Annotated in this window: 111 protein-coding genes, 1 tRNA gene and 3 pseudogenes; 57 read left to right on the top strand and 58 right to left on the bottom strand. The window is 72.9% G+C overall.

Annotated features, from left to right (window positions below; translation table 11 throughout):
* Positions 1 to 135 precede the first annotated feature (135 nt).
* From ACIBTV_RS06550 to paaA, 9 genes are all read right to left on the bottom strand, one after another.
* The gene (locus ACIBTV_RS06550) at positions 136 to 360 is read right to left on the bottom strand and encodes a hypothetical protein (RefSeq protein ID WP_396703003.1); all 225 of its coding nucleotides are present in this window, start codon (positions 358 to 360) and stop codon (positions 136 to 138) included.
* 86 nt (positions 361 to 446) lie between these two features.
* Positions 447 to 1,157, bottom strand: coding sequence for a demethylmenaquinone methyltransferase (locus ACIBTV_RS06545; RefSeq protein WP_396703002.1), 711 nt, complete (start codon positions 1,155 to 1,157; stop codon positions 447 to 449).
* A 100-nt stretch (positions 1,158 to 1,257) separates the two neighbouring features.
* Positions 1,258 to 2,493: a cell wall anchor protein gene (locus ACIBTV_RS06540; RefSeq protein ID WP_396703001.1), complete on the bottom strand. Its 1,236-nt coding sequence runs from the start codon at positions 2,491 to 2,493 to the stop codon at positions 1,258 to 1,260.
* A gap of 385 nt (positions 2,494 to 2,878) precedes the next feature.
* A complete protein-coding gene (gene mqnC / locus ACIBTV_RS06535) occupies positions 2,879 to 4,069 on the bottom strand; it encodes a cyclic dehypoxanthinyl futalosine synthase (RefSeq protein WP_091593249.1) in 1,191 nt (396 codons plus the stop codon).
* 70 nt (positions 4,070 to 4,139) lie between these two features.
* The gene (gene paaE, locus ACIBTV_RS06530) at positions 4,140 to 5,270 is read right to left on the bottom strand and encodes a 1,2-phenylacetyl-CoA epoxidase subunit PaaE (protein ID WP_396703000.1); all 1,131 of its coding nucleotides are present in this window, start codon (positions 5,268 to 5,270) and stop codon (positions 4,140 to 4,142) included.
* A complete protein-coding gene (gene paaD, locus ACIBTV_RS06525; protein ID WP_396702999.1) occupies positions 5,267 to 5,743 on the bottom strand; it encodes a 1,2-phenylacetyl-CoA epoxidase subunit PaaD in 477 nt (158 codons plus the stop codon). The genes paaE and paaD overlap by 4 nt, the downstream gene beginning before the upstream one ends.
* Positions 5,740 to 6,483 (bottom strand): 1,2-phenylacetyl-CoA epoxidase subunit PaaC, encoded by a 744-nt coding sequence (gene paaC, locus ACIBTV_RS06520; RefSeq protein WP_396702998.1) that lies wholly within the window; start codon positions 6,481 to 6,483, stop codon positions 5,740 to 5,742. The genes paaD and paaC overlap by 4 nt, the downstream gene beginning before the upstream one ends.
* Positions 6,480 to 6,797 carry a 1,2-phenylacetyl-CoA epoxidase subunit PaaB gene (paaB, locus tag ACIBTV_RS06515; RefSeq protein ID WP_396702997.1) on the bottom strand — a complete coding sequence of 106 codons (318 nt, stop codon included), beginning with the start codon at positions 6,795 to 6,797 and terminating at the stop codon, positions 6,480 to 6,482. Before paaB ends, paaC begins: the two co-directional genes overlap by 4 nt.
* A complete protein-coding gene (gene paaA, locus ACIBTV_RS06510; protein ID WP_396702996.1) occupies positions 6,794 to 7,864 on the bottom strand; it encodes a 1,2-phenylacetyl-CoA epoxidase subunit PaaA in 1,071 nt (356 codons plus the stop codon). Before paaA ends, paaB begins: the two co-directional genes overlap by 4 nt.
* Positions 7,865 to 8,236: 372 nt before the next feature.
* On the opposite strand from paaA, the gene ACIBTV_RS06505 reads away from it, so the two are divergent.
* Complete coding sequence (locus ACIBTV_RS06505; RefSeq protein WP_396702995.1) at positions 8,237 to 9,220, top strand: hypothetical protein; 984 nt, start codon at positions 8,237 to 8,239, stop codon at positions 9,218 to 9,220.
* Positions 9,220 to 10,167: a hypothetical protein gene (locus ACIBTV_RS06500; protein ID WP_396702994.1), complete on the top strand. Its 948-nt coding sequence runs from the start codon at positions 9,220 to 9,222 to the stop codon at positions 10,165 to 10,167. The genes ACIBTV_RS06505 and ACIBTV_RS06500 overlap by 1 nt, the downstream gene beginning before the upstream one ends.
* 75 nt (positions 10,168 to 10,242) lie before the next feature.
* Here ACIBTV_RS06500 and ACIBTV_RS06495 read toward each other — a convergent pair whose 3' ends face one another.
* From ACIBTV_RS06495 to ACIBTV_RS06485, 3 genes are read right to left on the bottom strand one after another with little or no spacing between them, the layout of a single operon-like run.
* Positions 10,243 to 11,094, bottom strand: coding sequence for a menaquinone biosynthetic enzyme MqnA/MqnD family protein (locus ACIBTV_RS06495; RefSeq protein WP_396702993.1), 852 nt, complete (start codon positions 11,092 to 11,094; stop codon positions 10,243 to 10,245).
* 44 nt (positions 11,095 to 11,138) lie between these two features.
* The gene (locus ACIBTV_RS06490; RefSeq protein WP_396702992.1) at positions 11,139 to 12,407 is read right to left on the bottom strand and encodes an MFS transporter; all 1,269 of its coding nucleotides are present in this window, start codon (positions 12,405 to 12,407) and stop codon (positions 11,139 to 11,141) included.
* 44 nt (positions 12,408 to 12,451) lie between these two features.
* A complete protein-coding gene (locus ACIBTV_RS06485) occupies positions 12,452 to 13,033 on the bottom strand; it encodes a helix-turn-helix domain-containing protein (RefSeq protein ID WP_396702991.1) in 582 nt (193 codons plus the stop codon).
* Between the two features lie 92 nt (positions 13,034 to 13,125).
* On the opposite strand from ACIBTV_RS06485, the gene ACIBTV_RS06480 reads away from it, so the two are divergent.
* From ACIBTV_RS06480 to ACIBTV_RS06450, 7 genes are all read left to right on the top strand, one after another.
* Positions 13,126 to 13,941: a carbon-nitrogen hydrolase family protein gene (locus ACIBTV_RS06480; RefSeq protein ID WP_396702990.1), complete on the top strand. Its 816-nt coding sequence runs from the start codon at positions 13,126 to 13,128 to the stop codon at positions 13,939 to 13,941.
* 125 nt (positions 13,942 to 14,066) lie between these two features.
* Positions 14,067 to 16,163 (top strand): HelD family protein, encoded by a 2,097-nt coding sequence (locus ACIBTV_RS06475; RefSeq protein ID WP_396702989.1) that lies wholly within the window; start codon positions 14,067 to 14,069, stop codon positions 16,161 to 16,163.
* 175 nt (positions 16,164 to 16,338) lie between these two features.
* On the top strand, positions 16,339 to 16,977 hold the full coding sequence (locus ACIBTV_RS06470; protein ID WP_396702988.1) for a transporter: 639 nt from the start codon (positions 16,339 to 16,341) through the stop codon (positions 16,975 to 16,977).
* A complete protein-coding gene (locus tag ACIBTV_RS06465; RefSeq protein ID WP_396702987.1) occupies positions 16,974 to 17,285 on the top strand; it encodes a transcriptional regulator in 312 nt (103 codons plus the stop codon). Before ACIBTV_RS06470 ends, ACIBTV_RS06465 begins: the two co-directional genes overlap by 4 nt.
* Positions 17,282 to 18,259: an ABC transporter ATP-binding protein gene (locus tag ACIBTV_RS06460; protein WP_396702986.1), complete on the top strand. Its 978-nt coding sequence runs from the start codon at positions 17,282 to 17,284 to the stop codon at positions 18,257 to 18,259. Before ACIBTV_RS06465 ends, ACIBTV_RS06460 begins: the two co-directional genes overlap by 4 nt.
* A gap of 10 nt (positions 18,260 to 18,269) precedes the next feature.
* Positions 18,270 to 19,007: an ABC transporter permease gene (locus tag ACIBTV_RS06455; RefSeq protein WP_396702985.1), complete on the top strand. Its 738-nt coding sequence runs from the start codon at positions 18,270 to 18,272 to the stop codon at positions 19,005 to 19,007.
* Between the two features lie 94 nt (positions 19,008 to 19,101).
* Positions 19,102 to 19,869 carry a VOC family protein gene (locus ACIBTV_RS06450; RefSeq protein ID WP_396702984.1) on the top strand — a complete coding sequence of 256 codons (768 nt, stop codon included), beginning with the start codon at positions 19,102 to 19,104 and terminating at the stop codon, positions 19,867 to 19,869.
* Between the two features lie 16 nt (positions 19,870 to 19,885).
* Here ACIBTV_RS06450 and ACIBTV_RS06445 read toward each other — a convergent pair whose 3' ends face one another.
* The 4 genes from ACIBTV_RS06445 to ACIBTV_RS06430 all read right to left on the bottom strand — a co-directional run bounded on the left by ACIBTV_RS06445 (position 19,886) and on the right by ACIBTV_RS06430 (position 25,036).
* On the bottom strand, positions 19,886 to 20,722 hold the full coding sequence (locus ACIBTV_RS06445; RefSeq protein ID WP_396702983.1) for an ABC transporter ATP-binding protein: 837 nt from the start codon (positions 20,720 to 20,722) through the stop codon (positions 19,886 to 19,888).
* A complete protein-coding gene (locus ACIBTV_RS06440) occupies positions 20,719 to 21,816 on the bottom strand; it encodes a FecCD family ABC transporter permease (RefSeq protein WP_396703222.1) in 1,098 nt (365 codons plus the stop codon). The genes ACIBTV_RS06445 and ACIBTV_RS06440 overlap by 4 nt, the downstream gene beginning before the upstream one ends.
* A 31-nt stretch (positions 21,817 to 21,847) precedes the next feature.
* Positions 21,848 to 22,783, bottom strand: a complete 936-nt coding sequence (locus ACIBTV_RS06435) for an ABC transporter substrate-binding protein (protein WP_396702982.1) — start codon at positions 22,781 to 22,783, stop codon at positions 21,848 to 21,850.
* Between the two features lie 375 nt (positions 22,784 to 23,158).
* Positions 23,159 to 25,036 carry a M14 family metallopeptidase gene (locus ACIBTV_RS06430; protein ID WP_396702981.1) on the bottom strand — a complete coding sequence of 626 codons (1,878 nt, stop codon included), beginning with the start codon at positions 25,034 to 25,036 and terminating at the stop codon, positions 23,159 to 23,161.
* A gap of 209 nt (positions 25,037 to 25,245) precedes the next feature.
* Here ACIBTV_RS06430 and ACIBTV_RS06425 point away from each other — a divergent pair, with 209 nt between their 5' ends.
* The gene (locus tag ACIBTV_RS06425; protein WP_396702980.1) at positions 25,246 to 26,607 is read left to right on the top strand and encodes a C39 family peptidase; all 1,362 of its coding nucleotides are present in this window, start codon (positions 25,246 to 25,248) and stop codon (positions 26,605 to 26,607) included.
* Between the two features lie 75 nt (positions 26,608 to 26,682).
* Here ACIBTV_RS06425 and ACIBTV_RS06420 read toward each other — a convergent pair whose 3' ends face one another.
* The 3 genes from ACIBTV_RS06420 to mqnE form a co-directional block, all read right to left on the bottom strand.
* On the bottom strand, positions 26,683 to 26,967 hold the full coding sequence (locus ACIBTV_RS06420) for a DUF4229 domain-containing protein (protein ID WP_396702979.1): 285 nt from the start codon (positions 26,965 to 26,967) through the stop codon (positions 26,683 to 26,685).
* A 65-nt stretch (positions 26,968 to 27,032) separates the two neighbouring features.
* A complete protein-coding gene (locus ACIBTV_RS06415; protein WP_396702978.1) occupies positions 27,033 to 27,458 on the bottom strand; it encodes a hypothetical protein in 426 nt (141 codons plus the stop codon).
* A gap of 94 nt (positions 27,459 to 27,552) precedes the next feature.
* Positions 27,553 to 28,722, bottom strand: coding sequence for an aminofutalosine synthase MqnE (mqnE, locus tag ACIBTV_RS06410; RefSeq protein ID WP_396702977.1), 1,170 nt, complete (start codon positions 28,720 to 28,722; stop codon positions 27,553 to 27,555).
* A 231-nt stretch (positions 28,723 to 28,953) separates the two neighbouring features.
* Here mqnE and ACIBTV_RS06405 point away from each other — a divergent pair, with 231 nt between their 5' ends.
* The 4 genes from ACIBTV_RS06405 (at position 28,954) to ACIBTV_RS06390 (ending at position 35,275) form a co-directional block, all read left to right on the top strand.
* Positions 28,954 to 30,507 carry a C40 family peptidase gene (locus ACIBTV_RS06405; RefSeq protein ID WP_396702976.1) on the top strand — a complete coding sequence of 518 codons (1,554 nt, stop codon included), beginning with the start codon at positions 28,954 to 28,956 and terminating at the stop codon, positions 30,505 to 30,507.
* A gap of 109 nt (positions 30,508 to 30,616) precedes the next feature.
* Entirely contained in the window at positions 30,617 to 32,395 is a 1,779-nt protein-coding gene (locus ACIBTV_RS06400) for a hypothetical protein (RefSeq protein WP_396702975.1), read from the top strand.
* A gap of 274 nt (positions 32,396 to 32,669) precedes the next feature.
* Positions 32,670 to 34,547, top strand: coding sequence for a DEAD/DEAH box helicase (locus ACIBTV_RS06395; RefSeq protein ID WP_396702974.1), 1,878 nt, complete (start codon positions 32,670 to 32,672; stop codon positions 34,545 to 34,547).
* Positions 34,548 to 34,654: 107 nt separating this feature from the next.
* Entirely contained in the window at positions 34,655 to 35,275 is a 621-nt protein-coding gene (locus ACIBTV_RS06390; protein WP_396703221.1) for a putative glycolipid-binding domain-containing protein, read from the top strand.
* A gap of 53 nt (positions 35,276 to 35,328) precedes the next feature.
* On the opposite strand, the gene ACIBTV_RS06385 is transcribed toward ACIBTV_RS06390, so the two are convergent.
* A complete protein-coding gene (locus tag ACIBTV_RS06385) occupies positions 35,329 to 36,153 on the bottom strand; it encodes an SDR family NAD(P)-dependent oxidoreductase (RefSeq protein WP_396702973.1) in 825 nt (274 codons plus the stop codon).
* Positions 36,154 to 36,258: 105 nt separating this feature from the next.
* The gene (locus ACIBTV_RS06380) at positions 36,259 to 36,717 is read right to left on the bottom strand and encodes an Lrp/AsnC family transcriptional regulator (RefSeq protein WP_396702972.1); all 459 of its coding nucleotides are present in this window, start codon (positions 36,715 to 36,717) and stop codon (positions 36,259 to 36,261) included.
* 269 nt (positions 36,718 to 36,986) lie between these two features.
* Between ACIBTV_RS06380 and ACIBTV_RS06375 the strand changes: the two genes are divergently transcribed.
* Positions 36,987 to 37,253 (top strand): BldC family transcriptional regulator, encoded by a 267-nt coding sequence (locus tag ACIBTV_RS06375; RefSeq protein WP_091593304.1) that lies wholly within the window; start codon positions 36,987 to 36,989, stop codon positions 37,251 to 37,253.
* Positions 37,254 to 37,341: 88 nt separating this feature from the next.
* On the opposite strand, the gene ACIBTV_RS06370 is transcribed toward ACIBTV_RS06375, so the two are convergent.
* Positions 37,342 to 37,971: a UbiX family flavin prenyltransferase gene (locus ACIBTV_RS06370; protein ID WP_396702971.1), complete on the bottom strand. Its 630-nt coding sequence runs from the start codon at positions 37,969 to 37,971 to the stop codon at positions 37,342 to 37,344.
* A gap of 174 nt (positions 37,972 to 38,145) precedes the next feature.
* Between ACIBTV_RS06370 and ACIBTV_RS06365 the strand changes: the two genes are divergently transcribed.
* Positions 38,146 to 39,108 (top strand): terpene synthase, encoded by a 963-nt coding sequence (locus ACIBTV_RS06365; RefSeq protein ID WP_396702970.1) that lies wholly within the window; start codon positions 38,146 to 38,148, stop codon positions 39,106 to 39,108.
* Positions 39,109 to 39,189: 81 nt separating this feature from the next.
* Here ACIBTV_RS06365 and mqnP read toward each other — a convergent pair whose 3' ends face one another.
* Positions 39,190 to 40,101 carry a menaquinone biosynthesis prenyltransferase MqnP gene (mqnP, locus tag ACIBTV_RS06360; RefSeq protein WP_396702969.1) on the bottom strand — a complete coding sequence of 304 codons (912 nt, stop codon included), beginning with the start codon at positions 40,099 to 40,101 and terminating at the stop codon, positions 39,190 to 39,192.
* The gene (locus ACIBTV_RS06355; RefSeq protein ID WP_396702968.1) at positions 40,101 to 41,561 is read right to left on the bottom strand and encodes a menaquinone biosynthesis decarboxylase; all 1,461 of its coding nucleotides are present in this window, start codon (positions 41,559 to 41,561) and stop codon (positions 40,101 to 40,103) included. The genes mqnP and ACIBTV_RS06355 overlap by 1 nt, the downstream gene beginning before the upstream one ends.
* Positions 41,562 to 41,742: 181 nt before the next feature.
* Between ACIBTV_RS06355 and ACIBTV_RS06350 the strand changes: the two genes are divergently transcribed.
* A complete protein-coding gene (locus ACIBTV_RS06350) occupies positions 41,743 to 42,558 on the top strand; it encodes an alpha/beta fold hydrolase (RefSeq protein WP_396702967.1) in 816 nt (271 codons plus the stop codon).
* 18 nt (positions 42,559 to 42,576) lie between these two features.
* Here ACIBTV_RS06350 and ACIBTV_RS06345 read toward each other — a convergent pair whose 3' ends face one another.
* Complete coding sequence (locus ACIBTV_RS06345; RefSeq protein ID WP_396702966.1) at positions 42,577 to 42,801, bottom strand: hypothetical protein; 225 nt, start codon at positions 42,799 to 42,801, stop codon at positions 42,577 to 42,579.
* A gap of 140 nt (positions 42,802 to 42,941) precedes the next feature.
* On the opposite strand from ACIBTV_RS06345, the gene ACIBTV_RS06340 reads away from it, so the two are divergent.
* Positions 42,942 to 43,163, top strand: a complete 222-nt coding sequence (locus ACIBTV_RS06340) for a hypothetical protein (protein WP_396702965.1) — start codon at positions 42,942 to 42,944, stop codon at positions 43,161 to 43,163.
* Between the two features lie 97 nt (positions 43,164 to 43,260).
* Here ACIBTV_RS06340 and ccsB read toward each other — a convergent pair whose 3' ends face one another.
* The 6 genes from ccsB to hemL all read right to left on the bottom strand — a co-directional run bounded on the left by ccsB (position 43,261) and on the right by hemL (position 49,423).
* Entirely contained in the window at positions 43,261 to 44,241 is a 981-nt protein-coding gene (ccsB, locus tag ACIBTV_RS06335; protein ID WP_396702964.1) for a c-type cytochrome biogenesis protein CcsB, read from the bottom strand.
* Entirely contained in the window at positions 44,241 to 45,899 is a 1,659-nt protein-coding gene (locus ACIBTV_RS06330) for a cytochrome c biogenesis protein ResB (RefSeq protein ID WP_396702963.1), read from the bottom strand. The genes ccsB and ACIBTV_RS06330 overlap by 1 nt, the downstream gene beginning before the upstream one ends.
* The gene (locus ACIBTV_RS06325) at positions 45,899 to 46,741 is read right to left on the bottom strand and encodes a cytochrome c biogenesis CcdA family protein (protein ID WP_396702962.1); all 843 of its coding nucleotides are present in this window, start codon (positions 46,739 to 46,741) and stop codon (positions 45,899 to 45,901) included. Before ACIBTV_RS06325 ends, ACIBTV_RS06330 begins: the two co-directional genes overlap by 1 nt.
* On the bottom strand, positions 46,741 to 47,313 hold the full coding sequence (locus tag ACIBTV_RS06320; RefSeq protein WP_396702961.1) for a TlpA family protein disulfide reductase: 573 nt from the start codon (positions 47,311 to 47,313) through the stop codon (positions 46,741 to 46,743). The genes ACIBTV_RS06325 and ACIBTV_RS06320 overlap by 1 nt, the downstream gene beginning before the upstream one ends.
* Positions 47,313 to 47,960, bottom strand: a complete 648-nt coding sequence (locus tag ACIBTV_RS06315; RefSeq protein ID WP_396702960.1) for a histidine phosphatase family protein — start codon at positions 47,958 to 47,960, stop codon at positions 47,313 to 47,315. Before ACIBTV_RS06315 ends, ACIBTV_RS06320 begins: the two co-directional genes overlap by 1 nt.
* A gap of 125 nt (positions 47,961 to 48,085) precedes the next feature.
* Positions 48,086 to 49,423 (bottom strand): glutamate-1-semialdehyde 2,1-aminomutase, encoded by a 1,338-nt coding sequence (gene hemL / locus ACIBTV_RS06310; protein ID WP_396702959.1) that lies wholly within the window; start codon positions 49,421 to 49,423, stop codon positions 48,086 to 48,088.
* A 224-nt stretch (positions 49,424 to 49,647) separates the two neighbouring features.
* Between hemL and ACIBTV_RS06305 the strand changes: the two genes are divergently transcribed.
* Positions 49,648 to 49,983 (top strand): STAS domain-containing protein, encoded by a 336-nt coding sequence (locus ACIBTV_RS06305; protein ID WP_396702958.1) that lies wholly within the window; start codon positions 49,648 to 49,650, stop codon positions 49,981 to 49,983.
* 71 nt (positions 49,984 to 50,054) lie between these two features.
* Here the strand turns inward: ACIBTV_RS06305 and ACIBTV_RS06300 are convergent, their stop codons facing one another.
* Together ACIBTV_RS06300 and ACIBTV_RS06295 are read right to left on the bottom strand one after the other, a co-directional pair.
* Positions 50,055 to 50,609 (bottom strand): two-component system response regulator, encoded by a 555-nt coding sequence (locus tag ACIBTV_RS06300; protein ID WP_396702957.1) that lies wholly within the window; start codon positions 50,607 to 50,609, stop codon positions 50,055 to 50,057.
* Positions 50,606 to 54,970, bottom strand: a complete 4,365-nt coding sequence (locus tag ACIBTV_RS06295) for a HAMP domain-containing protein (RefSeq protein WP_396702956.1) — start codon at positions 54,968 to 54,970, stop codon at positions 50,606 to 50,608. Before ACIBTV_RS06295 ends, ACIBTV_RS06300 begins: the two co-directional genes overlap by 4 nt.
* Positions 54,971 to 55,152: 182 nt before the next feature.
* Here ACIBTV_RS06295 and ACIBTV_RS06290 point away from each other — a divergent pair, with 182 nt between their 5' ends.
* Together ACIBTV_RS06290 and ACIBTV_RS06285 are read left to right on the top strand one after the other, a co-directional pair.
* Positions 55,153 to 57,237, top strand: coding sequence for a SpoIIE family protein phosphatase (locus ACIBTV_RS06290; RefSeq protein WP_396702955.1), 2,085 nt, complete (start codon positions 55,153 to 55,155; stop codon positions 57,235 to 57,237).
* Positions 57,238 to 57,391: 154 nt separating this feature from the next.
* Complete coding sequence (locus ACIBTV_RS06285) at positions 57,392 to 57,823, top strand: hypothetical protein (RefSeq protein WP_396702954.1); 432 nt, start codon at positions 57,392 to 57,394, stop codon at positions 57,821 to 57,823.
* Between the two features lie 61 nt (positions 57,824 to 57,884).
* On the opposite strand, the gene ACIBTV_RS06280 is transcribed toward ACIBTV_RS06285, so the two are convergent.
* Positions 57,885 to 59,237 (bottom strand): FAD-binding oxidoreductase, encoded by a 1,353-nt coding sequence (locus ACIBTV_RS06280; protein WP_396702953.1) that lies wholly within the window; start codon positions 59,235 to 59,237, stop codon positions 57,885 to 57,887.
* A 102-nt stretch (positions 59,238 to 59,339) separates the two neighbouring features.
* On the opposite strand from ACIBTV_RS06280, the gene ACIBTV_RS06275 reads away from it, so the two are divergent.
* Positions 59,340 to 61,436 (top strand): S9 family peptidase, encoded by a 2,097-nt coding sequence (locus tag ACIBTV_RS06275; RefSeq protein WP_396702952.1) that lies wholly within the window; start codon positions 59,340 to 59,342, stop codon positions 61,434 to 61,436.
* Between the two features lie 16 nt (positions 61,437 to 61,452).
* Positions 61,453 to 61,632: a hypothetical protein gene (locus ACIBTV_RS06270; RefSeq protein ID WP_396702951.1), complete on the top strand. Its 180-nt coding sequence runs from the start codon at positions 61,453 to 61,455 to the stop codon at positions 61,630 to 61,632.
* Positions 61,633 to 61,787: 155 nt separating this feature from the next.
* Here ACIBTV_RS06270 and ACIBTV_RS06265 read toward each other — a convergent pair whose 3' ends face one another.
* From ACIBTV_RS06265 to ACIBTV_RS06240, 6 genes are all read right to left on the bottom strand, one after another.
* A complete protein-coding gene (locus tag ACIBTV_RS06265) occupies positions 61,788 to 63,929 on the bottom strand; it encodes a bifunctional polysaccharide deacetylase/glycosyltransferase family 2 protein (protein WP_396702950.1) in 2,142 nt (713 codons plus the stop codon).
* Complete coding sequence (locus tag ACIBTV_RS06260) at positions 63,926 to 64,360, bottom strand: hypothetical protein (protein WP_396702949.1); 435 nt, start codon at positions 64,358 to 64,360, stop codon at positions 63,926 to 63,928. Before ACIBTV_RS06260 ends, ACIBTV_RS06265 begins: the two co-directional genes overlap by 4 nt.
* 108 nt (positions 64,361 to 64,468) lie before the next feature.
* Positions 64,469 to 65,992 (bottom strand): FtsX-like permease family protein, encoded by a 1,524-nt coding sequence (locus ACIBTV_RS06255; RefSeq protein ID WP_396702948.1) that lies wholly within the window; start codon positions 65,990 to 65,992, stop codon positions 64,469 to 64,471.
* Positions 65,989 to 66,690 (bottom strand): ABC transporter ATP-binding protein, encoded by a 702-nt coding sequence (locus ACIBTV_RS06250; protein WP_091593355.1) that lies wholly within the window; start codon positions 66,688 to 66,690, stop codon positions 65,989 to 65,991. The genes ACIBTV_RS06255 and ACIBTV_RS06250 overlap by 4 nt, the downstream gene beginning before the upstream one ends.
* Complete coding sequence (locus tag ACIBTV_RS06245; RefSeq protein ID WP_396702947.1) at positions 66,687 to 67,223, bottom strand: PadR family transcriptional regulator; 537 nt, start codon at positions 67,221 to 67,223, stop codon at positions 66,687 to 66,689. The genes ACIBTV_RS06250 and ACIBTV_RS06245 overlap by 4 nt, the downstream gene beginning before the upstream one ends.
* A gap of 94 nt (positions 67,224 to 67,317) precedes the next feature.
* Positions 67,318 to 67,890, bottom strand: a complete 573-nt coding sequence (locus tag ACIBTV_RS06240) for a TIGR03086 family metal-binding protein (protein ID WP_396702946.1) — start codon at positions 67,888 to 67,890, stop codon at positions 67,318 to 67,320.
* A gap of 31 nt (positions 67,891 to 67,921) precedes the next feature.
* On the opposite strand from ACIBTV_RS06240, the gene ACIBTV_RS06235 reads away from it, so the two are divergent.
* Positions 67,922 to 68,737, top strand: a complete 816-nt coding sequence (locus tag ACIBTV_RS06235) for a DUF6597 domain-containing transcriptional factor (protein WP_396702945.1) — start codon at positions 67,922 to 67,924, stop codon at positions 68,735 to 68,737.
* A 34-nt stretch (positions 68,738 to 68,771) separates the two neighbouring features.
* Here the strand turns inward: ACIBTV_RS06235 and ACIBTV_RS06230 are convergent, their stop codons facing one another.
* Genes ACIBTV_RS06230 through ACIBTV_RS06205 form a run of 6 tightly spaced genes read right to left on the bottom strand, consistent with a single transcriptional unit; the run spans position 68,772 to position 74,363 of the window.
* The gene (locus ACIBTV_RS06230) at positions 68,772 to 70,307 is read right to left on the bottom strand and encodes a SpoIIE family protein phosphatase (RefSeq protein WP_396702944.1); all 1,536 of its coding nucleotides are present in this window, start codon (positions 70,305 to 70,307) and stop codon (positions 68,772 to 68,774) included.
* 1 nt (position 70,308) lies between these two features.
* Entirely contained in the window at positions 70,309 to 71,670 is a 1,362-nt protein-coding gene (locus tag ACIBTV_RS06225; protein ID WP_396702943.1) for a sensor histidine kinase, read from the bottom strand.
* A complete protein-coding gene (locus tag ACIBTV_RS06220; protein WP_396702942.1) occupies positions 71,667 to 72,683 on the bottom strand; it encodes a SpoIIE family protein phosphatase in 1,017 nt (338 codons plus the stop codon). Before ACIBTV_RS06220 ends, ACIBTV_RS06225 begins: the two co-directional genes overlap by 4 nt.
* Entirely contained in the window at positions 72,671 to 73,090 is a 420-nt protein-coding gene (locus ACIBTV_RS06215; RefSeq protein WP_396702941.1) for an ATP-binding protein, read from the bottom strand. The genes ACIBTV_RS06220 and ACIBTV_RS06215 overlap by 13 nt, the downstream gene beginning before the upstream one ends.
* Positions 73,087 to 73,503 (bottom strand): STAS domain-containing protein, encoded by a 417-nt coding sequence (locus ACIBTV_RS06210; protein ID WP_396702940.1) that lies wholly within the window; start codon positions 73,501 to 73,503, stop codon positions 73,087 to 73,089. The genes ACIBTV_RS06215 and ACIBTV_RS06210 overlap by 4 nt, the downstream gene beginning before the upstream one ends.
* A complete protein-coding gene (locus tag ACIBTV_RS06205) occupies positions 73,503 to 74,363 on the bottom strand; it encodes an STAS domain-containing protein (RefSeq protein ID WP_396702939.1) in 861 nt (286 codons plus the stop codon). Before ACIBTV_RS06205 ends, ACIBTV_RS06210 begins: the two co-directional genes overlap by 1 nt.
* A gap of 165 nt (positions 74,364 to 74,528) precedes the next feature.
* On the opposite strand from ACIBTV_RS06205, the gene ACIBTV_RS06200 reads away from it, so the two are divergent.
* A complete protein-coding gene (locus ACIBTV_RS06200) occupies positions 74,529 to 74,885 on the top strand; it encodes an STAS domain-containing protein (protein WP_091593372.1) in 357 nt (118 codons plus the stop codon).
* Between the two features lie 10 nt (positions 74,886 to 74,895).
* On the opposite strand, the gene ACIBTV_RS06195 is transcribed toward ACIBTV_RS06200, so the two are convergent.
* Positions 74,896 to 76,179 (bottom strand): MFS transporter, encoded by a 1,284-nt coding sequence (locus ACIBTV_RS06195; RefSeq protein ID WP_396702938.1) that lies wholly within the window; start codon positions 76,177 to 76,179, stop codon positions 74,896 to 74,898.
* Between the two features lie 50 nt (positions 76,180 to 76,229).
* Here ACIBTV_RS06195 and ACIBTV_RS06190 point away from each other — a divergent pair, with 50 nt between their 5' ends.
* From ACIBTV_RS06190 to ACIBTV_RS06175, 4 genes are all read left to right on the top strand, one after another.
* A complete protein-coding gene (locus ACIBTV_RS06190; protein WP_396702937.1) occupies positions 76,230 to 76,907 on the top strand; it encodes a FadR/GntR family transcriptional regulator in 678 nt (225 codons plus the stop codon).
* Between the two features lie 39 nt (positions 76,908 to 76,946).
* A complete protein-coding gene (gene mscL / locus ACIBTV_RS06185; protein WP_396702936.1) occupies positions 76,947 to 77,408 on the top strand; it encodes a large conductance mechanosensitive channel protein MscL in 462 nt (153 codons plus the stop codon).
* Positions 77,409 to 77,488: 80 nt separating this feature from the next.
* Positions 77,489 to 77,740, top strand: a complete 252-nt coding sequence (locus tag ACIBTV_RS06180) for a hypothetical protein (protein WP_396702935.1) — start codon at positions 77,489 to 77,491, stop codon at positions 77,738 to 77,740.
* 29 nt (positions 77,741 to 77,769) lie between these two features.
* Positions 77,770 to 78,156, top strand: coding sequence for a hypothetical protein (locus ACIBTV_RS06175; RefSeq protein ID WP_396702934.1), 387 nt, complete (start codon positions 77,770 to 77,772; stop codon positions 78,154 to 78,156).
* A 568-nt stretch (positions 78,157 to 78,724) separates the two neighbouring features.
* On the opposite strand, the gene ACIBTV_RS06170 is transcribed toward ACIBTV_RS06175, so the two are convergent.
* Positions 78,725 to 80,047, bottom strand: coding sequence for a benzoate/H(+) symporter BenE family transporter (locus ACIBTV_RS06170; protein WP_396702933.1), 1,323 nt, complete (start codon positions 80,045 to 80,047; stop codon positions 78,725 to 78,727).
* A gap of 95 nt (positions 80,048 to 80,142) precedes the next feature.
* On the opposite strand from ACIBTV_RS06170, the gene ACIBTV_RS06165 reads away from it, so the two are divergent.
* Positions 80,143 to 80,703 (top strand): helix-turn-helix domain-containing protein, encoded by a 561-nt coding sequence (locus tag ACIBTV_RS06165; protein WP_396702932.1) that lies wholly within the window; start codon positions 80,143 to 80,145, stop codon positions 80,701 to 80,703.
* A gap of 49 nt (positions 80,704 to 80,752) precedes the next feature.
* On the opposite strand, the gene ACIBTV_RS06160 is transcribed toward ACIBTV_RS06165, so the two are convergent.
* Both ACIBTV_RS06160 and ACIBTV_RS06155 read right to left on the bottom strand, forming a co-directional pair.
* Complete coding sequence (locus ACIBTV_RS06160; protein ID WP_396702931.1) at positions 80,753 to 81,637, bottom strand: LuxR C-terminal-related transcriptional regulator; 885 nt, start codon at positions 81,635 to 81,637, stop codon at positions 80,753 to 80,755.
* Between the two features lie 71 nt (positions 81,638 to 81,708).
* Positions 81,709 to 81,864: pseudogene (locus ACIBTV_RS06155) on the bottom strand (ATP-binding protein); the annotation flags it as partial.
* A gap of 78 nt (positions 81,865 to 81,942) precedes the next feature.
* Between ACIBTV_RS06155 and ACIBTV_RS06150 the strand changes: the two are divergent.
* The 3 genes from ACIBTV_RS06150 (at position 81,943) to ACIBTV_RS06140 (ending at position 85,195) form a co-directional block, all read left to right on the top strand.
* Positions 81,943 to 82,665: a PP2C family protein-serine/threonine phosphatase gene (locus tag ACIBTV_RS06150; protein WP_396702930.1), complete on the top strand. Its 723-nt coding sequence runs from the start codon at positions 81,943 to 81,945 to the stop codon at positions 82,663 to 82,665.
* Between the two features lie 2 nt (positions 82,666 to 82,667).
* The gene (gene eis / locus ACIBTV_RS06145; protein WP_396702929.1) at positions 82,668 to 83,861 is read left to right on the top strand and encodes an enhanced intracellular survival protein Eis; all 1,194 of its coding nucleotides are present in this window, start codon (positions 82,668 to 82,670) and stop codon (positions 83,859 to 83,861) included.
* 143 nt (positions 83,862 to 84,004) lie between these two features.
* Positions 84,005 to 85,195 carry a hypothetical protein gene (locus tag ACIBTV_RS06140; RefSeq protein WP_396702928.1) on the top strand — a complete coding sequence of 397 codons (1,191 nt, stop codon included), beginning with the start codon at positions 84,005 to 84,007 and terminating at the stop codon, positions 85,193 to 85,195.
* 171 nt (positions 85,196 to 85,366) lie between these two features.
* On the opposite strand, the gene ACIBTV_RS06135 is transcribed toward ACIBTV_RS06140, so the two are convergent.
* Positions 85,367 to 86,449, bottom strand: coding sequence for an NAD-dependent epimerase/dehydratase family protein (locus tag ACIBTV_RS06135; RefSeq protein WP_396702927.1), 1,083 nt, complete (start codon positions 86,447 to 86,449; stop codon positions 85,367 to 85,369).
* A gap of 75 nt (positions 86,450 to 86,524) precedes the next feature.
* Positions 86,525 to 86,821, bottom strand: a complete 297-nt coding sequence (locus ACIBTV_RS06130; RefSeq protein ID WP_396702926.1) for a hypothetical protein — start codon at positions 86,819 to 86,821, stop codon at positions 86,525 to 86,527.
* A 102-nt stretch (positions 86,822 to 86,923) separates the two neighbouring features.
* Between ACIBTV_RS06130 and ACIBTV_RS06125 the strand changes: the two genes are divergently transcribed.
* Positions 86,924 to 86,998 (top strand) — tRNA-Lys (locus ACIBTV_RS06125).
* 62 nt (positions 86,999 to 87,060) lie between these two features.
* On the opposite strand, the gene ACIBTV_RS06120 is transcribed toward ACIBTV_RS06125, so the two are convergent.
* On the bottom strand, positions 87,061 to 87,789 hold the full coding sequence (locus ACIBTV_RS06120; protein WP_396702925.1) for a tyrosine-type recombinase/integrase: 729 nt from the start codon (positions 87,787 to 87,789) through the stop codon (positions 87,061 to 87,063).
* Positions 87,786 to 88,301 (bottom strand): phage integrase central domain-containing protein, encoded by a 516-nt coding sequence (locus ACIBTV_RS06115; RefSeq protein ID WP_396702924.1) that lies wholly within the window; start codon positions 88,299 to 88,301, stop codon positions 87,786 to 87,788. The genes ACIBTV_RS06120 and ACIBTV_RS06115 overlap by 4 nt, the downstream gene beginning before the upstream one ends.
* A 181-nt stretch (positions 88,302 to 88,482) precedes the next feature.
* On the opposite strand from ACIBTV_RS06115, the gene ACIBTV_RS06110 reads away from it, so the two are divergent.
* From ACIBTV_RS06110 to ACIBTV_RS06100, 3 genes are all read left to right on the top strand, one after another.
* The gene (locus ACIBTV_RS06110) at positions 88,483 to 88,785 is read left to right on the top strand and encodes a hypothetical protein (protein ID WP_396702923.1); all 303 of its coding nucleotides are present in this window, start codon (positions 88,483 to 88,485) and stop codon (positions 88,783 to 88,785) included.
* Positions 88,773 to 89,576 carry a P-loop ATPase, Sll1717 family gene (locus ACIBTV_RS06105; RefSeq protein WP_396702922.1) on the top strand — a complete coding sequence of 268 codons (804 nt, stop codon included), beginning with the start codon at positions 88,773 to 88,775 and terminating at the stop codon, positions 89,574 to 89,576. Before ACIBTV_RS06110 ends, ACIBTV_RS06105 begins: the two co-directional genes overlap by 13 nt.
* A 432-nt stretch (positions 89,577 to 90,008) precedes the next feature.
* Positions 90,009 to 90,575, top strand: coding sequence for an NUDIX hydrolase (locus tag ACIBTV_RS06100; protein WP_396702921.1), 567 nt, complete (start codon positions 90,009 to 90,011; stop codon positions 90,573 to 90,575).
* On the opposite strand, the gene ACIBTV_RS06095 is transcribed toward ACIBTV_RS06100, so the two are convergent.
* Positions 90,576 to 91,997 carry a helix-turn-helix domain-containing protein gene (locus ACIBTV_RS06095; protein ID WP_396702920.1) on the bottom strand — a complete coding sequence of 474 codons (1,422 nt, stop codon included), beginning with the start codon at positions 91,995 to 91,997 and terminating at the stop codon, positions 90,576 to 90,578. It abuts the gene before it with no gap.
* 552 nt (positions 91,998 to 92,549) lie between these two features.
* Between ACIBTV_RS06095 and ACIBTV_RS06090 the strand changes: the two are divergent.
* The 5 genes and pseudogenes from ACIBTV_RS06090 to ACIBTV_RS06070 all read left to right on the top strand — a co-directional run.
* Positions 92,550 to 92,861 (top strand): annotated as a pseudogene (locus tag ACIBTV_RS06090) (hypothetical protein); the annotation flags it as partial.
* Positions 92,858 to 93,166 (top strand): hypothetical protein, encoded by a 309-nt coding sequence (locus ACIBTV_RS06085; protein WP_396702919.1) that lies wholly within the window; start codon positions 92,858 to 92,860, stop codon positions 93,164 to 93,166. The pseudogene ACIBTV_RS06090 and the gene ACIBTV_RS06085, both read left to right, overlap by 4 nt.
* Positions 93,167 to 93,351: 185 nt before the next feature.
* The gene (locus tag ACIBTV_RS06080; protein ID WP_018741842.1) at positions 93,352 to 93,606 is read left to right on the top strand and encodes a FitA-like ribbon-helix-helix domain-containing protein; all 255 of its coding nucleotides are present in this window, start codon (positions 93,352 to 93,354) and stop codon (positions 93,604 to 93,606) included.
* Positions 93,603 to 94,004 (top strand): type II toxin-antitoxin system VapC family toxin, encoded by a 402-nt coding sequence (locus ACIBTV_RS06075; RefSeq protein WP_396702918.1) that lies wholly within the window; start codon positions 93,603 to 93,605, stop codon positions 94,002 to 94,004. Before ACIBTV_RS06080 ends, ACIBTV_RS06075 begins: the two co-directional genes overlap by 4 nt.
* A 382-nt stretch (positions 94,005 to 94,386) precedes the next feature.
* Positions 94,387 to 94,758 (top strand): hypothetical protein, encoded by a 372-nt coding sequence (locus ACIBTV_RS06070; RefSeq protein WP_396702917.1) that lies wholly within the window; start codon positions 94,387 to 94,389, stop codon positions 94,756 to 94,758.
* A 21-nt stretch (positions 94,759 to 94,779) separates the two neighbouring features.
* On the opposite strand, the gene ACIBTV_RS06065 is transcribed toward ACIBTV_RS06070, so the two are convergent.
* Positions 94,780 to 95,535 (bottom strand): hypothetical protein, encoded by a 756-nt coding sequence (locus ACIBTV_RS06065; RefSeq protein WP_396702916.1) that lies wholly within the window; start codon positions 95,533 to 95,535, stop codon positions 94,780 to 94,782.
* A gap of 268 nt (positions 95,536 to 95,803) precedes the next feature.
* Here ACIBTV_RS06065 and ACIBTV_RS06060 point away from each other — a divergent pair, with 268 nt between their 5' ends.
* On the top strand, positions 95,804 to 96,547 hold the full coding sequence (locus ACIBTV_RS06060) for a class I SAM-dependent DNA methyltransferase (RefSeq protein ID WP_396702915.1): 744 nt from the start codon (positions 95,804 to 95,806) through the stop codon (positions 96,545 to 96,547).
* A gap of 57 nt (positions 96,548 to 96,604) precedes the next feature.
* Here the strand turns inward: ACIBTV_RS06060 and ACIBTV_RS06055 are convergent, their stop codons facing one another.
* Positions 96,605 to 97,744 (bottom strand): low temperature requirement protein A, encoded by a 1,140-nt coding sequence (locus ACIBTV_RS06055; RefSeq protein WP_396702913.1) that lies wholly within the window; start codon positions 97,742 to 97,744, stop codon positions 96,605 to 96,607.
* Positions 97,745 to 97,905: 161 nt separating this feature from the next.
* Between ACIBTV_RS06055 and ACIBTV_RS06050 the strand changes: the two genes are divergently transcribed.
* Both ACIBTV_RS06050 and ACIBTV_RS06045 read left to right on the top strand, forming a co-directional pair.
* Entirely contained in the window at positions 97,906 to 98,370 is a 465-nt protein-coding gene (locus ACIBTV_RS06050; RefSeq protein ID WP_396702911.1) for a hypothetical protein, read from the top strand.
* A gap of 242 nt (positions 98,371 to 98,612) precedes the next feature.
* Positions 98,613 to 99,245 (top strand): phosphatase PAP2 family protein, encoded by a 633-nt coding sequence (locus ACIBTV_RS06045; protein WP_396702909.1) that lies wholly within the window; start codon positions 98,613 to 98,615, stop codon positions 99,243 to 99,245.
* 52 nt (positions 99,246 to 99,297) lie between these two features.
* On the opposite strand, the gene ACIBTV_RS06040 is transcribed toward ACIBTV_RS06045, so the two are convergent.
* Positions 99,298 to 99,990: a prepilin peptidase gene (locus tag ACIBTV_RS06040; RefSeq protein ID WP_396703220.1), complete on the bottom strand. Its 693-nt coding sequence runs from the start codon at positions 99,988 to 99,990 to the stop codon at positions 99,298 to 99,300.
* 756 nt (positions 99,991 to 100,746) lie between these two features.
* On the opposite strand from ACIBTV_RS06040, the gene ACIBTV_RS06035 reads away from it, so the two are divergent.
* The 12 genes and pseudogenes from ACIBTV_RS06035 to ACIBTV_RS05980 all read left to right on the top strand — a co-directional run.
* Positions 100,747 to 101,265 carry a hypothetical protein gene (locus ACIBTV_RS06035; protein ID WP_396703218.1) on the top strand — a complete coding sequence of 173 codons (519 nt, stop codon included), beginning with the start codon at positions 100,747 to 100,749 and terminating at the stop codon, positions 101,263 to 101,265.
* Positions 101,259 to 102,260 carry a hypothetical protein gene (locus tag ACIBTV_RS06030; protein WP_396702907.1) on the top strand — a complete coding sequence of 334 codons (1,002 nt, stop codon included), beginning with the start codon at positions 101,259 to 101,261 and terminating at the stop codon, positions 102,258 to 102,260. The genes ACIBTV_RS06035 and ACIBTV_RS06030 overlap by 7 nt, the downstream gene beginning before the upstream one ends.
* A 37-nt stretch (positions 102,261 to 102,297) precedes the next feature.
* The gene (locus tag ACIBTV_RS06025) at positions 102,298 to 102,957 is read left to right on the top strand and encodes an SAF domain-containing protein (protein ID WP_396702905.1); all 660 of its coding nucleotides are present in this window, start codon (positions 102,298 to 102,300) and stop codon (positions 102,955 to 102,957) included.
* A 2-nt stretch (positions 102,958 to 102,959) separates the two neighbouring features.
* Positions 102,960 to 103,760 (top strand): MinD/ParA family protein, encoded by an 801-nt coding sequence (locus tag ACIBTV_RS06020; protein ID WP_396702903.1) that lies wholly within the window; start codon positions 102,960 to 102,962, stop codon positions 103,758 to 103,760.
* The gene (locus ACIBTV_RS06015) at positions 103,750 to 105,273 is read left to right on the top strand and encodes a CpaF family protein (RefSeq protein ID WP_396702901.1); all 1,524 of its coding nucleotides are present in this window, start codon (positions 103,750 to 103,752) and stop codon (positions 105,271 to 105,273) included. Before ACIBTV_RS06020 ends, ACIBTV_RS06015 begins: the two co-directional genes overlap by 11 nt.
* 4 nt (positions 105,274 to 105,277) lie before the next feature.
* The gene (locus ACIBTV_RS06010) at positions 105,278 to 106,180 is read left to right on the top strand and encodes a type II secretion system F family protein (protein WP_396702899.1); all 903 of its coding nucleotides are present in this window, start codon (positions 105,278 to 105,280) and stop codon (positions 106,178 to 106,180) included.
* Positions 106,177 to 107,049, top strand: a complete 873-nt coding sequence (locus tag ACIBTV_RS06005) for a type II secretion system F family protein (RefSeq protein WP_396702897.1) — start codon at positions 106,177 to 106,179, stop codon at positions 107,047 to 107,049. The genes ACIBTV_RS06010 and ACIBTV_RS06005 overlap by 4 nt, the downstream gene beginning before the upstream one ends.
* A gap of 26 nt (positions 107,050 to 107,075) precedes the next feature.
* Positions 107,076 to 107,279, top strand: a complete 204-nt coding sequence (locus ACIBTV_RS06000; RefSeq protein ID WP_091593432.1) for a hypothetical protein — start codon at positions 107,076 to 107,078, stop codon at positions 107,277 to 107,279.
* A gap of 8 nt (positions 107,280 to 107,287) precedes the next feature.
* Positions 107,288 to 107,731, top strand: coding sequence for a TadE family protein (locus tag ACIBTV_RS05995; protein ID WP_396702895.1), 444 nt, complete (start codon positions 107,288 to 107,290; stop codon positions 107,729 to 107,731).
* Complete coding sequence (locus ACIBTV_RS05990) at positions 107,716 to 108,195, top strand: TadE/TadG family type IV pilus assembly protein (protein WP_396702893.1); 480 nt, start codon at positions 107,716 to 107,718, stop codon at positions 108,193 to 108,195. The genes ACIBTV_RS05995 and ACIBTV_RS05990 overlap by 16 nt, the downstream gene beginning before the upstream one ends.
* Entirely contained in the window at positions 108,192 to 108,614 is a 423-nt protein-coding gene (locus ACIBTV_RS05985) for a pilus assembly protein TadG-related protein (protein WP_396702891.1), read from the top strand. The genes ACIBTV_RS05990 and ACIBTV_RS05985 overlap by 4 nt, the downstream gene beginning before the upstream one ends.
* 14 nt (positions 108,615 to 108,628) lie before the next feature.
* Positions 108,629 to 109,741, top strand: a pseudogene (locus ACIBTV_RS05980) (LysM peptidoglycan-binding domain-containing protein); the annotation flags it as partial.
* Between the last annotated feature and the right edge of the window lie 646 nt (positions 109,742 to 110,387).

Raw genomic sequence — 110,387 nt, 5'->3', positions numbered from 1 at the left:
GCCTCCTCCCGCGTGCTCGTGAAATGCTTCACAAGCCAGACGTTGGGAGTCTATGACCGACGTCTCATGCACGCCCTACCAGGGGTGCCTAAGTTACCGATGTGACGCGAGGGAAACGTTTCCGTACGCCCGCTGTCAGGCGTGGCTCGGCGCGTCGAGACCGGCATCGACCCGGATCGTCTCCGGCAGGTGCTCACGCAGCGCGCCGCCGGCCGCGCGGTCCAGGGCCGCGAGCACCTCGGCGACCACCTGACGGACGTCGCCCGGATCGGCGCCCGCCAACTCCCGCAGCTGCGCGATGAGTTCGGCGGCGTCGTCGTCGGTGGCGGCCACGGGGTCCGCCGACTCTGGTCCCGTCATGGGGGCGAGCCTACGACGCAAAGTGGACGGAAATCGGATATTCGCGAAAGAAGGGACGCTGCCCTTCGGGGGTGGACGAGCGAGGGCTATTCGCGTACCGCGCGGTGCAGGGCCACCACCCCGCCGGTCAGGTTGCGCCAGGCCACGCTGCGCCAGCCGGTCGCGCCGATGCGCCCCGCCAGGGCCGCCTGGTCCGGCCACGCCCGGATCGACTCCGCCAGATAGACGTACGCGTCGGGATTGCTGGACACGGCGCGCGCCACCGCCGGCAGGGAGCGCATCAGGTACGACAGGTAGACCGTGCGGAACGCCGCGTTGACCGGGGTGCTGAACTCGCAGACCACCAGGCGCCCACCGGGCCGGGTGACCCGGGCCAGCTCCCGCAGCGCGGCGTCGGTGTCGGTCACGTTGCGCAGCGCGAACGAGATGGTCACCGCGTCGAAGCTGGCGTCCGCGAAGGGCAACCGCAGCGCGTCCCCGGCCAGCAGCGACACACTGGGGCGGGTGCGCTTGCCCGCGTACAACATGCCCAGGGAGAGGTCGGCGCCGACCGCGTACGCCCCGGACTGGGCCAGCTCCTCGGTCGACACGCCGGTGCCCGCCCCGACGTCGAGCACCCGCTCGCCCGGGCGCAGCCCGAGCGCGGCCCGGGTCGACCGCCGCCACGACCGGTCCTGCCCGAAGGAGAGCACGGTGTTCGTCAGGTCGTAGCGCTCCGCCACGCCGTCGAACATCGCGGCGACCTCGTGCGGCTGCTTGTCCAGGCTGGCGCGCCGGCCCTGCGGGATGCGACTCACCCCTCCACTCTGCCAGCAACCGACGGCCGGTCGGCCGGTGGGTCCGCGCACGACGAAGGGCGGGTGGCGACCGCCACCCGCCCTTCGACCACGGATCCGCTCAGTCGGTCGGCTTCTCGTCGCCCGGGGTCACCAGCACGACCCGGCGCCGCCGGGACAGCAGCAGCAGCGCACCGCCGGCCAGCAGGACGAGCGCGCCGATCCCGCCGATCAGGCCCGCCTGCACACCGGTCACCGGCAGGCCGCCGTCGCCGTCGCCACCGCCACCGCCACCGCCGCCGCCGCCGGGGGTCGACGTGGCACCGGGGCTCGGCGTCGCCGTGCCGCCCGGCGTGGGGGTGGGCGTCGGCGTCGGCTCGGCCGACAGGTCCACGAACGCCTCGAACGTGGTCTGGTTGTCGACCTCGTCGACCTCGGTGAAGGTGCGACGCTGCGCCTGGGTCGCCACCTCCGGCTCCTCCTCCGCGAGGCCCTCGGCGCGCTCCAGCCCGTACGCGAACAGGTCGCCGTACTTGAGCACCGGCTCGGTGACGTCGTCGTCGACCTTCACCCGCACGTCGGCGGTGTAGAACTCACCGGGCTTGACGACCACGCCCGGGTCGTCGCAGAAGAGCTGGTGCCGGCCCTCGAACTCCTGCGCGTCACAGCCCTCCGGCGTCTGCACGAAGCTGACGCCGGCCGGCAGCGTCAGGCCGTAGGTGATGCCGGTGGCCTTGCGGCTGCCGTCGTTGTAGACGGCCCAGTCCAGCGGCACCGGCACGCCGCGCCGGACCGGCTTGAGGTCGGGCTCGTCCGCGACGGCCCCGTTGACGACGACGTTGGCCTGGATGTCCTGCGCCCAGGCAGTCAGGTCGTAGCCCTTGGCGGCGACGCTGATGTCGTGGAACACCTTCTTCAACGGCTCGGCGTTCGCAGCCTTGATCTTGACCTCCAGCGTGCCCGCGTCGCCGCGGCCGCCGGTGCTGAACACGGGGATGCCGAAGTCCTCGGCGGTGCCACCGGGCAGGTCGCCGAGGAGGCAGGTGAAGGTCTTGCCCTTCTTGTCGCAGCCGTCGGGCACGACGACGCGGACCAGGGACCGGTCGAGGCCGCTGGTGTCGACGGTGACCGTGACGGCCGTCGCGTCGACCGACTCGGTGAGGTTCTCGACGCGGAACTTGAACGGCTTGGCCTTCGCGGCCTTGACACCCTCGGCCACCTGGTAGCTGAGCGGGGTCAGGGCGAGCCGCGCCTGGTCGGCGGCCTGCGCCGGGGCGGCAACGGCGGTCAGGCCGCCGGCCGCGAGCAGGGCCACGACGCCGGCGCGTGCCAGCGCCGAGCGGTGGAACGAAGTCATGGGTCGTCCCTCGAGGTTGGAAGGATCATCGGGGGGTTGCGGACCCAGCGGAAACTATCGGAGCTCGATGTCCGACGCCAGTCCCGGCGATCGACATTCGGCCGTCCGGACCCGCCGCGACGGACAGTGCGGGCGGGATGGTGACCCATCCCGCCCGCGCCGCGGTGCATTATGTGAACGGCCCTCGTGGGCCGATGGAGGACTGGTGGACCACCCGCCACCCCATGGTGACGGAGTACGACGCGGCACGCTATCGGCCGACGATCAACTCCACCAGCCCTGACCGACCCCGCGCCCCGCCGAACGGCCAGGAAGGCCCGTACCGCCGAGGCCGGCTGGCGCGCACGCCCGAGCCCGGCTCAACCGAACGGACAGCGGCCGCCGCTCAGCGGGCGTCGACCAGCGGCAACTGCCGGCCGGCCCCGCCGCCGGGCAGCGCGATCGAGGAGAAGTGCGAGACCACCCGCTCGTCGGTCGGGTCGTCGGCCGGGGTGTGGTGCACGGCGAGCCGGTTGTAGAGCGTGTCGCGCTGGGCCGGGATGCGGTCCGCCGAGCGGATCATGCCGATCAGCTCGTGCAGGTTGGACCGGTGCCGCGCGCCGGCCGAGGAGATGACGTTCTCCTCCAACATGATCGAGCCGAGGTCGTCCACGCCCATGTGCAGGGCGAGCTGGCCCACGTCCTTGCCGGTGGTCAGCCAGGAGGCCTGCAGGTGCGGCACCGTCTCGAAGAACAGCCGGGCCACCGCGACCAGCCGCAGGTATTCCAACGTCGTCGCCTGGGTGCGCCCCTTGAGGTGGTTGTTCTCCGGCTGGTAGGTCCACGGGATGAAGGCCCGGAAACCGCGGGTGCGGTCCTGCACGTCGCGGATCATCCGCAGGTGCTCGATCCGCTCCGCGTTGGTCTCGCCGGTGCCCATCATCATCGTGGCGGTCGACTCGATGCCCTGCCGGTGCGCCAGCTCCATGACCTCCAGCCACCGCTCGCCCGACTCCTTGAGCGGCGCGATGGCCTTGCGGGGTCGCTCGGGCAGCATCTCCGCGCCCGCGCCGGCGATGGAGTCCAGCCCGGCCGTCTTGATCCGCGCGATGGCCTCGTCGAGGCTGACGCCGGAGACCTTGGCCATGTGCAGGATCTCGCTCGGCCCGATCGAGTGGATGGCGAGCTGCGGGTAGGCCTGCTTGACCGAGGAGAACAACTCCTCGTAGTACTCCACCCCGTAGTCCGGGTGGTGGCCGCCCTGGAGCATCACCTGGGTGGCGCCCAGCTCGACCGCCTCGCCGCAGCGGCGCAGAATCTCCTCGGTCGGGTGGGTCCAGCCCTCCTTGTGCTTCGGGGCGCGGAAGAAGGCACAGAACTTGCACGCCGTCACGCAGACGTTCGTGTAGTTGATGTTGCGGTCGATCAGGTACGTGACGATGTTGTCCGGGTAGCGGCGCCGGCGCACCGCGTCGGCCGCCTCGCCCAGCGCGTGGAAGGGCGCCTCGGTGTAGAGCAGCAGGGCCTCCTCGGGCGTGATCCGCCCGCCGTCCGCGCCGCGCTGCAGGATGTCGTCGATCTCCCGGCTCACCGTCACGCCTCCGAGCCTACGTCGCCCCGTACCGGTCTCGCCCACGGTGCCCACCTCCTGTCGTCCGGCCCACGCCTCACGCGTCGTAGTCGACCGTCAGCGTGTCCGTCAATGGGCTGGACTGGCAGGTCAGCACGTAGCCGGCGGCCACCTCGTCCGGCTCCAGCGCGTAGTTGCGTGCCATCGTCACCTCGCCCCGCACCACCTTCGCCTTGCAGGTCGAGCAGACGCCGCCCTTGCAGGCGTACGGCAGCTCGCCGCGGACCTTCAGCGCCGCGTCCAGCACCCGCTGCTCGCGTCCCATCGAGAAGGTGGACGACCGACCGTCGAGCACGATCGTCACCTCGGTCCCCGCGCCGGGCTCGTCGGCCGGTCGGCGCGGCGGCTCCGGTGGGGCGTCGACGTGGAACAACTCGGTATGTACCGACGTGTCGGGCACGCCGCGGGCGGCCAGCACCGCGCGGACGTCGACCACCATCCCGTACGGGCCGCAGAGGAACCACTCCTCGACCCGCTCCCCCGGCACGATCGTCTCCAGCAGCCGGGTCATCCGGTCGCCGTCGATCCGCCCGGAGAGCAGCGGCGACTCGCCCTGCTCCCGGGAGAGCACGTGCACCAGGTGCAGCCGCGCCGGGTAGCGGTCCTTCAGGTCGGCCAACTCCTCGGCGAACATCACCGTGCTCGCCGTCCGGTTGCCGTACACCAGGGTGAACGTGCTGGCCGGCTCGATGGCCAGCGCGGTCGCGACCAGCGCGAGCACCGGGGTGATGCCGGAGCCGGCGACCACCGCGCCGTAGTGGCGGACGCGGCCGGGGTCGAACGCGCTCGTGAAGGTCCCGAGCGGGGGCAGCACCTCGATGGTGTCGCCGTCGCGCAGCGAGCCGCACGCGAAGGCGGAGAAGGCGCCGCCGGGCACCTCACGCACCCCGATCCGGAGCCGACCGTGCCGGGCCAGCTCGTCCGGGGTTGAGCAGATGGAGTACGACCGACGCACGTCCCCGTCGCCGTCCGCCTCGGCGGGTCGGGCCCCGGCGGGCAGCCGCACGGTGAGGTGCTGGCCGGCGCGGAACGCGAACGTGGGCCGCAACTCCTCGGGCACCGCGAACGTGACCGCCACGGCGTCGTCGGTGAGCCGGTCGACGGCGGCGACCGGGAGCGGGTGGAAGACCGGACGACGACGGACCGGCCGGGTGATGGTGACTGTCACAGCGCCTTCACGTGGTCGAAGGGTTCGGAGCAGGAGCGGCACCGCCAGAGCGACTTGCACGCGGTGGAACCGAAGCGGCTGAGCTGCTCCGTCTCGGGCGAGCCGCAGCGCGGGCACCGCACCGAGAGGGTCAGCGGCACGGCGCCACCGGCCCGCACCGGCGCGGGCGGGGCGATCCCGGCGGCGGCCAGCTTCGCCCGACCGGAGTCGGAGATCCAGTCCGTGCTCCAGGCCGGACTGTGGACGGTGCGGACCTCGGCGTCCGGGTGACCGGCCGCGGTCAGCGCCCGCCGGATGTCGGCGCGGATGACGTCCATCGCCGGGCAGCCGGTGTAGGTGGGCGTGATGGTGACGACGACCCGGCCGGTGCCGGCGTCCCGGTCGACCGCCCGCAGGATGCCCAGCTCGTCGATGGTGAGCACCCGGATCTCCGGGTCCACCACCGCCGCCACGGCTTCCCTCGGGTCGGTCACCAGCGGGCTCCCGGGTGGGCGCGGTGCAGCACCTGCATCTCGGCGAGCAGGTACGACAGGTGCTCGGTGTGCACGCCGTCCCGCCCCCCGCCCGGCGCAAAGCCCGTCTCGGGCCGGGTGATGGTGGCCGCGGTCAGGATCGCCGTGACGGTCGCGTCGAACTCGGCCCGCAGGGTGGCCGGGTCGACCGGCGCGCTCGGGTCGGGGGTGAACAGCTCCGCCGTGTACGGCCAGACCTGATCGACCGCCGCCTGCATCCGGCGGTGCGACTCCTCGGTGCCGTCGCCGAGCCGCCGCACCCACAGCGAGGCGTGGTCGAGGTGGTAGGCGGACTCCTTGCGGGCCTTGGCGCCGACCGCGGCGAGCCGCTCGTCGGCGCACCCGGCCAGCGCGGTGTAGAGCGGCAGCTGGTAGGCGGCGAGGAAGAGCAGCTTCGCCATGGTCACCGCGAAGTCGCCGTTGGGCAGCTCGACCAGGAGACAGTTGCGGAACTCCCGGTCCCCGCGCAGGTAGGCCAGCGCGTCCTCGTCGCGGCCCGCGCCCTCCAGCTCGCCCGCGTACGTGAGCAGCAGTCGGGCGGCACCGAGCTGGTCCAGGGCGATGTTGGCCAGCGCGATGTCCTCCTCCATCTCCGGCGCGCGGGTCGTCCACTCGGCGAGCCGCTGCGCGGCGATCAACGCGTCGTCGCCGAGCGCCAGCGTGAAGTCGAGCTGCCTGGTTCGCTCGCTGCGCTCGCTCACAGGTGCGCCACCCCGTCCGGCACCTCGTAGAAGGTGGGGTGGCGGTAGACCTTGTCGGCCGCCGGGTCGAAGAAGGCGTCCTTCTCGTCGGGGCTGGACGCGGTGATCGCGGTCGCCGGCACCACCCAGATCGACACGCCCTCCTGCCGCCTGGTGTAGAGATCCCGGGCGTTGCGCAGGGCCAGCTCGGCGTCGGGCGCGTGCAGGCTGCCGACGTGGGTGTGCGACAGCCCGCGCCGGGCGCGGACGAAGACCTCCCAGAGGGGCGAATGCTCCTGCGGGCGGCGTTCCGCCCGTTCGCTGTGCTCGCTCACGCCGCCACCGTCTCCTTCTGTTCCGCTGCCCGCTTCGCGGCGTACGCCACCGCGGCCTCGCGCACCCAGGCGCCGTCCTCGTGGGCCCGGCGGCGGTGCGCCATCCGCTGCCGGTTGCACGGCCCGTCGCCGGAGATCACCCGCATCAGCTCGTCGTAGTCCGGCTGGGTGTAGTCGTACGCCTGCCGCTCGTCGTTCCAGCGCAGGTCCGGGTCGGGGATGGTCAGGCCGAGGATCTCGGCCTGCTGCACGCACATGTCGACGAAGCGCTGGCGCAGCTCGTCGTTGGAGAAGCGCTTGATCTTCCAGGCCATCGACTGGGTGGAGTGCGTCGACTCGCCGTCCGGCGGGCCGAACATCGCCAGCGACGGATACCACCAGCGGTCGACCGCGTCCTGGGCCATCGCCTTCTGCGCCGGGGTGCCGTGGGAGAGCGTGTGCAGGATCTCGTAGCCCTGCCGCTGGTGGAACGACTCCTCCTTGCAGACCCGGATCATGGCCCGGGCGTAGGGGCCGTAGGAGCAGCGGCACAGCGGCACCTGGTTGACGATCGCGGCGCCGTCGACCAGCCAGCCGATCGCGCCGACGTCCGCCCAGGTGAGCGTGGGGTAGTTGAAGATCGAGCTGTACTTCTGGCGGCCGTTGAGCAGCATCTCCACCAGCTCGTCGCGGCTGATCCCGAGCGTCTCGGCCGCCGCGTAGAGGTAGAGGCCGTGCCCCGCCTCGTCCTGGACCTTGGCCAGCAGGATCGCCTTGCGCTTGAGCGAGGGCGCCCGGCTGATCCAGTTGCCCTCGGGCTGCATGCCGATGATCTCGGAGTGGGCGTGCTGGGCGATCTGCCGGATCAGCGTCCGCCGGTACGCCTCCGGCATCCAGTCGCGTGGCTCGATCTTCTGGTCCGCCGCGACGACCTCGTCGAAGTAGCCCGCGAGATCGTCCGCCGAGGCGGGCACGGCGCGCCGCTGTCGGGCCGCCGCCTCCCGCAGCGCGGCCTCGGCCGCCTCGACCTCGCCGAGCAGGCCGCCGCCGGGTGCGTCGTCGGTGGTGCCGAAGTCACTGCCATACATGGCGTCAAGTGTTACAGCTCGCACCTGAAGAAACCAGAGGGTGTAACAGGAAACCGGAGACACCTTCGGTGACCGATCGACCGCCTCCGGTGGCCGAAATTTCCCGATCGGCCCTATGACGCGGGTCACGACACAAAGATGAATGCCCCCAGAAGCCCCATAGCAGACCGATATCCCGTCTTCATGGCAAGTTGCCAGGTGGCGGAATCTGGCGTACGCCACTTGCGGACGTAGACTTTCCCGGTCACACCGATCGGTCACGATCATCGCCAGTCACCATTCGGGCCGCCGACCCCCGGCCCCGGGCGATCCGCCGATCCGTCCTGGCAACAGCCGGTCCCCCCGGCCCTGACATCTGGAGCTCGCCCACTCATGCGTTCCCGCGTGACCATGGTGCTCGCCGTCGTGGCGGTCCTGCTCGGTGGCGTCCTGCTCGTCCCCACCGCGTACGCCCGGCTCGCCGGCGACGGCGCCGCCGACAACGGCGGCAGCGGTGGTGGCAGCGTCGCGGCACCCGCACCCACTCCACCGCCGCCGCCGACGCTGGCCGCCGCGCCGGTGTCGGTGAACTACTCCGGCGAGTTCTTCTCCTGGGCCCTCATGGACCGGGCCACCGGCAAGATCTCCGGCTCGAAGAACATGAGCTCGACCAGCTCGACGGAGTCGATGATCAAGGCATGGATCGTGTCGGACTACCTGCGCCAGCTCGGCGACAAGGAGCCGCCGGCCGACATGCTCAAGGCGGCCAGCCTCGCCATCCGGGACAGCAACGACGACGCGGCCAACAAGGTCTACCGGGCCGCCGGCGGCTCGTACGCCGCCCCGGCGGGCGGCCAGCCCGGCCCGGTGATCAAGCGGGCGATCTCCATCTGCGGCCTGACCGACACGAAGCGCGGCAACGTGCCGAAATACGAGGGCTGGTGGAGTTTCACCCGGATGTCCCCGCGGGACGCCGTCCGGCTCGGTGACTGCATCGCCGACGGCAAGGCAGCCGGCCAGAAGTGGACCAAGTGGGTGCTGGACGAGATGAGCAAGGTGCGCGGCAGCGTGACGCAGCAGCAGGCCACGTCCGGCGGCGGCAAGTGGGGCATCGTGGACGGCCTGCCCGCCGAGATCAAGGCCCAGGGCCCGGTCAGCATCAAGAACGGCTGGACGCGGCTGGCGTACGACGGCAACTGGCACGTGAACTGCCTCGCGGTGACCGGCAAGTGGAGCCTCGCGGTGATGCTCCGTTACCCCGCCGAAAAGCCGCTCTCGTACGGGGCGAAGGTCTGCGCGAGTGTGACGACCCAGCTGGTGACCCCGCAGCCGGGCGCCGCGCTCAAGGTGCCGCAGCAACCGGTCGGGAAGCTCTGATGGCGGGTGCCCGGCGCAGCCGTGGCGGGGAGACCTCCCCGCTGCGACTGATCGCCATCGCGGTGATCCTCATCGGACTGGTCCTCGTGTCGCTGCGGCTGCTCCCCGGCTCGCCCTTCGAGTCCCGGGCCGCCTCCCGCTGGGGCGACGCCCCGGCACCGGCCGGGCGCTCCACCGGCCAGCCCAGCGACCGCAGCAACCGCCCGTCGCCGCAGCCGAGCCCCAGCCCCTCGCTGGAGCCGCTGCCGTTCGTGGCCAAGAACCTCGACGACTTGGACATCGAGGGCTGGTACAGCTGGAGCGTGCTGGACCGCCGGACCGGCGCGATCATCGGTTCGAAGAACATGGGTGAGACCAGCACCACCGCGTCGCTGATCAAGTCCTGGATCGTCGCCGACTACCTGCGCCGGGCCGCCGAGAACGGCCAGACCCCCAGCGACGCCAAGCTCGCCGACGCCACCCGGATCATCCGGGACAGCGACAACACCCGCGCCGAGCAGTTCTACGACAACGTCGGCCGGTCGGCGTCGATCAAGCGTCTGATCTCGATGTGCGACCTCACCGACAGCAGCGTCGCCCCCGACGGCGGCTGGAGCCGCACGGCCCTGTCGCCCCGGGACACCGCCCGGCTGGGAAACTGCATCGCCACCGGCAAGGCCGCCGGCCCGAAGTGGACCGACTGGCTGCTCAACGAGATGCGCCTGGTCCGCGGCGCCGGTGACTTCGGCATCCGCAAGGCGTTCCCGGCCGCCGAGCAGAAGAAGATCGCCATCAAGAACGGGTGGATCGACCGGACCAGGGAGCAGGAGATGCACATCAACTGCCTGGCGATCGGCGACACCTGGACGATGGGCGTGATGGTCCGCTACCCGATCGACATGGGCTACGACTACGGCATGAAGAACTGCCAGAAGATCACCGAGGCGCTGCTCCGCCCCGGCGTCTGAGCCACCCGGCGCGGACCGGCCCCGCGCCGGTCCGGTCGCGGGGCCGGCTGGACGGGGCCGGCTGTCGAACTCCGGTCAGCCGGCGAAGAACGCCGGGCCGCCGGCGGGCAGCGCCGGCACCTCGCCGAGGGCGGCGGCCCGCCCCGCGAACTCCCGCAGCCCGGCCACCTGCCGCTCCCCGAGCGAGAAGTCCAGCGTCCGGAAGTAGGTGGCCAGGGTCTCCGCGTCGAAGGGCTCCCAGCGGGCACCCGCCTCGGCCACCTTGTCCAACTCCTCCAGGGAGAGGTCGCGCGAGCGCAGGAACGCCTCGTGCACCTCCTTCACCATGCCGGGATGCGCGGCGGCGAAGTCGCGGCGCACGGCCCAGACGGCGAAGACCATCGGCAGCCCGGTCCAGTCCCGCCAGGCCTGGCCCAGGTCGGCGACCTCCAGGCCCCGGCCCGGCGCCTCGTACATCGCGCGCAGCGCCACGTCGCCGATGACGACGGCGGCGTCCGCCTCCAGCAGCATCTGGGTCAGGTCGGGCGGGCAGCGGAAGTAATCCGGCCGGACCCCGTAGCGGTCGGCGAGCAGCATCTGCGCCAGCAGCACGCCGGTCCGCGAGGTCGAGCCGAGCGCCACCCGGGCGCGGTCCAGCTCGGCGAGCGGGCGGGTGGAGACGATGTTGACCGACAGCACCGGCCCGTCGCTGCCGACCGCGAGGTCCGGCAGCAGGAGCAGCTCGTCGGCGTGCCGCAGGTACTCGACCTGCGTGATCGGGCCGATGTCCAGGTCACCGGCGACCAGCGCGGCGCTCAGCCGGTCCGGCGTGTCCTTGTGCAGGTCGACGTCGATCAGCGCACCGGATCGCATCAGCCCCCAGTAGATCGGCAGGCAGTTCAGGAACTGGATGTGTCCGACCCGCGGACGGGCGATGCGCTCAGCCATGATCTGACCGTAACCCCGCCCGCCGTGGCCGGCTCACCGGCCCGTCATCGAGTGGCCAAACCCGCACTCGCCGGCACGGGGTCGGACGTCGGCGCCGGCTCGGGGCGCTCCGACCGGGCCACCCGGTTCAGCGGCACCGCGACGGCGCCGACCGCGAGCAGTCCGGCCACCCCGGAGAGGGCGACCAGCGGGCGGGGCTCGGCCACCTCCAGCAGCAGCCCGCCGGCCAGGTAGCCGACCATCGCGGCGCCCTGGACCGCCCCGCCGTAGACCGCGAAGGCCCGGCCACGGGTCGCCTCGGGCACCCGGCGGGCCATCAGCACGGCGCCGAGGACGTTGTTGCCGCCGTTGAGGATGCCTCCCAGCAGCCAGATCGGCACGATCAGCGGCGCGGAGGGCACGGCCGCCGACATCAGCACCATCAGGCAGCAGCCGCCGAGCAGCACCAGACCGGTCCGGGCCAGGGACCCGTCCCGGCGGATCCGCGCGACGAACCGCGCGAAGATCCACCCGCCGGCCAGGACGCCGAGCGTCCAGGCGCCGGTGACCAGGCCGTACATCGTGGTGCTGCTGCGCAGCGTCTCGCGCACGAAGAAGACCTCGAGCACGTTGATCGCGCCGACGGTCCCGACCACGCCGGCCACGCTGACGACCGTGGCGAGCAGCAGCGGGTCGCGACGCAGACGCCAGCCGGCCGGGGCGGTCTGGCCACCGGCGGCCGCCGGCTCCGCCCGCCCGCGGCCACCTCTGCGCGTACGGATGAGCAGCCCCGCCGCCACCAGCCCCAGGTAACCGAGGCCGCCGATCAGCAGGGGGACTCTCGTGCCGAAACCGCCGACCAGCAGCCCCGCCAACGCGGGGCCGGCGAGCGCGCCGAGGGTGCCCGCCGACTGGTGCAGCGCGCTCGCCCGGGGCAGGTCGGCGGGTCGCACCATCGCGGGGACCAGGGCGGCCAGCACGGGCTGGGTGACCGCCAGACCGACGGCGAGCAGGGCGACGAGGACGATCACCAACACCGGGCTGCCCGCGTACGCGAGCGTGAGGCAGATGCCGGTCTGGGCGAGGCCGGCGACCACCAGCAGGACGCGGCTGTCGACCCGGTCGGCGAGCCGCCCGGTCAGCGGGGCCAGCACCACGAGCGGGAGGGTCGCGGCCAGCAGCAGCCCGGAGACGGCCAGTCCACCGGCGCCGGCGCTCTGCAGCGCGAGGGTCAGCGTGCTCGCGGCGAGGAAGTCTCCACAGCTGGAGAGCCCTCGGGAGGCGGTGACCAGCCAGACGTCCGACCAGCGCGACGGAGCAGGTGTGAAGGACATATTTCGAAAATAATCCTTCATACCTGTTTCGGCAAGCCCGCGCCTCAGTCCAGCGGCAGCGCCTTGTAGTGGACGGAGACCGTACGCGCACCGGCCGGCGGGTCCGTCCGCTGCCGCTTGCCGTACGGCTCCAGCAGTCGGGACACCGCCTCGTTCAGCTCGGTCAACTCCTCGGCCGTCAGGAGCAGCTGACGGTCGGCGAGTTGGGCGGCGGCGTACCACTCGGCCGGCTCGTCGGGCGCGCGCCGCAGCCACTCCCTGCTCCGCTCCACCTCGCGCGCCAGCCACGCCTCGATCAGGGCGCTCTCGGCGGCGCGGCTCTCCGGCTCGGTTGTCCGGCCGGCGTCGACCGTCCAACTGGCGGCGACCGACCGCCAGACCCGTTCCCGCGCGTCACCGCGGCTCGGCGCCGGCTCGACGAGCCCGGCCTTCGCCAACTCCCGCAGGTGATAGCTGGTGGCGCTCGGCGACTGGCCGACGATCTCGGCACACTCGGTGGCCGTCGCCCCGGCGGGAAGCGAACTGAGGTGTTCCATGATCGCCAGTCGGACCGGGTGCGCCAGCGCCCGCATCACGGACGGATCGCTGATCGTCACCCGGCTACCCTCGGCACGCGGCTCGGTCATCCCCCCATGATCCCGGCCCGCCCCGGCGCCGCACGTTCCGCCCCGCACCACCGATCGCGGCGGGTCGGGCTCACCGACCCCCGGAAGGCGACATGAAGACGAGCGTGACGATCGGCCAGATCCCGACCGGCTGGGACATCGGCGCGAACCTCGCCGCGATCGAGGAGGTCGTCGGCCACGCCCAACGGGACGACCTGGTGTTGTTGCCCGAGGGCGCGCTGTCGGGGTACGCGCCGGACCTGTCTCCGCTCGCCACACTCGACCGCTGCCGCCTCGCCGCGGCGGTCGAGGCCGTCGCCGACCTGGCCCGGACCCACGACGTCCACATCATCTGCGGCGCCCTGCTGCCCGAGGACGACGCCTGGTGGAACTTGGCTCTCCACTTCGCGCCATCCGGTGACCGGTGGCGCTATCGGAAGATCAACCTGGCCGTCAACGAGCGCCCGGTGCTGCGGGCCGGGGCCGAGCTGCCCACCCGGCGGGTGCCGCAGCCCTGGGGTGACCTCGTCGTCGGCGTCCAACTGTGCCGCGAGATCCGCTACCCCGAGCAGTGGCAGCACCTGGCCCGCTCCGGCGCGGCCGCCTTCGTCTTCCTGACCAACGCGGCAAGTCCCGAGGCCGTCCCGGGCGTCTGGCGCAGTCACCTGATCAGCCGTGCCGCCGAGAACCAGCGCTTCGTCTTCGCGGTGAACCTCGCGGATCCGCGCCAGCACTGCCCCAGCATGGTCGTGTCGCCGCGCGGCGCGGTGCTCGCCGAGCTGCCATCCGGCGAGACCGGCACGGTCCGCGTCACCGTCGACCTGGCCGAGGTCTCCGACTGGAGCCTCGACCAGCAGCGACGCGACGTCCTCGACCTGCGGTACCGCCCACCGTCGGCGTCCGAGGTAATTCGGTTGACCAGCCCGTGACGGGGAGTAAGCTGCTCGTTCCGCCTGACGGCCGAGGTGTGTAGCACCGTAGCGGACGTCCCCGCGCCGACCCACGAGTCGGAAACGCGAGCGGCAGTGTTCTTTCCGTTTCGAGGAGTACGCGGATGACCCTGCACGCCCAAGATCAGTCTTTGGACACCGAGCTCGCCGCCGAGCGGGCGCACCTGGACGGCTCCCGCGCCGCGCTGCGTCGGATGCGGGAGCGCGCGGAGTCGCTCTTCGCCACCGGTGACAAGGTCGCCGGCGACGCCTACACCGCCGAGCAGTTGGGTCGCCACATGGCGCGGCGGGTGAAGGAGCTGGCCGACGACCCCACCACCCCGCTCTTCTTCGGGCGGCTCGACTTCGACGGCGCCGACCACGCGGGCCGGCGCTACCACATCGGCCGCCGGCACGTCACCGACGAGCGCGGCGAGCCGATGGTGCTGGACTGGCGGGCGCCGGTCTCCCGTTCGTTCTACCGGGCCAGCGCCCGTGACCCGCAGGGCGTCGCCGTCCGGCGTCGCTTCGGGTTCAGCACGGGCGTTCTCACCAGCTTCGAGGACGAGCACCTGAACCGGGGCGAGGAGCTGGGTACGACCAGCCGGATCCTGACCGCCGAGATCGAGCGCCCGCGCGTCGGGCCGATGCGCGACATCGTCGCCACCATCCAGCCCGAACAGGACGAACTGGTCCGCGCCGACCTGGCCGACTCGATCTGCGTCCAGGGGGCGCCGGGCACCGGAAAGACCGCGGTCGGGCTGCACCGGGCCGCGTACCTGCTCTATCTGCACCGGGAGCGGCTGCGCCGGGCCGGGGTGCTGATCGTCGGCCCGAACCGGGCGTTCCTGTCGTACATCGCGGCGGTGCTGCCCGCGCTCGGCGAGGTGGAGGTCGCACAGTCGACGGTGGAGGACCTGGTGGACCGGGTGCCGGTCCGGGCCGTCGACGACCCCGCCGTGGCCACCTTGAAACACGACGCGCGCCTGGCCGAGGTGCTGCGCCGGGCGGCCGAGGCGCTCATCGCGGAGCCCACCGAGCCGATCATGGTCTCCGACGGTTCGTTCCGCTGGCGGATCGGTGTGGAGCCGCTGCACCGGCTCATCGAGGAGACCCGCCGGGAGGGCCTGCCGTACGGGGTGGGTCGGGAGCGCGTCCGCGCCCGCGTGGTGAGCCTGCTGCAACGGCAGGCGGAGGCGCGCCGGGCCGAGTCGCCCAGCGACGCCTGGCTCCGCCGGATGGGCAAGTGCCGTCCGGTGACCGAGTTCCTCGACGCGGTGTGGCCGGCCCTCACCCCGGAGGGCCTGGTGCACACCCTGCTCGCCGACCCGGCGACGCTCGCCGCGGCGGCGGAGGGCGTGCTCACCCCCGAGGAGCAGGCGCTGCTCCAGGGGCGGAGCGTCGACGGCGAGGTGGACGGGGCACCGGCGGGCACGCGGTCCGGCCGGGCCACGGCGGGCACCAGGCTGGGCCGGACCCCGAAGGCGACCCGGTGGACGGCCGCCGACGCGGTGCTGATCGACGAGGCGGCCGGGCTGATCGAGCGGCCGGCCGGATTCGGTCACGTGGTGGTCGACGAGGCGCAGGACCTGTCGCCGATGCAGTGCCGGGCCATCGCGCGGCGCAGCGAGCACGGCTCGATCACCCTCCTCGGCGACCTGGCGCAGGGCACCGCGCCGTGGGCCGCCACCGACTGGCGGGAGTCCCTGGCCCACCTGGGCAAGCCGGACGCCGTCGTGGTCCCGCTGACCGTGGGCTTCCGGGTTCCGGCGGCGGTGGTGGCGTTCGCCAACCAGTTGCTGCCGGCGCTCGCCGTGGACGTACCGCCGGCCGAGTCGCTGCGCCACGACGGCAACCTGGACGTGCGTACGGTGACCGATCTGACGGCGGCCGCGGTGGCCGAGGTGCGCGCGGCGCTCGCGCACGACGGATCGGTCGGCGTGATCGCCGCGGACGACGCCGTGGACGCGCTGCGCGCCGCGCTCGACGCGGCCGGCGTGCCCACCGCGACCGCCGACGACGTGGTCGCCGCGGAGCGCGTCACCGTGGTCCCCGCGACGCTGGTCAAGGGCCTGGAGTACGACCACGTGGTGGTGGTCGAACCGGCGGCGATCGTGGCCGCCGAGCCGCGCGGGCTGCACCGGCTGTACGTGGTGCTCACGCGTGCGGTCTCCCGGCTCGCGGTGCTGCACAGCGCGCCGCTGCCCGCGCCACTGAGCTGAGCGAGGCGGGCGGGTCCCGGCGGGACCCGCCCCCGCCGGCCCGCTCCGCCGGGGCCTGGTCCGCCGAGGCCCGGTCAGCCTCGGCCCGGTCAGCCTCGGCCCCGTCCGCCCCGGCCCCTGAAGCGGCGCCGGTCGGGGCAGCGCGGCATTGACTTTGTATTTTAAAGTTCTTTGCATGACCCGCCAGGACGATCTTCCCCCGGCGGACGCGGCCGACGCGCTCCGCCTGATCGAGGCAGAACGCGCGGCCGCGGCGAGCCGGCTCCAACCGGACGCCCGGCTGGTCTACTGGCCGTGGGCTGTCGCCTGGTTCATCGGCTTCGGGCTGTACTTCCTGCGGTTCTCCCCCGACGGTCGGGTGCTGGTCCGGCTGCCCGGCTGGCTGCCACTGACCGTCCTCTTCACCCTGCTCGTGGCCGCCGCCGTGGCGCAGGCGGTGGCGAGCGCGCGGGCCTACGGGCAGGTGACCGGGGACTCAGCCCAACGTGGACGCTGGTACGGCTACGCCTGGGCCCTCGGCTCGCTGGGCATCTTCGCGGGGCTCGGCCGGATCGCCGAGCACCTGCCGCACGACCTGGGCGGGCTGCTCTGGTCGGCGACCGCCGTCGGGCTGACCGGCGCGCTGCACATGGCGGGCGGCGCCATCTGGCTCGACCGGGACCTGTTCCGCCTGGGCGCCTGGATCAGCGCGATCAACCTGGTCGGCACGTTCGCCGGGCCCGGCTGGCACGCGCTGGTCGTCTCGGTGGCCGGCGGCGGCGGGATCCTGGTGGTCGGCGCGCTCGCCCGACGGCGACAGTGGCACGGGTCGTGACCGACCTCGACCCGGTGATCCACGCGCAGGCCCGGCTCCGGGTGGTGGCCACCCTCTCCGCCCTGGGCGACGGCGACCGCATCACCTTCCCCCGACTCCAGGAGCTGCTCGGCATGACCGCCGGCAACCTCTCCGTGCACCTTCGCAAGCTGGAGGACGCCGCGTACGTCGAGATCACCAAGACCCACCGTGGACGGACGCCCGCCACCCTGATCCGACTGAGCCGGCGTGGCCGGCTGGCGTTCGAGGAGTACACCGAGTCGATCCGCGCCCTGCTCAACCCCACCGACCTCAAGGAGCAGCCATGATCCTCGCCCGCGCCGACCAGGCCACCCGCCGGTACGGCGACGTCCTCGCCCTCGACCGGGTCGACCTCGACGTGCACGCCGGGGAGCTGGTCGGCCTTCTCGGGCCGAACGGCGCCGGCAAGAGCACCCTCATGAACCTGTTCGTGGGGATCCGCCGCCCCACCTCGGGCCGGGTCGAGCTGTTCGGCGGCGACCCGCGCGTCCCCGCGTCCCGCCGGCAGATCGGGGTGACCCCGCAGGAGACCGGCCTTCCCGGCACGCTGCGGGTCGGCGAGGTGGTCGACTTCGTCTCCGCGCACTACCCCGACCCGGTGCCCCGCGGCGAACTGCTGGACCGCTTCGGCCTGACCGCGCACGCCCGACGGCAGACCGGGGGCCTGTCCGGCGGCCAGCGCCGCCGGCTCGCCGTGGCGCTCGCCTTCGTCGGGCGCCCCCGGCTGGTGCTGCTCGACGAGCCGACCACCGGCCTGGACGTGGAGGCCCGGCACACCCTCTGGGACGCCATCCGCGCGTTCCACGACGACGGCGGAACGGTGCTGCTGACCAGCCACTACCTGGAGGAGGTGGAGGCGCTGGCCCGCCGGGTCGTGGTGATCGGCCAGGGCCGGGTGCTCGCCGACGACACCGTCGACGCGGTCCGCGCCGTCGTCGGCGTACGCCGGGTGAGCCTGGTCGCCGACGCCCTGCCCACGCTGCCCGGGGTGGTACGCACCGAGCGGATCGACGGCCGCACCCACCTGCTCACCACCGACGCCGACCAGCTCGTCCGGGACCTGGTCACCGCCGGGGTGCCGTTCGCGGACCTGGAGGTGCGCCCCACCTCGCTGGAAGAGGCCTTCCTGGCGATCACCGCCGAGCACGCGTCCTCGCCCACCGGCGTCGAGGACGGCAGCGACATCGGCGACACCTCCGCCACCACGCGCCCGTCGGCCACCGCCTCCGTGGCGGGCGGCCGACCGACCACCCCCGCCTGAGGAGGCGACCGTGCAGCTCGCCCTGGTCCACGCCCGCTACCAGTTGTTGGAGACGGTCCGGATTCCGATCGCCATCTTCGGCAGCGCGTTCTTCCCGGCCGCCGCGATGCTCTTCTTCGTGGTCCCGTTCGCCGGCAAGGACCCGATCGGCGCCACGTTCGCCACCGCCTCGATGGTCACCTTCTCGGTGATGAGCGCCAACATCTTCCAGTACGGGGTGGGCGTCGCCGAGGACCGCGACCAGCCGTGGAATCCGTACACCCGGACCCTGCCGGCCGGGCCGGCGCCACGGTTCGCCGGCCGGGTGCTCGCCGGCCTGGCGCTCACCTACCTCTCGCTGATCCCGGTGGTGGTGATCGGCGCGCTGCTCACCGCGGCGGAGATCACCCCGGCCGCGTTCCTGCTGGCCCTCGTAACCGTCGCGGTGGTGTCGGTGCCGTTCACGCTGATGGGCCTCGCCATCGGCTACTCGCTGCCGAGCAAGGCGGCGATCGTGGTGGCGCAGATCGTGTTCTTCCCGCTCGCCTTCGGCGGCGGGCTGCTCAGCGCGCCCGACGACGCGCCGGGCTTCATCGAGACGATCGCTCCCTACCTGCCCACCCGGGGCGCCGTCGAGCTGATGTGGTCGGCCGTCGGTGACTACCCGGTGCAACCGCTCTCGCTGCTCATGCTGGGTGTCTGGGTGGTGCTGCTCGCCGGGCTCGCCGGGTGGGCGTACCGGCGGGACGAGGGTCGCCGGTTCAGCTGACCATTTGTCCGTTTCCCCCGCGTACGTGGGCGGGACGGTGCCAGGATTCCAGGCAGGGAGCCGTGCCGGGCGCCCGCAGCCGAGAGGGGTCGACGTGAGCACCGTCCCGCCGGGTACGCCCTGCTGGGCGGATCTCGCCACCCCGGACCTCGCCGACGCGCGGCGCTTCTACCCCGAACTCTTCGGCTGGACCGGTCGGGTGACGACCGAGCCGGAGGCCGGCGGCTACACGGTGTTCCAACTGAGCGGTCGGGCGGTCGCCGGCGCCGGACCGCCGGCCATCCCCGACCAGGTGCCGATCTGGTCCACGTACGTCGCCACCGACGACGCCGACCTGGTCGCGGGGCGGGTCGAGCGGGCCGGCGGGCAGGTGGTCGTGCCCCCCTTCGAGGTGTTCGACCGGGGCCGGATGGCGGTCTTCGCCGACCCGGCCGGCGCGTCGTTCAGTGTGTGGCAGCCGATGGCCATGGCCGGCGGCGAGGTGTTCAACGTCCCCGGCGCGATGAGCTGGAACGAACTGGTCACGCCCGACCCGGAAGGGGCGAAGGTCTTCTACGAGCTGGTCTTCGGCTGGCACCCGGACGACCAGCAGGTCGGCACGATGACCTACACCGGCTGGCGGATGGGGACGCAGATCGTCGCGGGGATGATGCCGCCACTGGCCGGGGACTTCCCGGACGACCTGCCCGCGTACTGGACGGTCTACTTCGCGGTCGCCGACGCCGACGCTGCCGCCGCCCGCGCCGCCGAGCTGGGCGGGACCATCCTGGTGCCGCCCCGCACCAACCCGGCGGGCCGGTTCGCGTCGCTCCGCGACCCCCAGGGCGCCCTCTTCAGCATCATCGAGGTCCCCCCGACCTGACCGACCCGGACGGAGGTCACGGGTGGGGACGGATGGGGACCACCAGGGGGCCGTGATCACCGTCGACCACCCGGACGCTGGCCCGGTAGTGCGTGGCCAGCAACTGCTCGGTGAGGACCTCGCGGGGAGTGCCCGCCGCGACCACACGGCCACCGGCGAGCAGGACGAGCCGGTCGGCGTACTCGCCGGCGATGGAGAGGTCGTGCATGGTGGCGAGCACCGTCAGCCCGCTCTCCCGGCGCAGCTGGTCGACCAGCTCCAGCACCTCCTGCTGGTGGCCGATGTCCAGGGCGCTGGTCGGCTCGTCGAGCAGCAGCAGCGTGGCGCCCTGGGCGAGCGCGCGGGCCAGGAAGACCCGCTGGCGTTCCCCGCCGGAGAGGGTCGCGAGTTCGCGTCGGTGGAAACCGGCCAGGTCGAGCCGGTCGAGCGCCTCGTGCACGGCCGCAAGGTCGGCGGTCGACTCCCGCCCGAGCGGCGGGATGTACGGGGTCCGGCCGAGCAGCACGTAGTCGAGCACCGACATCCCGGGCGGCACCACCGGGGACTGCGCGACCGTGGCCACCACCCGGGCGCGGGCCCGGCGACGCAGCGACGCGATCGGCGTACCGAAGAGGGCGACCGCGCCGGACGCGGGCAGCAGGCCGCCGACGGCGCGCAGCAGGGTCGACTTGCCGGCGCCGTTGGGGCCGATCACGGTGACCCACTCGCCGGCGGCGACGGTCAGGTCGACCCCGGTGAGGATCGGCGTGCGGTCCAGCGCGAGGTGCAGGTCCCGCACCTCGACGGCGGCCGCCTCCCCACCGCCCGCGACGACTCCGCCCGCGGCGGCACCGCCCGTTCCGCCGGCGCTCATGTCAGCACCCGGCGGGCGGTGCGCAGGACCAGGACGAAGAACGGGCCGCCGAGCAGCGCGGTCACCACGCCGATCGGGATCTCGGCGGGAGCGGCGGCGGTGCGCGCGACCACGTCGGTGAGCGCCAGGAAGGCCGCACCGAAGAGCAGGGACAGCGGCAGAATGACGCGGTAGCTCGACCCGGCGAGCAGCCGTACGGTGTGCGGCACGATGATGCCGACGAAGCCGATCAGGCCGGTCGCGGAGACCGCGGCGGCGGTGCCCAGCGACGCCGCGGCGATCAGCAGATAGCGGGAGCGCTGCGGGTGCAGGCCGAGGCTGCTCGCCTCGTCGTCGCCCACCGAGAGGACGTCCAGCTCCCGTCCGTGCAGCAGCACCACGACGGCGGTCAGCACGAAGTAGGGCAGGACCAGCAGCACGTCGTGCCAGCCGGCGGTGGCGAGCCGGCCCAGCAGCCAGGAGTAGACCGCCTGGATGCTGTCGGCGTGCTGCTGCAGCAGGTAGGTCTGGCCGGCGGAGAGGAACGCGGAGACCGCCACTCCGGCCAGGATGAGCATCGCCGGGGAGCGACCCCGGCCGCCGGCGCCCCCGAGCAGGTAGGTCATCGCCACCGCGCCGAGCGCCCCGACGAACGCGGCGAGCGGGATGGTGAGCGGCAGCCCGGTCAGTGCGCCCGAGGTGCCGGCGCCGCCGAGGGCGATCACGGCGGTCACCGCGAGGCCCGCGCCGGCCGCCACCCCGAGCAGGTACGGGTCGGCCAGCGGATTACGGAAGACGCCCTGGTAGCAGCCGCCGGCCAGGGCCAGCATCCCGCCGACGAGCAGGCCGAGCACCACCCGGGGCAGCCGCAGCTCGGTGACGATGGCGATCTCCCGCTCGGTCAGGCCACTGTCCAGGTGCACGCCGGGCAGCAGGTTGAGCAGTTCGGCGGCGACGCTGCCGGGCGGAAGGCTGACCGGGCCGAGGGACACCCCGGCCACCAGCGCGACGAGCACCGCGACGCCCCCACCGGCCAGCCAGAGCGGACGCAGGCCGGCGGGCCGGGACGTCGGTGGCGTCCCGGCCGGCCGGGTGGGTGGTGCGGTGGGCGCCACGGGAAGCGCCCTGGTCACCGCTGCGGGTCCATCACGCGGGCACCTTGGCGACCGCGTCCACGATGGCGCGGAGCAGGTCGACGACGCGCGGGCCCCAGCGCGAGGCGATGTCGTCGTCCAGCGCGACCACCTGGTTGTTCTTCACCGCGGTGATCCCGGCCCAGCCGCTGCGGGCCTTGACCGTCTCGGCGCTCTGCTGGCAGCACTTGCTGTCGGCGAGGAAGACGAAGTCGGGGTTCGCGTTGACGATGACCTCCTGGGAGAGCTGCGGGTAGCCGCCGTTGCTGCCGTCCGCGTCCGCCGGGTCGGCGATGTTCTCCAGGCCGGCCATCGCGTAGAGCGAGCCGATGAAGGTCTTGCTGGTCGCGCTGTACAGCTCGGGGCCCAGCTCGTGGTAGTAGGTCAGCTTCTTCGACCGCTGCGGCAGGTCCTTGACCAGCTTGGTGATGTCGTCGCGCATCCGCTTGGTCACGTCGGCCGCCTCGGTGGCGTGGCCGGTGAGCGTGCCCAGGTCGGTGATCTGCCGGTACGAGTCGTCCAGCGTCTTCGCCGCCGGCGTGATGTAGACGGGGATCTTCAGCTTGCCCAGCTGGTCGACGATCTTGTTGCGGTCGTCGGAGATCACCACCAGGTCGGGGTTTTTGGCGGCGATCGCCTCCGCGTTCGGCTGGAAGCCCGACAGGTCGGTCTTCGGCGCCTCCGCCGGGTAGTTCGAGTTGTCGTCGACGGCGACGACCTGCGGGCCGGCGCCGATGGCGTAGATCATCTCCGTCGCGCTCGGCGAGAGCGAGATGATCTTCTCCGGGCGCTTGTCGAGGGTGACGGCGCCGACCGTGACCGGGAAGGCCGCGGTGGTCGCGCCGCCGCCGGCCGCCGGCTGGTCGTCGGTCTTCGAGGCGCAGGCGCCGAGGGCGAGCGCGGCGACCGCGAGGGTCGCGGCGAGGATCCGGGGGGTACGTCTGGACATCGGGCCTCCTGTCGGTCGAGGAGCGTGGTGCTTCGCCGACAGGGAGGTGCGCCCGTCCGCGAGGCGCCCTTCCTCGAGAGCGCAAGTCGCGACCACTCCGCAGGCGACCTGGCTCGTCCCCACCACTGAGGGCGGGGCATCGCAGTTGCGGGACAGCGCCGGATTCACACCGGCTTCGCTGGGGAACGGTCGGTAAGACGGTAGCGCACCGCCCGGAGGTGCCCGGTCGATCAGGGAGCCCGATCGGGACCGGTCGATCGGCTGGCCGCGACGGCGGCGGGCCGGAACGGTCGTTCGGTAGCGGAATGTCGGGGTCCGGCGGGGTGCGGCCGGGATGGTGGGGCCCCGTCGGGGGCGGGACGGGGCCCCACCGGATCAGGAGGCGGTGATGGTGACGTTGTCCACAGCCGCCTCGACGAGGCTGGCGCCCGACGCGTCCGCCGCCTCGACCAGGATCCGGACGGACTGCCCGGCGTACGGGGTCAGGTTGAGGTTCGCCACCGCCCAGGAGCCGTTGCGGTTGGTCGCCGCCCCGGCCTGGGTGAGCAGGGCGGTGGTGCCGCCGTTGTGCACGACGCTCACCCGGAGGTAGTCGGCCGACGACGAGTTCGAGCCGTGCGCCAGATACCAGGCCAGGGACAGGTTCAGCGTCCCGCTCGCCGGCAGGGTCACCGCCGGGGACCGGGCGCTGGTCACGCCGCCGTCCAGGTCGTAGTCACCCGCCGCGGAGCCGGCGAGCCGGCCGGTGACGAGATCGTTGCCGCCGGCGTACGGGGTGAGCTGCTTCGCCCCGCTGGACGTGGTGGCCTGCGCCGCGCCGCGCTCGAAGGCGCCCACGGTCGCGGTGTCCGTGCCGTTCGGGTTGATCGTCCACCCGGTGGCCGTCTCGAAGGTGTCCGACCAGACCGTGGTGCCGCCACCACCGCCGCCGCAGTACTGCGCCTGCTTGCCGATCGCCCGGTACGGGCAGTCGGCGTACTCGCTGAGCATCAGCACCGCCTCCCGGTTGCGGGAGGTCTGCGCGGGGATCACCTCGTCCGGCGGGTAGAAGCCGCCGCCGCTGGCCGAGCCCGGGTACATCTCGAAGGTGTACGCCCAGATGCCGTGCGCCGCCCACATCCAGTCGATGCTGGTGCCGTCGGCGATGTAGAGGTCACTGGACTGCTCGGGGGTGTAGTTGTTGGTGGCGGCCATCTGCTGGCCGATGGTCGCGAAGGTGTTGTACTGGTCGGCCGTCATCCCGCTGGGGGTGTTGGCGGTGGTGTAGCCGAACGGCCAGAGCACCAGCTGCGAGTAGGTGTGGAAGTCGATGTTGGCCTTGATCTGCTGCACGCCGCCGACCACCCGGCTGTTGACGAAGTTCCGCAACGCCTGCGTCTCCGGCGCGGAGAACGCGGACGGGCCACGGTAGGTCTCCGACGAGGTGGAGCCGGACGAGCCGCCGCAGCAGCCCCACTGGTAGCTCCAGTTCCGGTTGAGGTCGGTGCCGACCGACGACGACCCGCTGTTCGGCTGCCGGTTCTTGCGCCAGGAGCGGTACGAGCCGGTGGCGATGTCGTACTCGCTGCCGTCCGGGTTGACCGTCGGCACGATCCAGATCTCCCGGCCGTTGACGATGTCGGTGATCCGGGAGTCGCTGCCGTAGTTGTCGGTGAAGAGGTTGAGCAGGTAGATCGCCATCTCGACGGTCAGGTGCTCGCGAGCGTGCTGCTGGGCGTTGAAGAGGATCTCCGGCTCGTTCTCGTCGGTGGCGACGTTGTCGGAGATCTTCACGGCCATCAGGTCGCGGCCCTCGTACGAGCTGCCGATGCTGAGCTTGCGCGCGATGGTGGGGTGGTCGGCGACGACCTGGTTCACCAGCGCGGTCAGCTCGGCGTAGTCGTGGTAGTTGGAGTCGGCGGGCGGGAAGGCTAGGGTGCCCACGTCGCCGTGGTCGTGCTCGGCGGCCGACGGCTCGGTGACCTGCTCCAGCCGGAAGCCGAGCCGGGAGATCGCGGCGGCCTCGGCCGGGGTGGCCGACACGTGCAGCACCCCGTGCTCGCTGTAGTCGATGGCCGCTCCGGTGCGGGCCACCGCGTTGCGGTCGGCGAGGGTACGGGGGCCGAGCACCCGGTAGCCGGCGGAGGCCGTACCGGTGGGTTCCGGTGCGGGTCGGGCGGAGACCGGCGCGGCGGTGACGGTGACGAACGCGAGCCCGGCGGCGACGGCGAACGCCAGGACGCGGCGGATGGGGAGGGGAGAGCGGAGGGCCATGGACAACCTCCTCGGGTACGGGGAGATCCCGTTCGGTGGAGCACACTTCACCATCCGTCACATGGTCATATCAACATTGATCGCTGCCTCTTCCATGCCAGGCGGATCATCGCGCCGGCAATGATTTTCCATCAGCCGACATCTGGCGAAAGTTCCTTCCGAGCGGGACACTGACCGGCGACGATGCCCACCACACCCGCGGAGCACCCATGGCCAGATCACGCCTGAGCGTGGCCGCCCTCGCCGGCGTCACCGCGCTCACCCTCCTCGGCACCGCCGTACCCGCGACCGCCGCGACGCCGGTCACCGCCGGCCCGGCGGCCGCCCGACCGGTCGTCCACGACGAGCAGATCACCTTCCAGGAGTGGTCCCGCTATCCGGACTGGCGACGCGGCAGCCACGCCGGCACCCGGGCGGTCCCCGGCGCCCGCCCCGGCCTGACCCTGGACCGACCCGCCGGCACCACCGACTACACCGACCCGCACACCGGCACGACCCGCACCTGGGAGTACGCCACCTGGACCTCCCCGGTCACCGCGGTCGGCTTCGACGCCACCGAGCTCGTCGCCTCGTGGAACGCGACGACCCCCGCCGGCACCTGGATCCAGGTGGAGCTCCAGGGCAGCTACAACACCGGCGCCACGACCCCGTGGTACGTGATGGGCCGGTGGGCGGCCGGCGACGCCGACATCAAGCGGACGACCGTCAACCGGCAGGGCGACCCCTGGTCGACGATCTGGACCGACACGTTCAGCATCGACGACGCGGCCGCCGGGGTGCTGCTGCGGGCATACCAACTGCGGCTGACCCTCTACCGGGCCCCCGGCCAGCAGGCCGCCCCGGTCGTGCACACGGTCGGCGCCATGAGCTCGAACGTGCCGGACCGGTTCACCGTGACGCCGAGCGCCGGGCACATCGCCTGGGGCGTCGAACTGCCCGTGCCCCGCTACTCGCAGAACGTCCACGCCGGCCACTACCCGGAGTACGACGGCGGCGGCGAGGCCTGGTGCTCCCCCACCTCGACCGAGATGGTGATCGAGTACTGGGGCCGCAAACCGTCACCGGCGGACACCGCCTGGGTCGACCCGACCTACCCGGACCCCACCGTCAACCACGCGGCGCGGATGACCTTCGACTACGCGTACGACGGCGCGGGCAATTGGCCGTTCAACACCGCGTACGCGGCCAGCTTCCCCGGCCTGGAGGGCCGGGTGACCCGGCTGCACTCGCTGGACGAGCTGGAGCGCTTCATCGCCGCCGGCATCCCCGTGGTGACCAGCCAGTCCTTCCTCGCCAGCGAGCTGGACGGGGCGAACTACGGCACCTCCGGGCACCTGTTCGTGGTGGTCGGCTTCACCGCCGACGGCGACGTGATCGTCAACGACCCCGCCTCGTCGAGCAACGACGTGGTGCGCAACGTCTACCAGCGCGAGCAGTTCGAGCAGATCTGGCTGCGGACCAAGCGGATCAACGCCAGCGGCGGGGTGTCCGGCGGCTCCGGCGGCATCGCGTACCTGATCAAACCGATCACCAAGCCCTGGCCGCACGTCCCCGGCTCCACCAACTGGTGACCTGACCCGGCTCGAAGCCGGTTGATCAAGAGGTTCGCGTCACCCCGGGCCGTTCCGGCGACGCGAACCTCTTGATCACCGGGACTCGTCGGTGGGGGGCTGGGAGGTGGCCGTCTGGTCGTCGCCGGCCAGGGCGCTGCGGAGGCGTTCCTTCTCGCTCCGGCGGCGGGCCGACGACTCGGCCATCTCCCCGGCCATCTCGTCCCGCCACCCCCTCAGCAGGAAGAACGACAGCGCCGCGGAGAACACCAGCGCGAGCATCAGCTTGAGGAAGACGCTCATGTCGATCAGCCAGAGGGCCGCCAGCACGAGGACGAACAGCCCGATCCGTCCCAGCGTGTACTTGACCGCCGCGCTCACCCGCACCACTCCGTTCTCGTCGCACCGGCCCGTCCGGCGCACACCTCGACCCGCTCCGTGGGCCTTCAGCCCGTGCGGCGGGCCAGCCAGCGGACCCCGGGGAACCACACCACCGCGTACGCCACGGTGAACGTCGCCGCCGCCAGGGCACCCGACAGCAGCCCCGGCAGACCGGCGGCCGCGCCGGCCACCAGCAGGCCGGTGACGACACCGACCGCGGCGGCGAGCAGGCCCGCCACCACCCGCGCGGCACCGAACTCCCAGGCCCGGAAATCCTCCCAGAACAGCCACGCCGGGAGGATCACCGCGAGCCACCCGTTAGCCCGACCGAACTCGCCCGCCCCGAACGAGGCGAACGCCCAGTCGAACAGCACCAGGGCGACCACCCCGATCACCCAGCCGGCGAGACTCACACCGAGAAGGTCACCGAGGGCGCGGATGCGCCCCTCGGCGTCGCGCCGGGGAAACCCGCTCTGCTGCTGCTCCGTCATGGTTCTACGAGGGTACGCGAGCGGGCCGCCCACACCACGTCGGCTCGATCCGGGGCGGCCGTCGCGCGCCACCCGGCAGTCGGGGTGGACCCGTTCAGGCCCAGACCTGCTGCGGCTCGGCGCGCCGCTGCGCCATGCTCGGCGCCCTGTCGTACTCCCGCACCACGTTGTAGCGGGTGTCCCGCTCGACCGGCTGGAACCCGGCGTCCCAGATCAGGTTGAGCAGGTCCTCCCGGTGCATGGTGTTCGGCGTCCCGTACGCGTCGGCGTCATGCGTGATCTTGTATTCGACGACCGAGCCGTCCAGGTCGTCGGCGCCGAAGTTCAGCGAGAGCTGGGCCACCGACAGACCGTGCATCACCCAGAAGCACTTCACGTGCGGGACGTTGTCGAAGAGCAGCCGGGAGACGGCGAAGGTCTTCAGCGACTCGGCCGGCGAGGCCATCGTGGTCTGCGCCTGGATCCGATTACGGATCTTCCCGTCGGCGGAGTCGACGAAGTCGTGCTGATAGCGCAGCGGGATGAAGACGGCGAAGCCACCGGTCTCGTCCTGCAGCTCACGCAGGCGCAGCACGTGGTCGACCCGGTGCCGCGGCTCCTCGATGTGGCCGTAGAGCATCGTGGACGGTGTCTTCATGCCCTTGCTGTGCGCCAGGCGGTGGATGCGCGACCAGTCCTCCCAGTGGCACGCGTGGTCGACGATGTGCTGGCGGACCTCCCAGTCGAAGATCTCCGCGCCGCCGCCGGTGAGGGACTCCAACCCGGCGTCCATCAGCTCGTCGAGGATCTCGTCGGCGGAGAGGCCGCTGATCTTCTCGAACCACTGCACCTCGGTCGCCGTGAAGCACTTCAGCTTGACGTTCGGCAGCGCCGCCTTCAGCTCGCGCAGCACCTTCGGGTAGTAGCGCCAGGGCAGCGTCGGGTGCAGACCGTTGACGATGTGCAGCTCGGTGAGCTGCTCGTCCTCCATCTCCTTGGCCTTGCGCACGGCCTCGTCGATCCGCATCGTGTACGCGTCCTTCTCGCCCGGCTTGCGCTGGAACGAGCAGTAGGCACACGAGGCGGAGCAGACGTTCGTCAGATTGAGGTGACGGTTGACGTTGAACATCACCCGGTCCCCGTTGAGCTCGGTGCGCCGGTGGTGGGCGAGCCGGCCGAGCCAGACCAGGTCGTCGCTCTCGTAGAGCGCGATCCCGTCCTCCCGGGTCAGCCGCTCCCCGGCGTACACCTTCGCTTCGAGCTCGCGCTTGACTCCGGCGTCCATGGCACGTCCTTCCACCCGCGGTACCTCCCCGAGCGTACGTCGAGGCACCGACGGCCCCGCCGGCACCGTCTCGGCGACGGCTCTTCACCGAACTCTCAGCCTCCCGTAACCCGCCGGCGCATCGACAACGTTGCCCGGACTGAGGTAAGACAGGATGGGGCCGCGAGGCACTGGTAGCGTCCCCACCGCCGCGCCCACCGGCGCGGTGGCTGCATGCGGACGGGGAGCGGAATGGTCTACAGGCGGCACGGGCGACGGCAGCGGCGACGGAGCCCGATCGTCTCCCCGGTGCTTCGTCCGAGGCTCTGGGCCGCCCTGCTCGGCGCGATCGCCGCCGCGGTCCTGGCCACCCCGGTCTACGCCGATCCCGCACTGCCCACCACCGTGCCGGACACCGGCTCCCGGCCGACCGTCACCGGCACCCTCCGGCTTCCCGGCAACGCGCCCCTCGCGCCGGTGACGCCGGGCGCCCCGATCGTCGGCGCCGGCTCGCTGGCCGCCCAGGTCGACGCGGCCGTGGCCCAGGTCGGTCTGCTCGGCGACACGCTGCTCCAGCTACGCCAGAAGCGCACCGACGCGGAGACACAGCTCACCGCCGCCGACCAGACCCTGAAGGCCGCCCGCGACACCCTGGCCCGGGCTCAGGAGGGCGCCGACAAGGCCGTCGCCGAGGCCCTCAAGGCCCGCGCGGCGCTGCCCCCCGCCGAGTTCGCCGACGACATCCAGGGCTGGAGCCAGCTCCAGCGGATCACCCGCGGCGAGAAGGTCGAGGGGTCGACCACCGCCGCCGCAGGAGAGCTGTCCCGGGCGCGCACCGCCGAGCAGGCGGCCTACTCGGCGTACGCGGCGGCGGAGGCGGCGGTCCGCAGCGCCACCGCGGAGTTCAGCACCGGCGAGCAGGCGCTGCGCACCGAGGAGGCGAAGCTGCTCAAGCTGCGCCGGGACCACGAGGCGCAGCTCGTCCAGCTCGAACGCCAGCAGGAGGCCGCCGAGCAGCAGATCGGCGCCGGCTACCTGCAGGGCCAGAGCGCCAACGGCCTGACCGCGCACCCGCGCGCCATGGCGGCCGTGCGCTACGCCCTCGCCCAGCTCGGCGACCCCTACCTGTGGGCGGCCGAGGGGCCGGACCGGTTCGACTGCTCCGGCCTGATGTGGGCGGCCTACCGCTCCTCCGGAGCCGACTACTTCGACCTGCCCCGGGTCTCCCGCGACCAGTACCGGGCGACCCGCGCCCGCACGGTGGACCGCACCGCCCTGCTCCCCGGTGACCTGCTCTTCTTCGCCTCCGGCAGCAGCTGGACGAGCATCCACCACGTCGGTATGTACATCGGCAACGGCAAGATGGTGCACGCCCCCACCACCGGCGACGTCGTCAAGATCTCCACGGTGACGTGGTCCCGGCTCTACGCGGCGACCCGCGTCATCGGCGCGGTCCCCGCCCCGCCCACCAGCACCCCCAGCCCGACGCCGACGCCGAGCAACACGCCGCGGCCCACCCCGTCGGCGACCGGCTCGCCCACGCCGAGCACGACGCCCAGCACCACGCCGAGCACGACGCCGAGCGGCACGCCGACGCCCACGCCGAGCGACACCCCGTCGCCGACCACGCCGCCGCCGACCACGCCACCCCCGCCCACCACGCCGCCGGCGACGACGGAGCCGCCGTCGACGCCCTCCACGACGCCGAGCTCCACCTCGCCGTCGGCCAGCGCCTCCAGCAGCGAGAAGCCCGCGAGCAACAGCCCGTCGGCTCAGGCCTCGGCGAGCGCCAGCACCGGCAGCTGACCCGCAAGCATCCACTCCGGCTGTGCCACCGGGGCGGAATATGGCACCGTGGCATCCAGGCACGCCCGGTCCCGGCCGGGTCCGGGTGCGAGCGGTGCGGAGGGCGAGCATGGCCGAGCAGAAGGTTCCGGCGGAGACGGTCGACCCTGCCAGCGGGCCCGTACCCGAGGGGCCGACCGCCGCGACGCCCACCGAGGATGCCGGCCCGACCGCGGACGGCACACCGCCTCCCGGCGGCTCGACCGCCGACGACATCGCTGCCGACGCGGCCGACCCGACCGACGCCGTGACCGACGGCGACGCGGGCCGCCTCGCGCCCACCAACCGAAACGCCGTGACCGACGACGGCCCCGACCGCCTCGCGCCCACCAACGGCGACGCCGTGACCGACGACCCTGACCGCCTCGCGCCCGCCGAGCGCGACGGTGTGACCGACGACGACGGCCCGGCGACGGGCGGTGCGGCCGGCGGCGTGGGGCCGGATCGGGCGGGGGCCACCCCGGAGCCGGTCGCGCCGGTGCGGGCGCGGGCCAGCGTGGCCACGGCCGGCAGCGGGATCTCGGCGGCGTCGCCGGCGACCGCCGCCACCTACGGATCAGCCAGCACCGACGCGCCAGCCGCCGCGCCGCCCGGCCAACGGGACGGCTCGGCCGCGCCCGCTCGGGCCCGCGCCGCCGTGCCGGCCACCGGTCGGAAGGCGGCCGACGAGGGCCGGCAAGCCGCTCGGGCCAGCGCCTCGGTGCCGGGAGCGAGCCGGCCGGCGGGCACCGAGGCGGGTGCCGTCGCCCGAGCCTCCGCCGCCGCGTTCGGAGGCACCCGGGTGACGGCCGACGAGGCGGCCGCTGCCGGGGCGCAGGCGGGGTCCGGATCGGCGACCGTCTACCGGTCCGGCCCGGTGAACCCCGAGCCGCCCGAGCCGGCGCAGCCCCCGGAGCCTGCCCAGCCGCCGACGCCGCCCACCCCGGAACCGGAGCCGGCACCCACCCCGCCGGTCCCCGGCCCGACGCCGCCGTCCCCGGCCCCTCCGGTCCCGGAGCCCACCCCACCGACGCCCGGCCCCCGCCCGGGTCCGCCCAGGCCGGGGCCACGTCCCACGCCTCCCGGGCCCGTGCCGCCCCTGCCGACCCCTCCGGCGCCGCCACCGGGGCCACCGGTTCCACCGCCGCCGCCACCACCGGGCCCGATGCCGGCACCCCCGTTCCCGCCGCCCCCGGCGAACTCGGCGCCCGCGCCAACCGCCCGGGCCGCCGCGCCGGTCTCCGCCCCACCCGGAGACTTCAGCGCGCCGGTCTCCGCGCCGCCCGGCCGCCCCAGCACGCCGGTGTCGGCACCGCCAGGGCTCGGCAGCGCGCCGGTGTCGCCGGTCGTCCCCGAGCCGGCCCTGCCGGCCTGGCCGCCGGCCGCGAGCCCGGCCGAGCTCCGCCCCGCCGGTCGCACCCCGACCGCGGACACGCGAACCGGAGCCGGGCACACCGAGGCCGGGAAGCTCTCTGGCGACGCCACGTCCACGACGCCGTTCGGGGCCGTCCCGGCGGCCCGTACGCCGGTCGGACGCGCGCGCGACGCCGGCACCCCGGCCGGCGGTCGCTCCGCTCGCTACGACGGCGGCCCCGACCTCCAGGGCACCGTCTACGGGGCGGGCACCGAGGGACCCGGGTTCACGACCGTGGCACTGCCCACCAACACCACCGAAACGTCCGGTTCGCTCACCGGGCACATCCTCGCGCAGGGCTGGGCGGACGCGCCGCCCGAGCAACGGTCGCGGACGGCTCGGGCGATGGTCGTACTGGGTGTGGCGCTCGGCCTGCTGGTGCTGGTCAGCGTGCTGCTCGTGCTGCTCGCCGACGACGCCGTGAGCGGCCTGATCGGCAACCTCCTCAACGGCTGACGCGCCCGGCCGTCGGGTCACCCACCCGCCTCGACGATGACGCACGCCGATGGCCGTGGCCTGCGGCGCGGTGCCCGACGATCCGGTGCCCGACTGGTGAGCCCGCCCACTACGGGTCACGCCGGGTGGCGGCTGGCGGCCGTCGCCGTACACTTGTGTGGATCACTGACCTGGCGCGCCCATCCGCGCGCCCCTGGGCGGTCTTGCGGGCGACTTGGCGGCGTTGAGCTGTGGCAGGCCATCGCGAAGATGCGCCCCGCTTGAAAGGCACTTCTTGACCACCTTTGCTGACCCCAGCACGTTCCCGTCCGCCCTCGACCCCACCGCCGCCCAGGAGGGCGACGCGTCGGCCCTGACCGCCGCGACGGACGACTCCGCGACCGCGGGCGAGACCTCCGCCGAGACGCGCGACTTCGCCGCACTGGGCCTCCCCCAGCCACTCGTACGCGCGCTCGCCCGCCAGGGCATCACCACCCCGTTCGAGATCCAGAGCGCGACCCTTCCCGACGCGCTGGCCGGGCGTGACGTGCTCGGCAGGGGGCAGACGGGCTCCGGCAAGACGCTGGCGTTCGGCCTGCCGGTGCTCGCCCGGGTCGCCGCCGGTGCCGCGGCCCGTCCGCTGCACCCGCGTGCCCTGGTCCTCGTCCCGACCCGCGAGCTGGCCATGCAGGTCAACGACGCGCTGCTGCCGCTCGGCAAGGCGGTCGGCGTCTTCCTGAAGACCGCTGTCGGCGGGGTGCCGTACGACCGGCAGATCGACGCGCTGCGCCGTGGCGTGGAGATCATCGTGGCGACTCCGGGCCGGCTCGGCGACCTGATCGAGCGGGGCGTGTGCCAGCTCGACGACGTCGAGGTGACCGTGCTCGACGAGGCCGACCAGATGGCCGACATGGGCTTCCTGCCGGAGGTCACCGAACTGCTGGCGAAGACCCCGGCCGCGGCGCAGCGGCTGCTGTTCTCGGCCACGTTGGACGGTGACGTCGACACGCTGGTCAAGCGGTTCATGACCGACCCGGTCACGCACTCGACCGCGCCGCCGACCGCCGCCGTGTCCACGATGGATCACCACATGCTGCTGATCCCGCCGCAGGACAAGTTCCCGGTGGTGGCGTCGATCGCGGCGCGGGACGGCCGGACGATGGTGTTCGCTCGGACCCAGCTGGGCGTGGACCGGCTGGTGTCGCAGCTCGCCGCGGTCGGCGTACGGGCGGGTGGGCTGCACGGCGGCAAGACCCAGCGGATGCGTACCCGCACGCTCGCCGAGTTCCGTGAGGGCCGGATGAACGTGCTGGTCGCCACCGACGTGGCCGCCCGCGGCATCCACGTGGACGGCGTCTCCCTGGTGCTGCACGTCGACCCGCCGAAGGACCCGAAGGACTACCTGCACCGGGCCGGCCGGACCGCCCGCGCCGGTGAGTCGGGCGCGGTGGCCACGCTGGTGCTGCCCAAGCAGCGCCGGACCACGCTGGCGATGCTGGAGAAGGCCGGTGTCGAGCCGGAGCAGACCCGGGTGCGGGCCGGTGACCCGACCCTCACCGAGCTGACCGGCGCTCGGGAGCCGAGCGGTGTCCCGGTCCGCGAGGAGCCGGAGGAGCCGCGTCGGCAGGGGGCCCGCTCCGGTGGTCCGCGCCGCTTCGGCGACCGCCCGCACGGTGAGCGCCGATTCGGCGACCGCCCGCAGGGCGAGCGCGGTTACCGCGAGCGCGGTTACGGGGACCGTCCCCAGGGCGAGCGCGGATACGGCGAGCGCCGGTTCGGCGACCGACCCCAGGGCGAGCGCGGATACGGCGACCGCCCGCAGGGCGACCGTCGGTTCAGCGACCGTCCCCAGGGCGAGCGCCGATTCGGCGACCGGCCGCAGGGCGAGCGCGGTTACGGCGACCGCCCCCAGGGCGACCGTCGGTTCAGCGACCGCCCCCAGGGCGAGCGCCGCTTCAGCGACCGGCCGCACGGTGAGCGCGGATACGGCGACCGCCCCCAGGGCGAGCGCCGCTTCAGCGACCGCCCGCACGGTGAGCGCCGCTTCAGCGACCGCCCGCAGGGCGAGCGGCACGCCGGCGGCCGTGACGAGCGGCGGGACGGCGACCGCTGGCAGGGCGAGCGCCCGCGCGGCGAGCGCCGCTACGGCGGTACCCCGGCCCGCGCTCACTGAGGGACTCCGGTAGATCTTGGTAGGAAACGGCCCCTCCAGGGGCCGAAACCTACCAAGATCTACACAGTCTGACCGTTGGTACGCGTAACGTGCGGCTCATGCCGACCATGCCGAAGTCGCTCTTCTGGACCCGGACCGACACCGCCGGCAGCGAGCACGCCGTCTTCGACGACGGCCAGGGGTTGGCGGCGCGCGGCACCATGCTCGCCGTCGACCCGATCCCGTGGACCGCTCGCTACCGGCTGGCCACCGCCCCGGACTGGACCACCACCCGTTTCGAGATCGAGGTGGAGGGGTCGGGCTGGCTGCGCAGCGTACGCCTGGAACGGGCCGTCGACCGGTGGCGGGTGACCACCGCCGAGCAGGGTGACCTGGACGCGGCGCTGGCCGCCGCCGGGCACCCGCCCGCCGGGCTGCCCGGCACCGACGACCCGGATCGGCTGTCCGACGCGCTCGACGTGGATCTCGGCGGCTCCCCGCTGCTCAACGCGCCGCCGGTGCACCGGCTCGGCCTGACCAGCGGGCCGGCCGACGTGCCGCGCCGGATCACCGTCGCCTGGGTGCTGGTGCCGAGCCTCGCCGTGGTTCCGGCTGAGCAGACCTACACCTCGCTGGGACCGGGCCGGGTGCGCTTCGCCAGCGACTCGTTCACCGCCGACATCGAGGTGGACTCCGACGGCTACGTGCTGCGCTACCCGGGGCTGGCGGAGCGCGCCGCGCCACTCTGACCCCCGAGCCCGGCACCGCCGCCGGCAGTCCGCCCGCCCCGACGGCGTGATGCTCAGCCCGCGTCGGTCCGTCGGCGCTGCCGGCGCTGGCCGGCCCTGCCCACCACCCGGACGAGCGGGGTGAGCCCGAGCGCCAGGCGCGGTGCGGCATCCAGCAGCCGCACCTGCGCGCCACGCCACCGGGGCAGGATCACCACCGGGCGTGGCCGCCGGGCCAGCCGCGCCACCCGGGCCGCCACCCGCTCGGGGGTGAGCATCGACCCGGTGAACGAGGCGACCGCGCCCGGGTCGTCGAGCCGGTCGTGCAGCATCGGCGTCCAGATACCGTCCGGGCACAGGCAGGAGACGCGTACGGCCCGGTGACCGGCCATCCGCAGGTCGGCCAGGGTGCCGAGGCTGAACGCGAGCAGCGCGTGCTTGCTGGCCGCGTAGACGGTCTCGCCGGGGGCGGCCACGAGCCCGGCCAGCGACACGACGTTGAGCACGTGACCGTGGCCCTGGTCGCGCATCACGTCCAGCGCGGCGAGGGTGCCGTTCATGGCGCCGAGCGCGTTCACGTCGAGCACCCGACGCCGGGTCGCCGCGTCGTGCCCCCAGGACGGCCCGGTCACCAGGATGCCGGCGTTGTTCACCCAGAGCCCGAGGGCTCCGGCGCGCGCCGCCGCCTCGGCGGCCACCTCGGCGCAGGCGATCTCGTCCCGGACGTCGAGGGCGCAGGACCAGCCGCCGAGCGGCTTCGCGACCGCGGCCACCGCCGCCGGGTCCACGTCGGTGAGGAGGACCTGCCAACCGTCGGCGTGCAGGGCGGCGGCGATCGCCCGGCCCAGGCCACCCGCGGCGCCGGTCACGACGGCCGCCCCGCTCGCTGGCGAGATCATCGGCGCAACGTACCGCCGACGGCCGCTCCGCACCAGGCCCCGCCCGTGACGACGCGCGCCCGCTCCCGGCCCGTCTCGGGTCACCGTCAACCAGGGGCGGCCGGCTCAGCCGGCGGGCGGGGTGACCGGCTGGGGGCGGTTCTCCCACTTCGTGGAGAGCGCGATGCTGGTGCGGGTGGACGCCACGCCCGGGGTCCGGTTCAGCCGGACGATCAACTGCTCCAGCTCGGCGATCGTGCCCACCCGGGCCTTGAGCAGGAACGACTCGACGCCCGCCATGAAGTAGCAGGACTCGATCTCGGGCATCGCGCGGAACGCCGCGAGGACGTCGTCGGTGTCCGCGCCGGAGTCCTCGACGATGCCGATCAGCGCGGTGACGCCGAGGCCGATCGCCTCGGGCGCGACGTCCGCCCGGTAGCCGCGCAGCACCCCGCCGGCCTCCAGCTTGCCGACCCGTTCGTGCACCGCCGGTGCGGACAGGCCGACCTGGCGGGCGAGTTCGGCGTAGGAGAGGCGGGCGTTGCCGCGCAGCAGCTCCACGAGGCTCAGGTCGATGGCGTCCACGGACTGTGACCCTAACGGGTGAGGCGTAACGCCCGGACTCCGGCATCCGTTGAACATGACAGCAGGTAACACTTCACGTACGCAGAGTCAAAGGAGCGCAGCGCCGGTACCATTGACTAACTTCCCACTCAGTGCGTTTTTCGCGTTTGGCGGACAGGCCAGGTCGCTGGTGCTGTAATTGCCATACGTCCCTCATGACGGCTCTGGGCTCGCACCGGCCGGGGGCAGTGTGTTCAGCCGGGGGCTTCGTCGAACGCGAGGAGGGGGCTGTGGACACTGGAGATCGCCTGCTGACACCGGGTGAGGTCGCCGCGCTGTTTCGGGTTGACCCGAAGACTGTGACGAGATGGGCCGCGGCCGGACGGATCGGCAGCATCCGGACTCCAGGAGGGCATCGCCGGTTTCGGGAATCCGAGGTGCGAGCCCTGCTCGAGGGGGAGGGCATGCTGGACGAGGCCGACGACATGGGGAAGGCACGCAACGTCGGCCCGACCGCCTCGACCGGCCCTGGGCCGGCGAACGCCGGGATGTACTGACGCGTCGCGCGGGCCGGGCGACTGGTCCGGCCCGCGGCCCCGCTGAATCGCCTCGGTTCCGGGCCAAAACCGGGCCCGCACCGCCCGATCAGGCCCGGGCCGCGCCCAGCTCTCCGGACCAGCGTACGAACAGGGTGTGCGGCACGCCCAGCGCGTCCAGCACCTTGCCGGCGACGAAGTCGACGAGCTGCTGGGCGGAGGCCGATGCCCCGGCACCGTAGAAGCCGGGGCTGGCGGGCAACACCACGGCGCCGGCATCGTGCAACGCGATCAGGTGCTCCAGGTGGCTGCGGGTCACCGGGGTCTCCCGGGGCACCACCACCACCGGCCGCCGCTCCTTCAGGTTGACCTCGGCCGCCCGTTGCAGCAGGTCCTTGGAGAGGCCGATCGCGATTCCGGCGCAGGCCGCGGTGCTCGCCGGGACGACCACCATTCCGCGCGCCCGGTACGAGCCGCTGCTCGGCCCGGCCGCCAGGTCGCCCGCGGGCCAGTGCCGCACGTCGGCGTCGGCGAGGTCGCGGTCGAGCCACCCCGCCAGGTCCTCGGCCCAGTGCCCGTCCCGGAACGGACGGCCGGTCTCGTCGAGCAGGGTCAGCCGGGCCGCCCGGGAGACGACCAGGTCCACCGGCTGCCCGGCGTCGAGCAGTCCGCGTACGACGGCTGCCGCGTAGGGCGTGCCGGACGCACCGGAGACCCCGACGACCCATGGTTCGCGCATACCCACCAGCCTGCCTGGTCGCCCCGACCGGCCGACGTCGGCCCCCGGTGTCAAGCGCGCCGGTGCGAAACCACCCGCCTTGTCCGGCCGGGCCCACAACGCTCCCGTGGACCTGCCATGCTGCCGGCAGCGATTCGCACGGCGGCGTGTTCGCCCGCGGGGGAGGAGTCGGGGATGACCGGCGCGGTCCTGGAGTCGCTACGGTCCGAGTGCCCCATCCCGCCCCGGCTGTCGCCGTACGCCGACGGGGTGCAGGAGTGGCTGGCGGCGGACCTGCTGCCCACCGTCGGCCTGCCGCTCGACGCGGCCGGGGCGCGGCGACTGGCCGGCGCGGGCTTCGCCCGGTACGCCGGCCGGCTCTACCCCGACGCCACGGAGCCCGACCTGCGGGTGCTGACCGCGCTGTTCACCTGGTTCTTCCTGGTGGACGACGCCTGCGACGGCCCGGGCCGACTCGACCCGGGGCAGATCCAGGCACTGCGCGACGGTGCGGTCAAGCTGTTGGTCGACGGCCCGCGTCACCGGCACACCGGGCTGGCCGGGCCGCTCCGTCGGTTGCTGGTGCGCTCCTGGCGCGTGCCCCGCCGCCGGATGCCCGCCCGGTGGCGGCAGCGCTTCGCCGACGCGGTCGCCCACCACCTGGCCGGCACCTGGCGGGAGGCGGCCAACAAGACGGCGGGTCGGGCGCCGGGCGTCGCCGAGTACGTCGAGCTGCGCCGGGCGACCTCGGCGGCGTACGTCTCGTTTCCGCTGGTCGAGTTCGTCACCGGCCGTCCGCTGCCGGATGCCGTCTACCACCACCCGCTGCTGCGGGAGATCGCCGACACGGGCAACGACCTGCTCTCCTGGTACAACGACCTGGCGTCGCTGGAGCGGGACCGGGCCACTTCCGGCGGGCACAATCTCGTGCTCGCGGTGGCCGGCGAGCGGGGCGTGCCGACCGACGCGGCGGTGGTGCTCGTCGCCGACCGCTGGCGGGCGTCGATGCGGCGCTTCGTCGAGCTGCGCGCGACGGTGCCGTCGTTCGGCCCGGGGCTGGACGAGGCGGTCACCGACCTGCTCGACGGGGTCGCGAACGCGGTCCGGGGCACGATCGACTGGACGATGGAGAGCGCCCGCTACCCGGTAACCCCCTGACCCGCGCCACCGCGACCCTCTCGGGGGCGCGGTACGGAACAACGTCGCGCGCAGCGGGCGCCGCGCACGGCAGGCGCGCGGTCAGGCGCGCAGGTGGAGGCGGATCACCAGGTCGAGCAGGGCGAACACGAACAGCGCGATGCCCACGAAGCCGTTCGCGGTGAAGAACGCCCGGTTGACCTTGCTGAGGTCGGTCGGGCTGACCACCAGGTGCTGGTAGGCGAAGGCGACGGCGGTCAGCGCCAGGCCGATCCACCACAGCCAGCCGAAGCCGAGCAGCGCGCCGAACCAGATGAACAGCGCGAAGGTCACCACGTGCGCGACGGTGGAGGCGTGCAGCGCGAAGCGCCGCCCGTAGCGCGCCGGGACGCTGTGCACGCCGATCTCCCGGTCGATCTCGGAATCCTGGCAGGCGTAGATGAGGTCGAAGCCGCCGATCCACAGCCCGACGGCGGCGCCGAGCAGCCAGGCCGGCCCGGAGCCGGCGAAGGTTCCGGTGACCGCCAACCAGGCACCGACCGGCCCGACCGCCTGGGCGATCGCCAGGATCGCGTGCGGCCAGTTGGTGAACCGCTTGCCGTACGGGTAGACGACCAGCGGCACGGCGGCGAGCGGGGCGAGCGCCAGGCAGAGTGGGTTGAGCAGAGCGGCGGCGGCGAGGAAGACCACCAGGGCGACCGACGCGCCGGTCCAGGCCGTCCGCACGCTCACCGCCCCGGTCACCAGTTCCCGGTTGGCGGTACGCGGGTTCCGCGCGTCGATCCGCCGGTCGAGGATCCGGTTGGCGGCCATCGCGAACGTCCGCGCGCCGACCATCGCGATGGTGATCAGCAGCAGGTCGAGCCAGCGCACGTGCCCGCCGTTCGCCTGCATCGCGGCCAGCGCGGAGAGGTACGCGAAGGGCAGCGCGAAGACCGAGTGCTCGATGGCGACCAGTCGGAGGAAGGACTTGACCCGGCCCGGTCGTTCCACGGGCTCCAGCACGGCCGTCATCAGATTCCGTACTCCTTCCAACGCTTGTCGACCAGCGAGACCACCTCGGGCGACATGCTCATCTCCTCCGGCCAGCCGCGGGTGTAGCCCTCGGTGGGGAGTTTGCGGGTCGCGTCGACGCCCGCCTTGCCGCCCCAGAACTGCTGGTACGAGGCGTGGTCCAGGTGGTCCACCGGGCCCTCGGTGAGCAGCAGGTCCCGGGCGTAGTCGACGTTGCCGAAGGCGCGGAAGGCGACCTCGTTGTAGTCGTGCACGTCGCAGTCCTCGTCCACGATCACGATCAGCTTCGTCAGCGACATCATGTGCGCGCCCCAGATCGCGTTCATGACCTTCTGCGCGTGCTTCGGGTAGCGCTTGCGGATCGACACGATCGCGCAGTTGTGGAAGACCCCGGCGGCGGGCAGGTCGTAGTCCACGATGTCCGGGATCAGGAAGCGCAGCAGCGGCGCGAAGATCCGCTCGGTGGCCTTGCCGAGGCCGTGGTCCTCCTGCGGCGGCTGCGACGTGACGATCGAGTGGTAGACCGGGTCGCGCTGCATGGTCATGCACTCGACGTGCATCACCGGGAACGGCTCCACGGGCGTGTAGAAGCCCGTGTGGTCGCCGAACGGCCCTTCCGGCATGCGCTCGCCCGGCTCGATGTAGCCCTCCAGCACCACCTGCGCGTGCGCCGGCACCTGCAACGGGACGGTGAGGCAGTCCACCATCTCGACGCGCTCGCCCCGCAGGAAGCCCGCGAACAGGTATTCGTCGATCTCGGCGGGGAGCGGTGCGCTGGCCGAGTAGGCCACCGCCGGGTCGGCGCCGATGGCGATGGCCACCGGCAGCCGCTGCCCGAGCCGCTCGGCGACCGCGTGATGCGCGGTGGAGTTCTTGTGGATCTGCCAGTGCATGCCGATGGTGTTGTGCGAGTGCTGCTGGAGCCGGTAGAGCCCCAGGTTGCGCTTGCCGGTCTGCGGGTCCTTCGTGTGGGTCAGCCCGAAGTTGTGGAAGATCCCACCGTCGCCGGGCCAGACCTGCAACCCCGGCAGCCGGTTGAGGTCGACGTCGTCGCCGCGGTAGACGACCTGCTGGCACGGGGCCGTCTTGACCTTCTTGGGCGGCATCGACTTGAGCTGCATGACTTTGCCGAGCCCGCCCATCATGCCCGCGAAGCCCTGCGGCAGCTCCGGCTTGAGCATCTCGCCGATCCGCTCGCCGATCTCGTCGAGGCGCTCCACCCCGAGCGCCATCGCCATCCGCTTCTCGGTGCCGAAGAGGTTGATCGCGACCGGCATCTCACCCCGGGTCGGCCGCTCGAAGAGCAGCGCCGGGCCGCCCGCGCGGACGGTCCGGGTGACCACCTCGCTGATCTCCAGGGTGGGGTCGACCGGGACGTCCACCCGCCGCAGCTCGCCCGCACGTTCCAGCGCCGCGAGGAAGTCCTTCAGATCGGTGTACGGGAAGCCACGAGCCGCCATACCCGCCAGTCTCCCCCACCACCGTCGTGGACTGCCCGGCCGGGTCGGCGCGGCGCGGTCGGGCCGACCCGGCCGGGGTGAGGAGTATGAGCCCCGCCACAGCGCTCGCCGGCCACCTGGGAAATTGTCGGTGCCTCCCGGCAAGATCCCTGCGCCGTACCCCCGAGGCGAGGAGTCCGCCATGGCACGCCGCACGCCGGTGACGTTGAACGTGGTCGAGCACGGCACGGGTGTTCCGGTGCTGGCCCTGCACGGCTGGACGCCGGACCACCGACTGATGCTGGGCTGTCTCGAACCGGTGTTCGCCGGGCGCCCGGGCTACCGGCGGCTCTACCCGGACCTGCCGGGCATGGGCGAGTCACCGGCCCCGCCGGAGATCGCCGGCTCGGACGACGTGCTCGACGCCGTGCAGGATCTCGTCGACGACCGGATCGGCGACGCGCCCTTCCTGCTTCTCGGCGAGTCCTATGGCGGCTACCTCGCCCGGGCCCTCGCCAATTCCCGGCCCGACCAGGTGCGCGGCCTGGCCCTGATCTGTCCCATGGGCACCGCCGTCGAGAAGGCGGACCGCCGGTTGCCGCAGCCGCAGGTGCTGCGGCCCGATCCCGACCTGCTCGCCTCGGTCGACGCCCGGACCGCCACCGAGTTCGCCGACCTGGCGGTCGTGCAGTCCCCGGAGACGCTGCGCCGCTTCCGCGAGGAGATCCTGACGGGCCTCGACGTGGCCGACACCACGGCGATGGCCCGGATCAGGCAGCGCTGGACGCTCTCCGAGGATCCGGAGGGCGGGGAGCCGTTCACCCGGCCGACCCTCGTCCTCACCGGCCGGCAGGACCACTCCACCGGCTATCTCGACCAGTTCGCGCTGCTGCCGCACTATCCCCGGGCGACGTTCGCGGTGCTCGACGTGGCCGGGCACAACCTTCAGATCGAGCAGCCGGTGCTGTTCGACGCGCTGGTGGGCGAGTGGCTCGACCGGGTGGCCGCCGAGGGGTGAGCGGGCCGAGGGAGCCGGTCAGGCGGCCGGCTCCCAGGCGTACGCGGCGAGTGGCGCGTCGACCGGCGCGGCGATGAGCCGGTTGGCGAACGTCGAGATGGTGTACGCCCCGATGCCGAGGACCACGTCCAGGGCGTGCCTCGGCTGGTATCCGGCGGACAGGAACGCCCGCACGTCGTCGTCCGGGACGGCACCCCGGTGCGCCAGCACGGCCAGCACGAAGCGCCGTAGCGCCTCGATCAACTGGTTCCGCCTCGACGTGCCCGGCTGGTTCGGCGGCTGACCCCGGACAGCCGTCGACGGGGGCCCGCGCCGGTCAAGCGCCCCGGGGAAAAGTCACCAACCCTGGCGTACACCCCCGGGGGCGGCGCAGCCTGGACGACATGTCGGACGCCTACGTGGTCGGTGACCCGGACGGCCTGTCACCGCTGCTGGCCGAGCTGCGGGACGCGGTCGCCCGGGAGCTGCACGCCCAGCTCGCACTGCGGGCCGAACGGATCGAGCTGGCCGACGTGCCCGAGGTGGCCTACCAGATCACCCGGCGCGTCGACGAGCTGCTCCGGCACCGCCGCGCGGCGAAGCGGGCCAACTCCGCCCACTCGTAGTCGCGGTCGAAGATGCCCGCCGGCTTTGTCGGCCCCACCCGCCACCTCAGAATGTAGAACTACAGTTCTTAGAAGTGTAGTCCTACAAAATGCGCCGTCAGCTGAGGCCGCCGTACGAGTGCAGGCCGGTGAAGAAGATGTTCACGCCGAACAGGTTCATCAGCACGGTGAAGAAGCCGATCACCGCGATCCAGGTCGCCACGTTCCGCTTCACGCTCGGGGTGGCCCGGGCGTGCAGGTAGCCGGCGTAGACGACCCACGAGATGAACGCCCAGGTCTCCTTCGGGTCCCAGCCCCACGGCCGGCCCCAGGCCGCCTCGGCCCAGATGGCGCCCGCGATCACCGCGAACGTGAAGACCGGGAACGAGAAGGCGTGCAGCACGAAGGTCAGCCGCTCCAGGGCGGCCGCCTCCGGGAGCCGCTTGGCCAGCGTGTAGGGGAAGCTCCGCCGGCCCTGCTCGTAGCCGTTGCGCATCAGGAAGGCCACCGCCGGCACCACGCCGAGCAGGAAGATGCCGGAGGAGAAGACGATGGTCGACACGTGGATGACGAACCAGTACGAGTTGAGCGCCGGCACCAGCGGCACCACCGGCACGTAGAGCACCAGCTCGGCGGTGGCGAGCAGCAGCACCATGACCAGGGTCAGGAAGAGCCCGAGCCGGCGCAGGGACGGCCGCTTGGCGAGCACCACGAGCCAGGCGGCGGAACCGATGAACGAGACCGTGAGCACGAACTCGTACATGTTGCCCCACGGCATCCGGTCGGCCGCGACGCCGCGGGTGACCAGGGCCGCGAGGTGCAGCAGGGCGGCGACCGCGGTGGCCGCCACCGCGATCGTGCCGGCCAGGCGGGCGCGGGCGGCGGACCGGCCCACCGGGGACACGGGCGTGACCGGCGCGGCCGGCGGGGCGACCGTCGCGCCGGAGGCGCCGACGCCGGCGCCCACCAGCTCGCGGGCGGGTGCGGCGGCGACCCGGGTACGGGCGTTGCCCAGCGCGTACTCGACCGCGTGGCTGATCATCGCGATCAGGTACACCAGGGTCGCGAACGTCACCAGCTGATCGGAGAGTGCGGACATCACTCGGTCCCTTCCCGCGTCCCGGCCCGGTCGCTGCGTTCCGCGCCGGCCCGCTCATCCGGTCGCTCGTCACCGCGGACGGCGGCGACGAGCTGCGCGAACTCGTCGGCGAACCCTGGATGGTCGGTGCGCGGCAACCCACCGGCCTCGACCAAACTACTACCGCTCGTCGGAGTTTCGGCTCCGGGGGCCGCGGTACCGGGCGGCAGCACCCGGAAGAACACCCGGCGGCGTCGGCCGAACAGCGCCCCCATCAGCCCGAGCAGCAGGACCCCGCAGCTCACCAGCAGCAACGTCGACCCGGGGTCGTGCCGGACGGAGAGGGTCACGTAGCGCTCGGTGCCCAGGAACTCGACGGTGGTGCCGTCGTCCAGCTTCCAGCTCTCGCCCTTCCTGAGCACCTTCTCGCCGACCTGCTTCACCTTGCCCATGCGGACCTGCCGCTGGTCCAGCTCGTAGACCGAGCCGGGGATGCCCGCGTCCAGGCCGAGGTTGCCGCGGTACGCGACGAGGTTGAGGGCCGGGTTGCGCTCGGTCGGGTACTGCGACCGCACGAACGGCGGCGAGTCCGGCGCCGTGGGCAGGTAGATGCCGGTGAACGCCATCTGGAGGTCCGACTCGCGCGTGCCGGTGGCCGGGTCGACGTTGGCGTCCGGGAAGGCGGCCAGGCCCTCCCCGGTCAGCCCCATGTCCCCCGTGGTGAGGAACGGCGTGGCGCTGGTCTGGCTGCGCCCGAAGCGGTCGGTGTAGCGGATGACCGGGGCGTAGCCGTGACCGAGCAGGTAGACGCTGGCGCCGTCGAGCCGCAGCGGCGAGTTGACCGAGAAGTCGGCGGTACGGGTCGCCCGGCCCCGCTCCTCCACCGTCACCGTGGCGTTGAAGTACTCCGGCTGCCCAGACTCCAGGAACCGCGCGTCGAACCGGTCCAGGGTCAGGCAGAAGGCGGGCAGGTGGGCGGTGTCCACCCGCGCGCCGAGCTTCGCCTCGGCGTACTGCTGACGGGTGTTGCAGAACGCGTTGTCCGCGCCGGCGACGAGCAGCCGGTTGCCGCTCCAGCCGTACCAGGAGCCGAGCGCCACCCCGATCAGCACGACCACCAGCGAGGAGTGGAAGAGCAGGTTGCCGCTCTCCTTGAGGTAGCCCTTCTCGGCGGACACCTCGTCGCCGCGCACCACCACGCGCCAGCGCCGCCGCCGCAGCACCTCGGCGATCGCCGCCGCCCCGCCCTCGGGCGCGGCCAGCACCGCGTGCTGGGGCAGCCGGTCCAGCCGCCGCGGGGCGACCGGCGGCTTCGCCCGCAGGGCCCGGACGTGGTCGCGCAGCCGTGGCGTGATGCAGCCGATCAGCGAGATGAAGAGCAGCAGGTAGATGGCGGAGAACCAGACCGAGCTGAAGACCGCGAAGCCGCCGATCCGGTCCAGCCGGGGGGCCAGGTCGGGGTGGTCGACGAAGTACTCGTTGACCTTCTCTGGGCTGATGTTCCGCTGCGGCAGCACCGAGCCGGGGATGGCGGCGATCGCGAGCAGGAAGAGCAGCACCAGCGCCGTACGCATGGCGGTGAGCTGCCGCCACGAGTTGCGCAGCAGGGCCAGCACCCGGTTCGGCCGGCGGCGGGGCGCCTCGGCCGGTGCCGCGCGGCGGTCGTCCACGGCGGTCATCAGATGCTCACCTCGCCCACTCCCACGGTGGTCTGCAGCCAGATCACGACGTTCGTCCAGCCGCCGGTGACGAGGGCGAGGCCGATCACGATCAGCAGGGCGCCACCCACGCGGGTGACCCAGCGGCTGTTGCGCCGGATGGCGCGGAAGACCCCGAGCAGACGCTGGAAGCCCAGCCCGAAGACGACGAACGGTATCCCCAGCCCCAGGCAGTACGCCACGGCGAGCACGACCGCCCGGTCGATCTGCCCGCTGACCGTGGCCATGCCGGTGACCGCGGCGAGGGTCGGGCCGACGCACGGCACCCAGCTGAGCGCGAAGACCGCACCGAAGACCGGCGCACCCAGCAGGCCGGCGGCCGGGAGTCGGTGGATCCGGAACTCGCGCTGCATGCCGGGGACCACACCGACGAAGGCCAGCCCGAGCAGGACGATCAACGAGCCGATGACGATCTCCAGCGTGCGCTCGTACTGGAAGAAGACCTTCCCGACGCTGGCGAACAGGACCGCGGTGGCGGTGAAGACGACGGTGAACCCGGCGATGAAGAGCAACGTCCCGGCGAGGACCCGGCCCTTGACCGCGGCGGTCCCGGTCCGGGCGGCCCGCTCCCGCACCGCGACGGCCGTGCCGCCGCCGGACCCGCCGGCCGGCTCCGTCGGCCGCGGGCGGGAGCCGCGCCCCTCCAGGTCGGCGCCGGCCAGACCGGTGACGTACGAGAGGTAGCCGGGAACCAGCGGCAGAACGCACGGGGAGAGGAAGCTGACCAGCCCGGCGAGGGCCGCCGCACCGATGGCGAGCAGCAGCGGGCCGGAGAGGGCGACCTGCCGGAACGTCTCGCCCATCAGCGGGAACCGGCGGCGGGCTGCTCGGCGGCGACCCGCTCGACGATCGGTTGCAGCCCGGCCTGCTTGACCGCGGCGCGGATCACCGCGGCGACCCGGCCGTCCCGGTCGAGCACCACGGTGGCCGGGATCGTGTTCGGCGGGATGTCCAGGGCGAGGGCCAGCCGGCTCGGTGGGTCGAAGAGGCTCGGGTAGGTCACCCGGCCCTCCTCGAACGCGATCGCCTTGTCCTTGCTGTCCTGCACGTTGATGCCGAGGAACGTCACGCCGGAGGCCTTGGTCGCCTGGTAGGTCGCCTCCAGGTCGTCCGCCTCGGCGCGGCAGGGCGCGCACCAGGAGCCCCAGAAGTTGACGACGACGACCTGGCCACGGGCCTGCGAGACGTCGTACGCGCCGCCGGTGAGCAGCTCACCGGCGATCTTCGGTGGCGCGGAACGCTGCTCCGGCGCGCACTCGATCACACCCTCCGGGGAGGTGCTGCAGGACTTCTCCTGGCTCTTCGACGTGCAGCCGACCAGCCCCACCGCGGCGACGACGGCGAGCAGACCGGCGGTCCACCTCCGGGTGTGCATCAGGCCCCCTTGGCCGTCCGGGCGGTCGGCGACATCGCGATCAGGTGGGCGGCCGGCTCGGAGTAACCGATGCCGACCACCTTGGCGCCGTCGAAGTGGAACGAGGTGAGGCTGGCCAGGCCGCACTGGCGCCGGCGCGGGTCGTGCCAGAGACGCTTGCGCTCGACGTACCGGCGCAGGGTCCAGATCGGCAACTGGTGCGACACCAGCACGGCCTCGCGGCCCTCGGCGGCGATCCGGGCGGCGTGCAGCGCGGCGAACATCCGCTCCGCGATCGCCCGGTAGGCCTCGCCCCACGACGGGGTCATCGGGTCGCGCAGCACCCACCAGTTGCGCGGGTCGCGGAACGAGCCGTCGCCCGGCGACACCTTCTTGCCCTCGAACCAGTTGGCGCTCTCGATCAACCGCTCGTCGACCCCGACCGGCAGGCCGAACTGCGCGGCGATCGGCTCGGCGGTCTGCTGCGCGCGCTCCAGCGGGCTTGCCACGACGTGCACCACCGTCCGCTCGGCGAGCCCCTGCGCGGCGGCCTTGGCCATCTGCACACCGAGCTCGGAGAGGCGGAAACCGGGCAGCCGCCCGTAGAGGATCCTGTCCGGGTTGTGCACCTCGCCGTGCCGCAGCACGTGGACCACCGTCTCGCTCACCGCTGCGCCCCCTTCGTTCGCGACTGCGGGGCTCGCAAACCCGGCTCACTCCTCGCGCTCACCGTTGCGCCCCCTTCGTTCGCGACTGCGGGGCTCGCAAACCCGGCTCACTCCTCGCGCGCACGCTACCCCCCGTGACCTGCCGCTGCCGCTGCTCGCGCCGCCACCGGAAGGGCGGTGGCGATCTGCTCCAGGGCGGCGTCGTCCAACGCCGCCGAGACGAACCACGACTCGAACGCGCTCGGCGGCAGGTAGACGCCGGCGGCGAGCATCGCGTGGAAGAACGCCTTGAACGCGGGGACCTGCTGGGTCCGGGCGCTGTCGTAGTCGACGACGTCCGCGTCCGTGAAGAAGATCGAGAACATGCTGCCCGCGTACGACAGCTTGTGCGGGACACCCGCGGCGGCGAGCGCGTCGGCGGCGAGCTTGCCCACGACGGCGGCCGTCTCGTCCAGGCGCCGGTAGAGCGCGTCGTCGGCCAGCCGCAGGGTGGCGAGGCCGGCGGCGCAGGCCAGCGGGTTACCGGAGAGGGTGCCCGCCTGGTAGACCGGGCCGGCCGGCGCGAGCCGCGCCATGATCTCCGCGCGCCCGCCGAACGCCGCGGCGGGCAGGCCACCGCCCATGACCTTGCCGTACGTCCAGAGGTCGGCGTCGGACGGGTCGAGGCCGTGCCAGCCGGAGCGGGACACCCGGAACCCGGTCATCACCTCGTCGACGATGAGCAGGGCGCCGTGCGCGTGCGCGATCCGGGCCAGCTCCTGGTTGAAGCCGTCGCGGGGGGCCACCACGCCCATGTTGCCGGCGGCGGCCTCGGTGATCACCGCGGCGATGTGCGGCCCCTCGGCGGCGAAGGCCTCCTCCACCGCCCGCAGGTCGTTGTAGGGCAGGACGACCGTCTCGCTGGCCGCGGCGCCGGTGACGCCGGGCGAGTCGGGCAGGCCGAGGGTGGCGACGCCCGAGCCGGCGGCGGCGAGCAGCGCGTCGACGTGGCCGTGGTAGCAGCCGGCGAACTTGATGATCTTGGATCGGCCGGTGTAGCCGCGCGCCAGCCGGATGGCCGACATCGTGGCCTCGGTGCCGGAGTTGACCAGCCGGACCTGCTCGACCGGGGTGCGGTCGACGATCTCGGCGGCCAGCTCCACCTCGCCCGGCGTCGGGGTGCCGAAGCTGGTCCCCCGGGCGGCGGCGGCCTGCACCGCGGCGACCACCTCGGGGTGCGCGTGACCGAGGATCAGCGGGCCCCACGAGCAGACCAGGTCGACGTAGCGCCGGTCGTCGGCGTCGTAGAGCCAGGGCCCCTCGCCCCGGACCATGAAGCGCGGGGTGCCACCGACCGCGCGGAAGGCGCGGACCGGCGAGTTCACCCCGCCCGGCACGATGGCGCGGGCGCGGTCGAACAGGGCCTCGGAGGCCGGGGCGTCGGTCGGGTAGCGGCCGGACCCGGCGGAAGAAGTGTCGGTCACGATGACGCCATTGTGTCAGCGCCCGCGGGGACAGCGGCAATGACCCCTGGCTGGGGTTACCCGGCTCACCCAACCTCGGGACGTCGGCTCATCCGCCTCCGGACGTCACGCCCGGCGGATCGATCGGGGCCGCGTGCCGGTGATCGACGCTCGTCGGAGTCGGAAGTTGATCGCAAGCCGCGCCTCGACAGGCCGGGTCGACCGGATCGCGTTAGGCTGACCGGGTGGATCGTGCCGAACTGTCCATCACGGTACACCGGACGGGTGACGAAGCAGTGCTGCGCCTCGCCGGTGAGATCGACATGCTCACGGCCGCCCAGCTGTCGACCGTCGTGAACGAGGTCCTCACCGACCCGCCACCACGGATCGTGCTCGACCTCGGCGGGGTGACCTTCTGCGACTCGCAGGGGCTGGGCACCCTCGTCGTCCTCAGCCGCAAGGCGAGCCACTCCCAGAGCCTGCTCGTGCTGACCCACGTGGGCGACTTCCTGCTCCGGGTCCTGGACATCACCGGCCTCCGCTCGGCCCTGATGATCCGCAACGACCAACCGGCCAGCTAACCCCCACCCCCCCTCCCCCGGCCCTCGCCCCCCCTTGGCGGGCGGGTGGGGGCGCGGGCGGGTGGGGTGGGTCAGGTGGGGTTGCCCCAGCGGGCTTGCTCCAGCAGGTCGATCGTGCGGTCGCGGGCGTCCGCCTCGTCGGTACGCAGTAGCGCGGTCGCCTCGTCCACCGCGTCGGTCAGCACCCGCAACTGGGCGTCCCGCTCACGTACGAGGTCGGACTGGGCGGCGAGCTGCCGGGTCTTCACCCACAGCTCCACGAAGACCGACACCTTGGCCCGCAGCACCCACGGGTCGAACGGCTTCGTGAGGTAGTCGACCGCGCCGACCGCGTACCCGCGCAGCGCCAACTGGGCGTCCCGGTCGGCGGCGGTGAGGAAGATGATCGGCACGTGTCGCGTACGCTCACGGCGCTTGATGTGGCTGGCGGTCTCGAAACCGTCCATGTCCGGCATCTGCGCGTCCAGCAGGATCACCGCGAAGTCGTCCACCAACAGTTGCTTGAGCGCCGCCTCGCCGCTCTCCACGGCCACCGACTGGACCGGGAGGCCCTGGAGGATCGCCTCCAGGGCCATCAGGTTCTCGCGGCGGTCGTCGACGAGCAGCGCCTTGGCCATCTGGGTCACGAGTTCTCCTCGGTGCGGCTGCCGCTGATCCAGGACGACATGAGCTCGATCAACTCGTCCAGGTCCACCGGCTTGGTGATGTAGTCGCTGCCTCCGGCGGCGAGCGCCGATTCCCGGTCGCCCGGCATCGCCTTCGCGGTCAGGAAGACGATCGGCAGGTCCGCGAAGCGGTGGTTACGGCGGATCTGGCGGGTGGTCTCGTACCCGTCCTGGTCCGGCATCATGGCGTCCATCAGGACGATGTCCACCTCCGGATGCTCGGCGAGCAGGCGGACACCGTCCGCCCCGTTGTCCGAGTACAACACGGTCATACCGTGCAGTTCCAACGCGGAGGTCAGCGCGAAGACGTTTCGGACGTCGTCGTCGACGATCAGCACGGTGGCCCCGTCGAGCCGTCGGGTGGTCGGGCCGGGGGCCGGCGTCGGCAGCTCCACCGGCGGCATGAGCAGGGAAGACGGCAAGCCCGCCCGGGTCGGCGACGGGGGCAGCGGCGCCACCACGGCGTCCGGCGCCAGCACGTCCGGCACGAAGAGCGTGAAGGTCGAACCCTGCCCCGGCGCCGACGAGACCGTGATGGTGCCGCCGAGCAGTCGGGCGAGGTCCCGGCTGATCGACAGGCCCAGGCCGGTGCCGCCGTAGCGACGACTGGTGGTGCCGTCGGCCTGCTGGAACGCCTCGAAGATGATCGACAGCTTGTCGTCGGAGATGCCGATGCCGGTGTCGATCACGGTGAACGCGATGACCTGCCGGGCGTTGGTGAGCGCCGGCACGTCGAAGACCGCGTTGTCGGCCGCCGGGGCGATCCGCAGCGTGACCGCGCCGTTGTCGGTGAACTTCACCGCGTTCGACAGCAGGTTGCGCAGGATCTGCTGGAGCCGCTGCGCGTCGGTGACCAGCGCCGGCGGCAGATCCTTGCTGACCCGCACCTGGAAGTCCAGGCCCTTCTCCTCGGCCTGCGGCGCGAACGCCTGCTCGACGTAGCCGCGGATCTCGGCGAACCGCACCTCGTTGGGCTCGACGTCCATCCGACCCGCCTCGATCTTGGACAGGTCGAGGATGTCGTCGATCAGCGAGAGCAGGTCCGACCCGGCGCCGTGGATGGTCCGGGCGAACTCGATCTGCTTCGGGGTGAGGTTGGCCTCCGAGTTCTCGGCGAGCAGTCGGGCCAGCAGCAGCAGCGAGTTCAGCGGCGTACGCAGCTCGTGGCTCATGTTGGCCAGGAACTCCGACTTGTACGCGGACGCCCGGGTGAGCTGCTGCGCCTTCTCCTCCAGGCCGATCCGGGCCAGCTCGATCTCGCGATTCTTCGTCTCGATGTTGCCCTTCTGCTCCGACAGCAGGGTGGCCTTCTCCTCCAGCTCGGCGTTGGTGCGCTGCAGCTCCGCCGACTGCTCCTGCAGCTCGTGCGCCAGCCGCTGCGACTGGGCGAGCAGCTCCTCCGTACGCCGGTTGGCCTGGATGGTGTTGACCGCGATGCCGATGGTGAGCACCAGCCGCTCCAGGAACGACAGGTGCAGCTCGGAGAAGGGCACCACGCTGGCGAACTCGATCACGCCGAGCAGCTCGCCCTCGAAGAGAACGGGCAGCACCACCAGGTCGGCGGGCGGCGTGTCGGCGAGCCCGGATCGTACGGTCAGCGCCCGGTCCGGGGAGGCGCTGACCCGGATGGTCCGGCGGGACAGCGCCGCCTGGCCGACCAGGCCCTCCCCCGGCCCGAAGGTGACGTCGTGGCCGCGGGCCACGTACCCGTAGGAGGCGGTCAGCCGCAGCCGCATGCTGCCGTCGGAGGTGTCGGCCAGGAAGAACGCGCCGAGCTGCGCGTCGACCAGCGGGGTGACCTCCAGCATGATCATGCGGCAGACCTCGCCGAGGTCGCGCTGACCCTGCAACAGACCGCTGATGCGGGCCAGGTTGGAGTCGAGCCAGCCCTGCTCGGCGTTCTTCTTGGTCGTCTCCCGCAGGGTGACGATCATCTGGTTGATGTTGTCCTTCAGCTCGGCGACCTCGCCCTGCGCCTTGACGTTGATCCGCTGGGTGAGGTCGCCGCGGGTCACCGAGGTGGAGACCTGCGCGATGGCCCGCAGCTGGGTGGTCAGCGTCGACGCGAGCTGGTTGACGTTCTCGGTCAGGTCGCGCCAGGTGCCGGAGACCCCCTTGACCTGCGCCTGACCGCCCAACTTGCCCTCGATGCCGACCTCGCGGGCCACCCGCGTGACCTCATCGGCGAACGACGACAGCTGATCCACCATCGTGTTGATGGTGTTCTTCAACTCCAGGATCTCGCCCTGGGCGTCCACCGTGATCTTCTGGCCGAGGTCGCCCTTCGCCACCGCCGTGGTGACCGAGGCGATGTTGCGGACCTGACCGGTCAGGTTCGACGCCATCGAGTTCACGTTGTCGGTCAGGTCCCGCCAGGTGCCGGAGACCCCCTTGACCTGCGCCTGACCGCCCAACTTGCCCTCGGTGCCCACCTCACGGGCCACCCGCGTGACCTCATCGGCGAACGACGACAGCTGATCCACCATCGTGTTCACCGTCGACTTCAGCTCCAGGATCTCGCCCTGCGCGTCGACCGTGATCTTCTGCGACAGGTCGCCCTTCGCCACCGCCGTCGAGACCTGCGCGATGTTCCGCACCTGGGCGGTCAGGTTCGACGCCATCGAGTTCACGTTGTCGGTCAGGTCCCGCCACGTGCCGGCGACGCCGCGCACCTGCGCCTGACCGCCGAGCTTGCCCTCGGTGCCCACCTCACGGGCCACCCGGGTCACCTCGTCGGCGAACGACGACAGCTGATCCACCATCGTGTTCACCGTCGACTTCAGCTCCAGGATCTCGCCCCGGGCGTCGACGGTGATCTTCTGCGACAGGTCGCCCTTGGCGACGGCGGTGGTGACCGAGGCGATGTTGCGGACCTGGCTGGTGAGGTTCGACGCCATCGAGTTCACGTTGTCGGTCAGGTCCCGCCAGGTGCCGGAGACCCCCTTGACCTGCGCCTGACCGCCCAACTTGCCCTCGGTGCCCACCTCACGGGCCACCCGGGTCACCTCGTCGGCGAACGACGACAGCTGATCCACCATCGTGTTCACGGTGTTCTTCAGCTCCAGGATCTCGCCCTGGGCGTCGACCGTGATCTTCTGCGACAGGTCGCCCTTCGCCACGGCGGTGGAGACCTGGGAGATGTTGCGGACCTGGCTGGTCAGGTTGCCGGCCAGCTGGTTGACGTTCTCGGTGAGGTCCCGCCAGGTGCCGGAGACGCCGCGCACCTGGGCCTGGCCGCCCAACTTGCCCTCGATGCCCACCTCACGGGCCACCCGGGTCACCTCGTCGGCGAACGACGACAGCTGATCCACCATCGTGTTCACGGTGTCCTTCAGCTCCAGGATCTCGCCCTGCGCCGCCACCGTGATCTTCTGCGACAGGTCACCCCGGGCCACCGCCGTGGAGACCTGCGCGATGTTGCGGACCTGACTGGTCAGGTTCGACGCCATCGAGTTGACGCTGTCCGTCAGGTCCTTCCAGGTGCCGGCGACGTTCGGCACGTCGGCCTGGCCACCCAGCTTGCCCTCGGTGCCCACCTCACGGGCCACCCGGGTCACCTGCTCGGCGAAGAGCCGCAGCGTGTCGGTGAGCGAGTTCATCGTGTCCGCCAGCTCGGCGACCTCGCCGCGCGCCCCGACCGTGATCTTCTGCGACAGGTCGCCCTTCGCCACCGCGGTCGCCACCTGGGAGATCGACCGCACCTGCCCGGTCAGGTTCGACGCCATGGTGTTCACCGAGTCGGTGAGGTCCTTCCAGGTGCCGGCCACACCCCGTACGTCGGCCTGGCCGCCCAGCTTGCCCTCGGTGCCCACCTCACGGGCCACCCGGGTCACCTCGTCGGCGAACGACGACAGCTGGTCCACCATCGTGTTCACGGTGCGCCCGATGCGCAGGTACTCACCGCGCAGCGGCCGGCCGTCGATCTCCAACGCCATGTGCTGGGAGAGATCGCCGTCGGCGACCGCGACGATGACCCGCGCGATCTCGGTGGTCGGCCGGCCCAGGTCGTCGATGAGCGAGTTGACCGCCCGCTGCCCGTCGGCCCACGAGCCGTCCAGGCCCTCGTGGTCCAGCCGCTCGGTGAGCCGCCCGTCCCGACCGACGACCCGGCTGATCCGCCGCAGGTCGAGGTGGTGCCGCTCCTGCATCGAGACGACCTCGTTGAAGGCGTCCGCGACCTCCCCCGCCTGCCCGGAACGCCGGGGCAGGCGGACCTTGAGATCGCCGCGGCGCACCCGCCGCAGCGCCTCGGTCAACTCACCGAGGAGCGCCTCGTGGTCCGGCGCGGACGGATCCGCCACCGACTGCTTCGCCGTGGTCATTGTTCCTCGTCTCAGCTCGGGGCCACCGGCGCTGCCGACTCGCCGGCCATCCCATATTGTGCCCGCGCCGACGCCGCACGCCAGGTACGCGACCGCTCGCCGTGCCCGCCGAACCTTCGCGGCGGGGACCGACCGGCCGGGGCGGCTTGGCACCCGGCGGGGCGGCGATGGAGGATACGGGGGTGTCGGCGGAGACGAGGCCCGCGTCGGCCGGCGGCCCGGACGGGCACGTCCGGCGCGTCCGCCTTCCCGCCGACCGGCGTACGCCCGCGGCGGCACGCGCCCTGGTCCGCTCGGTGCTGGCCGAGGCGCACCTGGACGAACTGCTCAACGAGGCGCTCCTGCTCACCACCGAGCTCAGCACCAACGCCGTGGAGCACGCCCGCACCGAACTGGACATCGAGGTCGTCGCGGACGATCTCGGGCTCACCGTCACCGTCTCCGACTTCGCCTCCGGCCCCACTGAGGAGCTGATCGTCGGGGTCCGCAACGAGACCAGCGAGATCACCGAGGTGGCCGAGCGGGGTCGCGGGCTGCTGCTGGTCGACCACTTCGCCAGCCGCTGGGGCACGACGTACCTGCCCACCGGCAAGGGCGTCTGGTTCCGGCTGGACCGCTCGGGTGCCACCGCCGCCCAGCCCGAGGGCGTCGCCCGGGTCCGGAGCACGCCCGGCGCCGGCCCGGAGGCGGGCGCCACGGAGGGGTCCAGCTCCGCGCCGAGCGCCGGCGCGATGAGCGAGCTGATGCAGATCAGCCCCGACCCGTACGCGGACGACCCGCTGCCCGACTTCGCCACCGGTCTGCTCACCCGGGTCGCCGAGATGGTCGGTGCGGCCGGGGGGGTGATCCGGCTGGACCGGGGCGACGGCACCGGCCCGCAGGTGCTGGCCCGCTTCGGCCGGCAACCCCGGGCCGGCAACGAGCTGCTCCGGGTGCCCTTGACCGTGCACCGCCCGTACGCCGGTGAGCTGGAGCTGGACGCGGCACCGTCCGCGTACGCCCGGCCGCTGGCCGTCCTCACGGCCGAGCGGCTCTCCCTGCACCTGGAGAACGACCGGCTACGCCGGGCCGACGTCCGACGGCAGGCCTGGCTGACGTTCCTGGCCGAGGCGAGCGAGCTGCTCGCCCAGTCGCTGGACGTCGAACTCACCATGGCGCTCATTCCCCAGCTGGTGGTGCCCCGGCTGGGGCAGTGGTGCGCCGTGCACACGACCGACGAGTGGGGCCGGCTACGCCTGGCGGCCGCCAGCCACGCCGATGAGTCGGTCCTGCCGCAGCTGCACAAGGTGCTCGCCGAGACCGGCCCGGACTCGGTCCAGGCGCGGCTGCGGGAGGCGTCGCGCAGCGCGGCGCAGGTGCCGCTCGGCGGGCCGATGGAGGGCTTCGCGGTGCCGCTGATCGCCCGCGGCCAGCGCCTCGGCACCCTGGCGGTCGGCCGGCACCAGCGGCACCGGCACGACCCCGACGAGGTCGCGGTGCTGGAGGACGTGGCTCGCCGGGCCGCGCTGGCGATCGAGAACGCGCGCATCCACGCCGAGCGCCGCCGGGTGGCCCAGGCGCTCCAGCAGTCGCTGCTGCCGCCGGTGCTGCCGGTGGTCGAGGGCATCGGTTTCGCCGCCGAGTACGTCCCGACCGGCGGCGACGCCGACGTCGGCGGCGACTTCTACGACGTGCTGGCCCTGCCCGACGGGCGGTGGCTGGTGGTGATCGGGGACGTCTCCGGCAAGGGCGTGCAGGCCGCCGCGGTCACCGGGCTCGTCCGGGACGTGATCCGGGTGCTGGTCGGCGACGGCAAGCCGCTGCCCGAGGTGCTCGCCCGGCTCAACGAGACGCTGGTCGAGCGCGGCGGCGGCCGGTACTGCACGCTGGCCCTGGCCGCGGTCACCCCCGACGCCGACGGTCGGTTGACCGTCTCGCTGCACCTGGCCGGGCACGACCGGCCGGTGCTGCTGCCGGGCGCCGGCGGTGGCGCGTTCGTCGGTGCCGGGGGCACGGCCCTCGGGCTGCTCGACACGATCGCCACCCCCACCGCCGAGGTGCGGTTGGCACCCGGCGACGCGTTGGTCTTCTACACCGACGGGGTCACCGAGCGGCGCCGGGGGCGGGAACTCTTCGGCACCGACCGGCTGCGTGCGGCCGCGACGCCGCTGGCCGGCTACTCGGCGGACGTGGTCGCCGCGCGGCTGCGGTCCACCGCGATCGGCTTCTCGGCCGAGCCGCCCCGCGACGACATCGCCATCCTGGTCGTCCGCAACGACGCCACCTGACCGGTCACCGACCTGCGCCGCTCGACCACCGATCCACGCCGCTCGGTCGGCTCGACGTTGGTGACGTCGGGGGTGTCCGGACGACTCCGGCACCCCGGCATCACGGATCTCGGGTGGATCACGCGGCGCACGCCGAGGCGGTAGGTTGAGCCGCATGTCGACCACCGTGGATGCGGTCGCCGACCTGCCACGCCTGGTCCGCACGGTCCTGGTCACCCAGCTCGCGGTGATCGCCGGCTTCGTCGTGGTCGCGGCGCTCTACGTCGGGCGGATGCTGACCGCCCGCGTCGGCCCCGCCGAGATGCTCACCGGGGCGTACGACCCGAAGGACCTCGTCCCGTTCGGCGTGCATGCCGCGAACCCGTTCTTCTGGCTCTATGCCGTCATCGCCGTCGTCTATCTGATGGGCGGCCTGTTCACCGTGCCGATGGCGATCTATGCCGCGGCGGTGGTCGCCCGCGACGGCGACCACCTCTCCCGGCGCATTCGGGCCCTGCTGCTGGTGGGCGCCGGCGCCAGCCTGCTGCTGTTGCTCGCCCGGTTCACACCGGCCGCCGCCGACATGCACCGCTGGTGGCTGGACTGATCGACCCGCCCGCAGCCGCGTCGCGGCGGGGTCGCCGCGACGCCCCGAGGGCCCGGCCGGGTCAGAGGCCGCCGGGCAGGCGGCCGGGGGCGAGCCGGTGGTGCGGGTCGAGGTGCTCCTTGGCCGCGCGCAGCCGGGGCACGGTGGTCAGCTCGCCCCACAGGTCGACCGCCCGGCGCACCTGCGGGGGCGCGGCGAGCACCACGCACCGCCCCTTGCGGGCGAGCAGCACCCCACGCACGGCGGCCAGGATGGAGGCCACCCGCTCGGCCGGGAGCGACCCGGGCAGCGCGGCGTGCACCACGCCCAGCCCGGCGGAGCCGCGGACGGGCACCGGAGCGCCCGCCGCGTCGCGCAGGGCGTAGACCGCCGCGTGCAGGTCGGTGATCGGCACCTCGATCCGCAGCGCGGTGTCGCCCGGGGCGAACGGGTAGCGCCGCCACCACGTCGGTGGGGAGTGGGTGACGGTGGCGTGACCGTCCAGGAGGGCCACCAGGCGTTCGGCCCGTTCGACGGTGTCGGCCGGGCCGCCCTCCAGCAGCACGACGAGGCTGCCGGCGCGGGCCGGGGCGTGGGCCCGGCCGGCCATCGACGGGTGGCGGGCGCGGGCCGCGGCGGACGGGTCGTCGGGGCGCGGCGGCCGGTGGGGCCGGGTGGCGGTGAGGTCGAGCTCGACGGCCGCCGGGTCGAGACGCGCGGCGAGGATGGCGCGCACCAGATCGTTGACCTCGAGCGGCGTCCACACCGGACGGGAGATCCACAGCCGGCTCGCCGGCACCGGCTGCACCCGCAGGGTGGCCGAGACCAGCACCCCGAGCCCGCCCTGCGAGCCGCACAGCAGCCGGGCCAGGTCGAGCCCCGGCGCGCCGCCGCCCGCGTCGACCAGCTCACCGTCGGCGGTGAGGTAGCGGACGCCGACCAGTTGGTCGCAGGGGCTGCCGTGCCGGTGCCGCAGCGGGCCGGCCTCGCCCGCGGCGAGCACGCCACCCAGCGTCGCGCCCGGCGACGGCGCGTCGACCGCCAGCCGCTGGCCGGTGCGCTCCAGCGTCGCCTGCACCGCCCGCAGCGGCGTGCCCGCGCCGACCTCGGCCGTCGGCGCGCCCACCGTCTCGTGCCCGATGCCGGCCAGCCGGCCGGTGTCGAGCAGGATGTCGACCTGCTCCGGGACGGCTCCCCAGTCGATCTTCGTGCCGGCGCCGCGCGGCACCACCGTCAGACCGTGCGCGGCCGCGAGCCGGAGCACCCGTGCGGCCGCGGCCGGCGCGCCCGGCACCGCGACCCAGCGGGCGGCCCGCCCGGCGACCTCGTCGGCCGGGCCGGCGAAACGCGCGAAGGGCGGGCCGCAGATCTCCGTCAACCGCTGGGTTATCTCGAGGGCACCGGACCGGTCGATGGAACTCGCTGCAGCCGCCATGGCAGTCATCGTACATATGTTCGAACGGCGGTGGTGGCGATTACCGCGATCGGGCCCGCGCACACCGGGCGGCGGGCAGCGTCCGGCCGGTAACGTGGCGCCGTGACCACCGAGACTTCCCCGCCCGCCGCCAAGCGGGTGCCGAGCGAGCGGATCCACCACGGCGACACCGTCGTCGACGAGTACGCCTGGCTGGCGGCCAAGGACGACCCGGAGACGATCGCCTACCTGACCGCCGAGAACGCGTACACCGAGGTCCGCACGGCTCACCTGGCACAGCTGCGCACCGAGCTGTTCGAGGAGACCCGTCGGCGCACCCGGGAGACCGACCTGTCGGTGCCGACCCGCAAGGACGGCTACTGGTACTACACCCGGACGGTCGAGGGGCAGCAGTACGGCGTGCACTGCCGGCGCGCGGTCCGCGACGGCGAGACCGAGCCGCCGGTCAGCGCCGACGGGGCCCCGCTGGACGGCGAGGAGGTGCTGCTCGACGGCAACCTGCTGGCCGAGGGGCACGACTTCTTCTCCCTCGGCGCGTTCGACGTCAGCCCCGACGGACGCTGGCTGGCCTACTCCACGGACTTCTCCGGAGACGAGCGGTTCACCCTGCGGGTCAAGGACCTCAAGACCGGCGAGCTGCTGCCCGACGAGGTGCCCGACACGTTCTACGGCACCGCTTGGTCGACCGACGCCTCGGTGCTGTTCTACGTGACCGTCGACGAGGCCTGGCGCCCCAACCGGGTGTGGCGGCACACCATCGGCTCCGCCGCGGCCGACGACGTGGTGGTGCACCAGGAGGACGACGAGCGGTTCTGGGTGGGCGTCGAGCTGACCCGCTCCGAGAAGTTCATCGTGATCGACATCCACAGCAAGATCACCAGTGAGGTGCTGGTGATCCCGGCGGGCAACCCGACCGGCGCGCCGGCGGTGATCGCGCCCCGGCGGCAGGGCGTCGAGTACACGGTGGAGCACCACGGCCACCGCTTCCTCATCCTGCACAACGACGACGCCGAGGACTTCGCGCTCGCGTACACGTCGGCGGACGCGCCCGGTGACTGGGTGCCCCTGATCCCGCACACCCCGGGCACCCGGCTGGAGGCGGTCGACGCGTTCGCCGACCACCTGGTCGTCTCGCTGCGCACCGACGGGCTCACCGGGCTGCGGGTGCTGCCGATCGGCGGCGGCGACGCGTACGACATCGACTTCCCCGAGCCGCTCTACAGCGTGGGCCTGGAGGCCAACCCGGAGTACCGGACCGGCCAGATCCGGCTGCGTTACGCCTCGCTGGTCACCCCGGACTCGATCTACGACTACGACCTGGTGACCCGGCAGATGGTGCTGCGCAAGCAGAAGCCGGTGCTGCCCGGGCCGGACGGCCGCCCGTACGACCCGGACGACTACGAGCAGCACCGCGACTGGGCGCTCGCCGACGACGGCACCCGGGTGCCGATCTCGCTGGTCTTCCGCAAGGGCACCCCGCAGGACGGCTCGGCCCCCTGCGAGCTCTACGGCTACGGCTCGTACGAGGCCAGCATGGATCCGTGGTTCTCGGTGGCCCGGCTGTCGCTGCTGGACCGGGGGGTCATCTTCGCGGTGGCACACATCCGCGGCGGCGGCGAACTGGGGCGGCGCTGGTACGACCAGGGCAAGCTGCTGGCCAAGAAGAACACCTTCACGGACTTCGTGGCCTGCGCCCGACACCTGGTCAAGGCGGGCTGGACGGCCGGCGACCGGCTGGTGGCCCGGGGCGCGTCGGCCGGTGGGCTGCTGATGGGCGCGGTCGCCAACCTGGCCCCGGACGCCTTCGCCGGAATCGTGGCGCAGGTGCCGTTCGTGGACGCGCTCACCTCGATCCTCGACCCGTCGCTGCCGCTGACGGTGACCGAGTGGGAGGAGTGGGGCAACCCGCTCGACGACCCCGAGGTCTACGCGTACATGAAGTCCTACACGCCGTACGAGAACGTGCGGGCGGTGGACTACCCGGCGATCCTCGCGGTGACCAGCCTGAACGACACCCGGGTGCTCTACCACGAGCCGGCCAAGTGGGTCGCGCGGCTGCGGGCCACCGCGCCGCAGGGCGACTACCTGCTGAAGACCGAGATGGGCGCGGGCCACGGCGGCCCGAGCGGCCGGTACGACTCGTGGCGCGAGGAGGCGTTCATCAACGCCTGGATCCTCGACCGCCTCGGCCGGGCGTGACCGGGGCGCGGGCGCGGTGACCACCGACGACGGCGAGCCCGAGGAGCCGACCGGCCGGCCGAGCCTGCGCGTGGTCGCGCGGGACCGGCGGGTGTGGGCGATCCTCGGGATCGTCGCCGCGGTGCTCGTCTGCTGCTGCTCGGCCGCCGTCGGCCTGGCGATCTCCTGGTCCGGCGGGCTGCTCGGCGCCGGCTGACCCCGGCGGCTGCTGAGGGCGGCGCCCGGCCGGCCGGCGGTGGCGCTGCGCTGGACCAGCAACGGCGGTGGCCCTGTGCTGGACCAGCCAACGGCCGGTGGCGCTGCGCTGGACCAGCCGGCGCGGCCCACGGTGACCCGGGCCGCCGCCGGGCGTCAGCCGACGCGGCCCGCGGTGACCAGGGCCGCCGCCTCTCCGGTGCGGACCATCCGGTGCCAGCGCAGCCGGTTGCCGATCAGCGCGGTGACCACCGACTGGACCACCACCAGGTACATCACCTGCCGGTAGACGAGCTGCTGGAGCGGCAGCGTCCACAGCGGGCCGGGCCGTTCCCGGTCCAGGCGCAGCGCGTAGCCGGCGGTGAGCACCTGGAGCAGCAGCAGCCCGAGCCACCCGAGCACGAGCGTCGACCAGGGCAGGAAGAACAGCCCGTAGACGGCGAACACGTCGACCGCCGGCGCGGTGAGCGGCAGGACGATCTGGAACACCGTGAGGTACGGCAGGCCGCGCCGGCCCAGTTTGCCGCCGGCGCCCGCCTCGCGCAGCGCGTGCCGGTGCTTCCACATCGCCTGCATCGTCCCGTAGCACCAGCGGTAGCGCTGCCGCCACAGTTGCCGCAGTGAGGACGGCGCCTCGGTCCAGGCGATCGCCGACTCCTCGTACACCACCCGCCAGCCGGCGCGGAGCACCCGCATGGTGAGGTCGGTGTCCTCCGCCAGGGTGTCCCCCGGCACCCCGCCGACGCCGAGCAGCACCTCACGGCGGAACGCGCCGATCGCGCCGGGAATGGTCGGCATGCACTCCAGCACGTCGTACATGCGGCGGTCGAGGTTGAAGCCGATCACGTACTCCAGGTGCTGCCAGCGGCCGAGCAGCCGCCGCCGGTTGGCCACCTTCGTGTTGCCGGAGATCGCGCCCACGGTCGGGTCGCCGAAGCCCTGCACGAGCCGGTGGACGGTGTCCGGCTGGAACACCGTGTCGCCGTCCACCAGCACCAGCAGGTTCGCGCGGGCGGCCCGGATGCCGGTGTTCAGGGCGGCCGGTTTGCCGGCGTTCGCCTGGCGGATGACCCGGACCCCGCGCAGGCGCATCCGCTCGACGATGTCGGCGGTGCCGTCGGTCGAGCCGTCGTCCACCACGATCACCTCGATCGCCGGGTACGCGCTGGCCACCAGGGACCGGACGGTCGCCGCGATGTTCGCCGCCTCGTTGTAGGCGGGCACGATCACCGAGACCGGGGCGCGCACCACCGGCCGGTGGGTGGCGGGTCGGCGGACCCGGCGGACGTGTCGTCGGGCGCAGACCACCTGCACCGCCAGGCGGGCGACGCCGAGCGCCAGCGCGACGCCGAGCAGCAGGTTCATGGCGCCGGCGACCCCGGCCGCACCCAGCTGGGTCCAGCGCAGCGCGGTGCCGCTCAGCCGGGTGCCGGTGCTCGCCGGCAGCGCGGACTCCGGCGCCCCGACACCGGCCGAGACGGTGGTGAAGGCGTACCCGTCCCCGGTGAGCTTCGCCAGCAGCTGGTCCAGCGCGGTGACCGTCTGCGCCCGGTCGCCGCCGCCGTCGTGCATCAGCACCACCGCGCCCGCGCCGCGGGCCGGGGTGGCCGCCCCGACGATCCGGTCGACGCCGGGGCGCTCCCAGTCCCGGGTGTCGCGGTCGGCGAGCACGGCGATGTGACCGCTGCCGGCCGCGCCGCGGAGCGCGTCGTAGTCGGCCTCACTCAGCTCGGACGGCAGCGACGAGAAGGGTGGGCGGAACAGGGTGACCTCCCGCCCGGTCGCCCCGGCGACCGATTTGCGGGTCAGCGCGAGTTCCAGGTCGCGCCGCCAGCCGGGAAGGCCGGCGAGGTCGGCGTGGGTGAAGGTGTGCGAGCCGATCTCGTGCCCCTCGGCGAGGATCCGCCGCACCAGCTCGGGGTGCTCGTTGACCCGGGCCCCGACCACGAAGAACGTGGCGTGGGCGTGGTGGCGACGGAGCACGTCGAGCACCTGCGGGGTCCAGCGCGGGTCCGGCCCGTCGTCGAAGGTGAGCGCGACCGTCCGCTCGGGCATCGCCCGGCTGATCGGGTCGGGACCGTCGAGCCGGAGCACCGGCCCACCGGCGGCGACGGCCTTCGGCACACCGGTGTGGTGCACACCGGTGGTCCCGTCGGCGGCCGCCGGGCCGGAGCCCCCGCCCAGCCCGGTCACCAGGCCGTGCAGGGTGAGCGCGGCGAGCAGCAGCACCAGACCGAGCAGGAGCAGGAGCCAGTGGGCCCGGGGGTCGCGTCGCGCGACGTGCCGTGGCTGTGTCACTTCGGCTTGCCCGGCGACTTGCTGGGCCTCGCCGTGTTGCGCCGTTCGTCACCCAGGCCCGGCTGGTCCGTGCCGTACGGGCGGGCGGTGGCGGGTGCGGCCGGTGTGGGGCGGACGGCCGACGGGACGGCCGTCGGGGAGCCGCCGGCCGTCGGGCCGGACGTGCGGGTGGTGGTCGGTGACGGCACCCGGGAGGGTGCGTCGCCGCTGCCCTCCCGCCCGTCGAGGCCCGCCTCGATGGGCTGCGCCGGCCGGTCGTCCGACCAGCCGGGCAGCGGCACGGGGGAGTCGAAGAAGAGACCGGCGAGGATCAGCGCGAAGCTGGTGAGGAGACCCAGCCCCATCGCGGTGCCGCCGATCACGGCGAGGCGGCGACGCCGGCCCGTGCGGTCGACGAACACCGGCGGGCTCCCACCGGGCTGGTTGTGCATCTGTCGAACTCCCGCCGCCAGGGCCGCCGGGCCGCGCGGCCCGGCGAGGGCCCGACCGCCGGGCCTCCGGCACGGACAGCGCCCGACCGCGTCGGGGCGTTACAGGCCTCAGGTCGTCCTAAGCTCCTCGACCGCGGTGCTCGCCCGCAGGAAGAGCAGGCCGATCCCCACGGTGACCAGCACCGCGGCCAGCGCGCCGGCCCCGAGCAGCGCCAGGTGCTCCATCGGTACGTCCGGCGTGACCCGCACCTCCGGGGTGTGCACGATGCGCGTGTGCTGCTGGCGGGCGACCGCGTCGGCGCAGATGTCGGCGCCGGCCTCGCAGACCTCGTACGAGGACGCGCCCTGGGTGGCGCCGGCGAAGAGCCCTCGAGACAGGAACAGGCCGACGCCCAGCGCCAGCAGGATCGCGGGAACCGCGGGCAGTGCCGACTGCCAGACGATCGACCGGGCCAGGGTGCCCCGGGGAACGCCGGTCGCCACCAGCGCGGCGTACGCCCGGCGCCGCGCGACGATGCCCTCGACCACGGCGACCAGCAGGCCCGCCGCGGCGATCCCCACCGCCACCGCCACCGCGAGGTCGACCAGATCCATGGTGGCCAGGTAGAAGGGGTTGGCCCCCTGGTCGACACCGGCGAGGCGGTTCTGCCGGCGCTCGATCTCGTCCTGGGCGACGAAGTACGCCCGCATCCCGGCCGCGCCGGCCCCGAAGATCACGGCCGCCAGCAGCGCGGCGAAGGTGCGGCTGCCGGCCCACGGGTCGGCCGTCAACCGCCCGGCGGCGAGCAGCGCGGCGGGGCCCCGGGCGTGCCGGTGCAGCAGCCGACCGGCGGTGTGGGAGATCCAGCCGGTGCCGGTCACCACGCCGGCCATCGCCACCAGCCCACCGCCGGCGAAGAGCCCCAGCACCTGCCCGACCGGCGGGGCGGTGCCGTCGTCGTACGAGCGCAGGGTCAGCCCGCCGAACGCGAACGCGGCCAGCCCGGTCGCGATGAGGATCGCCGACCACGGCCGCGGCCCTCGTTCCCGCTCGACCCGGCGGGTGACCCCGAGCGGACTTGTGGTGACCCGGCGCAGGAGCACCGCGGTGGCGAGCGCGGCCACCACCGGCAGCCCGAGCACGACGGCAGCCAGCGCGCCGGGTGCCGGCAGCACGTCGGTGGGGAGGGCCAGCTGACCCCGTGCGTCGGGCCGGCCCAGCAGCACCCGGCCGCCCAGGTGGAGCCCCAGGGCGGTGAGGGTGCCGAGGAGGCTGGCCACCCCGGTCTCCAGCACGGCGAGCCGGCCGACCTGGCCGGGGGTGGCGCCGGCGAGCCGCAGTGCCGCCAACCGCCGGTCGCGGGCCGGCGCGCCGAGCCGGGCGCACTGCCCGGCCAGCGCCAGCACCGGGATCATGAGCAGCAACAGGGCGAACGCGGTGCCGCCGCGCAGGCCCGGCTCGCGCAGCAACGCGTTGCGGTACTGCTCGGCCTGGGCGTAGGGGTCACCGACCGGTTCCGGGATGGCGAGCACGGTCAACGCCGCCAGCGCGGCCGACGCGGCGAGCGCGGCGCTCAGCGCGGTGAGCAGCACCCGGGCCGTGTCGGTGCGGGTGCCGGCCAGGGCCAGCCGCAGCAGGGTGCCCGGCCTCACCGGTGGCCGCCGGCGAGCGGCGTGTCCAGGCCCAGCCCGGTGTGGTCGACCATGCCGTCGCGGAGAACCACCTCGCGATCGGCGTACGCGGCGATGCGCGGCTCGTGGGTCACCAGGACGATCGCGGTGCGCTGTTCCCGGGCGAGCCGGACCAGCGCGCCCAGCACCTGCTCGCCGGTGAGCGTGTCCAGCGCGCCGGTCGGCTCGTCGGCGAAGAGCACCCGCGGCTCGGTCACCAGCGCCCGGGCGGTGGCGCACCGCTGCTGCTGGCCGCCGGACATCTCCCCCGGACGCACGTCGGCCACGTCGGCCACACCGAACCGCTCCAGCCAGGTCAGCGCCGCGGTCCGCGCCTCTCGCCGCCCCGTGCCGGCGAGCAACAGCGGAAGCGCGACGTTCTCCGCCGCGGTGAGCTCGGCGACGAGCTGACCGAACTGGAACAGCACCCCGAACTCGGTGCGGCGCAGCCGGGACCGGGTCGCCTCGGACCAGCCGTCGATCCGCCGGCCCTGCCAGAGCACCTCACCGGCGTCCGGGCGCAGGATCCCGGCGAGGCAGTGCAGCAGGGTGGACTTGCCGCAGCCGCTCGGCCCGGTGACCGCGACGATCTCCCCCTCGGCGACGTCCAGCGTGACGCCGCGCAGCGCGGGCGTCCGCCCGTACGCCTTGACCACGCCACGGGCCTGGAGTTCGGTCATGCGTGCACCTCCCGGTGCCAGTCGGCGACCCGGTCCAGCGTGGTGTGCAGCCAGCGCAGGTCGGCGTCGAGGTGTGCGATGGCGAAGTCGGCCGCGACGACGTCGTCGAGCCGGGCCGCCGGGTCGGTCTTGAGCGCGGTCAGCTCGCGCAGCCGTGTGGTGTGCGCGCGGCGCTGGTCGATCAGGTAGGACCGGGCCCGGTCCACGTCGGCGACGAGCAGCGCCACGACCACCTTGGCGAAGAGCGTGCTCGCCACGTACGGCATGGGTGGCTCGACGGTGGACAGCCAGCGGTCGAGCGCGGCGCGCCCGTCACCGGTGAGCGCGTAGGTCGTCCGGTCCGGGCCGGCGTCGCGGTCCTGCCCGGCGGCGGCCACCAGCCCGTCCCGTTGCAGCCGGCCGAGCGTGGCGTAGACCTGCCCGAAGGCCAGCGGCCGGGCCCGGGGCAGCCGCTCGTCGTGTGCCCGCTTGAGCTCGTAGCCGTGTTTGCTGCCCGTGGCGAGCAGCCCGAGCAGCACGTGCGGTGTGGACACCCCGCCACTATTCACCGGGTGAATAGCTGGAGTCAAGCAGGCGCACGCGTCGATCTCCCCCGGAGGCCTCCCCAGGGGAGATCGACGCGGGGTCTCAGCGGGTGGCGGCCCAGGCGGGGTCGCGGCCGGTCAGGCCGAGCAGGCGGTGCAGGTCGGGAACGGCGGGGCCGGTCGGCACCGGCTCCGCGAAGACACCCATCTTCCGGGCCGTCGGGCCGAGCTGCTCGGCCAGCTCGTGCAGGGCGACGGTCACCTCCGGCGCGGGCGCGTACGGCTGGCCGGTCGCCGTGGCGAGGTCCCAGCCGTGCACGGTCAGGTCCAGCAGCGCCATCCCGCCGACCGTGGTCTGCGGCATGCCCATGCCGGGCGAGACACCCTCCTGGCTGGCCGGGTCGGACCAGGCCGCGATCAACCGGCCGGTCTCCGCCTCGAAGCGGTCCCGCCAGCCCTCCCCGAGGAAGTCCGGCTTGTCCGCCCAGTCCACCGGCCGCCGGGCGGCCAGCTCCTGGAAGTTGACCACCACCTCGAAGAGGTGGTTGAACAGGTCGCGTACCGCGTAGTCCCGGCAGGGCGTCGGCAGGTCCAACTGGTCGTCGGCGATGCCGCGCACCACCGCGACCGTACGCGGCGCCGCGGCCGCGAGCAGATCGCTAGTCTGAGTGGCCATAGGGCCAGCGTATGAGGGTGGTCTTGGAGAAATGCGACAGCAGCCGCGCGGCGACAGTCGGGGCATCCTCGACCCCGGCCGGTTGCTGCGTCAGGTCCACTTCCGGCGCCACCTGCCCGCCGCGCCGCTGCGCCGCTATGTCGAGCACTACTGGCTGATCGACTGGGACCTGCCTGAGCCCTTCACCCAGCACGTGGTGCCGCACCCGGCGGTCAACGTGGTGTTCCAGCGCGACGGTGACGCTCCCGAGACCGGTGAGGTGTCCGGCGTCGGGCGGGAGCTGTTCTCCATCACCCTGTCCGGTCGGGGTCGGGTCTGCGGGGTGCAGTTCCGGCCCGGCGGCTTCCGGCCGTTCTGGCGGCGGTCGGTCGCCGAGCTGACCGGCCACCGCCGGCCACTCGCCGACCTCGCCGCGTCGTGGCCGCCGGCCGCCGCACACCACGGCGGCATCTGCGACGGTACGGACACCGAGCGACGCCGCGCCCTGGACGACCTGCTCACCGGCTGGGCGCCCGAGCCGGATCCGGTCACCGACGAGGTGATCCGGCTGGTGGAGGAGATCCGTACGGATCGGACGGTGCTGCGGGTGGACGCCTTCGCCGACCGGCACGGGCTGTCCACCCGCCGGCTGCAACGCCTCTTCCTCGACCGGGTGGGCGTCGGACCGAAGTGGGTGATCCGGCGCTACCGGTTGCAGGAGGCGATCGAGCAGGCCGCCGAGGGCCCGCCACCGGACTGGGCGACACTCGCCGCCGACCTGGGCTACAGCGACCAGGCCCACCTCGTCCGGGAGTTCACCGCCGTCACCGGCACCTCGCCCGCGGCGTACGCCCGCTCACTCGCCTAATGGCGCCACCTGGCGGCGGATGCGCGGGCCCGGCTCAGCGGCGGCGCAGGGCGACCACCGCGACGTCGTCCTGGATCTCCGGCGGCGCCAGCTCCACCAGCAGCCGCTCGCAGAACCGGTCCAGGTCGTCGTCCACCTGCCCGGCGACCCGGGCCAGCGCGGCGAGCCCGTCGTCGATCGTGGCGTCGCGCCGCTCGATCAGACCATCGGTGTAGAAGACCAGCGTCGCACCGGCCGGGAGCACGAACTCCAGATCCTCCGGGCGCTCGGCCCGCACGCCGAGCAGCGGCGCCGAATGCTGCACGAACTCGACCTCGCCGGCCACGCTGAGCAGCGGCGGCAGGTGACCGGCGCTGGCCATCCGCACCCGTCCGCTCGGCGGGTGCAGCAGCAGCACGCAGAGCGTGGCCAGCTCGGTCGGCAGCAGCGTCCGCATCAGCTCGTTGACCCGGTGCAGGATCGCCCCGGGCTGGTGCCCCTCCACCGCGTACGCCCGGACGGCGTGCCGCAGCTCGGCCATCACCGTCGCCGCGTGCAGCGAGTGCCCGGCCACGTCGCCGATCGCCAGCAGCAGGTGCCCGTCGAGCATCACCAGCTCGTAGAAGTCCCCGCCCACCTCGGTCTGCGCGCTGGCCGGCTCGTAGCGCACCGCCAGGTCCAGCCCGTTGATCTGCGGGATCCGGCGCGGCAGCAGGCTGCGCTGGAGGGTGACGGCGATGCGGTGCTCCTCGTCGAAGGAGCGCTGGGCCTCCACCGCCGCCGCGACCGCCTGGGCCAGCTGCACCAACACCGGCGTCCGCGCGGTCTGCGTGCTGGTCGGCACCACGACGTAGAGGGGTGCGCGGTCGTCGCGCAGCCGCGCGGCGGCCACGGTCACCGTGTCGTCGGCCGGCCAGTCGAGCAGCGCCCACTCGCCCGGATCGGTGACCCGGACGGTGGCGCCGATCGGGACGCCGGTGTCGTCGACGACCCACGGCACGATGCCGGCCGCCCGGCCCGGGCCGGCGGCGATCCCGGCCAGGCAGTCGCCGTCGAAGGTCTCCGCCACCACCGCCGCCGGGCTCTTGAAGATCTCCGCGGCGCCGGCCGCCGCCTCCTCCAGCAGGCGGGTGAAGTTCGGCGCCGTGTGCACCGCGACGGTGGTGTCGGCCAGCCCGAGCAGCCGCTCGGCGAGGAACTCGGCCCGCTGCCGGGCCTGGTAGTAGCGCAGCACCGCGTGCGCGGTGGCCACCAGCTCGTCCGGTTCGATCGGCTCGGTGAGGTACGCGTCCGCGCCCCGGGTCAGCCCCTGCGCCCGGTCCACCACGTCCACCGCGTGCGCGGACACGTGGATCACCGGCATCGCCGGGTGCGCCTCCTTGATCCGCTCGCAGACCTCGAACCCGCTCACGTCGGGCAGCCGGACGTCGAGCACCACCAGGTCGATCCGGTCGGTGTCGACGCGGGCCAACGCCTCGGCGCCGTTCTCCGCCTCCAGCACCCGGAACCCGGCCCGGGTCAGCCAGTTGACCAGGAGGTAGCGCTTGGTCCGGCTGTCGTCGACCACCAGCACCGTCGACTGCGCGTCCACCTCAGGCTCCCGCCACCGGCAGGGTGACCGTGAAGGTGCTGCCCCGGCCCGGCTCGCTCGCCAGCTCCAGCGTGCCGCCGAGCAGGGTGACCAGCCGCCGCGCGTACGGCAGGCCGAGACCGGTGCCACCGACCCGGGTCGCACCGGGCACCTGGTAGAACTCCTCGAAGATCCGCTCGTGCAGCTCGGGGGCGATGCCGGGGCCGGTGTCGGAGACGGCCAGCGTCCAGTGCCCGTCGCGCCGGCTGGCCCGCAACCGGACCTCGCCCCGCTCGGTGAACTTCAGCCCGTTGTGCACCAGGTTGCGTAACACCTGGCCGAGCAGCACCTCGTCGGTGCGCAGCATGGCCGGGCTCGGCGGCTCCTCCACCACCAGCTCGACGCCGGGGCGGGTGGCCAGCGCGCGCAGCGTGCCCCGCAGCTGCCCGAAGACCGGCCGGAGGTCCACCTCCGCCCACTCCGGCTCGATCCGACCGGACTCGGCCTTCGCCAGGTCGAGCAGCTCGTTGACGAGGGTCAGCAGGTCGGCCGCCGAGGAGCGGATCAGCTCGACCTGCTCGGCCTGCTCGTGGGTGAGCGGATCGGAGGAGTCGTCGGCGAGCAGCCGACCCAATCCCATGATGGCGGTCACGGGCGCCCGCAGCTCGTGGCTGACGTTGGCCAGGAACCGGCTCTTCGACTCGCTCGCCGCCCGCAGTTGGGCCGACTTCTCGTCCAGCTCGGCGTAGAGGGCCACCACACCCCGGTTGGTCTCCTCCAACTCCTCGGAGAGCTGCCCGTAGAGCGCCAGCACCCCCCGGTTGGTCTCCTGGAGCTCCTCGTTCAGCACGGCCAGCTCGTCCCGCTGGCTGCGCACCTCGTCCAGCGCCGCGATCAGCTGCTCGTTCTGCGCCGCCAACTCGTCCAGAGCGCTGCCCGGAGCGTTGTGACCGAGCAGCGTACGAAGCTCGGTGAGCCTCTCCGGGGTCAGCGCCTGCGCGGTGGCGGGGACGCGTCGGGACATCCTCACGACCGTATCCCGCCCGACGCGTACCGCGCCCAGACTGTCCACCAGCCGTGCCACCGCGCCGGACTGCGGCTCGTACCGGTCCCCGGGCAGCGGGGCGACCGGGACGAGCTCCACCTGGAGATGGCAGCGACGGTCCGGCCCGTCGACGGCGTGGAAGGCCACGTCCGCCCCGCCGACCGCGCGCAGCAGGTCCCGGGCCACCTCGCTGAGCGCGGTGGCGATCCGCACCTGGTCCTGGTGCTCCAGCCCGACCGCCGCGGCGACCTCCCGGCCCCGCTGACGGACCACGAAGATGTCGTGTTCGACCCGCAGCGCCATCTGGAGCAGCGGTTGACGGTCCGTGGCCCCGGTCATGCCCTCGCCACCACCACGCACGCGTCGTCGCGCCGGACCCCGGCGTCCCGGAGCAGGGTCGCCGCCACCACCAGCGGGGACCGCTCGGCCAGCCCCGGGTAGTCGTCGAGCTGCCACCGGTCGGACACACCGTCACTGTGCATCACCAGCTGGGTGCCCGGCTCGAACGGATAGTCGTACTCCCGCACCGTCGGTCGTTGGTGCCCGGCGATGCCGGGCAGCGAGACCAGGCCGCGCCGCCGTGCGTCCGGCGCCACGAGGTGCGCGGCGATGTTGCCCAGCCCGGCGAAGCGCACGACACCCGCCGTCGGGTCCAGCTCGGCCACGGCCAGCGCGGCGCCCCGGGTGTGCGACATCGCCCGGTGCAGGTGCTGGACGACCACCCCGGGTGGCCCGGCCGGCGCCGCGTGGAAGGCGGCGATCGCCGCGTCGGTGGCGGCCGACGCCAGCGGCCCGTGGCCCAGCCCGTCGCTGGTCAGCACCTGCCGACGCCCCTCGGCGACCCGGACGGCGAACCCGTCCCCGCTGACCGCCTCGCCGGTGATCGGCCGGGTCAACCCGGCCGCCCAGTCCGGCTCGGGCGGCCCGGAGGGCCACAGCTGGACGGTGAGGACCGTCCCCCGGCCGGGCAGCGAGTAGCCGTCGAACCAGCTGGCCTGCCGGACGATGGCGCCGAGCCCGATGCCGAGGGTGCCGGCGGTGGAGTGCCCGTCCCGGGAGGAGAGGGTGAGGTCGGCCATGCCCGGCCCCGAGTCCATGACGACCAGCTCGACGCCGGCGTCCCGCTGCCGGCGCACCGGGCGCAGCAGCAGCATCCCGTCCTCGGCGTGCTTGACGAGGTTGCTGGTCAGCTCGGCGGCGACGATGGCCAGGTCGGCGGTGCGGGCCTCGCCCAGCTCCAACTCCCCGGCGAGGCGCTCGGTGGCCCGCCGTACGGTGCTGCCGGTGCTGCTCGACTCGACCCGGAACCACACCCCGCGGTCAGCGACCGCGTCCCCGGTCACCGGGACCACTTGGTGACCGTGATCCGGGTGCCGAGGCCCGGTCCGGTCTGGATGTCGAACTCGTCGACGAGGCGGCGCGCACCGCTGAGCCCGAGGCCGAGGCCACCGCCGGTGGTGTAGCCGTCGGTCAGCGCCAGGTCGAGGTCGGCGATCCCCGGGCCGTCGTCGGCGAACACGATGCGGACGCCCCGCCGCCGCCCGTTGTCCACGGTCACCACCTCGACGTTGCCCCCGCCGCCGTAGACCAGCGTGTTGCGGGCCAGCTCGCTGGCCGCGGTGACCAGCTTGGTCTGGTCGACCAGCGAGAGCTGCACGGCCACCGCGACCGTACGCACCAGCTGCCGTACGCGGACCACGTCCTCGTCGCTCTGGATCGCCTGCGCCTGCGGGTGGCCCAGGTCGACGCCGGCTGTCATGGCGACGCCGTCGTCTCGGCGTCCGCCTCGTCGTCGAGCTCGTCCGGGTCGTGCTCGTCGGCGCGCGCGGCCGCGATCAACTCCATGCCCCGTTCGACGTTGAGCGCCGTACGGATGCCGTTGAGCGACAGCCCGAGCTCCACCAGGGTGATCGCGACCGCCGGCCGCATCCCGACGACCACGGTCTCGGCGTCCAGCACCTTCGAGATCGAGGCGATGGTGGAGAGCATCCGGCCCACGAAGGAGTCGACGATGTCCAGCGCCGTGATGTCGATGATCACGCCGTGGCTGCCCGTCGCCACGATCCGCTCGGCGAGGTCCTCCTGGAGCTGCACGGCGGTCTGGTCGGACATGTCGACCTGGATGGAGACCAGCAGGATGTCGCCGATCTTGAGGATCGGCACCCGGTCCATCAGGCCTCCCGGCGCGACTGGCGGCGCGCCGTCTCGACACCGGAGAGCCGCAGCACGTGCCGCAGCGCGTCGGCGAGGCTCGCCTTGGTGGCGATGTCGCCGAACTCGATGCCCAGCGCCACGATCGTCTGCGCGATCTGCGGCCGGATGCCGGAGATGATGCAGTCGGCGCCCATCAGCCGGGCCGCCACCACCGTCTTCAGGATGTGCTGGGCGACCTGCGTGTCCACCGCGGGGACGCCGGTGATGTCGATGATCGCGTACGGCGAGCCGGTGTCGACCAGCGTCTGCAGCAGCCGCTCCATCACCACCTGGGCGCGGGCCGAGTCGAGCGTGCCGACCAGGGGAACGGCGACCACGCCCTCCCAGAGCTTGACCACCGGGGTGGAGAGCTCCAGGAGCTGCTCGGCCTGGTCGGCGATCAGACTCTCGCGGGTGCGGACGTAGGAGTCGAAGGTGAACAGCCCCATGTCGTCGACGAGCGAGGAGAACGCCACGTAGTCGCGGAGCGTCCGCTCGCCGCCCGCGGTCTCCAGCAGCTCCAGCACGACGTCCTTGAGGGCGAAGACGCTGACCGCCGTCTCGGTCGCGGAGAAGCCCTGGCGGGCCCGTCCCCGGGACAGCTCGGCGAGCACGGCACGCAGCTCACCCGCGTGCTCGGCGTGCAGGTCCAGGATCCCCTGCTGACCCGTGCTGATCAGGGCCCGGTGCAGCTCCTGGAACTGTCGGCGCAGTTCCGCGTGGCTGAGCCGGCCGCGCAACGACTCCGCGACGCGCTCCGTCCAGCGCTGCGTGATCTGTTCCGCGCGCTCACCCAGCAGGGCGGTGAGCCGGCCACTCTCCTCGGCGTTCAACGCCATTACCAAACCCCCCTCGACCAGGACCGGCCGGACTCTATCACCGGGGCCCGGTCAACTACTTGTCGCGAGGCAAAGGAATGATCGTCGCCACCGGATACCGGCTCCCGTTCTGCGTTCCACCCCGGTCGTGGGATACCGTTCCTCCGATAACAGGAGGTCTGGCGAATGTCCTTGACGGTGCACACGGAACAACGCGGCGACGTGGTCGTCGTGTCGGTCGCGGGCGAGCTGGACATGGCGACCGCACCGCAGCTGCAGGACCAGATCACCGACCTGCTCGACAAGGGCCGCAGCCGCCTCGTGTTCGACCTGGCGGAGCTGTCGTTCTGCGACTCCACCGGCTTGTCGGTGTTCGTCCGCGCCAAGAACAGCACCGACGAGGCCGACGGCGTGGTCCGGCTGGCCGCACCGCAGCGTGGTGTGCTGCGCATCCTCGAGGTCAGTGGCCTGGTCGAGGTGCTGCACACGTACCCGACGGTGGACGAGGCCGTGGCCGGCGACCCGTCACCGGCCTCTTCCTGACCCGTTCGGCTCACGCCTCGTCCTCGATGTGCCGGGGACGAGCGATCACCATTCCCATGGCCGTCTGCACCGCGAGCGCGACCAGCAGGAAGCCGATCGGCAGGGTCCAGCCGTCGGTGGCCTCGTAGAGGATCCCGACCAGCAGCGGGCCGAGCCCACCGATCAGATACCCGGTGCTCTGCGTGAACGCGGAGAGCGCCACCGTCCCCTCGTGGGTCCGGGCCCGCAGCCCGATGATCGCCAGGACCAGCGGGAACGTGCTCTGCCCGATCGCCAGCAGCAGCACCCAGAGCAGCGCACCGCCGTGCGGCGCGAGCGCCATCCCGACGTAGGCGAGCGCCAGCGAGGCGGAGAGCGTCAGCATCAGCCCGCGCAGGGAGCGCAGCCGGCCGGCGAGGGTCGGCATCAGCAGCGCGATCGGCACGCCCAGCGCGGTCCCTCCGGCGAGCAGCAGACCGGCGGTCTGCGGCGTGAACCCGGCGTCGCGGAAGAGTTGGGCCAGCCAGCCCATGATCGCGTACGCGCCGAGCGACTGGGTCCCGAAGTAGATCGCCATCGCCCACCCGAGCCGGGTGCGCGCGGGTCGGACGGTCGGCCGCTCGGCCCCGGCCGCCGTCGTGGTCGCGCTTCGCCGCTCCGCCCGCGCCCGCAGCGCCAGCGGCACCCACGGGAGTACGGCCACCGCGGCCAGCCCGGCCCAGACGGCCAGCCCGGCCTGCCAGGAGCCGAGCAGGTGGGCGACCGGCACCGCCGACGCGGCGGCCACCGAGGCGCCGACGGTGAGCGCCATCGAGTACGCGCCGGTGATCAACCCGACCCGGTGCGGGAAGTGCTGCTTGACCAGGAGCGGCAGCAGCACGTTCGCCACCGCGATGCCGGCCAGGGCCAGGGCGCTGGCGACCAGGAAGACGGCCGCGGAGTCCACGGCGACCCGGATGAGCTGCCCGACGGTGAGCAGGGCCATCGCCACCACCAGCAGACGGGCCGGGGAGTGCCGCCGGACCAGCCGCGGGGTGACCGCCCCGAAGACGGCGAACGCCAGCGTCGGCAGCGTGGTCACGACGCCGGCCATCGTGCCGGAGAGCCCGAGGCCGTTCCGGACGTCGTCGAGCAGGGCGCCGAGACTGGTGATCGCGACGCGCAGGTTGAGCGCGACGAGCAGCATCCCGACCAGCACCAGCGCGCCACCGGCCAGCGGTCCCACCGCGCGGGAGGCCGAGCCCGCGACGGGCGCCGGACCGTCGGCGGAGGCGAGGGTCGGTTCCACGGTGGCGGCGGTCGGTGGCGGTGTCATGCTGCTGAACCTACAATCATGGGATGAATTTCGGGCCGGTGATGTAACCAGTGCCACCGTCGGTTGATTCTGTGTCGGTGCCGCCCCGCGGCCGCCGCGTCCAGCAGACGATCACCCAGCTCAGGGAGCGGATCCTCGCCGGTGAGTGGCCGGTCGGCGGCCGGATCCCGACCGAGCCACAACTCGTCGCCGCCCTCGGGGTGGGCCGCAACACGGTCCGCGAGGCGGTCCGGGCGCTTCAGCACGCCGGCGTGCTGGAGTGCCGCCAGGGCTCCGGGACGTACGTGGTGTCGACCGACGAGCTCGCCCCGGTCGTGGCCCGCCGGCTCAGCGACAACCGGATGGCCGAGGTGATCGAGGTGCGGCGCGCGTTCGAGGTGGAGGCCGCCCGGCTCGCCGCGCGACGGCGTACGCCGGAGGACCTGGCCGCGCTCGACGACGCGCTCGCCGCTCGCGAGGCGGCCTGGGACGCGGGCCGGGTCGACGAGTTCGTGGCCGCCGACGCGCTGCTGCACGACGCGGTGATGGCCGCCGCGCACAACCCGATGCTCGCCGAGCTGTACGCGTCGGTCGGCGCCGCCCTGCGCAGCACGCTGGCCCAGGCGATCGGCGACGCGCCGGAGCGGCACGTCGACCACGCCCGACTGGTGGACGCGATCCGGGCCGGCGATCCCGAGCGGGCCGCCATCGAAGCCGCCGCTTTCCTGGAGTCCCCTCCCGGGGCATAGGTTGTGCCGGACGGAAATCCGGACAGCACGGGAGTATGGATGCTCAGGGGCTTCAAAGACTTCATCATGCGCGGCAACGTCGTCGACCTGGCGGTCGGTGTCGTCATCGGTGCCGCGTTCACCGGCGTGGTCACCGCGTTCACCAACTCGTTCCTGAAGCCGGTCATCAAGTTCGTGGGCGGCGGTGAGGACCAGTTCGCGGGCTCGTGGAAGATCGGCGAGGGCAACTTCGTCACGTGGGCCGAGTTCCTCAACGCCCTGATCACGTTCCTGCTGACCGCGGCGGCGCTCTACTTCCTGGTCGTGTTCCCGATGAACAAGCTGGCCGAGCGTCGGCGGCGCGGTGAGGAGCCGCCGCCGAAGGCGCCCAGCGAGGAGGTCAAGCTGCTCACCGAGATCCGGGACGCCCTGGTCGCGGCCGGCCACCAGACCCCGGCCCAGCAGCGCGGAGCGCTCGACGACGTCCTCGGCCGACGGGGCGAACCGCCCGCCCAGCGCTGAACCGGACAGCCGCACATCGGCCCCTGCGGATTCCCGCAGGGGCCGCACATTCTCGTACGTGTGTTCGATAGAGTCCGCGCATGGAGCAGCGAAAGCACTGGTGGAACGGGAAGTGGGGGCGGCTGGCGCGGCGGGACGTGTTCCTCCGCGTGGACGGCGACCGCTGGCACGTCGAGCAGCGGGCCGGCGGGGCCGAGGGGATCTCCCGCTTCTACGAGCACGACAGTGCGGACGCGGCCGAGGAGACGGTCCGAGCGCTGCTCGAGGGCACGGACACCTGGCGGGAGCTGTCGCCCCGGCCGCCCGGCGGCTGGGCCCGGGACGGCGTTTAGCGGCGCGTCGCCCCGGGAACCGCGCCTGAATGGAGCAGCAGGGCGACCAGCAGACGACCATCTCCCGGGTCACCACCGGCATGCCGGTGGTCGACGTCGCCGGCACCGAGGTCGGCACCGTGGATCTCGTCCAGCGGGGCGACCCGAACGCGGTGACCGTGCAGGCGCCGACGACACCGGTGCCGACCGCCGACCCCGGCAGCAGCCTGGACGAGCTGATCGAGTCGACCGCCGCCGAGGAGCCCGACGTACCCGCCGATCTCGCGGCCCGACTGCTGCACGGCGGCTACCTGAAGGTCACCACCGAACTGGCCCGCACCGGGGCCGTCTACGTGCCCGCCGAGCGGATCGCCACCGTCACCGACGGCCACGTACGCCTCGACGTCCCGGTGAGCGACCTGCCACCCGAGGAGTGACCTCTCCCGCGCCACCTGGTTGGTCCGGCCGCCGGGTTGGCCGGCGGCCAGCAGGGTTGGCGGGCCGATAGGCCGGCGGGGTTGGCGCGGTTGGCGGGCCCCGGTCGGGCAGGCGCCGGGCCACGGCAGACGCGGGGTGTCCGCCGCGTCCTGTCGAGCTGCCCCAAATCTGGGGCGCAGGCCTCCTGGCCGGGCTGGCCGGGCTGGCCGGGCTGGCCGGGCTGGCACCGAGCCAGGGCAGACGCCGGGTGCCCGCCGCGTCCTGTCGAGCTGCCCCAAATCTGGGGCGCAGGCCCTCCTCGCCGAGCTGGCCGAGCTGGCAGAGCCCGAACTTCCCGCTCACACCCTTCGGAGCTGATGTCGCAAACGACTCAGCCACCCCCGATGCGCCCGACTCCCTGCTGCGCCTCCACCGGTGGCGCCGTCGCAACAGGAACCGCCAGAGGCTGCGTGAGTGGGACTGCCCCATATCTGGGGCAGGTCGACAGCGTCCACGGAGACCGCCACGGACCACAGTGACGCGCGATGAGGTGCCGTGGACACCGCGATATCACGGAAACGGAGTGGATCAACCCTGCTGGCCCGCAGCAGACGCGGGGGCGGGCGCGGGCGTGGGGATGGGCTCGGTGGCGGGCGCGCGGGCGGGGGCAGGCGCGGGGGCGGGCTCGGGCTCGGGGGCCGGCGCGGAGGCGGGAGCGGAGGCGGGGGCGGAGGCGGGGGCGGAGGCGGGTTCGGTGGGGCGGCGGCGAGGGAAGAGCAGGAGCATCAGGCAGCCGGCGACCAGGCCCCAGAATGCGCCGCCCACCCCGACCAGCGTGACCCCGGAGGCGGTGACCACGAAGGTGACGACGGCGGCCTCGCGGCCGTCGGGGTCGGCCAACGCCGAGGCCAGGGCGGTGGCCAGCGCACCGAGCAGCGCGAGCCCGGCGACTGCTTCGATCAGGATCGGTGGGGCGACCGCGACCAGTGCGGTGGCGACTCCCGCGCCGAGCCCGAGCAGGGCCAGCCCGACTCCGGCGGTCACCGAGGCGATCCAGCGGCGGTCCCGGTCGGGGTGGGCGTCGGGGCCGGCGGCGAGGGCGGCGGTGATCGCCGCGAGGTTCACGGCGTGGCCGCCGGCCGGGGCGGTCAGCACGCTGAGCAGGCCCGTGGTGCGCAGCGCCGCGGTGAACGGCGGCCGGTAGCCGTAGCCGACCAGCACCGCCATTCCCGGTACGTTCTGCGCCGCCATGGTGACCAGGAAGAGCGGCAGGGCGAGCCCCACCAGCGCAGACACGTTCCAGGACGGCGGGGTCAGGTCGACGACGGGTCGCAGCCCGATCGCGCCGAGGCCGGCGTGCGCGGAGGTCGACGCGATCGCCACCACCGCGACGACCAGCGCGCCGGGCACCGCCCAGCGGCGCGCGTACCGGTGCAGCAGCAGCCAGGCGACGACCACCGGCCCGGCGAGCCGGGGCACCTCGACCAGGGCGCGCACCGGTGCGGTGCACAGCGGCAGCAGCACCCCGGCGAGCATCGCGCCGGCCACCGGCTTGGGGATGGCGGCGACCGCCCGACCCAACGGGCGGACCAGCCCGGACGCCATGATGAGCAGGCCGGACACGATGAACGCGCCGACGGCCACGGGCCAGCCGCCCGGCACCGGCCCGGTCGCCACGAGCAGCGCCGCGCCCGGGGTCGACCAGGCGATGCTCATCGGTATCCGGTAGCGCAGACCCAGCCAGACGGCCGCCAGCCCGGACGCCACACAGAGCGCCAGCAGCCCCGACGCCGCCTGCCTCGCGTCGGCCCCGACGGCCCGCAGGCCGGCCAGCACCACGGTGAACGAGCTGGCGAAGCCCACCACCGCCGTCACCCCGCCCGCCAACACCGGTTGTGTCCGCCCCGCCACATGCCACCTCCGCCAGCCCGCCCACGCCCGCATCCCGGTGCACCCCGGGGGAGCGTTCCGTTTACGGAACGGCGGACTGTAGCACCATAGCGGGCATGTCCCCGCCTTCACCAGAGCGCCGCCGTTCCCTGGACGCCGACCCCGCGGTGATCGGCGGCCGGGTCCGCAGCCTGCGGGAGGAGCGGGGGATCTCGCTCTCCGCCCTGGCCCGGCTGGCCGGCGTGGGGAAGGCGACCCTGTCCGGCCTGGAGAACGGCACCCGCAACCCGACCCTGGAGACGCTGTACGCGGTCACCGCCCAGCTCGGAGTGCCGCTGACCGCCGTACTCGCCGAGCCGGCGGCCGCGCCCGCTGTGCAGGGGGCGGCGGTCCACGCCACGCTGCTAGAAGTGTTCACCGACACGGACGCGACGTACGAGCTCTATCGGATGCGGGTCGCCCCCGGTCCGGGGCAGCTCTCCCCCGCCCACCAGCCCGGGGTCACCGAGCACGTGACGGTCTTCGCCGGCGTGCTGCGGGCCGGTCCGGTGGACGCGCCGTTGACGGCCGCCGCCGGCGGTCACCTCCGGTGGACGTCGGACGTGCCGCACAGCTACGCGGCGGTCGGCGACGAGGAGGTCAGCGCCAGCCTGCTGCTGCGCTACCCGCGCAGCTGAGCCGCCGGGCAGTCGAGAAGCCGAGCAGCCATGCAGCCGCGGGGAGGCTTCAGCCGTCGACCTGCGCGGGGGCCGCGTGCCGTACGGCCCAGAGCGCGACCTCCGTCCGCGACGCCGAACCGGTCTTGCGCAGCAGGTTGGACACGTGCACGGTGACCGTCCGCACCGAGATGCCGAGAGCCTTGGCGGCCTGCTTGTTGGACATGCCGGCGACGAGGCAGTCGAGTATCTCGACCTCCCGGGCGGTCAGCTCGGCCTCCGCCACGCTGGCCGGTCGCGCGGCCGCCGAGCGGGACGCCGCCGCGCCAACCGCCGCCGGGCGGGACGCCCCCGAACCGGGCACCCCCGCCAGCCCCGGACCGGACACCCCCGCCAGCCCCGGGCGGGGCAGCGGCGCCACGTGGACCGGCCGCAGCAGCGCCTCCGGCGGCTGGCCGGAGTGGGCGGCGAGCAGCTCAGTCAGGGCGTACGGGTTGCCGCCGGTCCGCCGCCACACGGCGGTGACCAGCCGGGTGGAGGGGCTGGAGTTCGCGTACACCTGGGTCAGGACCTCGGCCACGTCGTCGGGGCGCAGTGGCCCGAGGTGCTGGCGGACGGCGCCGCGTACGCCGCAGAGCCGGGACAGGACGCGGACCGCGAGGTCCGGCGCCACCGACTCCGCGGCGGGCCGGGTGGCCACGACGAGCAGCGCGGGCAGGTCGGCGGCGGTGGCCAACTCGCCGATGAGGTTGAGGCTCGCCGGGTCGAGCGCGTGCAGGTCCTCGACCACGAGCACGGCCGGGCCGGAGTCGACGAGCAGCCGGACGGTACGCACGGCGAGCCGTAGCAGGGTGCCCGGCGCGTAGCGTTCGCGGGGCGCGGTGGGCTGCTGGGCGAGCCACGCCAGCGCGTCGGGTGGCAGGTCCAGTCGGCTGGTGTCGCGGCCGCTGAGCACCCCGCCGCCAGCCAATCGTACGGGGCCGGGCTGTGCACCCGCGCCGCGCCGGAGAGGATCACCGCCGGTCGCGGGGTGAACGCGTCCAGGGCGGCCGCGACCAGCAGACTCTTACCCACGCCGGCGGCTCCGGTGATCACCGCCACGGTCGGTGCGGCCCGCCCTCCGGCCGCCACGGTCGACCAGGCCCGGTCGAGCTCGGCGAGCTCTCCGGCGCGCCCGACCATGGACACCGGCATCATTCCTCAACCCTACGCAGTAGTGCGTAGAGACGCGGGTGGGGTGTTCTTGGCAAGCTTGACCCCATGACGCTGATCCTCCGCTCGGCCATCCTCAACGACATCGGTCTGGTCCGGACCAACAACGAGGACTCCGCCCTCGCTGGTGACCGGCTGGTCGCCGTCGCCGACGGCATGGGCGGCCTGCCCGCGGGCGAGGTGGCGAGCGAGATCGTCATCCGGATCCTGGACGAGCTGAACCCGCCGACCGACGCGGACGACGCGGCGGACGCGCTGCGCGCGGTCGTGAGCACCGCCAACCAGCGCATCCACGCGGCGATCACCGTGGATCCGGCCCGCGAGGGCATGGGTACGACGCTCACCGCCGCCCTGCTCGCCGGGGAGACGCTGGTCCTCGCGCAGGTCGGCGACTCCCGCTGTTACCTGCTGCGGGACACGAAGCTGATCCAGCTCACCCGGGACGACACGTTCGTCCAGGCGCTGGTCGACCAGGGGGCGCTCAGCCCCGAGCAGGCGCGGCACCACCCGCAGCGGTCCCTGGTGACGCGGGCGGTGCAGGGCGCGGACGCCCCGCCGACGATCGGCACGCTCAACGTGCTGGCCGGGGACCGCCTGCTGCTGTGCAGCGACGGCCTCTCCGACTACGTCGAGGACGAGGCGATCGCGGTGACCCTCGGCGCGTACGGGGACCGGCAGCTCTGCGGTGAACAGTTGGTCAAGCTCGCCCACCAGGCCGGCGCGCCGGATAACGTGACCGTCGTGGTTTCCGACGTCACCCTGGTGTCCTGAGGATGGTCGTCCGCCGGGTCGGCGGCGAGGAGCGCCTGAGCACCAGCTTCGCGCTCTCCGGGTACGCCTTCGAGCCGTCACCGCTCTCGCCGAGCCGGACGGCGGAGTTTCCCCGCTACCTGCCCTACCACGAGGGCAACCGGACCCTGATCGTGGAGGAGGACGGGGCTGCCCTGGCCGCCGCCACGGCCATCCCCATGCGACAGAACCTGCGCGGGGCGGTGCTGCCGATGGCCGGCGTCGCCGGGGTGGCCACCCATCCGCTGGCCCGCCGTCAGGGGCACGTCCGGACGCTCCTGCACCAGCTTCTCGACGAGATGCGCGACGAGGGTCACCCGCTGACCGCGCTCTATCCGTTCCGGCCCAGCTTCTACGCGAAGTTCGGCTACGTCGGGCTGCCCAAGCCGCGTACGGTCAGCTTCTCCCCGGCCGACCTCGGCGCCTTGCTCCGCGCCGACCTGCCCGGCGAGGTGGGCTGGGAGCGGATCGGCACCGGCTATCCGGTCTGGCGGGAGTTCACCGAGCGGTTGCTGCGGGAGCGGCACGGCTTCGCGATCTTCCCCGACTACCGGGACGTGGGGCTGCGCGACCGGGACGAGCGCTGGCTGCTCACCGCGCGGGCCGATGACCGGGTGACCGGCGCGGTGACGTACCGGATCGACGACCACGGCGGCAAGCTGGTCGCCGACGACCTGCTCACCACCGACCCGCACGCCCGGATGCTGCTGCTGCAGTTCTTCGCCCGGCACGTCGACCAGGTGGACCGGATCAGCGTCCAAGTCCCCGCCGACGAGCTGCCGGAGCTGTGGCTCACCGACCTGGCCGTGCACGTCGAGGCGCGGGTCGCCCGACCGGACGGCTCGGCCCCGATGGCCCGGCTGCTCTCGCTGGACGCGCTGGCCGGTCTGCCGGTCGGGCCGGGTCGGGTGCGGGTCGAGCTGACCGGTGACCGCTGGTTGGCCGGGTCGCACGTGTTCGACGGCGGCACCGGTTCGCTGGAGCTGCTGAGCACTTCCGGGGTGCCTCCGGTGCCGGCCGCCACGCTCACCGCCGCCGGGCTGTCGGCGCTCGCGTACGGGGTGCTCGACCCGGTCGAGGTTCACCTGCGCGGGCTCGGCGAGGTGCCGCCCGACGCCGCCGTCGAGCTGCGCCGCCTCTTCCCGCGCCAGGTGCCGTACCTCTTCGCCGACTTCTGATCGTCGCCGGCCGCCGCGCCGCCGTCTGCCGTCGGGAGCCGTCCGGCCGTTGCGGCATCGATCCGGACGCGGTCGGCTTAGCAACGGGTTAAGCCGGCCCGGCGCGGCACGCCTGGCGGCCCGTCCGCTCCTAGCATCGTGGGGTGCGCCTCAAGCCCGTCCTCGTCCTGATCGCCCTCGGCGTCGTCGCCGCCACCCTGCCGGCCTGCGGCACGTCCGGCGGCGACGCCGGCTCGCCGGTCGCCGCGCCCTCGGCGACCGCACCGCCCACCGGGGACCAGGGTGTCGCCCCGGCGGCCCGGGCCGGTCTGGGCAGCCCGGGCGGAAGCCCCAGCCCGTCCCGGAAGCCGGCGGCGGTCCTCAAGGCCGGCAACCCGAACGGCGGCGCGCCGGTGCCGGCCGAGGCCCGCGCGGTGGACACGTCCCGGCCCACCCGGACCGTCGGCACGGGCACCCCGGCGAGCTGCACGTCGGCCGCGGTCGTGAAGGCGGTCGCGGCGGGCGGCGTCATCACGTTCAACTGTGGACCCGACCCGGTGACGATCAAGATGACCGCCACCGCGAAGGTCCGCAACGCCAACGGCCCGAAGGTGGTGCTGGACGGCGGCGGCAAGGTCACGCTGAGCGGGCAGGGGCAGCGGCGGATCCTCTACATGAACACGTGCGACGAGGCGCAGGGCTGGACCACCTCGCACTGCCAGAACCAGGACCACCCGCAGCTCACCGTGCAGAACCTGACGTTCGCGGACGGCAACTCGACCGGCGACAGGGCCGAGGGCGGCGGCGGTGGGGCGATCTTCGTCCGCGGCGGCCGGGTGAAGGTGGTCAACTCGCGGTTCGTCGGCAACCGCTGCGACCGTACCGGGCCGGACCTGGGTGGTGCGGCGCTGCGCGTGCTCAGCCAGCACGAGAACAAGCCGGTGTACGTCGTCAGCAGCACCTTCGAGAACGGCACCTGCGCCAACGGTGGGGCGCTGAGCAGCATCGGCGTGTCGTGGACGGTGCTGAACAGCCGATTCACCGGCAACACGGCGGTCGGGAACGGCGCCAACCCGGCGAAGGCCGGCACGCCCGGCGGCGGCAGCGGCGGGGCGATCTACTGCGACGGCAACCGGTTCACCGTGACGATCGCCGGCACGGTCATCGAGAACAACCGGGCCAACGAGGGCGGCGGCGCGATCTTCTTCGTCAGCAACGACCGCACGGGCACGATGACGATCGAGGATTCGACGCTGCGCCGGAACCCGAGCGGCCAGTTCGAGACCCGCGGCTACCCCGGCATCTTCTTCCTCGGCGCCCGCAACCCGTCCACCCCCGGCTCCCACCTGAGCTGACCCCCGCCCTGCCCCCGCCGGCTCGGCCCCGCCGGCTCGCCCCGCCGCCTTGGCCCCGTTGATCATGAAGTTATTGCCTCCCCGCCCGGCGTGTCGGCGCAATAACTTCATGATCGACGCGCTTCCTGGCGTGGGTGGGGGCCCGGGGCCGGGGTCGGGGCGGGGGTGGGGTCAGTAGGGGTTGGGGTGGCCGGTGAGGTGGCCTTTCAGGAGGCCGCGGGGGCGGCTGGGCAGGTCGGGCGCGCCGGACAGCGGCGGGCTGCTCGTGTGCGCGTAACCCGCCATCCCCTCGAACAGCTCCCGCAACGCGGCCACCGCGTCCACCTTCGGCCGCCAACCCAGCTCCGTCTCGGCCCGCTCGCTGGACATCAGCGGCACGCCCAGCGCCAGCTCCACCCAGCCCGCGTCGACCGGTTGCAGCCGGGCGTGCCAGGTCAGCGCCGCCGCGCCGCGCAGCAGCGGGGCGATCACCGGCACCGTCCAGCCGTGGAAGTGGTGGGCCACCAGCTCCGGCGTCAGCACCGGGTCCGCGGCCAGGTTGAAGGCGCCGCGGGCGTCACCCAGGACCGCCCGGGCGTACGCCTCGGCGACGTCATCGGTGTGCACGGCCTGCATCCGCAGCCGGCGGTGGGTGGGCACCAGCGGGATCCGGCCGTACCGGAGCAGCCGCACCGGCGCGAACGGCCCCAGGAAGTAGCGGGTGATCTCGGTGCCGGCGTCCCGCTGGAAGTTCAGCCCCGGACGCATCCGCACCACCCGCAGCTCCGGATGCTCCCGCTCCACCCGGTCAAGCAGCTCCTCCACGGCCGCCTTGTCCCGGCTGTACGACGACGCGGGCACCCCCGTCACCGGCCACCGCTCGCTGACCGGGTGGTCCTTCGGGCCCGCCGCGTACGTGCCAACCGACGACGCGTACACCAGGGCCGGGACCTTCGCCCGGACCACCGCGTCGATCACCGCGCGGCTGCCCCCGACGTTGGTCCGGTGCAGGATCCGCTGCTGATGGCTGGGCTGGATCTGCCAGGCCAGGTGCACCACCGCGTCCGCCCCGGCGAAGACCTCGGCGAGCTGGTCAGCGGCGCCGGGCAGCCCCACGTCGCAGGAGTGCCACTCCACCTGGTCGTACGGCTCACCCGCCTCCGGGCCGGGCAGCCGCCGCGCCACCCCGGCGAGCTCCACGCCCCGCTCCCGGCGCAGCCGGCGCAGCAGGGCGGTCCCCGCGTTGCCGCTCGCCCCCACCACCACGATCCGCATGCCGGGCTCGTACCCGCAAAGCCGCCCGCCAACCGCCCGCCCCAGCCGGTGGCGCTGCCGCTCGACGTGGCCCGGTCAGGGCCGGGGCGCGTGGCGCACCCAGGTGTGCTTCTCGTCCCGCCGCCGACCCTCCGTGGCGGCCAGGCAGCGGGGGCAGATCCGCCCGACCGGGTCCTCCCCGGTGAGCACGTCCGTCGACGCGTAGTCGAACCGCACGTGCGGAAACCGGCGCAGCCGGGTACGGCTCAACGGCAGCCCGCAGACCGTCTGGTTCTGCCCCGGCAGCCAGGCGTGCACCTCGCCGGCCGGCTCACGTACGCCCGCCGGGCCCGTCTCCTCGCCGGAGGCCGCCACCGCGGGGGCGCTGGTCATCCGCATGCCGGTACCGGTTCCCCGTCCCGGCCGTCCCATGCGCGCCCCGCCGGCCGGCTTGATCCACTCGCCGGTCACGTTCGTCCGGTAACCTGATCGCGCGGGCCGCTAGCTCAATGGCAGAGCTGTGGACTTTTAATCCATAGGTTCAGGGTTCGAGTCCCTGGCGGCCCACCATTTACCGCCCTTGAGCTGCGAGAACGCCAAACAAAGATCATCCGGCACAACCTGGGCACAACTCAGGTCCAATCTTGGTCGGCGGCGGCTTCTCGCCGCGTGCCCTCTGCCCGGCGCAGGAGACCACCGACCAGGCCGCGCGGCCGGTCCTTCTTCGGTAGCCAGTGCACGTAGGTCTCCAGCGTGATCCGCAGGTTGGCGTGCCGTAGCGCGTTCTGCACCTCCTGGGGCTCGACGCCGTTGCTCATCAGCGTCGTGGCGAAGAAGTGGCGCAGGGAGTGGAAGGTTCCTTCCTTCGGCCAGCCGGCAGCCTCGCGCCAGTCCGCCCACAGCTCGGACCAGTAGGTGTCGGTCAGCAGCTTGCCCCGGGAAGAGGTGAACAGCAGCGCCACCGGACGGGTCAGCCGCTCCCCCGTGGTGATGTCGGGAAGCTCGAACTCGACCGGGCCGACCTCGGTGACGTGTGCGGCCAGTTCCTCGGCGACCACCGCGTCCAAGTCGACCGTCCCGGCGGATCCGCTCTTGGGGGTCGCAAGGTAGAAGCCGCCGAAGTGCTCCGGTGAATGCCGCAGCTGCTGGACGACGTGTAGCTCCCCGCGGTCGTAATCCGCGCAGCGGGGCCCGGCTTCCATCCCCAAGACCTCACCGAGGCGCAGCCCTTCACCGGCCCCCAGCCAGATAGCCGCCCGGAACCGGCGAGGCACCACCTCGGTGAGCCTGAGCACCTGGTCCTCGCTGGGAACCCACTTCGGTGCCCGCGAGAGGCCGCGCAGGACCTGGGCGAGCTTCACCCCGTTGCAGGGGTTGTCGGGAATCCCTTGTCGATGACGGCAGCGTTCAGGATGGTCTTGAACAGCCCGAAGTACAGGCTCACCGACGATTTCGGCGTGCCGTCGTCGAGCAGTCGGCTGAGCCAGCCCATCACGTCGGTCAGGTTGATGGAGCGGATTGCCTTTGCGCCGAAGACGGGCAGGAGGTGCTTTCGCAGGTTCTGCGGGATGCGCCGCCGTGTCTCCGTGGCCCACCCGGATTCGCGCGATTCCCTCCACCGCTGCGCGTACTCGCCGAAAGTCAGCCGGGCCTCTTCCCGCTTGACCCGAACCTCAGGCGCTGCCCCTGCGCGGCACTGCACGTCGAACACTTCCGCGTCCCGCTTGAGGTCGAACAGCTTTTCGCGGTCGTTGTTGTCGGCGTCGGTGTAGCGCACTCGCCAACGCTTTCCCCGGCCGTGCCGCTTCGACGGGATGAGTTTCTTCGTGTCCGGGTCGCGTTTTCTGAGGTACCACAGGTCATCGATCGGCATGTCAGGCCGCCTGATCTTCGAGCCAGGCCCGGACGTCGGCGGGGTTGTAGCGCAGGTGCCTTGCGGTCGCTCTTCGCTGCCGGGTCTCAGGACCTCCGTGACAGAACAGTCTCGGGACATGGGTGACAGGTTTGGCTCGCCAAGTAGTGCCTTGCGGATCATGGGGTCGTAGGCTCGGGGGATGCACCGCACCCTGACTGAGCACGCGCGGTGTCTCTACGGAGACGAGTACCGACCTAAGCCAGAGTGCGATGGCGAGCACCGAGAGCACTACTTCGTCGAAGAGTTGACCTTCGCCGACGCCGGCTCCATCCTCGCCATGTTGCATGAGCTGTGCCCGCATGTGGCAGACGGCTTCTTGCCGGTGTGGGTCCGCAACCTGGCCTATCGGCTGGTGCTTCTGCAGCGGCCCGACGAGCCGGCGCTGATGCGAGAGGCTGCGCAGAACCTATGGCTTCACGGACCGGACAAGTGCAGAACCTGAAGATCTTAGTAGCGCTTCGCACGAACATCTTCGAATCCTTGGACTTCGGCCGAACGGGCGGTCAAGAAGAAAAATTCAGGTCGCTGATCGCGCGGATGACCTGGACTAAGGGCGACCTTAAGGAGCTGTTGGACGCCCGAGCGGCGGTTGCGGCGAAGCGTCATGGCGTCGAGGGGGTTGCTAGCGTCGACGACCTTCTACCTAGGACAAATGACACCCGTGGATCTGGGGTGGATTACATTCTCAATCGGACGTTAATGCGCCCGAGAGATGCTATCGCTTTCTTAAACGAGTGCTTTCCCCTCGCGAACAGCAAAGAACGGCTGACTTGGCCGGCCATCAAGTCCGCCGAGACGTCGTACTCGATCAATAGGCTCCTAGCTCTCCGAGATGAATGGAAGCCGACATTCCCTGGCATTGATCAGGTCTTGAGAGTATTTAAGGGCGCCAAGAATACGCTTACCCCTAGTGAAATGTGCACTCTACTGGACATTTGCGCCTTACTGGCAGTCGAAAAAGACTTCCAAGGTGCCGCATGGATGACGCCGCTTAGCGAACCTCTCTGGTCGGGGTCGAGCTCCGACGACTGGGCAGTTAACTACCTGCCCCTCATTCGCTTGTTGCACAACATCGGTTTCATAGGCTGCATCGTCACTCCCGGGAAGTACGACGAACCTGCGATCTACAATCATGATCAACCCGCCTTTACCGACTTGCCAAGCAATCTCCGTAAGGTAACGGGCTTTGTAGTTCATCCTGCATTTCGACCGGCCTTGGATATTCCCGGATAGACGTACTTTTTGGCTCCCGGATGAGGGGCGCCCAGATCGTAAGGGGCAGGGAGCTACGGAGACCCCAGGCGGCGGACCGCCAAGATCGTCCGGCACAACCTGGGCACAACTGACGCCAACAAGAGATGTCAACCGCTGTAAGGCAACGGAAGAGATCGCCCAGGTGAGGGGTTCCCTCCGCCCGATTCGAGATGGTCCACTCTGCACGAGAGGGATTCAGGGTTCGAGTCCCTGGCGGCCCACTCTTCAGCTGGTCAGCAGCCCTCTGCGCGGCCGTTGGTGCCGCGATCTGGCTGGTACGGCAGCAGGCGGTATCGGTCGACACGAGCCCACGGAGCAATGCGACCTCCCGGCGGGTTCGTTCCGCATGGACCGGAGTTGCCGGGACGCCGTGCGGCGGCGGCTCGGTGGCGCTGGTCGGATACTGGCCGGGTGACGGAGGAGCAGGTTAGCGGGTTGACGCGGTGGACGATTCATGGTGAGCGGGTTGTGGACGGCAGCCGCCGGTCCCGGTTGAGCATCGCGGATGTCGAGTTGCCGGATGGGATCCGCTTCGAGCAGTACGTGATCCGGGCGCCCCGGTCGGCCATGGTTGCCGTGCTTGACGGCCAGGAGCGCCTGTTGCTGATGCGGCGGCACCGGTTCGTGTTCGACCGATGGGTGTGGGAGCTGCCGGGTGGCTACGTCGATGAGGGCGAGGATCCGGCGGAGTGTGCGGTCCGAGAGGTCGAGGAGGAGACCGGGTGGCGTCCGGGCGCAGTTGAGCCCTTGCTGTCCTTTCAGCCGTGGGTGGCGACCGCGGACGCGGAGAACCTGCTGTTCCTTGCCAGGAACGCGGAGCACATTGGCGCTCCGGTGGACGTCAACGAGACCGAGCGGGTCGCCTGGATTCCGCTGGAGGAGGCGCGGCATCTCGTCTCCCAGGGTGAGATCGTGGGCGCTGGTACGGTGATCGCGGTGTTGGAGCTGGTGGCGCGCAAGGCGCGGGGCGAGCTGTAGTCAGCGGCGTTGGCCGAATGCGGCGTCAACGCGGGTGATGAACTGCCGTACCGCTGGCCTGCGGCGGTGGGGCGTCAGATGGGTTTGCAGATCGCGCACGTAACGGACGGCACGAGCCGACCGCAGTTGTGTGGTCAGGGCGAGGGCCTGCGTGCCGATGGCGCTGGCGCGCTCCGGCTCGCCGTGGCGGGCGTGGACAGTCGCCAAGAGGGCGAGGTTGAAGGCTTTGCCGCGTACGTAGCGTTCGTCCATCTGTAGCGAGCGAGCGGCGAAGCGTTCGGCTCGGCGGTGCTGACCGAGTGCGTGGAAACAGTGGCCGAACTTGGCTGACAGGTACGCCTCGTCGAAGTAGCCGAGCCACTGGGGGTCGCTGCTGCGGTCGGCCCGGTCGAGGGTCTGCTCTGCTTGGTGGAGCGCGGTGGAGCAGTCGCGTTCGTGGCGGGCGACGGCGTGGGCGTGGGCTTCCATGACCAGTGCTTCGGCAGTCAGCACGGTGAGGCCGGCGCGCTGTGCTGTCTGCCGGGCGGCGCGGGCAAGGTCGACGCCGGTGGCGGTGTGCCCGAGGTAGGTGGCTTGGTGGCTCATCGCGGCGAGGACCTCGGCGCCCAGGCCGGCGTCGTCGGCGGTTCGGGCGAGGTCAAGGGCATGGGTGAGGTAGCGCTGGGCGAGGCCATGCTCGGCCATGTCGTACGCCTGCCAGCCGGCGAGTTGGGTCAGCTCGGCAACGGCGGCGAGCAGCTTGCGACCGGTCGCCGGGTCATAGCGGCCCTCGGTCAACAACGGCGCGACCTCGTGGTGAAGGAAACGGGTGACGTTGTTGCGGGCGTGCCCGCCGCCGTACTGGTTGTCGAGTCGCCGATAGGTGGCGGTCATTTGTCGGATGGTGTCGATGTCGGGTTGACCGACCGTTCGGCGGCCCTCCTGCTCGACCGGTTGCGCCATGTTGGCGGTGAACCAGCGTAGGGCGGGCAGGGTGTAGGCGGTGGAGCTGAACACTGTCTGGCGAAGCATGTCTCGACGGTTCACGTCGCCTTCCCATAGCTGCGCGGCGGCCCGGACGTCATCGCGCCAGGACCGGTTGGCCGGCGCATCACTGTGCCGGCTGCGGGGGTGATCCGCCGTGTCCGGGCGATATGCCCGTTGGCGAGGAGCCAGGCCCAGCGCCATCCGGGCCTGGTCGGGCATGCCGCAGCCGTTGGCGATCCGCTCCAACACGTCGATTGAGGTCACCCGCCGGCCGGCGATGATCCGGCTGACGTAGCCCTGCTCCAGGCCCACAGCCGCGCCGATGCGGGTTTGGCTCGCGCCGGTGTGCCGGGCGAGCAGCCGGAACAGTGCACCGATATCGCGGGCCGCCAGAACCGCGTGCATGTCCTCGCGCGACCAAAGGTCGTCGGGTATCCGGAGATGATCGAGCAGCACAACGGCTCCCAGCGTTGTCAGGCGACTACCCATGGTGCTCAGCCAGGAGCCTACGGTCGGTGTACCGGCGAGGCGAGCCCGCTCATGTCACCGTGACATGACCAGTCGACATGGCCGCCGCATTCGAGTCGGCGGCACCGTCTCCGCATGGACTTCGACGCCGATGACCTGCGGGACGTGATGGGGCTGGACGCCGTCTACGGCTTTGACGCCCCGGTCGGGTTCGCCTTCCCGACTCTCCATAAGCGGGCAAGCTCGTGACGATCCGAGGCTACCTTTACCTGTTGCTGGGGTGGCTGCTCCGGCAGCACGAGCGACCATCACCGCCGGGGACAGGGCAGCGGTACCAGGACGCCGAGCACGCGGCGGCGCGACAGCGGTTGCTCGACCACGCAGCACAGCTACGGCGATCCCATCCCAACCGCGAGCCGGCGCAGGACGTGCCGACGGAGCGGCGGTGAGCCGAATGGCGGCCGGTGAGTTCGGCCGGACGACTCCGAGCAGACGGCACGTCTCGTATGAGGAGTACCTGGTCGCGACGGCCCTCACTCTTGCCCGGCGGCACCGGCCGGTCTGGTGCTGGCGAAAGTGGCGGCAGGTCTGCCGCTGCGGCGCCGATCTGCCCTGCCGCGCCCGGCACCGCATCCCCATCAACCGTGGCCACTGGCCAGGAGAGGAGACGTCGTGAAAGCCGACCAGGAGCACGCGATCCTGGCCGTGCATGTCCGAGGGCTCGACGGCATGTGCGTCGGCTGCCGCGCCTGGTGGTCGCGGCTGACGCCGTACCCGTGCTGGCAGGTGGACTGGGCCACCAGCCGGCAGGCCCGGACGATCACCGCCCGGTTCCTGGAAGGTGTGCGGTGACCACCCACGGCCCGGTCATGCCGATCTGGAGCTGCGGAGGCTGCGACCTGCCCTGGCCCTGCCCCACGCGCAAGCGGGAGCTACGGGCGGAGTACGCCGACGCCCCGATGTCGCTGGCCCTCTACCTCGGCTCCTACCTCGTCCAGGCCACCGAGGACATGCCCTGGACGCCGGCCGGCGTGCTACACCGCCGATTCCTCGGATGGACCAGAGAAGCCGCTCCGCCGACGCCAGCCGTACAGCAGCGAAGTACAGCAACCGTGCCAGCCGAACCCGGTCGAGAAGCACCCGAGCAGGCCGGTTGACCTCGAACCACACCGCAGAAGCCCGACTCGCCGGCAATCCATAGGTTCAGGGTTCGAGTCCCTGGCGGCCCACACACTTCTCTGACCTGCGGCTCTTGGCTGTACCACAATCGTCATGCGAACCAGTTGATCCAGGGTCCGAGCCTTTCCTGGCGAGCGAGCGACGCTGCATGCATAATGAATGCATGGTTGCTCTCCAGATTCGGGACGTGCCGGAAGAAGTGCGAGACGCCCTGGCAGCCCAGGCCAGGGCGCGCGGGCAGTCACTCCAGGCATACCTGCTGGAGCTGGTGGAGACGCAGGCTCGACGGCTGCGCAACACGGCGGCCCTTGATCGCTTCGCCGGCCGATCCGACGGTGCTCGCTCTCTGCCGGGGGAGAGCGCCGCAGAGTTGAACGACCAGCGGGAGCAGCGCGGACCGCGGGGAAGCGCCGCGTGATCGTCGTGGATGCGTCGGTTCTGGCCGACGCTCTGGTCGATGATGGGCCGGTCGGGGACGCGGCACGGGCGGAACTGACCGGAGATCCGCACTGGGCCGCGCCGAGTCATCTTCTGGTCGAGGTCATGTCCGTGATCAGGGGCAAGGTCCTCGGTGGGAAGCTCGGCCTTGCCCGGGCTCAGGAGGCGATCGACACCCTGCCTTCGTTGGTCATCGACGAGGTTGGCGTCGCGATGCTGGTTGACCGGATGTGGCAGATGCGGGGCAATGTCACGGCGTACGACGCGGCTTACGTCGCGGCGGCGGAGTTGATGGCCTGCCCACTCGTGACCGGTGATGGTCGGCTCGCCAAGGCGAGCGGTATCCGCTGCGAGATCCGACTGCTCGCCGCGTCCTGACGGCGGCCGCCCAAGGATCATCGTCCTGACGTCCTTGGACCGGCCATCCTGAGTGGAAGCGGCTCACCGACAATCGTCACACTGTGGTTCGCATGGTGGTACCTCCGGCCCACTCCTGCACAGCTCAGCCGCCCTTCATGGCCCGCTTGGCCGTGATCTTGGTTCATCCAGGAGCGAAGTACAGCCACCTCGGCGGCCTCCCGCACCTCGGCAGAGCCCGCCGGAGCCCCTGCGAGGAGAGCTGTCCGGCTTCTGGTCTCGCCGGATCGGATCACGAACAACGGCTGGTGTATCGGATCACCACAGGGCGACGTCGAGATCATCGCCTGTCGGTACGACTACGCGGACCGGGCTGGAACAGCGGCCCAGTGAAAGGCGGACGATGACGGACGGACTGCTCGTGCGCAACTCGCGGCTCCGAGGCCTGTTCACCGAGATCATCCTGGGCCCGGAGGGAACACTGCGGGCTGTGGAGGCCGCCGGACGCGGCATCGCCGCCGAGGCGCGTTGCGGGCTCGCGATACTCGGCGACAAGCTGACTGTACGATCCGGGACCACGGACGAGCTGATTCGGAGCGCGCTCGCCTCCGCCGATCGGCTCATGGAGCTCGGTGGCATCGAGGACGACCTGAATGAGTTGTGGTCGCGCCGTCGCGCACGCGATCTCGACGACGAGGCTTTCGAGGCGGGTCTCCAGCAGATAGTTGGGCGCTTGGAGGCCTGGCACCAATCCTGGTCAGGCGAGTCCGACTGAGCGGCCGTTGGACGCGCGGACCTAGCTGGTCAGGCGGGTCCAGAGGCCACGTAGGCGCTCGCGCACCCCGCCCACCCTCTCGGTGCCGACGTGCTCGACGGGCATGGTGACGGGCTCGCCGCGGTCGAGGTCGAAGTACGACAGCTGTCCCGCCTGCACGAACACCACGTCGCCGACTGCCAGTGGCACCTCGGCGGCCACCGTCCACACGGTTGCGGGTTGGAGCGTGTAGAGCCGCTGCAGGGTCAGCCGGGTCACGCCGTCCGCCAAGTCCCGCTTCAGCAGGGCGTACGGCGTCCAGGCGTTGACGCGGTATGACAGCCCGACCCAGGTGAGGCGGCTGTTCGCCGTCGCGTCGAGGAAGGCCGACCGCTGCGCCAGGCTTCTCCCCTTCAGGAGGCTGTAGCGGGCCGGCGCGCTGCGTCCGGGTGAGATCGGCGAGCGCTCGCGGTACGCGGAGTTGTCGGTGCACGGGTGCTTGGGCCAGGGTGGTCCCACTTCGTCGAAGAAGACCCGGCTGCCGTGTTCGTTGGAGTAGTAGAAGACCGACGCCCCGCACACGGGGCAGCGGGCGTTCGGGCGCAGCCAGCGTTCCGAGAAGCTCCGTGGGGGCCGCGGCACGCGTGGTCGCGCGGTGACCGTGCGCCGGTACGGGCTGCCGTACGTCTGCCGCGACGGCCGGGAGGCGCCGGAGCGGGTCACCGAGTGGGTTTGGACCCAGTGCCGGCCACCGCCGGGGCTGCGTCTCCAGTGCCCACGCCGTCGATAGGTGGTCATCGGGATCGGGATTGTCGACCGTGAGGGGCAGGTGTCACCCGACGAGTCTCGCCGCAGATTGGTGCCCGGGCACTCGGCGATCGGGGGATTCCGCATCCTCCGGGCAGTGTGGTCGAGCGGCCCGGAGGTGCGGCAACCGGCGAACAAGATCATCCGGCGCAGATCGGGCACCGGGGCTCGGCGTCCACCGCCACCCCGCTCTCACCGACGGCGAGCGCGTCGGGGTTAATCGGTGGCACGGGTGGCGGCGATCGCGCAGGCTCGGACCGTGACGAGCAGCGATCTGTGGGACGAGGACACCGCCCAGCGGTACGACGACGCGTCCGCCGAGATGTTCGCGCCCGCGACGCTCGACCCGGCCGTGGAGTTCCTCGCCCGGCTGGCGGACGGCGGGCCCGCCCTGGAGTTCGCGATCGGCACGGGCCGGGTGGCGGTCCCGCTCGCCGCGCGAGGGGTGCCGGTGTGCGGGATCGAGCTGTCGCAGCCGATGGTCGACCAGCTGCGCCGCAAGGCGTCCCCGGCGGAGATCCCGGTCGTCGTCGGTGACATGGCGACGACCACGGTGCCCGGCGAGTTCTCGCTGGTCTATCTCGTCTACAACAGCATCGGCAACCTGCGTACGCAGGACGAGCAGGTGGAGTGCTTCCGCAACGCGGCCCGGCACCTGGCGCCCGGCGGCCGGTTCGTGATCGAGCTGTGGGTGCCGGGCATCCGGCGGTTCCCGCCGGGGCAGGCCGCGGTGCCGTTCGACGTGACCGACCGGCACGTCGGCTTCGACACCCTGGACATGGTCACGCAGCAGGGGACGTCCCACCACTACACCCGGCTGGCCGACGGCAGTGTGCGCTACGGCGCCAGCAACTTCCGCTACATCTGGCCCGCTGAGTGCGACCTGATGGCCCGGCTCGCGGGCCTGGTGCCGGAGCTGCGGGTGGCGGATTGGCACGGCGCGCCGTTCACGTCGGAGAGCGAGAGCCACGTGTCGGTCTGGCGCAAGCCGCTCGACGGCTGACGGGCCGCGCGGGAGAAGCCGCGCCGGGCGGCGAGTGGAGCAGCTCGACGTCGGCGTCTAGCCTCCGCCGAACAGCGTCGCCCGGTCGAGCACGACCACCAGGCCAAGGATCGCGGTGGCCGTGGCGCTGCCCACGAGGAGCGGCAGGTCGACGGTCAGGATGGTGGCGACGGCCATGACGGGGACGGCGGCGAGCCGGGGCCAGGCGAGCCGCCGGTAGATGGCGAGGGAGAGCAGCACCCGGGCGGCCAGGAAGAGCGTCGGCCCCGCTGCGACGACGGCCACCGGACCCGGCTGCAGGGGGTGGGTGATGACCAGCTCCGCGCCGACGGCGGTGACGACCAGACCGGCGACCATCACGAGGTGCAGGTACGCCGTGATCGGCGCGAGCCGGGACGGGTCGGCCCGGTCGATGGCCGGGCCGAGGTGCCGGCCGGCGGGCGCGGTGTAGAGCAACCCGATCAGCACGGCGGTGGCGAAGACCAGCAGGAAGGCGGCGGTCCGCATCGGGTCGATGGGCGTGTCGGCGTACGTCAGGCCGGCCGACAGGACCAGTTCGCCGAGCGCGATGATGAAGACCTGCTGGAACCGCTCGGACAGGTGGCCGCCGGTGAGCTGCAACTCCTCGCTGTGGGCGGGGCCGAGCCGCGGCGTGGGCCAGCCCAGGCTCGGGCCGCTGTAGTCGATGGCCAACGCGGTCAGCCAGAGCGGGACGCGTACCGCCGGCACGACGGCACCGGCCACCCAGAGCGTTCCGCTGATGCTGTACCAGAACAGGATGCGTTTGCTGCGCCGGCCGAGCGGGTGGCGGCGCAGCACGAGGCTGGTGATCACGACCCGGCCGACGTGGAGCGCCACGTACGGGATGGCGAAGAGCAGCGCCCGCCCGCCGAGCGCGGCCGGGACGGCGGCCCCCATCAGCAGCGTGGCCAGCGCCGCGGCGATCACCAGGGACCGCATGGTGGGGGCGTTCGGGGTGTACCAGTCGGTGGACCAGGTGGTGGTCGTCCACATCCACCAGGTCGCGGCGAGCAGCAGGGCGGTCTTCAGCGCACCGGTGCCGGTCAGGTCGTCCAGGAGGGCGCTCGCCAGTTGACTGAGCACGAGGACGAACGCCAGGTCGAAGAAGAGCTCCAGGAAGGTCGCGCTGGCCGGGTCCTCGCGCCGACGCAGCAGCCGCTCCGGCCTGCTCGCCATGCGCGCTCCTCGGGTCGTCCTGCCGATGTCGTACCACCGGGAGCCGGGGCGCCGGGCGGAAAGCCGATGACGACCCCGCGGCCGGTCGTGTCGTTGATCCGGCTGCACCCCCTGCCACCGGGCACCACGGTGGGGGCACGATCGTCGAGGAGGGGACGCCGATGACCCGTCAGCGGGAGACCGTCGAGGTCGAACCGGAGCTGTTCCGTGCCGTCTACGACTCGCCCGCCGCGCTGCCCGGCCGGCACCGCTGGACCACGCCGGAGGCGGACGTACGGCGGTTGGAGAAGTTGCTCGGCATCCCGCCGCGCAGCATCGGCGCCCCGCTGTGGGTCAGTGGCGACGCGCCGGACTGCCCGAAGTGCGGCCGCCGGGTGACCTGGTACGACATCGTGTCGTCGGCCCTGGACGGGGTGCACGACCGCGCCATGATCGCGATGGTGATCCTGGGCGACCGCAAGTACGTCAACACCGAGGTGCCGGCCGCGATCCCCGGCGTGAGCTGCGCCGACTGCCACACGTCGATCGAGGGGCTGCGCAGCTTCAAGTGCCACAACTGGGCGTACGCCTTCGAGGAGCTGGCGGAGATCCGGCAGCAGATGTCCGGCGGGCTCGGCGTGGGGTGACCCCTCAGCGGGCTTCCCGGCTCGCGAAGAGCGGCTCCGTCTCGGCGAGCCGGTCCAGGTCGGCGGTGGTGCGTAGCCGAGCCTCCCGTACGCCCGACGTCTCCGGATCGGTGATCCGGCTGTGCGGTCACTGAGACGGAGGTCGAAGACCCGTCCCGACCATCGCACACTACGGTGATCTTCGGGGGATCAAAACCCCTTCCCCGGGGTGAACGGCGTATGAACAACGGGCGAGGTGATTCATGGTGGAGATCGGCGCGACCGGCGTACCCGAGATCAGTGCGGACTGGTACGAGGACATCGTCGGGGTGGCCGCGCACGCCCCGGAGCCGGTGCGGTGGTTCGCCGGGCACTTCACCGAGGGCGTGATCGTGCTGCTCGGCGTGCTCCTGCTGACGGCGGCTCTCCTCCAGCTGCGCGGCGGCTCACCGCGGCGACGGGCGGTCGCCCTGGTCGCGCCGGTGCCGGTCGTCCTGGCGTACGCGTGCAGCGAGTGGCTGAAGACGATCGTGGACGAGGACCGCCCCTGCCGTACGCTCGCCGAGCCGATCATCGCGGGCACCTGCCCGCCGCCGGGTGACTGGTCCTTCCCCAGCAACCATGCCACGATCGCCGCGGCGCTGGCCGTCGCCACCCTGCTGCTGTCCCGCCGGCTGGGGCTGGTCGCCGTGCCGTTGGCTCTGCTCGCCGCCTTCTCCCGCACCTTCGTCGGGGTGCACTACCCGCACGACGTGGCGGCCGGCGCGCTGCTCGGCACGCTGATGGTCCTGCTGGTCACCCCGCTGCTGGCCCGCCCGACCGCCGAGGTGCTGCGGCGGCGGGCCGGCACGGACCGTCCGCTGCCGGACGCGGTGGGCGGCACCGGCCGGCGCTGACGCCGGGCCGGCGTCGGCCGGCAGCATCCCGGTTCAGCGCCTCGACGCGGGCTCAACGGGTCAGCAGCAGCGCGGCGGCCGTGCCGAGCACGAGGAACGGGCCGAACGGCAGGTGGCTGGACCAGCGGACCCGACGGGCCACCAACAGCCCGAGGCTGACCAGGGCGGAGAGCGCCAGCGCGAGCAGCAGGCCGGCGACGAGGAGCGGCCAGCCGTACCAGCCGAGGAGCATCCCCGCGCCGAGCGCGAGCTTGGCGTCGCCCAGCCCGAAGCCCCGTCGCCCGAGCAGCAGGGTGGTCGCGGCGAAGAAGAGCGCCAGGCCGACGCCGGCCAGGGTGGCCCGCAGCCAGGGGCCACCGTCGGCGCCGGTCATCGCGGCGAGCCCGAGCAGCACCCAGGTCCCGGCCGCCGCCGGACCCGTCAACCGGTCGGGCAGCCGGTGCACCGCCACGTCCACGAAGCAGAGCGGCACCGCCCAGCCGAGCCACCAGGCAATGGCGACCAACTCGGCGGTGGGTGGGCGGAGCAGAACCAGCAGCACCAGGGCCCCGAGGACGGCCAGCTCCACCGTGAACGGTGGCGCCCCGACCCGGGCGCGGCACCGTCCGCACCGCGCCGGGGGCGCGAGCGCGGGCCACGCCCGGCGCAGGCTCACCGACGCGCCGCACGCGCCGCAGCCGGCGGCCGGCGGCCCGCCCGACGGTACGGCGTTGCGCAGCACCGCCAGCCGCACCAGGGGCACCACCGCGAGCGCGGCGAGCGCCGCACCGGCGCGACCCGTGGGGTGGACGGGGCGGGGCGCTCCCGGGACGGGCCCGGCGGGGGTGGGCGGCGTGCCGGTCAGCGCCACGGCGACCTCCCGGAGCGGTAGCCGGAACCGTCGAACGCGAACACGGAACGTAACTTAACGATCGCTCTGGTGTAGCGGATGGCGCGGAAAGGGACCTCAGGCGCGGGCCCTCCGGCCGCCCACCCGGACCGCGTCGGAGCCGCCGCCCGCCCGACCGACGACCCGCGTCGGGGCGGCACACCACCGGGGAAGCCCGGGGACGGATCGGGCCAGATGCCGCGAGCGGTGCACGTCTCCCCGCCCCGCGGCGCCCGAGCCGGTGCCGAACCGCGTGGCCCGCGACGGGACACCCGGCCCCGCCGCGCCGCAACCGTGCCGAAGTGCATCCCCGCCACCGGCCACCACCACCTGTCATTACGCAGAGTGTTCACATGAATTGCCTCTGTTGCATCGGCGAACGTCAGCCTATGCTCGCCCCTTGGGTGTGACGCAAGACTCATCGACCTGATTGGAAGATCTCGAACTTCGCATTGGTAAACGATCCGTAAAGGTAAATGCGGCAGCGGTTCCCACGGCTCCGGATGTGACCATTCGGGCGCGCTTCCGCATGCCCGGCGGCCGACGAGAGGGCCGGCCGCCGGTCGCCACCGAGGAGGCACGGCGGTGCGAGGACGGCAGCTCAGCCGAGCGGCAACCTGCCTGTTGACGGCCATGGCGCTGACATCCGTGACGGCCTGCGGAGCCGGTCGGGAGGCGGCGGTGCGACCGCCGGAACGTCCCGCCGCCCCCTCCGCAGCGGACCGGACGACCGACGAACGGGCCGCGGAAAAGGCCGCTCTGGACGCCTATTCCGGCTATCTCGACGCATCCCGTACGGCGGGCGGACGAGGTGATCCGCATGCGCCGGAACTGTCCCGATTCCTCGGGGATCCGCTGCTGACCCGCGTCCGAATAGCAATTCGTGAGGCAAAGGAGCACGGCGCGATGCGTACCGGGACGCTGAAGTCGGATCCCAGCGTGACGGCGGTGAGCCTGGACTCCGTACCGGCCACCGTGGACATCCAGGACTGCCTCGACGCCACCGGCTACCGGCTGGTCTATGTGAAGGACCTGCGGATGGTGCCCGGCAGCGCCGGCAAGCGGTACCTGGCCACCGCCACCGCGACCCGTTACCCCGACGGTCGCTGGCGGATCAGCACCGGCGCGGCGCATCAGGACCAGCCGTGCTGACCTGGGGAGGAAGGGTCGCCCCGGTCCGTCCGTCCCGGGCCGGGGCGTCCCGCCGGGCGGCCGCGCTCGCCGGGCTCGGTCTGGTGCTGCTGCTGGTGGCGGGCGCCGCCGGGCCGGCAGCCGCCGGCCGGGCCGACCCGGGCGCCGAGTGCCCTCCGGAGCAGCACGACTGCAGCGTGTGGGACGACGACCCGGGCACGCCCGGCGGCGGCGGGGACGGCGGCGACGACGGCGGTGGGAACGGCGACGGCGGGGGCGGCGGTGGCGGCTGCCACTGGAACGGCCGCACCGTGAAGTGCTACGACGAGTTCCTGGGCTGGTTCAACAACAGCGACGGCTGCTACTACAAGCTGGAGCAGCCGCAGCGGGACGGCACCCCCGAGGGCAAGCAGTGGTACCAGCTGACCTGCAACGGCGGTGACCTCGGGGCGATGCGCGCGGAGCTGCTCGACGGGCCGCCACCCGGCTACGGCGCTCCACCCGACCCGGCCGAGTTGGCCCGCCGTGCGCTGGCCCGGATCGGCATCCAGCCGCCCCGGATCGCGGTCGCACCCCGACGCGAGACCGGCCCGGGCCTGGTCGGGCTGCCGGTCTGGATGTGGGCCAGCCCGGGCCGGCAGTTCTTCGGCTGCCCGGCGGAGAACCCGGGCTGCGCGTCGCCGGTCATCCGCGAGTCCGAGACCGAGCGCGGGCTGACCGTGTCGATCGAGGCCCGCTTCGACCGCATCGTCTGGCGGATGGGCAACGGCGATGAGGTCACCTGCCACGGCCCCGGAACCCGCTACCGGGTGGACGGGCCGCGCGCCGGCAGCACCTCCCCGACCTGCGGCTACGACAAGGGCTACCCGAAGGCCGCCACCTACGGCGTCAGCGCCCGGACGTACTGGACGGTCCGCTGGTGGGCCGACGGCGTGGAGGGCACCCCGATCCCGGTGACCCGGGACAGCGGGACCGCCCAGATCCAGATCAACGAACTCCAGGTGGTGACGCGATGAGCACGAGAAACCCGCGGACCGGAACGGCGGTGGCCCGGTGAGCCTGGCGACGCGCAACGGGACGGGACCGGTGGAGGCGCCGGTCAGCCCGCCCAAGGTGGTCCGGCAGCGCCGGACCCGGCCCGGGCTGCTCGGCCTGGCCGTGCTGCTCATCGCGCTCGGCGGGCTCGGCGCCGCGTTCGCGGTGACCTCCGTACGGGCCACCGGAAGCTACCTGGCGGTGGCTCGGCCGGTGGAGGTGGGCCGGCAGCTCAGCGCCGACGATCTGGTGCCGGTGCAGGTCTCCGGCGGGCCCGGGCTGGCGCCGGTGCCGGCCGGCCGGCTCGGCGAGATCGTCGGCAAGCGGGCCGCCGTGTCGCTGACCCCCGGCACCCTGCTCACGCTGGCCCAGCTCACCGACGACCCGCTGCTCGGCCCCGGCCAGCAACAGCTGGCACTCGGCCTGGACGCCGCCGAAGTGCCCGCCCGCAAGCTGCACCCCGGCGACCGGCTGCTGCTGGTGAGCACCCCGGACGACAAGGCCGACGCGCCCGCCTCCGGCGCCGGCACCCGATTCGAGGCCACGGTCATCGACAGCAGCACCAAGGACGACGACGAGATCGTGGTCTACCTGGCGCTCGCCGTCCGGGACGTGCCCGCCGTCGTCGCCCTGAACGCGCAGGACCGGATCGCCGTCGTGCTGACCGGGGCGGCCTGAGCATGGCGATCATCACGCTGGTCTCGGCGAAGGGCTCGCCGGGCGTCACCACGGCCGCGCTGGCCGCCGCGCTGACCTGGCACCGGCGACTGGTGCTCGCCGAGTGCGACCCCGCCGGCGGGTCGATCCTCGCCGGGTTCCTCGGCGGCGCGCTCGACGGCCCACGCGGCCTCGGCGAGCTGGCCGTCGGTGAGCTGCGCGACGGCAACCTGGAGACCGCGTTCTGGTCGCAGCTGGTCGACCTGGACGCGCCCCGCCGGGAACGGCTGCTGCTGCCCGGGGTGGTCGACCCCACCCAGTCGGGCAGCGTCACGCCGCTGTGGCAGCGGTTCGCCGACTTCTTCGTCAGCCTGGAACGCGGCACACCCCCGTACGACGTGCTCGTCGACTGTGGCCGGCTGCACGTCGCCAACCCGCCCTGGCCGCTGCTGCGCGCCGCCTCGGTGGTGCTGGTGGTGAGCCGCGCCGAGCTGCCCGACCTGTCCGGGGCGCAGGCCACGGTGAAGGCGATCGAGCGGGACTTCGCCGAGCACCGGGTGCCGGCGGGCACCCTGCGGCTGCTGCTGGTCGGGAACGGGCACGGCCGTGCCGAGATCAGCCGGGCGCTGAAACTCCCGGTGATCGGGCGGCTGCCCGACGATCCGCGTACGGCGCGGGTGCTCGCCCTGGGCGGCACGGTCCGCGCCCGACGGCCGCTGATGCGCGCGGCCGGCGCCCTGGAGGTGCCGGTCGGCGCGCTGCTGGACCGCCGCCGGGCGCGGCTGGCCTGGCCCGTCGCGCAGGGGGTGCCCGATGCGCTTTGAACCCGTCTCCGCCGACCCGCGCCAGCAACCCCCCACCGCCACGTCCGTCACGCCGCCGCTGCCCCCGGCGACCGGCCGGCACCAGCCGGCGCCGGCGGCGACCGCGACGCGGACCGAGCCGCCGCCCCGCCCCCGGGTCGACTTCCACGTCGTACGCGAGCTGCGCCGCGAGCTGACCGAACGGCTCACCCTCTGGCAGCGCGGGCGGGAGTTCACCGCCGACGAGGAGGACACCGAGCGGGCCCGGCTCGCCGTGGCGGTCGTCGCCGAGTACGCGGACTCCGTCCGCCGGGCCGGCACGCCGATGCCGGCCGGCGAGGAGCGGCTGCTACTCGACCAGGTGACCGCCGAGCTCGTGGGCCTCGGCCGGCTCCAGACCCTGCTGGTCGACGACACGATCGAGGAGGTGCACATCCTCGGCTGCGACCAGGTGCGCATCACCCGGCACGGCGGTGGGGTGGACTGGGCGGAGCCGATCGCCGACAGCGACGCGGAGCTGGTGGAGATCCTCCAGGCGGCGGCGCGGCGGGCCGGGGCGACCGAACGCTCCCTGTCCACCTCGAAGCCCACCCTGGACCTGCAACTGCCCGACGGCAGTCGGCTGGCCGCGGTGTTCCTGGTCAGCCACCGCCCGTACGCGGTGATCCGCAAGCACAACACGCTCGACGTCGGCCTCGACGACATCGCCGGTTCCCGCAGCGACCTGGACGAGATGATCGACCCGCTGCTGCGGGACTTCCTGCGCGCGTCCATGCGAGCCGGGCTGAACATCATGGTCGCCGGCCTGGCGGGGGCGGGGAAGACCACCGTCATCCGGGCGCTGATGAACGAGATCCCGCCGGACGAGCCGTACGTGCTGCTGGAGGAGAGCCGGGAGCTGCTGCCGGCCCGCCGCCACGAACGCCACCGGGCGGTGATGAGCTTCGAGGCCCGGGAGGGGCACGGCGAGCGTGGCCTGGACGGTCGCCCGGCCGGTGAGGTGACCATCGCCGACCTGATCCCGGTCTCGCTGCGGATGGGCGTACTGCGGATCATCGTCGGCGAGGTCCGGTCCCGCGAGATCGTCCCGATGCTCCAGGCGATGACCACCAGCCGCGGCTCGATGTGCACCATCCACGCGCGTACGCCCGCCGGCGTGGGTGAACGCATCGTCGAGCTGGCGCTGGCGCACGGCCGGGAGATGACCGTGGACCAGGCGCGGCGGATGGCCGGCAACGCGCTCGACCTGATCGTCTACGTGACGGTCGAGGACGAGACCGGGATCGGCGGACGCAAGCACCGGTTCGTCTCGCACGTCGAGGAGGTCATCGGGGCCGGCGAGCACGGGCGGATCACCACGACTGCCGTCTTCGCGCCGGGCCCCGACGGGCGGGCGGTCCCCCGGCACCTGCCGGAACGCGTACGCGATCAGCTGCTGCGGGTCGGCTACGACGCCCGCCTGCTGTCCCGGTGGATCGAGGCTGGCACCGGCGCGTGGCGGCGGCCCCGGCACACCCGGCTGGGACGGCGGTGACCCGATGCGCGACACCATCGAACTGATCGCGGTGGCGTCCGGCGCCGCCTGCGTGGCCGGTCTGGTCCTCGCGGTCGTGGCCCTGGTCGGCACCCGGCGGCCACCCGGCCGCCGGCCCGGCGCGGGCCTCGGTCTGGCCCGGCTGTGGCAGGGGTCGGGCAGCACCCCGGGGGAACGGCACGCGCACCAGGCCCTGCTGGTCGGCGCGGCGGCGGCCGGGGCGCTCGCGTTCCTGCTCACCGGCCTTCCGGTGGTGGGCCTGCTGGTGGCGGTGGCGGTGCCCGGCACACCGTGGCTGTTCAACGTGGGCCGCGCCGAGCAGCGGGCCATCGCCCGGATCGAGGCGGTCGGCGAGTGGACGCGCCGGCTCAAGGACGTCTCCGCCACCGGGCAGGGCCTGCAACAGTCGATCATCGGCACGGTCGGCACCGCGCCGGAGGAGATCGAGGAGGAGGTACGGCTGCTCGCCGCCCGGCTCCAGGCCGGCTGGCTGGCCCGCTCGGCCCTGCTGGCGTTCGCGGACGAGATCGGCGACCCGGTCGCCGACCAGGTGGTGGCGGCGTTGATTCTGCACCTCACCGACCGGGGCGAGCGCCTCGGCGACGTGCTCGGCTCGATCGCGGGCGCGGCGGCCGCCGAGGTGGCCACCCGTCGGGAGGTGGAGGCGAAACGCACCCAGCCTCGCTTCGCGGTCCGCTTCCTCACCGGGATGACCCTCGCCACCATCGCGTACGGGCTGCTCAACACCGAGTACATCCGCCCGTACGGCTCACCCACCGGCCAGGTGGTGATGGCCGCCCTCGGTGCCGCGTTCGTCGGGCTGCTGGCCTGGGTGCGGTCGATGAGCCAACCGCGGCGGCCGGCGCGCTTCCTGCCCGCGCCCGACCCGGAGGAGGCCGTCGCATGATCGTCAACTGGCAGTTCGCGATCGCGGTCGGGGGCGGTGCCGCGGTCGGACTCGGCGTGTTCCTGGTGGTCCGCGAGCTGGTGCCCGCCACGCCGGCGCTCGGCCCGGCGCTGCGTCGCCTGCACCAGCCGGCGGGGACCGGCCCGCTCGCCGGGGCCGCCGGTCGTCGGCTGGAGTGGCTGACCGGGGCGTCGCGCTGGCTGCGGCCACCGCACCGGCAGCTCGCGCTGATCGACCAGACCCCCGAGCAGTACACGCTGTCGGTGCTGCTCTCCGCGCTGATCGGGCTGGCCGCGCCGACAGTGGTCTGCGGCTCGCTCTTCGTCCTCGGCGTCCACCTGCCCGTGGTGGTGCCGGTGGTCGCCAGCCTCGGTCTGGCGCTGCTCGCCGCGCTGATCGCCCACCGCTCGGTGTTGGCGAAGGCCGCCACCGCGCGGGACGAGTTCCGGGCGGCCGTCTGCACCTACCTGGACCTGGTGGCGTTGCAGCTCTCCGCCGCGCACGGGCCGGTGCAGTCACTGGAGCGGGCCGCCGCGGTCTGCGACGGCTGGGTCTTCGACCGGATCTCCGAGGCGCTGCGGATCGCGCAGATGCAGATGCACTCGCCGTGGGACGAGCTGCGCGAGCTGGCCGACCGGATCGGCATCCCCGAGCTGGGTGACGTGGGCGCCATCATGCGCTCCTCCGGCAGCGAGGGCGCGCAGGTCCACGAGACCCTGCGCAGCCGGGCGGACTCGCTGCGCGACCAGATCCGCACCGACAACCTCGCCCGGGCGGAGGGGGTGACCAGCCGCCTCGACATCCCGGGCGCACTCCTCGTCTTCGTCCTGCTCGGCTTCGCCATCTACCCGTTCATCGCCCGTCTCTGACGCCGACCCGACAAAGGGAGTACGCCATGCACCTCCTCACCTACCTGCACGTCGCGCTGACCGCGCGCCTCGCGGAGCTGCGCCGCGACGGGGAACGCGGCGACAGCCCGGTCCCGACCGCCGTGATCATCTTCGGGCTGGTCGCGGTCGCGATGGCGGTCACCGCGGCGGCGCTGGCCAGCGCCAACGACTGGATGGACAACATCCCGAAGCACCAGGACCCGAAGTAGCGGCAGCGATGCGCCGAGGATTCCGGTCAGGCGCGCGTCGGGTGGTCACGGCCGCCCGACGCCGCCTGGCGGTCGGTGGACGCGACGGCGGCGCGAACCCCGTCGAACTGGCCGTCGCCCTGCCCGCCATCCTGCTGCTGCTGTTCGCCTCGATCCAGGTCGCGGTCTGGTTCGTGGCCCGGTCGACCGCGCTGAACGCCGCGCAGAGCGCGGTGAACGCGCAGCGGGTGCACGAGGCACCCGACGACGCCGGGGTACGTCGGGCCACCCGCTTCCTCACCGCCTCCGGTGACTGGTTGGTGGGCTGGAAGTCGTCCGGGCCGACCTGCGTGACCACCCTGGCGGAGGTGACCTGCACGGTGCGCGGCACGTCCCTGTCGGTCGTACCGGGGGTGAGTTTCCCGGTCGAGCAGACCGCGCACGGGACGGTGGAGCGGTGGACGGCGCCGTGAGGCGGGACGTGACGCGCGGTTCCGTCTCGATCGAGGTGGCCGTCCTGGCGCCGGCCTTCATCGCGCTGCTGGTGCTCGCCGGGGTCGCCGGTCGTACGGCGGTGGCCGCCGAGGCCGTGGACGTCGCCGCGCACGACGCCGCCCGCGCCGCCTCCATCTCGCGGAACGCGGGCCGGGCCCGCGACGCGGCCCAGGAGGCCGCCGAGAAGCAGGCGAACTGGCGTGGCCTGAACTGCGAGGGCGGCGCCCACCTCGAGTTCAGCGGCTCGGTGGACGGCCAGCCCACCACCTTCGATCGGGCGTTCGGCAGCGACACGGGACAGGAGGTCACCGTCACCGTGCTCGTCACCTGCCAGGTGTCCTACCGGGACCTGCGGCTGCCCGTCCTGCCCGGGATGCTGACGACCAACGAGGTCTCGGCGAGCTTCACCTCACCTTTGGACCGCTACCGGAGCCGTCGATGAGCGGCCCACACGACGCCGGGCGGGTGAGCATCTTCCTCGCGGTGGCGATGGTGGGGGTGCTCGCCCTGATCGGGCTCTCCTTCGACGGGGCCGGTCAGCTCCGTACCCTGCAACGCGCCGACAACCTCGCCGCCGAGGCGGCCCGGGCCGGCGGGCAGGCCATCGACCGCGCCACCGCCATCGCCGGCGGACCGAAGCGAATCGACCAGCCGCAGGCCCGCGCGGCGGTCGCCGACTACCTCGCCGCCGTCGACACCGCCGGCCACACGGTCAGCTTCCCGGTGGTCGACGGCGAGACGCTGGTCAGCGTACGGGTCGAGGTCACCTACCACCGGTCGATGCTCGGCCTGTTCGGCTTTCCCGACACCGTCACCGTCACAGGTGAGGCGACCGCGCGCGCCCTCACCGGCGCCCCGTAGGAAGGAAGGTAGTCATGGCCGCAGCCGGTCGCTCCGCCGTCCGCCGCACCGGACGGGTCCTCACCGGGGTCGGCGCGCTCGTCGTCCTCTGCGCGGTGGTGGCCGGCGCCCCGGTGGCGCTGCTCGCCCTCGCCGGCAACCCCCTGCCCGATCACCTGCCCACCGTCGCCGAGATCGGGGCCACCCTGACCAGCCGCGACGACGGGCAACTCTTCCTGCGGGCGCTCGCGATCGTGGGTTGGTTCGGTTGGGCCACGTTCACGTTCTCGGTGCTGGTGGAGCTGGGCGCCCAGGTGCTGCGCCGACCGGCACCACGCCTGCCCGGAATGAGCCGCCAGCAGCGGGCCGCCGCCGTGCTGGTCGGTTCGGTCGCGCTGATCGTCGCCACCGCCCCGGCCGCGAGCGCCGCGACGCTGGCCGTCACCACCCAGCCGTACGCCGCCTCAGCCCCCGCCATCACCAACGTCCCGGCCATCACCAACGTCCCGGCCGCGCTCAACGGCCCGGCCGCGCTGGCGGCGCCCGCCGGTACGCCGGTCTACCGCGTGGCGAAGGGCGACTACCTCGGCGCGGTGGCCGAGCGCTACCTGGACGAGTTCTCGGGCTACCGCGAGCTGGCCCGCCTGAACCACCTCGCCGACCCGGACCGGATCCGCCCGGGGCAGCTGCTCAAGCTCCCCGAGCGGGCCGTCGACGGTGGCGTCCGGCCGCACGCCACCGGTCGCCTCGTGGCCCGCCCCACGCCGACGCGCCCCGCACCGACCCCCGACCGGGCCGCCTCCGGGCAGGCAGCGCCCGGGCAGGCCGGCTCCGGGCAGGCAGCGCCCGGGCAGGCAGCGCCCGGGCAGGCCGGCTCCGGGCACGACGCGCGCCCCGCACCGACCCAGCCGGCCACCCGGACACCCCAGGACAACCCGACGGTGGCCGAGGCGCCCGCCGGGGAGGAGCCCGCGGTGACGGTCGGCGCGGCGCGGGTCGGCGACCCGGACCGCGTGAACCGCCCGCTCGCCGTATCGGCCGTGCTCGCCGTGGCGAGCATCGTGGGAGCCCAGGTCGGAGCGGTGCTCGGGTTGCGCCGCCGCGCGGCCACCGCCGGCGGGCGGAGCACCGTCCCCGCCCAGCGCCGATCGAATCGGGCAGCGATCGCCCAAACCGCTGGCACGACCAGAAGCGCTGCAATCGCCGGAACAACCGGTGCGGCCAGGACCGCTGGCACCGCCCGGACCGCTGGCACCGCCGGGACCGCTGGCACCGCCGGAACAACTGATACCGCCGGGACCAGTGGCGTGGCCTGGACCGCTGGCAGCGCCGGGGCCACTCGAACCGGGGTGAGCGGACAGGCGGCTCGTGCTCACGCAGTGGCACGGGAACTGCCGGCCGGACGGCACCGCCGGGACTGACCGGGGCACAAGCCGGGTCGCCCACACCCGGACGTGATCCACTCAGTATCAGTGATATCGCGGTATCCGGCTGCTTCGGACACCGCGACATCATGGAACCGGGTGTCGACCAAGGTCCGCCCGCCCGGATGGCGGGAGGTGAGCTCAGATGCTGTCGAGCTGCCCCAGATTTGGGACGCTCCTTCCCACCTACCGGCTTCCGGGCGGGCACCGCCCGCCCCATATCTGGGGCAGCTTGACAGGCGCTGCGTACCTATCCGGACTTACCCCGAACCGGGTGCTAGCGGACACTGAAAAATCCATGCTGACGGACAGTTGAGTCCCTTCTCGCGGACAGCAGAAGTCCTGCTGGGCGGTCAGGTGATCTCCGTCT

The organism is Micromonospora sp. NPDC049366 (assembly GCF_044466625.1).
Taxonomy (GTDB): Bacteria; Actinomycetota; Actinomycetes; order Mycobacteriales; family Micromonosporaceae; genus Micromonospora.
This window is presented reverse-complemented; position numbering and strand designations above follow the sequence as displayed.

What these genes read in the sequence shown, in the direction of transcription:
- ACIBTV_RS06020 (WP_396702903.1), top strand. Translation starts at nt 102,960, where the DNA reads ATGGCGATCATCACGCTGGTCTCGGCGAAGGGCTCGCCGGGCGTCACC.
- ACIBTV_RS06015 (WP_396702901.1), top strand. Translation starts at nt 103,750, where the DNA reads ATGCGCTTTGAACCCGTCTCCGCCGACCCGCGCCAGCAACCCCCCACC.
- ACIBTV_RS06280 (WP_396702953.1), bottom strand. Translation starts at nt 59,237, where the DNA reads ATGGCGGCTGCAGCGAGTTCCATCGACCGGTCCGGTGCCCTCGAGATA.
- ACIBTV_RS06080 (WP_018741842.1), top strand. Translation starts at nt 93,352, where the DNA reads ATGGTTGCTCTCCAGATTCGGGACGTGCCGGAAGAAGTGCGAGACGCC.
- ACIBTV_RS06460 (WP_396702986.1), top strand. Translation starts at nt 17,282, where the DNA reads ATGATCCTCGCCCGCGCCGACCAGGCCACCCGCCGGTACGGCGACGTC.
- ACIBTV_RS06225 (WP_396702943.1), bottom strand. Translation starts at nt 71,670, where the DNA reads ATGACCGGGGCCACGGACCGTCAACCGCTGCTCCAGATGGCGCTGCGG.
- ACIBTV_RS06055 (WP_396702913.1), bottom strand. Translation starts at nt 97,744, where the DNA reads ATGGCGAGCAGGCCGGAGCGGCTGCTGCGTCGGCGCGAGGACCCGGCC.
- ACIBTV_RS05995 (WP_396702895.1), top strand. Translation starts at nt 107,288, where the DNA reads ATGCGCCGAGGATTCCGGTCAGGCGCGCGTCGGGTGGTCACGGCCGCC.
- ACIBTV_RS06445 (WP_396702983.1), bottom strand. Translation starts at nt 20,722, where the DNA reads ATGAGCGCCGGCGGAACGGGCGGTGCCGCCGCGGGCGGAGTCGTCGCG.
- eis (WP_396702929.1), top strand. Translation starts at nt 82,668, where the DNA reads ATGGTCGTCCGCCGGGTCGGCGGCGAGGAGCGCCTGAGCACCAGCTTC.
- ACIBTV_RS06240 (WP_396702946.1), bottom strand. Translation starts at nt 67,890, where the DNA reads ATGGCCACTCAGACTAGCGATCTGCTCGCGGCCGCGGCGCCGCGTACG.
- ACIBTV_RS06175 (WP_396702934.1), top strand. Translation starts at nt 77,770, where the DNA reads ATGGAGCAGCAGGGCGACCAGCAGACGACCATCTCCCGGGTCACCACC.
- ACIBTV_RS06400 (WP_396702975.1), top strand. Translation starts at nt 30,617, where the DNA reads ATGGCCGAGCAGAAGGTTCCGGCGGAGACGGTCGACCCTGCCAGCGGG.
- ACIBTV_RS06340 (WP_396702965.1), top strand. Translation starts at nt 42,942, where the DNA reads ATGTCGGACGCCTACGTGGTCGGTGACCCGGACGGCCTGTCACCGCTG.
- ACIBTV_RS06470 (WP_396702988.1), top strand. Translation starts at nt 16,339, where the DNA reads ATGACCCGCCAGGACGATCTTCCCCCGGCGGACGCGGCCGACGCGCTC.
- ACIBTV_RS06065 (WP_396702916.1), bottom strand. Translation starts at nt 95,535, where the DNA reads ATGACCACCTATCGACGGCGTGGGCACTGGAGACGCAGCCCCGGCGGT.
- ACIBTV_RS06050 (WP_396702911.1), top strand. Translation starts at nt 97,906, where the DNA reads ATGACCCGTCAGCGGGAGACCGTCGAGGTCGAACCGGAGCTGTTCCGT.
- ACIBTV_RS06495 (WP_396702993.1), bottom strand. Translation starts at nt 11,094, where the DNA reads ATGGCTGAGCGCATCGCCCGTCCGCGGGTCGGACACATCCAGTTCCTG.
- paaA (WP_396702996.1), bottom strand. Translation starts at nt 7,864, where the DNA reads ATGTATGGCAGTGACTTCGGCACCACCGACGACGCACCCGGCGGCGGC.
- ACIBTV_RS06250 (WP_091593355.1), bottom strand. Translation starts at nt 66,690, where the DNA reads ATGACCGAACTCCAGGCCCGTGGCGTGGTCAAGGCGTACGGGCGGACG.
- ACIBTV_RS06425 (WP_396702980.1), top strand. Translation starts at nt 25,246, where the DNA reads ATGGCCAGATCACGCCTGAGCGTGGCCGCCCTCGCCGGCGTCACCGCG.
- ccsB (WP_396702964.1), bottom strand. Translation starts at nt 44,241, where the DNA reads ATGTCCGCACTCTCCGATCAGCTGGTGACGTTCGCGACCCTGGTGTAC.
- ACIBTV_RS06260 (WP_396702949.1), bottom strand. Translation starts at nt 64,360, where the DNA reads ATGCACAACCAGCCCGGTGGGAGCCCGCCGGTGTTCGTCGACCGCACG.
- ACIBTV_RS06480 (WP_396702990.1), top strand. Translation starts at nt 13,126, where the DNA reads ATGAAGACGAGCGTGACGATCGGCCAGATCCCGACCGGCTGGGACATC.
- ACIBTV_RS06325 (WP_396702962.1), bottom strand. Translation starts at nt 46,741, where the DNA reads ATGGGCGAGACGTTCCGGCAGGTCGCCCTCTCCGGCCCGCTGCTGCTC.
- ACIBTV_RS06210 (WP_396702940.1), bottom strand. Translation starts at nt 73,503, where the DNA reads ATGGACCGGGTGCCGATCCTCAAGATCGGCGACATCCTGCTGGTCTCC.
- ACIBTV_RS06070 (WP_396702917.1), top strand. Translation starts at nt 94,387, where the DNA reads ATGACGGACGGACTGCTCGTGCGCAACTCGCGGCTCCGAGGCCTGTTC.
- ACIBTV_RS06435 (WP_396702982.1), bottom strand. Translation starts at nt 22,783, where the DNA reads ATGTCCAGACGTACCCCCCGGATCCTCGCCGCGACCCTCGCGGTCGCC.
- ACIBTV_RS05985 (WP_396702891.1), top strand. Translation starts at nt 108,192, where the DNA reads ATGAGCGGCCCACACGACGCCGGGCGGGTGAGCATCTTCCTCGCGGTG.
- ACIBTV_RS06180 (WP_396702935.1), top strand. Translation starts at nt 77,489, where the DNA reads ATGGAGCAGCGAAAGCACTGGTGGAACGGGAAGTGGGGGCGGCTGGCG.
- ACIBTV_RS06405 (WP_396702976.1), top strand. Translation starts at nt 28,954, where the DNA reads ATGGTCTACAGGCGGCACGGGCGACGGCAGCGGCGACGGAGCCCGATC.
- ACIBTV_RS06415 (WP_396702978.1), bottom strand. Translation starts at nt 27,458, where the DNA reads ATGACGGAGCAGCAGCAGAGCGGGTTTCCCCGGCGCGACGCCGAGGGG.
- ACIBTV_RS06110 (WP_396702923.1), top strand. Translation starts at nt 88,483, where the DNA reads ATGCACCGCACCCTGACTGAGCACGCGCGGTGTCTCTACGGAGACGAG.
- ACIBTV_RS06045 (WP_396702909.1), top strand. Translation starts at nt 98,613, where the DNA reads ATGGTGGAGATCGGCGCGACCGGCGTACCCGAGATCAGTGCGGACTGG.
- ACIBTV_RS06135 (WP_396702927.1), bottom strand. Translation starts at nt 86,449, where the DNA reads ATGCGGATCGTGGTGGTGGGGGCGAGCGGCAACGCGGGGACCGCCCTG.
- mqnE (WP_396702977.1), bottom strand. Translation starts at nt 28,722, where the DNA reads ATGGACGCCGGAGTCAAGCGCGAGCTCGAAGCGAAGGTGTACGCCGGG.
- ACIBTV_RS06235 (WP_396702945.1), top strand. Translation starts at nt 67,922, where the DNA reads ATGCGACAGCAGCCGCGCGGCGACAGTCGGGGCATCCTCGACCCCGGC.
- ACIBTV_RS06390 (WP_396703221.1), top strand. Translation starts at nt 34,655, where the DNA reads ATGCCGAAGTCGCTCTTCTGGACCCGGACCGACACCGCCGGCAGCGAG.
- ACIBTV_RS06165 (WP_396702932.1), top strand. Translation starts at nt 80,143, where the DNA reads ATGTCCCCGCCTTCACCAGAGCGCCGCCGTTCCCTGGACGCCGACCCC.
- ACIBTV_RS06130 (WP_396702926.1), bottom strand. Translation starts at nt 86,821, where the DNA reads ATGACCAGCGCCCCCGCGGTGGCGGCCTCCGGCGAGGAGACGGGCCCG.
- ACIBTV_RS06295 (WP_396702956.1), bottom strand. Translation starts at nt 54,970, where the DNA reads ATGACCACGGCGAAGCAGTCGGTGGCGGATCCGTCCGCGCCGGACCAC.
- ACIBTV_RS06355 (WP_396702968.1), bottom strand. Translation starts at nt 41,561, where the DNA reads ATGGCGGCTCGTGGCTTCCCGTACACCGATCTGAAGGACTTCCTCGCG.
- ACIBTV_RS06195 (WP_396702938.1), bottom strand. Translation starts at nt 76,179, where the DNA reads ATGACACCGCCACCGACCGCCGCCACCGTGGAACCGACCCTCGCCTCC.
- ACIBTV_RS06200 (WP_091593372.1), top strand. Translation starts at nt 74,529, where the DNA reads ATGTCCTTGACGGTGCACACGGAACAACGCGGCGACGTGGTCGTCGTG.
- ACIBTV_RS06320 (WP_396702961.1), bottom strand. Translation starts at nt 47,313, where the DNA reads ATGCACACCCGGAGGTGGACCGCCGGTCTGCTCGCCGTCGTCGCCGCG.
- ACIBTV_RS06350 (WP_396702967.1), top strand. Translation starts at nt 41,743, where the DNA reads ATGGCACGCCGCACGCCGGTGACGTTGAACGTGGTCGAGCACGGCACG.
- ACIBTV_RS06115 (WP_396702924.1), bottom strand. Translation starts at nt 88,301, where the DNA reads ATGCCGATCGATGACCTGTGGTACCTCAGAAAACGCGACCCGGACACG.
- ACIBTV_RS06010 (WP_396702899.1), top strand. Translation starts at nt 105,278, where the DNA reads ATGCGCGACACCATCGAACTGATCGCGGTGGCGTCCGGCGCCGCCTGC.
- ACIBTV_RS06285 (WP_396702954.1), top strand. Translation starts at nt 57,392, where the DNA reads ATGTCGACCACCGTGGATGCGGTCGCCGACCTGCCACGCCTGGTCCGC.
- ACIBTV_RS06505 (WP_396702995.1), top strand. Translation starts at nt 8,237, where the DNA reads ATGCGTTCCCGCGTGACCATGGTGCTCGCCGTCGTGGCGGTCCTGCTC.
- ACIBTV_RS06540 (WP_396703001.1), bottom strand. Translation starts at nt 2,493, where the DNA reads ATGACTTCGTTCCACCGCTCGGCGCTGGCACGCGCCGGCGTCGTGGCC.
- ACIBTV_RS06490 (WP_396702992.1), bottom strand. Translation starts at nt 12,407, where the DNA reads ATGTCCTTCACACCTGCTCCGTCGCGCTGGTCGGACGTCTGGCTGGTC.
- ACIBTV_RS06475 (WP_396702989.1), top strand. Translation starts at nt 14,067, where the DNA reads ATGACCCTGCACGCCCAAGATCAGTCTTTGGACACCGAGCTCGCCGCC.
- mqnP (WP_396702969.1), bottom strand. Translation starts at nt 40,101, where the DNA reads ATGACGGCCGTGCTGGAGCCCGTGGAACGACCGGGCCGGGTCAAGTCC.
- ACIBTV_RS06485 (WP_396702991.1), bottom strand. Translation starts at nt 13,033, where the DNA reads ATGACCGAGCCGCGTGCCGAGGGTAGCCGGGTGACGATCAGCGATCCG.
- mscL (WP_396702936.1), top strand. Translation starts at nt 76,947, where the DNA reads ATGCTCAGGGGCTTCAAAGACTTCATCATGCGCGGCAACGTCGTCGAC.
- ACIBTV_RS06550 (WP_396703003.1), bottom strand. Translation starts at nt 360, where the DNA reads ATGACGGGACCAGAGTCGGCGGACCCCGTGGCCGCCACCGACGACGAC.
- ACIBTV_RS06430 (WP_396702981.1), bottom strand. Translation starts at nt 25,036, where the DNA reads ATGGCCCTCCGCTCTCCCCTCCCCATCCGCCGCGTCCTGGCGTTCGCC.
- ACIBTV_RS06215 (WP_396702941.1), bottom strand. Translation starts at nt 73,090, where the DNA reads ATGACAGCCGGCGTCGACCTGGGCCACCCGCAGGCGCAGGCGATCCAG.
- ACIBTV_RS06370 (WP_396702971.1), bottom strand. Translation starts at nt 37,971, where the DNA reads ATGCGCGAACCATGGGTCGTCGGGGTCTCCGGTGCGTCCGGCACGCCC.
- ACIBTV_RS06005 (WP_396702897.1), top strand. Translation starts at nt 106,177, where the DNA reads ATGATCGTCAACTGGCAGTTCGCGATCGCGGTCGGGGGCGGTGCCGCG.
- ACIBTV_RS06000 (WP_091593432.1), top strand. Translation starts at nt 107,076, where the DNA reads ATGCACCTCCTCACCTACCTGCACGTCGCGCTGACCGCGCGCCTCGCG.
- ACIBTV_RS06035 (WP_396703218.1), top strand. Translation starts at nt 100,747, where the DNA reads ATGGCGCTGACATCCGTGACGGCCTGCGGAGCCGGTCGGGAGGCGGCG.
- ACIBTV_RS06385 (WP_396702973.1), bottom strand. Translation starts at nt 36,153, where the DNA reads ATGATCTCGCCAGCGAGCGGGGCGGCCGTCGTGACCGGCGCCGCGGGT.
- ACIBTV_RS06500 (WP_396702994.1), top strand. Translation starts at nt 9,220, where the DNA reads ATGGCGGGTGCCCGGCGCAGCCGTGGCGGGGAGACCTCCCCGCTGCGA.
- ACIBTV_RS06205 (WP_396702939.1), bottom strand. Translation starts at nt 74,363, where the DNA reads ATGGCGTTGAACGCCGAGGAGAGTGGCCGGCTCACCGCCCTGCTGGGT.
- ACIBTV_RS06365 (WP_396702970.1), top strand. Translation starts at nt 38,146, where the DNA reads ATGACCGGCGCGGTCCTGGAGTCGCTACGGTCCGAGTGCCCCATCCCG.
- ACIBTV_RS06150 (WP_396702930.1), top strand. Translation starts at nt 81,943, where the DNA reads ATGACGCTGATCCTCCGCTCGGCCATCCTCAACGACATCGGTCTGGTC.
- ACIBTV_RS06330 (WP_396702963.1), bottom strand. Translation starts at nt 45,899, where the DNA reads ATGACCGCCGTGGACGACCGCCGCGCGGCACCGGCCGAGGCGCCCCGC.